Consider the following 115,343-nt stretch of genomic DNA (forward strand, 5'->3'; position numbering starts at 1 on the left):
CCATGCCGCGCACCTCCATGAGATGCGTCTCGCCGTTGACGTTCAGGCTGCGTTCGCCCTGCACGACGAGGTTGCCCGAAAGCGAGTCGACCGCCACGATGATGGCGGTCATGTTGCCCCGGAGGAGATCCGACTGGACGCTTCCGTTGCGCCGCTCGGCGTCGTTCTGGAACGTGGCGTTGAGCCCGAACTGGCCGTTCAGCGCCGTCCCGCCGTCGAGTCCGCTCTGGCTGTCGAGTCGCGAGCGGCTGCTGCGCTCCCACTGGCTCTCGCGCTGGGCGGCGGTGCGCTCGGCGAGCTGGATCGTGATGGCGTCGCCCACGCGGTATGCCTTGACGTCGGCGAACATGGACCGCTGCGCCAGGGCGTGCCGGGGAATGAACAGCAGGAACAGGAAGGCCAGCAGGATGAGCCAGCTCAGGACGGCGATGCGTTTGGGGTTCATGGTCGGATCAGTCTAGGGTTTCAAGCCATTCCGCGGCGCCGGGCCCGGTGAGGCGAACTTTGTACATGGATTTGGTCGTCGGCGCGTAGAACCGGATGATGTCGCCGACAAAACCCGGGGAGCGGGCCTGGCCTTTGACGATCAGCGTGAGCTGGTCGCGCTGGTAGATCATGTCGAGCGGCTCGCCGGTGTCGGCGGCGTAGGCCGGCCGGACGTCGGTGCGCTGCAGCGCGCGGTCCGCCTGGAGATGCCGGTGCGCGAAGAGCGGAGCCGTGGCCAGGTCCCGCAGCAGCGCCGGCGTCAGCGGATCGCCGGCGAACCGGGTCGTTTCCATCCAGGCGAAGACCAGGTCGTCCGGACCGATCTCGGCGTCCTTGTTGAGGGCCCGCGTCGGTACGGCTACCGAGTCGAAGTGCGCGACGTAGAACTGCGCCCAGCCGGCATCCTGCCACGCGCCGTCGGGCGACAGGGCCTGGAGATTGGCCTGGATGCGGCCTTTCGGCACGCCGGCGCCGGCGGGCAGTCGAACCCGGAGCGGCGCGTCGGCCGGCGCGTCGCCGCCCGTGCGCACCAGGCGAATCTCCATCCGCTCTTCGTGACCCGGATACTGCTCCGCCAGGGCCGATTGCGCCGCTTCGACCAACAGGCTCTCGCGGGCCTGCGCCGCGACGGCATCGCACAGGACACATCGTAACAGGCACATGGCGAGCGATGCGAAAAGACAGCGCCGCACATGCCATGTGCGAATTGCGATATGCATGGTGCGATATATCACCGTTTGAGCTGGTTGGCCTGCTGCAACATCTGGTCGGCCGTCGTGACCACCTTGGTGTTGAGCTCGTAGGCGCGCTGGGCGGTGATGAGGTTGACCATCTCCTGGACCACCTGGACGTTGGAATTCTCCAGGTATCCCTGGATGAGGCCGCCGAGACCGTCCTGCCCGGGCGTGCCGAGGATCGGCTCGCCGCTGGCGTTGGTCTGCTCGTACAGGTTGCCGCCGATCGAGAGGAGGCCGTTTTCGTTGTTGAACCGCGCCAGTTCGAGCTGGCCGAGCTCCATCGGCTGAACCTCACCGGGGATGGTCGCCATGACGACGCCGTCCTGCGAGATGTCGATGCGGCTCGCATCCGGCGGGATCGTGATTTCGGGCTCCAGGCGCAGCCCGCTCTGGGTGACGATGGTGCCGTCGGAATTGAGCGTAAACGTCCCGTCGCGGGTGTAGGCGACGGAGCCGTCGGGGCGAGTGATCTGCAGGAAGCCCTGCCCGTTGATCGCGATGTCGAGCGGGTTCTGCGTTTCGGTCAGACCGCCCTGCTGGAAGTTGCGGACCGTGGCGATGGCCGTGGCGCCATGGCCCATCTGCAGCGTCGCCGGCTGCGACGTGCCGGCATCGCCCTCGCCGGGCGCGCGGACGGTCTGATAGAGGAGATCCTGAAACACGATCTTGGCCTGCTTGAAGCCCGTCGTGTTCGCGTTGGCCAGGTTGTTGGCGATGTTGTCGACGCCTTGCTGCTGGGCTTGCATACCCAGCGCGGCGGTCCAGAGTGCTCGTAGCATGAGAGAGATTGGTTTGAAGTTCGAGGTTTGAGGTTCAAGGATTCGGGCGGCCTGGGCTCGGTAAACGAGCCATCCACTCTGAACCTTAAACCCGCCCCCTGAAACGGCTGATCGCGATCAGCCTGGCATGAGAGAGATTGGTTTGAAGTTCGAGGTTTGAGGTTCAAGGATTCGGGCGGCCTGGGCTCGGTAAACGAGCCATCCTCCTTGAACCTTGAACCTGCCCCCTGAAACGGTTGATCGCAAAAGCGATCAACCTAGAATCTGCTCAGTTCGCGCGTCGCGCGCTCGAGGTAGTTATCCACGGTCGTCAGCGTCTTTTGCTGGGCTTCGAAGAGCCGGCTGTACGCGATCAGGTCCGTCATTTCGCGCACGGCATTGACGTTGCTCATTTCGAGCTGCCCCTGGGACACCGAGGGCTCGTCGACGTCCGTCGGCTCGACGCCGTTGGCGACGAAGGACGCCGCGTCGATGCGCGTCAGGTTCTGCGGGGTGTCGAACTGGACGATGCGGAGCTGGCCGACGATGCTGTCGTCCACCACGACCTCGCCGTTGCGGCGGATCTCGATGGCGAGCGCGTCTTCGGGGATCTCGATCGATCCGGACTGGCCTTCGACGACCAGCCCGCTCGGGGTGCGCAGCGTCCCTTCCTCGTCCGTGATGAAGTGGCCGGCGCGCGTGTAGCGCGTGGCGCCCGTCTCGGGATCGGTCAGCACGAAGAAGCCCTGCCCGTTGATCGCGACGTCGAGCGGCGCGTTCGTCTGCTGCAGGCTGCCCTGTTCCTGATCGGCCCACTGGCCGAGCTGGCGCGTGCTGTAGGGCGCGTTTTCGGCGTCCAGGCCCTCGGCGAGGACCTCGGTAAACGCCCGGTCCTTGCGAAAGCCCACCGTGCTGGCGTTCGCCAGGTTGTTGGCGATGCGCTCGACCTGACGCACGTGCGACGTCATGGATTCGTAGCTGTTTTCGAGTCTGAGCAGCATAATGACCTGTTCTGTGGTTTGGGTGTGCGGGGCTGTTCTACAAAGGACTTGCCAAGCCGGCAGGGGCAGGCTATCGCGCCGCGATGGCGTAATCGCCCCGGGAAGCCGGGCATATCTTTCCTGAATTGTCGGCGGAAATTGCCCGGCGAAGCGGCGGCAACGCGGCGGCAAACGCCGGGCATCGATCCGGAGGGGCGAACGGCGCGCCGCGGCCTCCCGGCGGGGGGCATGGCAGGGTTTTTGGTCTCCGGCCCTCCACACATCCAGACGGCATCTCCCGGAGCGCCGCGCTCCATGGGCCGCCATTCCAAAAAGTACCCGCCCGCACGGGCGCCGGCACCTCGTCTACATGAACAGTATCCTCGAGCTACAGAAAGCCCGCTCGACGTCCGATGGCGCCAGCCGGCACGACGACGTGACGTTCGTCATGCCGATCTACGACCGGCTGCGCTTCTTCGCCCATTACCTCGACGAGGGGTTGTGGGATGGACTGCCGCTCCAGATCATCTGCGACGGGGCGAGCCCCGCGGTGCTGGACGATCTCCACTTTCTGACCGCCGGCCGGCCGGACATCCGCGTCCATCACTACGAAACGAACCGCGGCGTCGCCTGCGCCCGCGGCGAGGGGATGCGCCTCGTCGATACCCCGTATCTGGCCTTCTGCGACGACGACGATTTCCTGAACGAGGCGGATGCCTTTCTGGAGGAATCGACGGCGTGGATGGACCGCGACGAGACCATCCTGTTCACCGCCATGCCGGCGGTGTACGCCTTCAACGAGTCCCTGCAGATCGGTCTGCAATACGACCGGCGGGGGTTCGACGGCAAGACGGGCTTCGAAGTGCTCTGCTACCTCGTCGCGACAGGCGAGATGCAGGTGCTCACGCTCGGAAGTCTCTTTCGGCCCCCCGACCTGCGGGGCACCGAACCCGAACCGTTTTTTAAGGTGAGCGAAGACTACGTCTTCCTCGCCCGCCTCTGCGCCCGGTACCCCGAGCGCCGGGTGCGCGTCGCGCGCGCCGGCCGGTACATGCGGCTCGTTCAGCACCAGCAGGGCTCGTTGTCGGGCCGGAGCGGGTATTCGCTGGACAAGATCGTCATGCACCTCGTCTCGATGTGCGTCGGCGCCGCCTACCTCATGGATATGGGGCGGCTGACGCTGCCGTTGTTCACCGACCTGCTTCGCAAGCGCGGCGAGGTCCTGCAAACATCCTACACCCGCGGACGCCAGGCCGCCGGCCTGGTCGCCGACTTGCTCGCCGGCCACGACCCGGTCGCCGCGAGCGACGAGGCCGCCGAGGCGCTGCGCGTTCTCGAGCGCAGCCGCGACGGGTTGCCGCCCGAGTTTTTACGGCTGGCCGGCTGGGCCTGACCGCCGCAACGCATTTCTCCACAAAAACACCTCTCAATCGCCATGGATCAACACCAGTTCGACGCGAAAGAAACCATCAAAGCGCACATCCAGAAGGGACAGCTCGCCGAAGCCGACACCCTGCTCGTGACGTGGCAGAAGACGTACGGCAGCGATGCGCTGTATCATCTCTTCAGCGCCATCGTGGCGATGGAGCGTAAACAGTTTCCCCGGGCGGAAGAACAGCTGTTCGCCGCCCTCGAACAGGCCCCCGAGCGGTTCGAGGTGCTCTACCTGCTCGGCAACCTGTACGAGCAGTTGTCCGATTTCCCCTACGCGCTCGAATGGTACCGGAAGGCGCGCCTCGTGGCCGACGCCAGCCAGCTCTCCCAGATCGACGCGGTGCCGCAGCGCATCCCCGGCGTCGATGCGAGCCTTTCGATGGGCAAGCGGAAGATGACCCTGTTCGTCCGCGCCGGCTTCGACCAGTTCCTCGACGATCTGATCGGCGGATTGAGCCGGCACTACGACGTCAAAAAGGCCGTGATCTCGCGCATCGAGGAGGTCGAGCCCCTGATGGAGCAGGCGGATATCTGCTGGTTCGAGTGGTGCGACGAACTCATCGTCCATGCCTCGAAGCTCGATGCGGCGCGCCGCAAACCGATCGTCTGCCGGCTGCACCGCTACGAGGTGTTTACGCCGATGCCGGCGCAGGTGCAGTGGGAGAACGTGGACTCGCTCATGCTGGTCACCGAACATCTGATCACCATCCTCCGCAGCACGGTGCCCGGCATCGAGGAGCGCGTGCAGGTGAGCGTGGTGCACAACGGCGTGGCGACGGAACGCTACCGCTTCACGCCCCGCAGCCAGGGCTACAACATCGCGAGCGTGGGCTACATCCATTCGCGCAAGAACCCGATGCTGCTGCTCCAGATCATGGCGAAGCTCGTGCGGTTCGACGCCCGATACAAACTCTATGTCGCCGGCCAGTTTCAGGAGCCGCTCGTGCAGATCTACTGGAACCACATGGTCGCCGAGATGGGCCTGAAGGACAATGTCCGGTTCGACGGCTGGCAGAAGGACATCGGGGCCTGGCTGGCGGACAAGCAGTATCTGCTGTCCACCTCCATGCACGAGAGCTTCGGCTATTCGATCGCCGAGGCGATGGCGTGCGGCATCAAGCCGGTCGTGCACAACTTCCCGTTCGCCGGCGGCATCTGGCCGGAGCAGGTCCTCTTCAATACGGTCGACGAGGCCGTGGGCATGGTCACTTCCAACGTCTACAGCTCGAAGGCGTACCGCGACTTTGTCGAACAGCACTATTCGCTGTTCCATCAGGTGACGGAAACGCGCAAGGTGCTGGCTTCGCTTCCCACGGAGAAGAAGAAGGATTTCCGCACGCCCCTGTTCCAGAAGGGCGCCATCCGCCAGAAAGTGGACCAGCTCATCCAGTCCGAAACGGCAGTCCGTACAGAAACCGCCCTTTGATCCCCGCCGGCATGAACGAGGCCAAGACCTTTAATCCGGAGGCAGCGATCCTGGGCATCGAACCGCGTCACCACGCCGCGTACCTGATCGTACGGTGCGCGGCGTGTCGGGCGGTTTATGCCGCGCTGCTGCCCACGGTGGCCGGGCTGCCGGTGGGCGCGTGCGCCTGCACGGCGTGCGGCCACGACTGGGCCGTGCGGCCGGCGGAGATCGCGGCGGCGCTCGACCGGCACTGGCCGGAAGAACCCGTCGAAACCGTCGCCGACCGCGCCGACCGCGCCCGGGGTCTTGCCCGGACGTGGTCGGCCACGCCGGAAGCCCGGGAGGCCCTGACCTACGAAGGGGTGGCGCTCGCCGAATTGCTGGAAGATGGGTCGTATCCCTATTTCATGTGGGCGTTGCACCGGGAGCGCGGCGATGCGTGAGATGAAACGCGGCATCCTGTTTTACGAGACCCGCGGCGCCGGACGCGCCTATGTGGCCGTGATGCGGACGGTCTCCGAGGCCGGCTTCGTGCCCATCCTCAAGGAGGCCGATGCCCTGCGCGAGCGGCCGACGCTGCACGCGGCGCACGCCGCCGGCGTGCCGTGTCTGGACTGGCACGCCTTCCGTACGCCCGCGCTCCGCGCCAGGGCGGCTGCCGAGGCGGCGCGTCGCGTCGATGCGCTGCAGGCGCAAGCAGCTGCCGGCGCGCCGTCGGTGATGCAGGAGGCCGGCGCACCGTTTTTTCGCTCCCTGCGCCGGCGTGTCGAGGAGCAGATCCTGGCGATCGACACCCTCAAGCGCGTGCTCCACGCGTACGACGTCCGGCTGATCGTCGTCGGCGACGACCATTCGGATGCCGCGCGCGCCGTCGTGCGTTTTGCGCGCGACGCCCGGGTGCCCACGCTGGCGCTGGGGGAAGGATGGTATGGCAACGGCCTCGAAGCCGTGCCGTATCCATCGCTTTTCGCCGACTATGCGGCGGTGGGGAGCCGTCTGGACCGCGACCGGCTCGTCGAGGCCGGCGTGCCGGCCGAGCAGGTCTTCGTCACCGGCTGGCCGGGGAAGGCGGAGCCCGGTGGAGGGATCGACGAGGAGCGCGCGCGGATGCGCGATGCCCGGCTGAAGCTGGGGATGGCGCCGGATCGGCCGGCCGTCCTGCTGCGCGTGCCGCCTTTCGCCGGGGATGCGGCCGACTTCGCGTCGCGTTTCCGGTTCGCGGTGGCGCTGCACGAGGCGGCGCTCGCGGCCACGCGCGTCGTGCAGGGCGGATTTCAACTCATCGTGGAGCCGGCCCCCGAGGAGGAGGCCGGGCTGGCGGCCGCCGGTGTCGACCCGACCGCGTTGACGCGGGCGTACGAGGCGTGGCTGGAGGCGCAGGGTTACCGGGATGTGTTCGTGGTGCGCGGCACGGCCGGCGAGGCGGTGCGGGCGGCGGACATGATCGTCTGCCTGGAGCCGTCGCACGCCGTGGTGGAGGGCATGCTGCGTCGGAGGCCCGTTATTGCAGTGTCGATGTATCCGGATCGTCCCCTGGCGCACCAGGGGGTGGAGGGGCCGCTCGTCGTGCGCCGGCTCGAACGCCTCCCGGAGGCGATCGCGGCGATCCTGATGGATCCCGGCCGCGCGAAGGCGGTCGTGCAGCGGCAGAACCAGCATCTGGCGGATGTGAACCACAGCGCCGACGGCCTCGCCGCCGAGCGCCTGTCGCGCCTCGTGCTGGCGATGGGCCGGCAGGGTGGGCTCGACGCGCGCGAGTGGGACGAGCCCATGCCCGACATCATCGCGGCCTGCGCCGCCATGAAAGCCGCCGAAAACGAGCGCCTGCTCGACGGCGTGCGTATCGCGCGCCGGCTGCGGACGACCGATCCGAACGAAGCCGAAATCCAGATCCGCGAGCTGGCGCGGATCTTTCCGCGTCATGCCCAGCCCGTGTGGGAGCTGTACGATCAGCTCCGGATGAGCGGCAGGGGCGACGAGGCTGAAACGATGCTGCAGGCCTACGCCGCGTCGTTCAACGAAAACCATCCACCGGTGACCGTGCTTGTCCGCGTGGGGCTCATCCGCCTCCGGCATGGCGACCGCGACGGTGCCCTCGACGCCTTCGAGCAGGCCCGGCTCCAGGCGCCCTACGAGCCGGCGGTGGTCACCAGCCTGGGCAAGCTGTACATGGATGCCGGCCGGCACGCCGAAGCCGTCGATCTCCTGGCGGACGCGAGCGAGCGCCTGCCCGATGACGCCGATGTCTGGCTCGGTCTGGCCCACGCTGCGCGCCATGTCGACGACCGCGAAACCTTTCGGCGCGCCAGCGAGCATTATCACCAGCTCGCCGACCGACAGGATCCTCCCCCGGAGGTCTGAGCCCGGCAGTCCATGCGCGTTTCATGGCGGCGACCGCCGTGCTGTTTGTCGACCCGGTGAATCGCAACCCGCCCACACGCCATCGACAAGCGTAGAGACCGCCATTCCGCAGCGCGCAGGCCGCGATGAGGCCTAAGAGCATGATATCGCGTATCATATACGACGCGATCCCGTGCTCTGCCGAGAAATGCGGACGTGCGCCATGCGACCGGTTTGTCGCGGACGCTGCCGCCCGAGCCACCCATGAAAGCCGCTGAACAAACCCGGTCTCTCCCGCAACGCCCGATCGCGCAAGGCATCGCCGAGCATCCGGGGCAGACCGGCGTCCGACTGCTTTCCGACGCCGGCGAGGCGTACGCCGCCCGCGCCGCGCTCGCCCTCGCCGCCGAGCGCACGATCGACGCGCTGTATTACATGTGGCACGCCGACGAGACGGGGCATCTGATGCTCGAGGCCCTCTGGGGCGCCGCAGAACGCGGGGTGCGGATCCGGCTGGTGCTGGACGACGCCACCACCGAGGGCATGGATCAGGTCATCGCGGACCTGGCCAGTCACCCGAACATCGAGATCCGGATCTACAATGCGCTCCGGTGGCGGCGCTACCGGCTGTTGAACGCCGTGACGGATTTCCATCGCTCGAACAGGCGGATGCACAACAAGTCGTTCACCATCGATGGGGTGGCGACCATCGTCGGCGGGCGCAACGTCGGCGACGAATATTTTGCATCGGGTGAGGGGACGGCGTTCGCGGATCTGGATGTCCTGGCCATCGGCCCCGCCGCGGCCGACGTCTCGGCCATGTTCGAGGCCTACTGGCACAGCGCCTCGGCATGCCCGAGCGACGCGGTGGTCGGGCCGGCCTCGCCGGGCGCCGGCGAGCGGCTGCGCGCCGCATTCACCGCCAACCACGCGAAAGAGGAGACCGTCGCGTTTCTCGCCCGGCAGCGGCACGTCCTGCTCGAACCGCTTGTGCGGCAACTCATCTGGACCGATGCCCGGCTCGTGTACGACGACCCGGTAAAAACCCTCGGCGGGCCCGCCCGGCCCGAGTCGCTGCTGCTGACCCGGCTGCTCGATGCAATCGGCCCGCCCCGCGCGTCGTTCGATCTGGTGTCGTCTTATTTCGTGCCGGCGTCGGAGGGGTCGGCCACCCTCCAGAACCTCGCGTCCCGCGGCGTGCGGGTCCGCGTGCTCACCAACTCGCTGGAGTCGACCGACGTGGGCGTTGTGCACGCCGGCTACGCGAAGCGCCGCCGCGAGCTGCTCCGGGCCGGCGTCCAGCTGTTCGAGCTCAAGCGGGGATGGGGGCAGCGGCGGGAAACCGAGGGGCTGGGACGCAGCTCCGGGGCGAGTTTGCATGCGAAAACCTTTGCGCTGGACGGTCAGCACCTGTTCGTCGGGTCGTTCAACTTCGACCCCCGTTCGGCCCGGCTGAATACCGAGATGGGGCTGGTGCTCGATTCGCCCCGGCTCGCTCATGACCTGGGATTGCTGTTCGATGCCGGCCTGTCGCTCACGACCTACGCGGTGCGGCTGGCGGAGGACGGCAAGCGGCTGCAGTGGATCGAGTGGACGCCGGACGGCGAACGTCGGCACGATGTCGAGCCCGGCACGACGGTGCTCCAGCGGCTGGGGATCTGGATCCTGTCGCGTCTTCCCGTGGAGTGGTTGCTGTGATCCCTGGAAAGGCACCGTCTCGGCGCGCAAGGCGATCTTGCGCGGCTTCATCCTGCTGCCGGCTCCCATCGGACTGTTCGCGCTGCATCGCCTGTACGAATCGGCCGGCTTCCACCGGGCCCCGAACGCGACCCGGTGTTTCAGGACCGCTCGTTCTGGGTGTACCAGAAGCGATGGGGGCGGCATCCGGTCGGATGAATTCAGCCGGGCGCGCTCGCAATGCTGTTCGGCGCGACGTAGTTTATCCCGCCATTTTCCACGCCAGAATCCGAGGAACGCCTGTGAACACCATGGACATCGCCCGCAAGCTCGTCGACCTGTGCCGGCAGGGCAAAAATGCCGAAGCCATCGCCACCCTTTTCGCCGACGATGCCGTGAGCGTCGAAGCCTGGGTGCCTGAGGGCGTCGAAAAAGAGGCGCACGGCCTGGCCGCGCTCAAGGCGAAGAGCGAATGGTGGGTGGCCAACCACGAGGTGCATTCCGCCGCCGTCACGGGCCCCTGGCCGCATGGCGACCGGTTTGTCGTGGGCTTTCAGTACGATATCACCCACAAGCCGTCCGGCCGCCGGATGCAGATGGACGAGGTCGGCCTCTTCACCGTCAAGGATGGGAAGATCGTGCGCGAGGAGTATTTCTACGACGCCGGCATGTGAGTAGGCATGAACCCGGTTTCACGCATGAGTCCTACCGTTAAACACGCGAGCATCGACGCCTATATCGCCACCTTTCCCGATGAGATCCAGGCGATCCTCAACGAGATTCGGGCCACGCTCCGGGCGGCGATTCCGGACTGCGGAGAAACGATCAGCTACAACATGCCGGCTCTGACCCTGAACGGCACGGTGCTCTATTTCGCGGCCTACAAAAAACACATCGGTCTGTATCCTCCCGTCAAAGGCGACGAGGCCCTGCGGGCCGAGATCGCCCGCTACCGCGGCGAGAAGGGCAACCTGCAGATCCCGCTCAGCGAACCCATCCCGTACGACCTGATCGCCCGGATCGCGCAATGCCGGCTGCGCGAGAACGAGGCCGCGCTCGCGGCGAAACCCCGGAAATAGTCCGCCATCCCCCTGATCCCATGAAATCCTCCCATTCCCTGCGCCTCGCGCTGCTCGCCGCGCTCCTCTGGGGCTGCGACACGACCCCGCCGGCGGCGGACATCGCGGTACCGAGCATCTTCGGGGACCACATGGTGTTGCAGCGCGACATGAACGTCCCGGTCTGGGGCACGGCCCTGCCGGGCGGCACGGTCCGCGTTGAGATCGACGGGCAGTCGCACCGCGCCCGGGTGGCGCCCGACAGCACGTGGCGCGTGGATCTCGCGCCGCTGCAGGCCGGCGGGCCCTATGAGCTGGTGATCGCGGGGGCCGACACGACCGTGTTCTCCGACGTGCTCGTCGGGGAGGTATGGGTGGGATCGGGACAGTCGAACATGGAGATGCCGCTCGCCGGCTGGGGACGGGTCAAGGACTACGAAAAGGAGATCGCGGCGGCGTCGTTTCCGCCTATCCGGCTCTGGCAGGCCGAACATACCGTAGCGTTTTCTCCGCAGACCGAGGTGCCCAACACCGGGTGGCAGCCCACGACGCCCGAGACCGTGGCGGAATTTTCGTCTGTCGCCTACTTCTTCGGGAGGGATCTGCATCGGACCCTCGACGTCCCGATCGGCCTCATCCACAGCTCGTGGGGCGGGACCATCGCCGAGGCGTGGACCAGCGCCGGCGCGCTCCGGGAGATGCCCGATTTCGTCGAGGCGGTGAACACCCTCGCGCCGGCGGGGGGCGGCACCGTCGAGGAGCAGGTTGCGGCCTACGATGCGGCGATGGCGCGTTGGCGCGCCGATGCCCGCGCGAGCGACGCCGGCCGGCAGGATGCAGACTCAACCCGGTGGTGGTATCAGCCCGGTGCCGACGCCGGCGGATGGAAAACGATGGAGGTGCCGCGGCTCTGGGAGGAAGCCGGCCTGCCGGGCTTCGACGGCGTCGTGTGGTTTCGCCGTGAGGTGACGGTGCCGGCCTCGTGGGCGGGGCGCGACCTCACGCTCAACCTGGGGCTGATCGACGACAACGACGACACCTGGTTCAACGGCGTCCGCGTCGGCGGCATCGCGGCGTTTAACGCCATGCGCACGTACACCGTGCCGGGTGCGCTCGTGAAGGCCGGGCGCAACGTCATCGCCGTGCGGATCGAGGACACGGGCGGCGGCGGCGGGTTTTACGGCGACCCGGGCGCCCTGTCGCTCGGCCGGGCCGGCGCGCCGCCGCAGTCGCTGGCGGGCGTGTGGATGTGCCGCGTCGGATACGATGTGCGGGATCTGCCCCCGCAGCCGGCTTCGCCCCGGAATCCGAACCAGGTGACCGTGCTCTACAACGGGATGCTGGCGCCGATCATTCCCTACGGAATCCGCGGGGCGATCTGGTATCAGGGCGAGTCGAACACCGGTCGCGCCTACCAGTATCGCACGCTGTTTCCGACGATGATTTCGGACTGGCGGGCGCAATGGGGGCAGGGCGACTTCCCCTTCCTCTTCGTCCAGCTCGCCAACTTCAAGGAGCGACCGCAGCACCCCGTGGAGGATGACTGGGCCGAATTGCGCGAGGCGCAGACGATGACGCTGTCGCTCCCCAACACCGGCATGGCGGTGACGATCGACATCGGCGAGGCGGCGGACATCCACCCGAAAAACAAGCAGGAAGTCGGTCGCCGGCTCGCGCTGCTCGCACGCCGACAGGTGTATGGCGAGGCGCTCGCCGCCTACGGCCCGGTGTATCGCTCGATGACCGTTGAAGGCCCGACCGTCCGGCTCACGTTCGACCACGCCGACGGGCTCGCGGCTGACGGGGGGCAGGACCTCGAAGGCTTCACGATCGCCGGCGCGGACCGGGTCTTTCACTGGGCCGAGGCCAACATCGATGGCGAGACGGTCAACGTGTACAGCCCGGACGTCGCCGAGCCGGTGGCGGTGCGCTACGGATGGGCTGCCAACCCGGCGGTCAACCTCGTCAACGGCGCCGGCCTGCCGGCTTCGCCCTTCCGGACCGACGACTGGCCCGGCATTACGGCCCGATGACGGATTTTTACCGTTTGTTCAGCACGTCGACCACGTACGCCACGACATCCCGCCGTTCGGCATCGGTGAGGATCGATGCAAAGGAGGGCATGTTGTACCGGCCGCTCGTGACTGTCTGAAACGCCAGGTCGTGGTCGCGCATCGACGTCAGCGGCGCGCCGTTGTGTCCGCCTTCGCCGGTTTCGCCGTGGCAGAACTGGCAGGCTTCGAGGAAGAGCCGGCGTCCGTTTGCGGGGTCGGGCGGACCTGCGTCGGCGTAGCGGGTCGACGCAGGGACCGAAGAATCGACCCGCGCCACCGGTTCGAGCGCGCCGTCGAGCCCGAAGAGCCATACGTGGTCGCCGCGTTCCGAGCCGGCGAACAGGTTGCCGGCGGCGTAGACCGCGATGTATTCCTTGCCATCATGTTCGAAGACGCTGGCCGGCGCGTTCACGCCGGCGCCCGTCTGAAACTCCCAGAGCCGGCGCCCCGTGTCCGTGTCGAGCGCGGTGAACCGGCCGTCGTTGCGGCCGACGAAGACCAGGCCGCCGGCCGTCGCCACCGATCCGCTGTAGCAGGTGTCGCTCCATCGCTGCCGCCACACGAGCCGATTCGTGGTCACGTCGATGGCCGCGAAGATGCCGTGTGACGTCTGCGCGATGCCCCCGAACCGGCCGCCGAGGAACTGTTTGCCGGCCTCGGGCGGATCGTCGAACCCGGGCCCGCCCCGGTACAGACCGATGCCGTCGCGCGAGCAGACGAAGTAGCGATGATGGACCGGGTCGTACGAACTCGGCGGCCAGTTGGCGCCGCCGCCCTGCGAGGGGCGCATCACGACGCCCTCGGTGAGAAAAGGAGTGAAGATGCGACCCCCGTTGACCAGGTCGTATCCCTCCGGGGCGATGTCGATATCCTGCGGCGCATAGGCGTCGCCAACAGGGTAGGGCTGCGTGGCGGCCGTGGCCTGCAGCGGCTCCTGCGGCACCGGGCGCTCGTCGATGCCGATCAGCGGCTCGCCCGTCACGCGGTCCAGCAGGTAGACCCATCCCGTCTTGCCCGTAGCGGCGAGGCCCTTGCGCATCCGGCCGTCGATCTCCGCGTCGAAAAGGACGACCGGCGTGGGCAGGTCATAGTCCCACAGATCGTGATGGATGGCCTGGTAGTGCCACCGGTAGGCGCCGGTGCGGAACTCGAGCGCCAGAACCGAGGAGGCGAACAGGTTGTCGCCGGCGCGATCCACTCCGCTAAAGTCAGGCCCCGGGTTGCCCGTGGAAAAATAGAGCAGGCCGAGGTCCGGGTCGACGGCCGGCGTCTGCCAGACCGACCCGCCGCCATATTTCCACAGCTCGTTGTCCTGCGGCCAGGTCTCGTGCCCGATCTCGCCGGGTCCCGGGATGGTGTAAAACGTCCAGACCAGATCGCCCGTCCGGGCATCGTAGGCTTTCACGCGGCCGCGCATGGCGTATTCGGCGCCGGCGAAGCCCGTGATGACGAGGCCGTCGTAGTACAGGGGCGCGCTGGTGATCACGTAGCCCTCCTGCCAGCGTTCGGCCTGGACCGACCAGCGCACGGCGCCCGTCCGCTCGTCGAGGGCCACCAGCTTGCCGTCCAGCTGTCCGACGAACACCATCCCGTCGCCCAGCCCGACGCCGCGGCTCGTCCAGCCGCAGCAGATGCCCGTCAGGTTGGGATCGAGGTGGGCCTCGTAGGTCCAGCGCCGCGCCCCGGTCGCCACGTCGAGGGCGAAGACATCGTCCGCGCCGGTCACGATGAACAGGGTCCCCTCATGCACGATGGGCTGCGCCTCGCCGGAGAACCGGGTCCCCATGCCGGAGCCGTCGAGGCGAACGTGCCAGACGCCTTTCAGCAACGCGACGTTGGTTCGGTCGATCTGTGAGAGCGGGGCGTAGCGCTGATTCGACAGGGTGCCGCCGTTGGTCGGCCAATCGGCCGGCGGCGGGTCGACCGCGGGTAACGAGAGGAGGCCCAGACCCAGAACGATCCAGACGGGCAGGCGTGCAACGAGGAATTTCATGACGGCCTCGGCGAGGTTGGGGTACGACCCATGATAACGACGGGCGCATCGACCCCCAACCGTTCGCTCGCCGGCCCGGCATCTTTTCCCCAGGAAGACCGCATGAACCTACCGGATATGACGCCGAGCCTGCTCGAAGCGGACGATGCCGAAGACGCGCTGGCGTTGAGCACGGCGCAGGGCTGGAATCAGACCCTGGCGGACTGGCGCCGCCTGCTGGACCTCGAGCCGGCGGGCTGTTTTGCGGCCCGCCGCGGAAGCCGGCTCATCGGCACCGTCACTACCACGACCTACGGCGACGATCTGGCCTGGATCGGGATGATGATCGTGCATGCCGACGCGCGCCGGCAGGGTATCGGGCGGGCGTTGATGCGGCAGGCGCTGACCTACCTCGAGCGGCGCGGCGTGCGGACCGTCATGCTGGACGCCACGCCGGCGGGCCGGCCGCTGTACGCCTCGCTGGGATTCGTCCGGGAGTCGGATGTCGAGCGCTGGGAGGGAAGCCCCCGGGGCACATGGGATGTTCGGGATCGGGCCGAGGAACCGCTCGCCGGCGTCTACCCGCTAGACCGGGCGGCGTACGGCGCGGACCGGTCGCGGCTGCTCGAACGGCTCGCGGCCGAAGCGGCCTGCCGGCCGGTCGTGTGGCGCGCCGACGCGGGATCCCCGGCGGGGTACGCGCTGGCCCGCGAAGGGCGCGTGGCCACGTACATCGGACCGGTCGTTGGCGATACCGATCGGATCGCCTTGCAACTCGTCGACGAGATGCTCGCGCGATTCGCGGGGCAGCCGGTTTTGATCGACATCGACCCCGCGGATCCGGAACGCCCGCGCCGGCTGGCGGAACGCGGGTTGACGCTGCAGCGCCGCTTCATCCGGATGCGGCTCGGCCGGGCTTCGGATGTGGATCCTGGCCGGGCCACGGGGGGTTCGATCGGCGCGAACGCCGGCCCGGAGTATGGCTGAGCGTCGCCCGCATCGGGCCATCCCCCCGGTATGACTCGCTCTCGATTCTCCTAATCCAGACCTGGAGCCCACATCCATGCGCATCGCGCTTGCTTCTCCCCGCATTGCATCGTCCGTCGACGACGGCCTGGCGCGCGTCGAACGCCTGATGGCAGTCGCGGCGGCCGAAGGCGCGCGCATCGTCTGTTTCCCCGAAGCCTATCTGCCCGGACTGCGCGGGCTGGATTTCGAGGTGCCGGCGTTCACCGAGGCCGATGCGGAGCGCGTTCTGGGCGCTGTGGGGGGATGGGCCAAACACTACCGCATCGCCACCATCCTGGGGACGGAGCGCCGGGCGCCCGAGGGCCGGCAGATCGCGTCGGTCGTTTTCGACGCCTCGGGAAGCATGCAGGGCGTCCAGACCAAAAATCAGGTCGATCCCAGCGAAGAGCGCAACTACGTGCCCGGCGACACGCGCCGGCTGTTCGAGGTCGACGGACTGAAGTTCGGCATCGCCATCTGCCACGAAGGTTGGCGCTATCCCGAGACCGTGCGTTGGGCGGCGCGGCGCGGCGCGCACATCGTCTTCCACCCCCAGCTCACGGGGAGCGACCGCGAGGGCGTCGTGCTCAGCCGGTGGGGGGCGGCGGAGAGTCCTTATTACGAGAAGGCGATGATGATGCGCAGCATCGAAAACCGAATCTATTTCGCGAGCGTCAACTACGCGATGCGGTACCAGGAATCGGCCACGACGCTCATCGATCCGGCCGGCACGATGCGGGCGCACCTGCCCTACGGCGAGGAAGGCGTGCTCGTCCAGGATCTGGATCTCGCCGCCGCGGATGGCTACCTCGCGCATCGCTACGCGCCGGAGCGGTACCGGGAGGCCTCATGACGCCCGATCCGCTGCACATCGAACGGCTGACGACGGCGCACGCCGGCGCGTACCGCGCGCTGATGCTCGAAGCATACGCGGCGCACCCGGATGCCTTTACCTCCACGCCGGAGGAACGCGCGGGGCTCGCGCTATCGTGGTGGGAAACGCGTCTGGCAGCGGGCGACGGAGCGGCCGATCGGGTGTTCGGGGCGATGGACGCAGGCCGGATCGCCGGCGTGGCCGGGTTGTCGTTTCATCGCCGGGAGAAACTGCGCCACAAGGCCACGCTGTTCGGGATGTACGTCCGCCCGGCCTACCGGCAGCAGGGCCTAGGTCGCCGGCTGGTCGAGGCCGTCCTCGACGAGGCGCGCCGGCATGCGAACCTGCATCACGTCCTCCTGACGGTATCCGACACGAACGCCGCGGCGCAACAGCTGTATGCCGCGTGCGGTTTTGAACCGTACGGCACCGAGCCGCGCGCGATTCGGGTGGGCGACGCGTTCGTGGGGAAGGTGCTGATGTGGTGCGACCTCCATGCGACCCGGAAGACCATCGAACGATGAAACTGGAACTCCGACACGCCCAGCCGGCCGATCTGCCGGCCGTCGACGCCTTCGTCGGCGCCTATCACCGGTTTGAAGGCATCCCGGCCGGATCGGCTGCCGAGGCGGTGCGACCGCTGCTGGGAGATAACGCGTTTGGCCGGATCTGGCTGATCGATGTGGATGGGGTGCCGGCCGGGTACGTGGCGGTGTGCTTCGGCTACTCCATCGAATTCGGCGGAAGGGATGCGTTCGTCGACGAGTTCTTTCTCGATGAAGCCTTTCGCGGCCGCGGGATCGGGAGCGCCGTGCTGGACCTGCTGCCGGACGCCGTGGCGCCCTTCGGCGTGCGCGCGTTGCATCTGGAAGTAGGTCGCGACAACGACCGGGCACGCCGGCTGTACGGCGCCAGGGGCTTCGAAGCGCGGGACGGGTACCTGCTGATGTCGCGTCGGCTCGACGGCAATGGGTAATGCTGGCGTATATTGCGGCATCACACCACCATCCCCCCATACCGCCATGCCGTATCGCCTCTTCGTTCTGCTTCTGCTCGCCATCGGCGCCGTCGGTTGCGCTGCGCCGCAGCAACCCGTCGCGCTGTTCAACGGTCGCGACCTCACCGGCTGGCATGTGGATGTCCCGGCGATGGACACCAGCTCGGTAGCCAGCCCGTTTTTCGTCCGCAACGGGCTGCTGGTCAGCGCCGGCACGCCCGAGGGGCACCTGATCACGGATGCCGTCTACCAGAACTACCGCCTCGAACTTGAATACCGCTTCGCCGGCGAGCCCGGCAATGCCGGCGCGCTGGTGCACGCCTCGACGCCGCGGGCGCTGTACCAGATGTTTCCCCAATCGATCGAGGTGCAGATGATGCACGAAAATGCCGGCGATTTCTGGTGCATCGTGGCCGACATCGAGGTGCCCGACATGGAAACCCGCCGCGGCCCGAAATCAGAGTGGGGCATCACCGAAGGGAAAGCGCGCCGCATCCTCAACCTGACGGACGGCTCGGAGAAACCCGTCGGCGAGTGGAATACGATGGTCATCGAAACCGTCGGCAACACGATCCGCGTCTGGGTCAACGGCGATCTCGTCAACGACGGGTTTAACGCGACGGTAGATCACGGCCAGATCGCGCTCCAGGCCGAAGGCTCGGAGGTCGAATTCCGGAAAGTCGAGCTGACGCCCATCGACCGGCTCTCGAATACTCCGTAACGGAGCGACTCCCGGCTACCGTCTTTTCCCGATCGGCTCCTACAACGCCATCGACTCCACCATGTGCGCCCACGCCGGGTAGCGCTCCCGGAGGTACTCGCCCGTACGCACGGCCTCGGAGCGGTGCTGCGTGGCGAGCGACGTCTGGATCAGCTCGTAGAGGGCTTCCGGACTTTCTTCGAGCTTCAGCGACGCCTCGATCGCTTCGAGCGCGTGCCCGAATTGTCCCTGCATGCGCGATGTGATGGCGCGCAGAACGAAGGGGTAGGGCGCTTTCGGGAAACTCCGCACGGCCTGGTCGGCGATGCGCGCGGCCTGCGCGATGTCGCGTTGCGCCAGGCACTGCTGAAACAGCGTGATGTATTCCGTGAGCGGACGCGTCGGCTCGAAACCGCCTTCCGGGAAATAGCGCGCGATGTGGGCGCGGGTAAACAGCTGCCCGTCCAGGATCGTCAGGACGCCCCGCTCGAACATGCCGTATTCTTCCCAGATGCGGATCGTTTCCCGCTTGCCCGTGGCGGCGCCGTGTTCGATGCCGGCGGGATTCCGGAAGTACAGCCCGAGCGTCTCGGGGTGCCGGTAGAAGGGCTCGTGTTTGCCGACCCGGAGCCAGAATTCGTAGTCGCCGGCGGAGATAAATTCCTCCCGGAACAGCCCGTACGTAGCGTGGAGCCGTTTCCGCCACATCGGCTGCGAGCCGATGATGCAATGGCGTTCGAGTTCGCGATACGTATACGGGGGCCAGTCGAGCAGCTTCTTCGACGAGGTCGTCGCAAACGTCTCGTTCGGGACGCTCGTGTCGATCTGCCCGGGATACACCAGGGCGATCTCCGGACTCGCGTCGAGACAGTCGGCCATCGTCTCGAGGGCGTCGGCGCGGTGCCGGTCGTCGGTGTTGGCGCTCGTCAGGTACGGGCCGGCCGCCATCCGGATGCCGCGGTTCCAGCTGGCGTACAGCGGTTCGCGTTCGGCGGCGCGTTCGTACCGGATGCCGGGGTAGCTTTGCTGAAAGCGTTCGACGATCGCCCGTTCGTTTTCAGGGCTTGCCGCGTCGATGACGACGATCTCGAGGCCGCCCTGTTTGTACAGCGTCTGGTTGACGAGATTGTCCAGGCAGCCCTCCATGAAGGCCTCGGATTTGTAGGTCGACACCAGCGCCGTCACGCGCGGGGCAGCGGGTTTTACGGCCGCCGCCGGCTGTTCGAGGTACGCGTCGTCGCCCGTCAGGGCGTCGAAGTCGGCCACGGTGCGCCGCAGCGCCTCGTAGATCGGGCGCGCCTTCGCGTGCTCGCCCAGGGCGCGCAGCGTCCGCGCGAAATACCACTGGATGCGCCACGACTGCAGCCCGCCCTGAAACGCCTGCGCATACTCGTTGAGCGCCGGCCCCGGCGATCCGTGGGCTTCGAGGTACAGCCCCGACCAGAGCCGGAGGTGCGTGTCCTGCGGCGCGTGCCGCCCGTAGCGGAAAAACCCGCTGTTGTACATCAGGAAGCTCGACGCCCCGATGCGTCGCTCGGCCTCGAGCACGGCGGGCGTGTCGCCGCCGGCGAGGCTGCACCGCAGGTCGGCGCCGGCGTCGCCGAGCGAGTCGGCCAGCAGCTGCGCGCCGGAGAGCGCCGCGCCCGATCCGCCGGGCCAGGCATGGGGCCGTTTGGGCTGTGCGAGGAGCCGCTCGTAGCAGGCATTCATCGCGACCGCGGCGTTTTCGGCACCGAAGTGCATCCGGGCATGCGCCGCGGCGTTGCGGCCCATCCGCAGCCGCTCGTCGGGGTTATGGTAGAGGTATTCGATCGCCTCGCGGTAGGCCGCGGCCGAATCCACGATCATCCCCGTCTGCTCGTGCTCCACGAGGCGGACGACGCCGCCATACGGGAAGACGACCGGCGGGACGCTGGCGTACATGACTTCCTGGAGGTTCAATTCCGCTGCCGCGTAGGTCTCTTCGCAGAGCGGATAGCCGTACACATCCATCGTTTCGAGCACCGGCGCGATATCCGCCACGTAGCCGCGGAAGTCGAACCGATCCGCCGCGCCCAGCGCGGCCGCCTGCTGCTTCAGCTGCGCCTGGATACCATCCCCGCAAACGACGAAGCGCACCCCGGGAATCTGGATCGAGGCGCTCATCGGGACATAGTCCGGGTGCATCTTGACGAAACTGACCGTGCCGATGTAGCCGACGTTGAAACCCTGATGCGGTCGGGGCGCGACGCCCCGGACCCGGTCCAGATCCGCCGGCGCGAGCACCATGGCCCGGCGTTCTTCCGGCAGCTGCTGGAAGACGGCGTTGGTCTCGTAGGTGAACGGGTTGCAGGCGATGGTCAGGTCCGCCATCTCCGCGAGCGCCGGCGAGATCAGCTGGGGCGCCGAGGTGCCGGCGACATGGTGCCACATCGCCAGCCGGCATGCGGGAAACGCGGTGTGCAGAAAACGCATCATCCCGGGCGCATTCCAGCACTCGATCTGCACGATGTCCGCCGCCTCGATGGCGGCGTGCAGCGCGGCCGTGTCGGGCGCGTCGAGCACGTCGACCCCCGCCTGCCGCGCGAGCGCCTTCGCCTCGTCGGACGCGCCGCCGAGCGCCGCGATCCGGTGCGCGTAGCCCCCGAGCCGCGCCGAAGCTCGCGCCGTCGTGATCGCCGCCCGGGTAGCCCCGCCGGCGTCCATGTTTTCAATGACGTGGAGGATGGATGGCATGGGGATCGGGTTCAAGGTTGCAGGTTCCATGGTCAAGGCGAAAGGGTCGACGTGCAGGCATCATACCTTGAACCTCGAACGTCGACCCTCGAACGCGAAGCTAGGCCTTCACCATCCACATCCCCTGGTTGTCGCCGGGGACGGGCTGGAGGGGGAAGGAGAGGCTGTTGAATTGCTGGAATTCGTCGGTGGCTTTCTGGCAGCCTTCCCAGCATCCGTAGTCGTCGAACTGCATCACGCCGCCGGGGACGACCTGGTCGTAGAATTCGTTCAGGATCGTCATGGTGGACGAGTACCAGTCGGCGTCGAGGTGGAGGAGCGCGATCGGGCCTACCTCCTGTCTGGCGCCGGCGAGGGTGTCCTCGAAGTAGCCCGGGACGAGGGACACGTACGACGAAATCCCCAGCGCATCGCAGATCTCCCGGACGCCGTCGACCGAGCCGGCGCAGGTGCCGGTGCCCCAGCCGGTGTCGTCCGCGGGGATGCCGTTCTGGGTGTCGTGCACCGTCGGCTCGGGCATGCCGGAGAAGGTGTCGAAGGCGAAATGATGCCGCGGCCGGCGGCTGTAGCGCTGGATGACGAGGCCGAGCAGCGCCGTCGACCCGCCCCGGGCCACGCCGCACTCGACGAAGTTACCGGGGAGGTCTTCCTGGCAGATCCGCTTTGCCTGGGTGTACAGCGAATACAGCCGCGCCTCCGGGACCATCGTATGCGGACGGATCAGCGCGAGCAGCTCCTTGAACTCGGCGTCGTCGATGTGCGAGACGTCGGGGACGCTTTTCAGCACCTGGTCGAGCAGCACCTTCGCGTTCGCGTTGTCCGGGAAGTGGTGCAGTTCTTCCCGGAGCGCCTCGCGGGCGTCGAAGGGCTTGCCGAGATGCAGCAGGCAGGCGGCCCGCAGGTAGTCGACGTTCAGGAGCGGCAGCCGCATCGCTTTGACGCGCGTCGCCGTCTGGAAGGCCTGCTGGTACTGGCCCGTCTTGAAGGTGTCGATCGCGGTGCGCAGCAGGCCCTCCACCGATTCGACGGCCTGACGGGCCGGCTCGGGCTGTGCCGCCGGTTTGGGAGCCTGCGCCGGCCGTCTCGCGGGAGGCGCGGGTTCGGGTTGCCGGATGTGCGCCCGCATCAGGCGGTCGAACACGCGCGCCCGTTCGGGCATGGCGTAGTCGCGCAGGCAACGTTCCTGGCCGCGCCGCGCGATGGCCTCGCGTTCGTCGGGGTGCGCGAGGTAGTACCGGATTTTTTCGATCAGCTCGTCGTGGTCGCGGTACGTTTCGATCTCGCGCCCCGGCTCGAAGTACCGGTGCAGATCCGGGAGATGCTGCGTCAGGAGGAACGCGCCGGCGCCCGTGGCCTCGAACAGCCGCATGTTGACCGTATCGGCGCCGCCGAGGTCGCGGCGGCCGGCGTCCGAGCGCAGGCTATGGTCCGCCCGCGCGTCGAGCACGATGCGGGCCTGGCCGAGCGCGCGGTGCATCGCGCGTCCGAAGACGGGGTTCTGGACGAAGGGCTGGAGGGTTGCCGGCACCGGCAGCCGGCCGGGATCGGTGTAGAGGGCGAACGAGAACGGCATCTCGCCTTTCGACGCCTCCGCCACGCGTTCGAGCATGCGGTTGCGCGTCTCGTGCTGCTGCGTCGTCCAGGACCCCGAGAACATCACGTCCAGCGCATGTTTCGCGCCGCGCGCGTCCTCCGCCACCATCTGGGGGATCCCCGGAAAGAAGAAGGCGGAGGCGCGGGCGCCGCCCTCCCGGACGGCGTCGAGGAGCAACGGCAGGCCGGAGAGGATGAGATCGTAGCCGGACCAGTCGTGGCGCGCATCGATGTCCGCCGCGCGCCAGCCGGCGACGAGCCGGGGGCGATATGGCAGCGATGCGATGAAGGCGGTGTCGAAGAGCACCGGGTTCGCCGTGTAGAAGATGTCCGGCCGATAATGGGCCACCTGCTTGCGGACGATTTCCTTGACCCACGAGTTCTGGTCGATCGGCGCGCGTTCAGTCACGTGCTCGCGCAGCCACTGCGCCTGGGCGTACGGGTTGTCCGCCACGACGAACTGGGCCTCGTAGCCCAGGCCGGCGAGATAGGGCGTGAAGATGTGCGACGCCGCCACGCCGTCGTCGAGTACGGCCTTGATCTGGACATCGTACGGCGCGCTCTTCAGTTCGGGATGGGCGCGGTACAGCTGTTCGGTGGCTTCGGGGTAGAACGTGTGGACGTGCAGCAGCCGCAGACGTTCAGGGGTCGGGCGATCCGGTGTCATCGGTCAGATAGCTAGGGTGTGAACGGCGGGCGTGACGGTCTTTTCGGCAAAGCCATAAGCCCGCGCGATGCGCGCGGCGTGGGCGGCCTCTTCCATGAACTGCGGGTTGCGCGTCAGGCGATGCGGGCGCGCCCACTTCGAACCGGGCTGCGTCACGATCGAGATGCAGTCGATGGTCAGCGGGGTATCCAGCCAGTTGATCGTTTCCTGATTGATGCAGGCCAGGCCGGCCTGCCGCGCCGCCTGATGAAACGACGCCGCGCTGACGCTGTGCGCCCGCCAGTGGTCGATCGGCCGGACGATCCCCAGCGCCTCCAGTTCGGGGGCCGGCAGATGCTTGATCGCCTGCATGTAGGGGTCCATCGCACCCACGTTCGAGTGGTGCAGGAACGCCACCCCGTCGCGCCGCAGCTTGCGCCGCAGCTGCTGGAGGTACGCGACGATCACGTCCTGCTCGGCATGGACGAGCGAGTCGAAGCTGAACGCCAGGTCGATGCTGTCGTCGGCGATCATCGCCAGCGAGAGGCCGTCGTTGACGTGGTAGTTGATGTGCCGTTGATCCGCGAAACGGCTCTGGCAGGCATCGATGCATTCCTGGGAGAGCTCCACCAGATGCAGTTCGCGGCACTGTTCCTTGAGGAAATGGGTCCACCGGCCGTAGCCCGGCGCGATCTCGAGGATGGTGTCCGCCGGCAGGAAGGGATAAAGACGCGGCAGCAAGCTGGCATGCCATTGCATCTCGGGACCTCCCCACGATGCCGACCACTCGTTGCCCTGTTCTTGCCAGTTGTAGGAGCCGTCCCACACCTGCTTGTTTTGCTGGATTGTTGCCATGAGATCGACAAATTAAACCGTGAACGAAATGATGAGGGCCCCGAACGCAAAAGCCATTCCGGGCCAATCCCGGCGTGAAATGGGCGAATCTCGTTTCCCGACCGGCAATTCTTTCCACCGCCGGGGGGCAAGAACGAGGCGCGGGCCGCACCGCGTCATCAGCCTGAGGCATCCGGGCGGTGGCATAGTGTTTGACTTTCGGGCGGCAACCGCGCGACATACGGGTGGGTGCATCCCGATTTTTGTCCGGCACGGCCCCAATTCTTCTGCACCCGGATCTATCCATGTCTTCTATGCCACATCAACTCGCTATCGGCGGGGTGCCGGTCGGCCCGGGGCACCCGGTACTGATCATCGCCGAAGCCGGCGTCAACCACAACGGCGACCCGGAACTGGCCCGGCGGCTGCTCCACGCCGCGAAAGACGCCGGCGCGCAGTGCGTCAAATTCCAGACGTTTAAGGCCGAACGCGTCGCATCCAGCGCCGCGCCGAAGGCCGCGTACCAGCTCGAGTCGACGGACCCGGGGGAGACGCAGATCGACATGCTGCGCCGGCTCGAACTGCCGAACGACGTGTATCGCGAGCTGATGGCCGAAGCGGCCCGTCTTGGCGTGCTCATGTTCTCGACGCCCTACAATGTGGAGGATGTCGACTTCCTGGATGACGCCGGCGTGCCGGCGTTCAAGCTGGCGTCGCTCCACGTCGCCGAGCCCTATTTCCTCAAGTACGTCGCCGCGAAAGGCAAACCCGTGCTGCTCTCCACCGGCATGGCCACGCTGGAGGAGGTCCGCGTGGCGGTCGAGGCCGTCCGGTCGACGGGCAACGACCAGCTCGTCCTGCTCCAGTGCACGACCAACTACCCGTCGCGCATCGAGGACACCAACCTGCGCGCCATGGTGACCATGCGCGACGCGTTTGGCGCGCTCGTCGGCTACTCGGATCACACGATGACGGATACGGCCTGCATCGGCGCCGTCGCGCTCGGCGCCTGCGTGATCGAGAAGCACTTCACGCTCGACACCCGGATGGCCGGCCCGGACCACGCCAGCTCCGTCGACCCCGCGACCTTTCGCGTCCTGGCGCGGCGCATCGCGGAGGCCGAACGCATGCTGGGCGATGGGCGCAAAATTCCGTCCGAGGTGGAAAAAAGGAATGCGCCGGGGATGCGGCGCAGCGTCTATGCGGCGACCCGCATCCCGAAAGGAGCGCGCATTACGCCCGACATGCTGACCTTCAAACGGCCGGCGACCGGACTGGCGCCCGTCTTCTTCGAGCGCCTGATCGGGCGCGTCGCGCTCTGCGATATCCCTGAAAATGCCCCCGTTACGGTCGATCAGTTCGCCTTCGACGATGCCGAACTTCGTTGACCTCGGCCCCGCCGACGCCGGCGATCTGGCGCGGCTGCTGACCGGCGATGCGCCGGAGTATGGCAGATATTTTGTCCCCTTCCCCTCGAACGACGCCAACGCGCTGGCGGCGCGCCTGGGAGCGGCCCGGCAGGACCGCTACTGGGGCATGCGCGAGCATGATGCGCTCGTCGGCTTTTTTATGCTGCGGGGATTCGACGAGGGCTATGCCCGCCCCTCGTTCGGCGTCTATGTCGCCCGGGCCGCGGCGGGCCAGGGGCTCGCCCGCAGGGCGCTGGCCCATGCGATCGACTGGTGCGTGCGCCACGACGTCGCCCGGATCATGCTCAAGGTGCATCCCGACAACGCGCCGGCGCTCAAGGCCTATCGTGCCGCCGGCTTCGAACCGTTCGACACCTGTCCCCGAACGGGCCATATCATGATGCAAAAGGAACTTCGATGAGCGCGTGTTACCTGTCCACCGGCGCATTCCGCACCCGATCCCTCGATGAGATCGTGTTTCTGTGCCTCCGGTACGATCTTCGGCGCATCGAGCTGAGCTCGGGCCTCGATCCCTTCGACATGGGACAGGTAGCGCACCGTCTCGAACAGCTGGCGCCGTGCCTCGTGCACAACTACTTTCCGCCGCCGGATCCGCCCATCGTGCTCAACCTCGCGGCCGAAGACCGATCCTCGCTGGAGGCGAGCCTGGCGCTCTGCCGGCGCGCCATCGATCTGAGCGCCGCCTTCGGGGCGCCCTTCTACAGCGTCCACAGCGGCTTCGTCGCCGCGTTGACGCCCGACATGCTGGGCAATCCCGACGCGCAGGCCGCCGCCGCCGCGACCCTCACGGCCGACGCCTACGAGCGCGCCTTCGACCGGTTTTGCGAAAGCGCCTCCACGCTGAGCCGCTACGCGCGCGCCGCCGGCGTCCGCCTCCTCTTCGAGAACAACGTGCAGACGCGCGAGACCGCCGGCCGGAACCATCTGCTCATGGTCCGGGCCGAAGAGTTCGAGCGGTTTTTCGCGCGGCTCAACGACAGCAACATCGGCGTCCTGGTGGACACCGGTCATCTGCGCGTCTCGGCGCGCACCCTGGGCTTCTCGGAGAGCGAATTCTGCCTCCGCCTGGCTCACCGCATCCATGCCTTTCACCTCAGCGAAAACGACGGCCTGGCCGACCAGAACAGGCCGGTCACCGCGGCATCGTGGTTCTGGCCGGTCGTGCGTCTCTTCCCGAAGGCGACAGTCGTCCTGGAGGCCTACGGGCTCTCGATCAGCCAGATGCTGCACCAGCGCGACCTCGTCGACCAGCACCTCTCTCCCGTTACCAATCAGCCCCATGCGATCCATTTCTGACAACATCCTCCCGCGCGACGCCTCGGTCGAGGACCTGCTCCGAGCCCTCAACAAGGGCATTTTTGGCGTCGTTTTCGTTGTCGACGACGACGGCGTGATGGTGGGCCTGTTTACGGACGGCGACGTCCGGCGCACGCTGCTGAGCGGCGCGTCGCTGTCGGATCCCATCCATCGGCACATGAATCGCCAGTTTGCCGCCGGGCGCGACGACCAGTCGCGGGCGGAGCACCTCAAGCTCCTGAACGAACGCGTCCGCCATCTTCCGATTCTCAACGAACGGGGGCAGCCGGTCGATCTGATTTCGTGGGCGGAGATGTGGCGGCTGCCCGTCACCCAGCCGGCGCTGGGCGGCAACGAACTCAAGTACGTCAGCGACTGCATCGCCACCAACTGGATCTCGTCGCAGGGCGAATACGTGAACCGGTTTCAGGACGCGTTCCGCGCCTATGTCGGCGTCGGACACGCGCTGTGCACGTCGAGCGGCACCACGGCGCTTCACCTGGCGCTGGCGGCGCTGGGCGTCGGGCCCGGCGACGAAGTGATCGTGCCGGACCTGACCTTCGGCGCCTCGGCCAACGCGGTCCTCCAGACCGGCGCGATCCCGGTGTTCGCCGACATCGACCCGGAGACGTGGACGCTTCATCCGGACGCGATTCGCGAGCAACTCACGCCGCGGACACGGGCCATCATGCCGGTCCACCTCTACGGGCACCCGTGCGACATGGACCCGATCATGGACATCGCACGCAGGCACAACCTGTTCGTCGTGGAAGATTGCGCCGAGGCGCTCGGCGCGACGTACAAGGGCCGGCAGGTGGGCACGTTCGGCGACGTCGGCTGCTTCAGCTTCTTCGCCAACAAGGTCATCACGACGGGCGAGGGGGGGATGGTGACGACAAACCGCGCGGCGCTCCACGAGAAGATGGCGATCCTGCGGGATCACGGGATGGACAAGAGCCGGCGCTACTGGCACCTCTACGCCGGCTTCAACTACCGCATGACAAACATCCAGGCCGCCATCGGCCTCGCCCAGATGGAGCGCATCGACGATTTCCTCGAGGGACGCCAGCGGGTGGTCCGGCGCTATGCCGAACAGCTGGGCGACCTGCCCGGCATCGTGCTGCCGCCGGAGGCGCCCTGGGCGCGCAACATCCACTGGCTCTATTCGATCCTGGTCGACGAGTCGGTGCTGGGCGTCAGCCGCGACACCCTGCGCAGCAGCCTGGCCGAGCACGGCATCGAAACGCGTTCGTTTTTCTGCCCCCTGCACGACCAGCCGGCCTTCATCCCCTTCGCGCACGGCTGGTTTCCCGTGACGGAAGCCGTCGCCGGCCGCGGCCTCAACCTGCCGACGTCCAACGAGATCTCGCTGGACGATGTCGACCGCGTGTGCAAGGCCATCCGCCAGACGCTGCGCGACGCACGCCTCATCCGTTCCCGTGTCGGCGACCTGCCGGCCGCTCAACCCGCATAAACCCATGCAAAACGCACTCTGCATCATCCCGGCGCGCGGCGGCTCGAAACGCGTGCCCCGCAAAAACGTGCTGCCCCTCGCCGGCAAGCCGATGCTTGCCTATACCCTCGAGGCCGCCCTCGAAGCCGACGTGTTTCTCGACGTCGTCGTGTCGTCCGACGACGACGAAATCCTCGCGGTGGCCCGGCAGTGGGGCGCCGTCGCCGATCGCCGGCCCGAGGCCCTCGCCGGCGACACCGTGCCGATGGTGCGCGTGGCGGAGGAGTACCTGCTGCGGCCCGGCCATGCGGCCCGGTACGACCACGTCGCGGTGATGCTGCCGACCTGCCCGTTCCGTACGGCGATGGACGTCCGCGATGCCGTGTCGCTCTACGACGAGCAGGGCAACGGTGCGGCGCTGATCGCCGTCACCGCGTACACGTTTCCGCCGCAGTTCGCGATGACGTTCGACGCGGCGCCGGCGCTCACGATGCGGGAGCCGGAGACGTACGCGCGCTCGACGCGCAGCCAGGCCATGCAGCCGGCGGTGCACCCGAACGGCGCCCTGTACCTGATGCCCGTTTCCCGCTTCCTCGAGGAAAAAACCTTCTTCTGCCAGCCCCTGATCGGCTACGAAATGCCGGAAGAACGGTCGCTGGACATCGATTATCCCTATCAGTTCGACATGGCCGAGGCGCTCATGCGCACCCGCCGCGCCGCCGAAATCGCGGCGCCCGTGCCGGCCTGAACCGCTACCCCGATCTACGACGAGGACACCCATGACATCCTATACCGACCTCCGCTCCCGCATCCGCGGCCCCGTATTCCCGATTCCCATTCCGTTCGCGGCCGACGAGTCGGTCGACTACGACGCGCTGCGCCGCTATGCCCGGTTTCTCGTCGAACACGAGGCCCCGGTACTGCTCCTGACCGTGGGGACGAGCCGGTTCAACCTGCTGACGCGGGACGAGATGCTCGCCGCCAATGAAACCGTCGCCGACGCCGTCGCCGGCCGCGCGGTTGTAGTGGCCGCCGGGCCGGGGCCGTTTTCGGGCTCGACGCGCGAAAATGCCGCGTTCGCCCGGCAGGCCCGCGACGCCGGCGCCGATGCGATCCTGCTCGTCTATCCCGAACGCTGGTACGGCGACGACCCGGTCGTGGACTTCTTCAGCGACGTGGCCGCCAGCGCCGACCTCGGCATCATGATCCACGCCGTCGCCATGCGCGACGGGTTTGGCGGGATGCATGCCCGCCGGCTCATGGACGCCGATCTGCTCGAACGCATCGCCGGCATCGACAATCTGGTGGGCGTCAAGGAAGAAAACGGCGACCGCGCCGCCTACGAGGCCATTCTGGAGCGCCTGAACGCGCGCATCCCGATCATCGGCGCCGGCGGCGCCATGCGGCGCTTCATCAAGGATGCCCGGATGGGAGCCTACACCTATCTGGTGGGCATCGGCAGCTTCCGGCCCGATCTCGCCGTGCGTTTTTTCCGCCACGTGATGGCCGGGGAGATCGGCGAAGCGGAGGCCATCGCGGGGGCCTACGAAGATCCCTACTTCGCGCAGGCCGTCGCGTACGGCTGGCACCGCGCGCTCAAGGAGACCATGCACATCCTGGATGTCATGCCGGCCTACGAACGCGCACCGCTCGATCGCCTGAAACCGGAGGATCGCGAGGCGCTGCGGCAGCTCGTCCATTCCATTGGCTTCCAACACGAACTGGTACCGTCATGAACTACGCCCCGGAAGGCGCTACCCTGTCGCCGTTTCTCATCGCCGAAATGGCCTGCGCGCACGAGGGCGAGCCGGCCCGCGCGCGCAAGCTGGTGGACGCCGCGGTGGCGGCCGGCTTCGACGCCATCCAGATCCAGATCTTCCGCCGCACGCACCAGGTCGGGCCGCACCATCGGCTCTACCCGCTCCTCGGCAAGCTGGAACTCTCCGACGAGGCGTGGGAGTCCATCGTGGCACGTGCGCGCCAGTACGAAATCGACGTCTACGTCTTCGCGTACGACGTCCCGAGCCTCGAGCTGGCCCTCCGTCTCGGCGTCGACGGCATCAAGCTGAGCTCAGCGGACCTCTCCAATCCCGAGATGCTGCGCATGGCGTCGGCGACCGGGTTGCCGGTGACGCTCGGGACGGGCGCCTCCACGCTCGACGAGGTCGCCGAGGCGCTGGACATCATGCGGACCGCCGGCCCGGCTCGCGTGATCCTCATGCACGGCATGCAGAACTTTCCTACAAGCCTCGCGGATGCGCAGATCAACCGGATCGCGCTGCTCCGGCACGCGTTCGGACTGCCTGTCGGCTACCAGGATCATACGGATGCCGAGCTGCCGATCAGCCGCACGATCGATATGTTGGCGCTCGGGCTGGGCGCGACGCACCTCGAGAAGCACATCACGCTGAGCCGCGCCGAGAAGGGGACCGACTACCAGGCGGCCCTCGAGCCTTTGGAGATGGTCGACTACGTGCGCACCATGCGCGAGGCCGCGCTGGCCGCCGGCGCCTACGGGCTCCACGCGCTCAACGAAAGCGACCATCGCTACCGGGTCTTCCAGAAGAAACGCATCGTCGCCGCGCGCGCCATCCCGGCGGGCACGCTGCTGACGCGCGAGCATCTCGCGTTTCTCCGGCAGGACGCGGATGTCGGCCTGTCGCCGGCCTATGCCGACGACCTGATCGGGCGCATGCTCGCGCGCGACGTGGACGCGTACACGCCCATCAACCTGGATGACGTCGCCGAATCCGCCGAACACGTTTATCTGATGGAGGCCTGATGGATCACAAACACGCGATCGAGCGCATCCTGGCGCTGGAAGATGCCTGCGACGTCACGGCCATTCGCTACAAGGGCCTGGCGATCTGGCCCTACATCCGCCTGCTCCTGTGGAGCCGGATGCTGAACCCCGGCAAGTTCAAGCCGGCGCCCGAGGTCGGCCTCGCCGTCTGGTCGCAGATGCATGCGGCTTCGTTCGCGCAGCGCGAGAACTACGCCGCGTTTATGCGCCACTACGAACAGCACCTGCGCAATCTGGTCGCCCTGCGCGGCCATGACGCGATCGACGCCTTGTTTTTCTCGCGCGTCGAGGACCATGCCGACCGGTTCGGGGGCGCATACTACAACCGGCACCTCGACCCGATGATCGACCTGGCCCGCGGCCGCTCGTCGTTTCTCAAGCTGGAGCTGACCACCGCCGGCGCCGCGCAGACGGTGCCGCGTTTCGAAGCGACCCAGTTTCTCGATTCGACGGATTTCGTGCGGTACGAGGCGCGCCGCGGCATGATCCAGGCGTTCGCATCCGGCGAGCCGGTCCCCGGCATCGAAGGCATCGAGGGCTTCTTCGCCGAGCTGCGCCGGCTCGAACCGGGCTTCCCGCTCACGCGCGAGCAGCTCTACATCGAAGTGGAACAGCTGGTGCAGATGCGCGGCTACTTCCGCACGATGCTGTCGGCGCTCGGGCCCAAAGCCGTATGGACCGTGTGTTATTATTACGACATCGCGATGGCGCTCATGGCGGCCTGCGCGGATCTGGGCATCGTTTCGGTCGACGTCCAGCATGGCAAGCAGGGGCGTTTCCACGGGATGTATACCCACTGGCAGCGGATGCCGGCGGAAGGTTATGCCTTGCTGCCCGAGCTGTTCTGGTGCTGGGGAGACGATTCGAGAGAACACATCGAGCGCTGGCTGCCGGTCGGCAACCATCGGCATGGCGTCGTGGTGGGGGGGAACCGCTGGCTGGCCAAGTGGGCGAATCACGATACCGACAACCTCGTGCTCGAGGAGGAAGATGAGCGCGCCCTGCGCCGGCTCGACACGTCGCCGAAAGTCGTCCTGGTTTCCCTCCAGCCGGTGAACCCGATCCTGCCGACCTGGCTGCTCGAAGCGATCGAGCGGTCGCCGGCCTCGTGGTCGTGGATGCTCCGGTTGCATCCCCTGCAGCGCGAGCAGCTGCCGGCGTGTCAGGAGACGCTGCGGTCGCGCGGGTTGACGCAGGTCGACCTCCAGGATGCAACCCGTCTTCCGTTGTACGCGCTCCTGCAGCGCGCCCATGCCCACGTCACGCAGTGGTCCTCCGTAGCGTATGAGGCGCTCGCGTTCGGCGTGCCGTCGATCGTGGTCGGCGAAACCGCGGCGACGATGTTTCAGCCCGATATCCGCTCGCGCCGGCTCCTGCATGCGTCGGATGCGGACGGCGTGCTCGCCCTGTTGCGCGGCGGCGCGGACGGCCCGACGTACCGCGCGCAGCCGGCGTATATCGAGACCGATAACCGACTGGCCGACGAGGCGTATGGATCGATTATGGAACGGGCTGCTCGCCGGTCGAAGGAACGAATCGCCGGGCAGGAGATCGCATAAGGCGCCCGGCACCATGTGGCAGGGTGCGCGTTTCACGTACCGATCCAACTGACTCCCGTCCTCCGATGCGTTTTGCGATGAAGGTATTGACCCCCGTAGTTCTGGGCCTCGCCCTGGCTGTTTCCGCCTGCGCGCCCACCGAAAACGGCGCTTCCGTGCCTTCGGCGGCGGTGGTGGATTCCACCATGCTCCGTCCCGATCCCCTGCATCCGGTAGGCGGCGACATGATCACGCCCCCCGGATGGACGGTCCGTCTCGACACCCCCGACCCGGCCGTTGCCATCGGCGGGGAGGAGGCGGATGACATCTTTTTTGTCTCCATGACGCCGGGGTGGCACATCCGCACCGGGCCGGCCGGCATCTTTTATCATCCCTCCAGTACGGCGTCCGGCGCCTACACCGCGCGGACGACGATCCACCTGTTCGATCCGGGAGAACGAAACGAGGCGTTCGGGTTATTCTTCGGCGGGAAAAATCTGGCCGGCGACAACCAGACGTACGACTATTTCCTGATCCGAAACTCCGGCGAATTCCTCGTCAAGCGGCGCATCGGGGCGGAGACGCAGGTCGTGCTGGACTGGCAGCCGCAGGCTGCCATAAACCGCTATACGGATCCGGCCGTCTCGTCGGTGTCCAATACCCTCGCGGTGCGGATCCAGGAAGGGCAGGCCGTGTTTCTGATCAACGATCAGGAGGTGGCGCGTCTGCCGGCTGCGGACGTGCAGACCGACGGGATCGTCGGTCTCCGGGTCAACCACGCCTTGAATCTCCACATCTCCGACTTCGCCGTCGTCCCCCGTTGACGCGCGGCGTTCAGGCCGGCATCAACTCCTCGAGCCGCGTCATCCAGGTGCGGGCGTCGTAATTCGTCGGATTGATCGCCAGGGCTTCCTGCAGATGCCATTCGGCGGCCTTGTGGTCTCCGGTGAGCATGTAGCCCATCGCCAGGTTAGCCAGGAGCTGATCCATGCTGAGGTAGATGCCTTCCGTGTCGTCGATGTCGTCCTGGGCATGCTCGATGGCGCGATAGGCCGCGCGGATGCCGGCGGCGTAATGCCCCATCTGGTACAGGATCTGGCTCTGCAGGTGATGCAGAAACGGCAGCGTCGGCGCCAGATCGAGCGCCTGGCGCGCGAAGGCCTTGGCCTCGTCGAACGCGTCGAAGTAGAGCGATACCTGGGAAGCCTTGCAGTACGCTTTCATCCGCAGCTCGGGACGGAGCGCGTCGAACGGGATCTGCCCCACGATCGTTCGGGCCTCCTGGTAGCGGCCCATGCCGTGGCAGATGGACAGCATGTGGAACAGGTAGAACGCGTCGCCGGGATGCGCGTCGACCGCGCGCTTCACCATCCGGTAGATGCGCTCGCGTTTCGCGCACATCGCTTCCGGCCCGAGCGCGTAGCCATAGTGGTGCACCGTCACGTGCGCCTCCTCCACCCGAAGCCCGGAGGCCGCCGCCGCGCGCTCGATGGCGCCCGCCAGCTGGTTGTGCACCGCCCCTTCGTATCCAATGCCGTGACCGTTCCGGAAAAGCCGGTACGCGCGCATCACGTCGAACGCGGTCTGGTCGTTGGGCGCGTGGTAATTCTTCACCTGGAAGGTATAGGCGATCGCGTGGTCGCTATGGATCAGCTCGCGCACCCGCTCCCAGTCGGCGCGGGTTAATCGTTCGTCGGCGTCCAGAATCAGGATCCAGTCGGCCGTGACATGGGCCAGCCCTTGATTCCTCGACTGGGAAAAATTGTCCTCCCAGGGGTACTCGAAGACCCGGGCGTCGAGGTCGTGCAGGAAGGCGACGGTGTCGTCCTTGCTGCCGGTGTCTACGACCACCAGCTCGTCGAGGAAAGGACGGGCTTCAGGGAGCCATTGCTCGAGATTATGGGCTTCGTCGCGCACGATCATGGCGAGCGCCAGGGTCGGCTTTGCGCCGGTCGATGTCGGCATAGCGGGCGTACGGCGGCTGATGAAAAGTCATTCAGATCACCGTGAGGCAAAGAGCCTGCCATGGGCCGCGGGGCGTTCAGGTGACGGGCCCCGGCCGGTCCTCCGCGAGGCCTTCCTTCAGGTAGCGCCGGCCCGCGAGGCCCTCGGACAACGCCGTAAAACAGCGCGCCACCTCGCCGGCGTCGTTCCAGACGAACGGCGCCATACGCAGGTAACGTCCCTTTCGGCTGTCCACGAGCACGCCGCGCTGTTTGAGATACATCGCCGCCCGGTCCGCCCCCTGAAGCTCGAAGACGAGCATGGCGCTGCGTCGTTCGTCTTCCCGCGGCGAACGGAGCCGCAGCCCGAGGTCCTCCGCCCGGGCGATCGCTTCCCGGCCCAGCGCGAGGGTATGGCGCTGGACGGCGTCGAGGCCGGCGTCCAGCAGGATCCGCGCCCCTTCAACAGCATGATAGAGCGATGCGATGGCCGTGGTGCCGCCGAGAAAGCGGAGACGGACATCCGGGTTGGGGAGGGGCAGCGGGTTAAACGCGAACGGCTCCGCATCCCCGAACCAGCCGGTCACGCGGGGCGTGAGGGCCAGGCCCGGGCGCAGAAAGACGAAGCCGTTGCCCGACGACCCGCTGCCTTCCTTGAGCAGGCCGCCGATATAGACGTCCACCCCGAGGTCCGCCATCGGCCCGAACGCGGCGCCTATGCTGTGATAGCCATCCACGACGAGCAGCGCGCCGGCCTGGTGCGCCCGGCTCGCTACGCTCGCCAGGAAGTCGTCGGACAGCTTCTCGCCGCTCAGAAAGCTCACGTGGCTGAGCACCACGAGCTGCGTTCGGGCGTCGATGGCGTCGAGAACGGCGCGGCGATCGACGAAGCCCGCACGCGACGCCGGGATCTCGACGGGCTCCAGGCCGGTGAGGGACCGCCAGCGCTCCAGGCTGTGCGCGACGGAGGGAAACGCGCCGGCCGGGTACACCACCTTCCGCCGGCGTCCGAACAGCTCTTCCGAGGAGAGCACGCATTGCATCGTCCAGTGGGCGTTGGGCTGCATCACGCACGTGCCGGCGGCGGCGCCGAGCAGGGGGGCGACAAACGCGTCGCCGAGGTAGGTGGGCAGCGTCCACCAGCCGACGCGGTCGCCGCTGGCCGGCAGCCAGTGGTTGGGCACCTCGTTCCAGGCATCCACCCCGCGCGTCTGCCAGTCCTCCGCGAACCGCTGCAGCATGGCCGGCACGGTACGTGGCATGGGCCCGTGGGTGAAGGCGCGCAGCTCGACGGCGCCGTCATCGGGCAGCGCATACCGCGCGCGGAGATTCGGAAGGGGCGATGGGGTGGCGGGCATAAACGGAGAGACTATAAACAGAAAAAGGCTTCCGATCGCGCGGAAGCCTTTTTAATGTCGGTATCGGGCGCGCTCAGGAAGCGGCGCTGTCGATATTGACGAACCGGCGGTCGTTCTTGCCTTTCGAGAAGCGAACCGTGCCGTCGCTGGTGGCGAACAGCGAATCGTCGCCTCCGCGCATGACGTTCGCGCCGGGGTGGAATTTGGTGCCGCGCTGACGCACGATGATGCTGCCAGACGTCACGAATTCGCCGCCAAAGGCTTTGATGCCAAGCATTTTGGCGTTCGAGTCGCGTCCGTTTTTGGTTGAGCCTACACCTTTCTTATGAGCCATGGCTAACTGCTGCGTCTATTGGTCGTTACACTACGTTGGTCGTTCCCCGGAGGGGCGGTTCATTCGGCGGCTTCAGCGGCCGGCGCTTCGTCGGCTTTCTTGCGCGACGTCTTCTTCGCGCCGCCGAGCGTCACATCGCTGATCTGGATCTGCGTGTACTGCTGGCGGTGGCCGTTCTTTACCTTGAACCGCTTGCGGCGGATTTTTTTGAACACCAGGATCTTGTCGCCCTTGACGTGGCCCAGCACTTTGGCCGTAACCTGGGCGCCATCTACAACCGGCGTCCCGACCCGGATGTCGCCCTCCGCGGAGACGAGCAGGACCGAGTCGATGGTGATCGTCGAGTCCACCTGCGCATCCATGCGCGGAACGTAGAGTCGATCGTTTTTGCTGACTTTGTACTGTTTGTCAGCGACTTCGATAATCGCGTACATGGTACCTCTTCTTGCCGGCGCCGGGTTGGTTACCGACGCGAGAGTTTGTAATATCGACGGGGTATGTAAGGCTGCCTTATAGCCTTCAATGAGCCGAGTGTTTCCTGCACCGCACCTATGGAAATCATTTTACCGGAAACGGGCGAACGCGTCGCGGCGCCCCGGGTTTTTTGCATCGGGCGCAACTACGCCGCGCATGCCAGAGAGATGAAGAGCGACGTGCCCGAGACGCCGATGGTCTTCCTCAAGCCGTCCACGGCGCTCGTGCCCACCGGAGGCGCCGTCGTGCTGCCGGCGGCGTCGAACGACGTCCACCACGAAGTCGAACTCGTCGTCGTCATCGGCCGGCGCGGGAAAAACGTCCCGGTCTCGGAAGCGATGGCGTATGTCGCCGGCTACGCGGCCGGGCTCGACATGACGGCGCGCGACCTCCAGGCCGAAGCCAAAAAAAAGGGGCAACCGTGGACCGTCGCCAAGGGGTTCGACACCTTCGCCCCGCTCGGACCCATCGCGCGCGCCGAATCCCTGCCGGATCCGCATGCCTGCGCCATCCGGCTCACGATCAACGGCGAGGTGCGTCAGGAAGGATCCACGGCGGATATGATCTTCTCGATTCCCCATCTCATCGCCTACTGCTCCACTGTGTTTACCCTGCTTCCGGGCGACCTCATCTACACCGGCACCCCCGAAGGGGTCGGCCCCGTCCACGCCGGCGATGTGCTCGAAGCCACGGTTTCGGGCCTGCCGCCACTCCGCGTGTCGGTGACGCGGTGATGGAGCTGCCAAGATGTAGCTACTGAGATTTAACTGCCGAGGTAGCCGCCGTACAGGGTATCGATCAGCTGGGTCGGCGTCCACCGGGGCTGGATCAGCTCGATGGCGCCGTTCGCCCGGATCATGGCTTCCCCCGGCAGCGGCCTCAGGTTATAGAGCGACGCCATCGCCATCCCGTAGGCGCCGGCGTCCATGATCGCCAGCACGTCGCCCGGGCGGATTTCGCGGATCTGCCGGTCCCGCGCGAGCACGTCGCCGGACTCGCAGATGTTGCCCACGACGGTGTAGGCGTCCAGCGCCCCGTCGGGATGGGAGAGGTTTACGATTTCGTGGTACGCCCCGTACATCGCCGGCCGGATCAGATGCGCCATGCCGGAGTCCGTCCCGGCGTAGGTGACGCCGTAGGCTTCTTTGATGGTGGTGGCGCTGACGACCAGCGTGCCGGCTTCGGCGGTAAGAAAGCGTCCGGGCTCGAACCAGCAGGTCAGCCCGTCGGGCAAACGCGCCAGCAGCGGGTCGACGATGCCGGCCTGGAAATTTTCCAGATCCAGGGCCTCGTCTTCGGCCCGGTAGGGGATGTTGAACCCGCCGCCAAAATTGATGAAGGCGAGATCCGGAAAACGCGGCGCCGCGTCCAGCAGCATCTGCATCGCCTGCCACAGCACGGCCATCGAGGCGATGCCGCTCCCGATGTGCTGGTGGATGCCGACGATGCGGAGCCGATGCCGGCCCGCAATGGCCAGCAGCTCGTCGATGGCCTCGATCGGTACGCCGAACTTGGTGTGTTTGCCGGCCGTCACCACATGCTGGTGATGCCCCGAGCCGATCGACGGGTTCATCCGTATGCAGACGCGCGCGCCGGGGAACGATTGCCCGAGCGCCTCCAGCCGGCTCAGTTCGCCGATGTTCATCAGGATGCCCTGCTCGGCAATCTCCCGCATCTCCGCGTCGGTGATGTTGTTGGCGGAATACAGGATGTCGTCCGGCGAGAACCCGACGCGCAGCGCCAGTTCGAGTTCGCCGGGCGAGACGGCGTCGATGCCGAATCCTTCGTCGCGGATCACGCGCAGCACCGCCGGATGCTCGTTCGCCTTCATGGCGTAGAGCAGCCGCAGCGGCAATCCCGCCAGATGGGTGCGCAGCGCCTGGCACTGCCGGCGGATGATGCGCTCGTCGTACACGTACAGCGGCGTGCCGAAACGGGCGGCGGCTTCGAGCAGCCGCGGGGCGTCGGCGGGTTCTTTGATGCGGAAAGGGGTTGACATGCGTGTATCAGGACCCGAACAGACGGTTCAAGGTCGTCACGGTTTGCTGGATATCGGCTTCGGAAATGTCGAGATGAACGACCGCGCGGATCAGCCCGGGGCCGAACGGCGACATCCAGATATCGTGCGCGCGCAGGGCGTTCAGTACATCAGCCACGGGCCGCCTGTCGACGCGGAACAGGACGATGTTGGTGTCGACATCCGCCGGATCTATCCGGAAATCGGCGCATTGGGACAGCGCTTCGGCCAGGATGCGCGCCCGGCGGTGGTCGTCCGCCAACCGATCGCGGTGGTGCGCCAGCGCGTAGAGACCGGCGGCAGCGAGGATGCCCGATTGGCGCATGCCGCCGCCGATGCTGTTGCGGAAACGAAGGGCCTTTTTGATCAGATCGGCCGGCCCGGCCAGGAGCGAACCCACCGGCGCGCCCAGACCCTTGGAGAGACAGACGCTGACGGTGTCGAACGGAGCCGCGAGTGCTGCGATCGGGCGACCCGTAGCCGCCGCCGCATTCCACAGTCGCGCACCGTCGAGGTGCACGCTCAGCCCGTTCCGCCGCGCCAGATCGGCCGCTGCGGCCACGGATTCCTGGGGCAGGACGCGTCCGCCGGCGTGGTTATGGGTGTTTTCCAGACAGAGCAGGCGCGACGTCGGCTCGTTGTAGAATCCCTTACGGATCGCCTGCTCGACATGCTCGGGCGTCAGCAAGCCCCGGTCTCCGTCCATCGGACAGGTCTGCACGCCGTTCAGAAACCCTGGCGCCCCGCCTTCATGGTTGAAGATATGGCACTTTCGTTCGACGATGATCTCGTCGCCGGGGCGGGTATGAACCAGCAGAGCCAGCTGGTTGGCCATGATGCCGGAGGGAACGAACAGCGCGTCCTCCTTTCCCAGCAGCGCCGCCACATCGGCCTGGAGCCGGTTGACCGTCGGATCTTCCCCGTAGATATTGTCCCCGACTTCCGCCTCGTACATCGCACGCCGCATCCCCTCGGTCGGGCGCGTCACGGTGTCACTTCGCAGGTCGACCGGCATGGGTTATCGGGTGATTTCGAGCACTTCGAGCTTCAGCCGGCCGGCCGGCACTTCGATTTCGGCCACGTCGCCGACGGAGAGGCCCAGCAGCCCCTTGCCGATCGGACTCACGACGGAGATCTTGCCCTGCATGATGTCGGCCTCCTCTTTCGATACCAGCTTGTACGAGTTCTCCCGGCCGTTCTTCAGATCCTTGACCTTGACCGTCGAGAGGATGAACGCCTTGGAGGTGTCGATCTTGCTGTCGTCCACGAGTCGCGCATCGCTGACGGTCGACTCCATCTTGGCGATCCGGGCTTCGAGGTGGCCCTGTTCTTCTTTCGCGGCGTCATATTCCGCGTTTTCGGAGAGGTCGCCCTGAGCCCTGGCATCCGCGATGGCTTTCGCGATACGCGCCCGCTCCTGGGTCCGCAGGAAATGCAGCTCTTCCTTGAGCTTCTGAAGTCCCTCTTCGGTCAGATAGATTGGTTTGTTTTCCATAACGTGAGCGCGATAGGTCGCTTTGGCGTTGATGGTTATGACGAATGAGATGGATAGTGGACTATAAAAAACATCGCCACGGCCCCGGTGGGCAGCGGCGATCGAATGCTATGCTGATATTATTATGAAGCGCCAGAGAAGGGTCTTCCACGCGGGACCCGTTGATTGGATCCCGCCGGCGCGGCGGATTACCAGCCGTTACGTCTGTTTTTTGGCGTTTCGGGGCTCGAAGGCGGCTCGGCCTCGGCCCGCGTGTCGGGCGTCGCCTCGGGCAACACCCGCCGCGTGGTCCAGTAGCGCTGCTGCCAGTAGGGCTCCGCGATGTTGGATATCGACACGCCCTGGCTCTTCGAGGCGTGCAGAAACTCGCCGTCGCTGAGGTAGATGCCCACGTGCCGGGTTCGGCGATCCGGTTTAAAAAAGACGAGATCGCCCGGCTCCAGCGCGTTCGGCGACACCGGGGTGCCGATGCGGACCTGGTGCTCCGTCGTGCGCGGTACGGCGGTGCGGAAGGAATGGCTGTAGATGGTCTGAACGAGGGCCGAGCAGTCGATCCCGCGGCCGTCCGTACCGCCCAGCCTGTGCGGGGTGCCGGCCCAGCGGACCGCTTCCGCGCGCAGCAGGGCTTCCCGGTCGGACATCCGCGTCGACACCGGGTCGGCCGCAAGATCGGCCGGACGCCCAGCCACGGGCGTAAGCGTCGCCGGCCTCGGCGTCGTCACCGTACAGGCGGAAAACAGCACGCCGCCCACGAGGGTCAGGAGCACCGCCGGGATGCGGGAACGAAGACGGCGAATCGGGCTGGGATGGACGTGCATGGCCGGCTATGACCTGAATTCATTCAAGATCGACGAAACAAGAGGGGCAGCTGGCGTTGAATACGATAGTGATGTTACGCAGGTCAGCCAAGCAGGTAACGGGATTCGGGATGCGCGATGCAGGATTTTCCGGAAACCGTGCTTTTGATCGCTGATTGCTTTTGGTCGCTGATCCAGCATCCCGGCATCGGATACGCGAAGTGCCCGGATGCGTAAAATCATCACCTTCCGCACCTGTAACGGAATACAAAAGGGAAAGTGCCCCAGCGCGGCCCTGCGCCGGAATTCGGCGGCTGCCGGCTCCGGGTATCGGCCCGAACGCGTACATCGTAACCAACGCACAAGCGCATATGAGAACGAACGCACCGCTCTCCCATGTGGTAACCGCCCTCACGGGGTTTGCCCTGGGCGTCGCCGCCGGCCTGCTCTTTGCCCCCGAATCCGGTGAAAAACTGCGCCAGCGCCTCGCCGACGAGGCCCGCGAACAGCTCCGGCAGGCCGAAGCGCGCCTTCGCGACCTCGAATCCCAGCTGAAATCCCTCGACGATCGACTGTCGACCGTCGGGCAGGGGGTCAGCGATCGGGTCCGCGCCACGGCCGGCCAGGCCCGGGACGCCATCCTGCCGGCGCTGGACGAAGCGGCCGAGCAGGTCACGCTCGAAGAGAAAGAGGTCAGCCGCGATCTGCGGCATATGACCCGGCGCTGACACCGGCGAAGCTGGATCAAACCGTCGCTCCGACTCGTTGGAGGCTGCGGTGCCGGCGGGCGACGCATGACGCGTCGAAAGACGCATCCAGCCCCGCCGCTCCTCTGTACATGCACTCACGAAACGTTACACGGACATGCCTTATCCCGAACCTCTGGTACAGCCGATGCGCGCCGAACTCACCCGCCTCGGCGTGGAGGAACTGCGCGACATGACGGAAGTGGACGAAGCCTTCGACGCGATCGAAGAGGGCACCGCGCTGTTGATCGTCAACTCGGTCTGTGGTTGCGCGGCCGCCAATGCGCGCCCCGCCGTGGCTATGGCCATGCAGGGGGCTGTCCAGCCGGAACGCTACTTTACGGTTTTCGCCGGCCAGGATATGGAAGCCACTGCCCGCGCCCGCGAATACATGCGCGGCATCCCGCCGTCCTCGCCGTTCATGGCGCTCTTCAAGGATGGCGACCCGGTATTCGTGCTGGAGCGCCGGCACATTGAAGGCCGCAGCGCCAGCGCCATCGCGACGGATCTGGTGAACGCCTACGCCAAATTCTGCGGCACCGACGCCGTGCCGGAAAACGGCCCGGAAACGCCGCAGGTGCCGGACTGGAACCATCAGGGCCTGCCGCCGACGTTCCGTTCCATCCGCTGACCGGATCGTTCGACGAGGTATAAGACGGCGAGATAGCCGGCTCCGGCCAGGGAAGCGCCCAGGAACGGCGCCCACGCCGGCTCCAGGTTGCGCGTGAGCGCCACGACCGCCAGAAACGGCAGCGATCGCAGCCCCCAGAAGAAGTACGCCCCGACGAATGCGCGCCACGAGACGCCGGCCGTTCGGACGATCAGGGCGGCGTGCGCCCACCGCGATGCCGCGCCGGCGAGGCCGACGGCCCAGAGGGTAAGTTCGAGATCCCGGGTTTGCCCCGCGACGAGCAGGGCCAGGGTTTGCACGGTGAACATCGCCACGCTGCTGGCCAGATCGAGGCGCTGCCGTTCCGTGATGTCGAACACCCGGGTCAGCGGCGACGCCACGGATGCCAGGAAGAGCCACGGGGCCAGGATGCGCAGGTACTCGCCGGCCGGAATCCACGGCGCGCCGAAGACGAAGCCGACGAGCTGCGGGCCGGCAAGGACAAGCGCCAGCGCGGGGAAGAGTCCGATGCCCACCAGGCGTCGATGTACGACATCGGTCAGCGCCGGCAGCGTCCCGCGCCGCGTCGCCTCGGCGCCCTCCACAAAAAACACCTGCGAAACCGCGCCGCCGATCAGGCTCAACGGAACGGCCAGGAGCGCGAAAGCGCGTCCGAAGTACCCCACCACCGCCGCGTCGAAATACACCGCGAGCAGCACGAACGGCAGACGCGTCACCAGCGCATTGAGCAGCGTAGACGGCATGGAAAACGTCGGAAACCGGCGGTAACGATGCGCCGCCTGCGCCATGGCCCGTCTATCGAAGAGGCGCTCGGCAGGCGCCCGCAGCGAGGCCATCGAGGCGCCGATCCACAGCCCGGCGCTGATCAGATTCCCGACCAGATAGCCCCCGATCAGGCCGGCGACGCCCATCCCGCGAAAGCCGCCCGCCAGGCGGCCGGCGGTCATCGCCAGCGCGTTGGCCATCTGCCCGCGAGAGAGGGTGCCGTAGCGCTTTTGCCGCGTCAGCCACAACTCGGAGATCTTCCCGAGCCGGATCAGGATGAGTGCCGGCGCCAGCCAGACGGCCGAGGGCCACAGCGCCTCGCCGACGAGTTGTGCTCCGCCAAGATGGACCGCCACGGCGCACAGCGATGCCGTGATCAGCATCAAAAGCACCGACAGCCCCACCACCGGCCGGGCGTCGCGATCGTCCGCCGGGAGCATGATCGCGTCTTCGTAACGCAGCGATGCCACGGGGATCAGGATGCTCAGCGCGGATAAAAAGAGGTCGAGCACGCCGAAGGCGTCCGGTGTGTAGAGCCGGACGAGAATCGGTTGGGCCAGGTAGGCTACAGCCATCGCGCCGACGCTGCCGGTGAGCAGGGTCGCGATGGAACGCGTCATATCGGCCGGTTTGCTCATGGCGCGGTCGACGCGAACTGGTAGACATGCCAGGGCGGCGAAACGTGCACCAGCCGCGCGCCGGCGGCGTCGGGCAACGGCGTTTCCCGTACGATATAGGCGATGCCGTAGCGATCGATACGCTCGGCGAGTTCCTGCGCGGAAAGCCCCTCGTACGCCTCGTCGAGCCGGCGCATCAACGTGGCGTCCGTCCGCTCCGGCAGGGCGATGGGGGCCATGTCGATCAGCCGCGTGAACCACTCCCCGATGTCGGTGTCCCGATAGGGGAACGCCTTGTGGTCAATGACGATGGCGCGCTGCGCCCCGGAGCGGAACGACGATAACGAGGGCGGGACGGCGAACACCGCGTCTACGGGCGTCTCCCGCCGCGCCCAGGTCTCCATCGCCGCGCTCGGCGAGGTCCGCAGGCTGAACGGGTAGATCTTGTGGGTCAAATCGTCCCGCCCGATCATGTAGATGCAGCCGACGGCGACGAGCACGGCGCCCAGCAGGCCGGACTGCCAGGTGAGGCGCTCCAGGGTCCGCAGGATGTACTGCCGGACCTGCGCCGGCAACAGATGGACGCCGGCCCCCGCGATGCCGACGCAAAACAGGAGCTTGGCCACGACGGTCAGCTTGAACAGTTGCAGTTTGGCGACGGTCAGCGCGTTCAGCTGCTCGGTGGCCACATAAGCCAGCCCGCAAACGATCAGCATGATGACGAGGGCGCGTACGATCAGGTGCCATCGGTCCGGATCCAGGGTCCGCCGCAGGACGATCCAGCCGGCGAGGCCGGCGCTCGCCAGCAGACCGAAGCGCACAAAGGATCGCTCGGAAAAGGAATGAAACAGGTAGTGATGCGGGTTTCGGAAACGGGCCATGATGTAAAACAGATCGACGCCCGTCGCAGCATCGCCCGTGAATTGCTGGTAGAACAGCGGTCCCAGCGCCGGCGCCGCCGCCAGCAGGTAGGCCATGCCGAACACCCCGGTGCGGCGGACGCCGCCGGGCCGGCGTGCCAGAGACAGGAGAATCAGCCCGCCGAGCAGGGCCAGCTGCAGCCCGACCAGCGCCTGCATCCACGTCGCTACGCCCATCCATCCCGCGGCCCGCGCGTGGCGTCCTTCCACGAACCATCCCAGTCCGATCAACCCGATGGCCCAGGAGGTCATGCTGGGGACCAGCATGCTGTGCGCGAGATCGTTGCCTCCCAGCGTCCAGAACGGCGTGGCGAGCAGCACGAGCGCGATGGACAGGGCGGCGGCGAGCGGGACGCCCGTCAGCGCGAGCGCCAGACGGTAAATGCCGCAGGCGATCCCGATCCAGGATGCCGCGTACACGGCGAAGACGGCGAGGGGGACCGGCATGACGAGCGACAGCGCGTGCAGCAGCCACGAAAAATAGGTGCGTACGCTGAAGGCGTCGAGCTGGGTTTGCACGAACCAGTCCTGCCTGAATAGCGTGGGATCGAGTTTATGCAGGAGCAGCGGGATAAACTCATCCTGGTCGCTCGCTCCGTAGCCATAGCCGAAGCGCAGCATGTACAGCACAAAGCAAAGGCCGATGAACAGGAACGGTGGCGTGCGCGATGCCTGGAGGGCGATTGCGGATGGGGGTAAGGTGTGCGGAGGTGAGGTCGACACCGGATTCTAGCGGCGCTTGAGCAGGGCGAGGGCCTTCAGCACGGGATGCGCGATGCGCTCGGCCGTGTAGTAGGGCGTAAGGATGCCGCCAAACCGCCGCTTGAACTCGGCGATGGACGGCGTGTTGGCGCCGACAAAATCGAAAACGGATACGCCTTCGTCGCGCAACGCCGGCAGCAGGTGCCCCAGCAATACGGTCATGGCGTCGCCAGGCGTGCTTCCCGCGATCCAGTAGTAGGAACGGTCTGGCGCATGGAGCAGCGCGACCGCGGCCGCCGGCTCGGCGCCCGGCTGTTCTACGCCGAAGAGGCGCGCCAGCCCCTTTTGCTGCAACGTCTCGATGATGCCGATCAGCGCGTCGGCATCGACCGGGAAGGGGCGTCCCTGGCGGGCGTAACTGGCGCGCGAAAGGGTCAGCACCTGCGACGCCGTCACCGTATCGTGAAATCGGTAGCCAGCGCGCGCCGAGGCGAACCTGCGGCGCGCCGACTCAGACCAGCCGCCGATGGGGTCCACGCCGGCGGCGAGCGGTATCTGATACGTATAGAAGGTCGATATCCGCCACCCACGCCACTGGAACGGCCGAACGTCTCCGACCGAAGGGGGGAGGTGGATGCGCGCCTGATCGAAATCGCGCTCCAGGGCGGACAACAGGCATTCGTCGAGCGCCTCGCGCCGATGCACTGCGGCTTCGTCGTGCGGGCCTCCGAGCCAGGGGGTGTAGGAGACGAACGACGGAACGACGGCGGCTCTGAAAGGGCCCTTTCTGCGTTCCAGCAGCAGGGCGCCGGCGGCCGGCGCGCCGTCCTGCCGTGCCAGGTACAGGTGAGGCGTCAGCCCGAAGCCCTCGCCCAGCGCCCGGATAAAATCGATGGAAAACGCAGGGTCACGGGGATGGCCGGCGAGCAGCCCCGCCCAGCCGGACACGCCGGTCGGCTCATCGAGAGCATGGCGTTCGACGGTGGCGGTGGGTGATCGGTGGGGACTCCCCATGAAACGGCTGACCTGTCTTTCGGAAACTGGAACCCGCAACCGCTGGCCGAACAGCCGGTTCGCGCAGGCCCCGTGCGGTCACAGAATGTAGTGACTTAGATCCCTATTTTCCGAAACCGCGCCCAAACGGGCGAGAACCCGGTCGGCATCGATGGTGATCGTGGTGGCCTCGACCGAGTCCGGCACGTCGAAGAGGATGTCTTCGAGCAGGGTCGTGAGGATCGTGTGCAGCCGGCGGGCGCCGATGTTCTCGACCTCCATGTTCACCTTGGCCGCTATCCGGGCGATCTCGCGGACGGCCTCGTTGGTGAACGCGATTTCCACGCCTTCCGCCTGCATGAGCGCGGCGTATTGCTTGAGGAGGGCGTTTTTGGGGAGGGTGAGGATGTCGTAGAAATCATCCTCCGTCAGGCTGTCGAGCTCCACTCGGATCGGGAAACGCCCCTGGAGTTCGGGGATGAGGTCGCTCGGTTTGGCGACATGGAACGCCCCGCTGGCGATGAACAGGATGTGGTCGGTGCGCACCATGCCGTGTTTGGTCATGACCGTCGAGCCCTCGACGATCGGCAGCAGGTCGCGCTGTACGCCTTCGCGCGACACGTCCGGGCCTCCGCGCCCCTCGCCCCCGCGCGCGGCGACCTTGTCGATTTCGTCGATGAAGACGATGCCGCTCTGCTCGACACGCTCCAGCGCCTCGCGGGTCACCTTGTCCATATCGACCAGCTTCTGCGCCTCCTCCTGGGCGAGCACGTCCCGCGCCTCGGAGATCGGCAGCCGGCGCTTCTTGCGTTTACCGCCCCCGAGGTTGCCGAAGAGGTCCTGCATGTTCATGCCCATCTCCTCGATGCCCATCGGTCCGAAGACCTGCATCATCGGCGTATGGTCGGAGCTGACCTCGATTTCGATTTCGCGCTCGTCCAGATCGCCTCGCCGCAGCTTTTCCCGAAACTTCTGCCGGGTGCGCTCGCGCAGTTCGGCATCGGATGGGCTCTCAGACACGGGCTCGTTGGGGCGGACGACGAAGCCTGGGCCGTGCGCCACGTCGCTGCCGGGCCGGCTCGAGGGGGGGATGAGGATGTCGAGGATACGGTCCTCGGCAAGCTCCGCGGCCCGCTCCTTGACGCCCTCCTTGTATTCGTCGCGCACGATCGAGATGGACATGTCGGTCAGATCCCGAATCATGCTGTCTACGTCGCGCCCCACGTAGCCGACCTCGGTGAACTTGGTCGCCTCCACCTTGATGAACGGCGCGCCGGTCAGCTTCGCCAGCCGGCGCGCGATCTCCGTTTTGCCCACGCCCGTAGGGCCGATCATGATGATATTGTTCGGCATGATCTCGTCGCGGATCTCGATCGGGGCGTTCTTGCGGCGCCACCGGTTGCGGAGGGCGATCGCGACGCTTTTTTTGGCCTCGGTCTGGCCAATGATGTACTTGTCCAGTTCCGCGACGATCTGGCGGGGGGTATGTTCTACGTGCATATTGTACAGGGCATGGATGCGCGGCGGCGTCAGTGGCCGCCCGTGCGAAAGTCGTCGGGCTCGTTCGGCTCGCCGGCGTCGTCGGCGAATTCGTCGTCCGCCGGGTCGTAGTCGGCATCGCCGTAATCGAATTCGTCCTCGTACCCTTCCTCGCCGCCGGCAAACCCTTCGGCGCCTTCATAGTCGTCGGCATAGGTATCGCGATCCGACAGGGCGGCCTGAATCTGCTGCACGTCGGGGTGTTCGCGGTCGACGATGAGGACGGTGTAATCGTATGGGAAGCCCCGGCGCTTTTCGAGCCATACGGCGCCGGCTTCCTCCAGCTTGTTGATGACCGACTTGGGGTCCGGCTCGTCCGTGTCGAGGGCTTCGGAGAGCTTGCGGAGCAGCGGGGTGAGATACACCTCGTCGTACTGCCCGAAGAACTCTTCGATCACCTGGAGCGTGCGGTAGGCGACCGCATCGGTCACGGCATGGTGCTGGGCGTCGCGGACCGGCGCGCTGACAGGGCGCCGGCTGGCGCCGTTGCGCGCGGCCTCGCCGCCGCTGGGCGCGCCGAGCTGCCGGCGCGCGGCATCGCTGATCAGGTCCACCGCCGCCAGGATGACGTCCGACTCGAGCCGGGCGTACCGGTTGAGGTCGGGATCGGGTTCGAACACCACCACCAGCGGGGAGCGGCCATAACGCGTCAGGTGCTGGATGAGCGGTAATTGCACCCGGTTTCCGGTGATCAGTACGAACGACTGGATGTCCGGCCGCGTGTGCAACAGGTCCATCGCGTCGACGCAGAGCTGGATTTCGGCGGCGCCGCCGTGGAGGTCGGTGGATACGTAGCGCGCCTCGATGCCCTTCCGGTAGAGCGACTGCTGGATCGCCAGACCGTTGCCCTTGAGCGCCGCGAAATCTGCGTAGGCGCTGAAAACGGCCGTCTGGGTGTAATCCTTGCCGGTCAGGTACCGTAACAATTCATCGAGAATCTCGGAAATGAAATCGTGAGGGTCGGTGCCGGAGTCGAGTCGTTCGGAAAGCGTGAAAAAAAGGTTCTCGTAATCCACCAGAATCGCCGCCAGGTTGCCCCGGCCGACGCGCGACTTTTCGTGTCGGTTGTGCATCATTTCAAGAAGTAACGTCTAAATCATTATTGAATCACTGTTTCGACCGGCCGCCTGCGTGAGCGTGAGAGGAGCGGGGGGAGGCTTCGGATGATAACACCGGTCGAACCGCAGCATGTAAAAAATCCCTGGGGTGATCTGCACTACATATACTGGTCAAGCCGGCATAGGATTCGGCTTACGCGGCCTCGTCGAGTTCGAGGATCGTCAATTCGTGATTGGTGTAGATGCAGATATCGGCCGCGATCGACAGGCTTTGTTCGACGATCTGTCGCGCGCTCAGGGGGAGCTGATTCTGGATCAACGCGCGGGCAGCGGCAAGGGCGTAGGGGCCGCCCGATCCGATCGCGAGGATGTCATCGTCGGGTTCGATGACGTCACCGGTTCCGCTGATCAGCAAAAGACGTTCCGTCGAAGCGACCGCAAGTAGGGCTTCAAGCCGTCGCAGGTAGCGGTCGGTGCGCCAGTCCTTGGCTAGTTCGACGGCGGCGCGGGTGAGGATGCCGCCGTATTTCTGTAATTTTTCCTCGAAACGCTCGAACAGCGTGAACGCGTCGGCCGTGGATCCGGCGAAGCCGGCGATGATCTTGCCGCCATGCAACGCGCGTACCTTCTGCGCCTTGCTCTTCATGATCGTCTGCCCCATCGTCGCCTGCCCGTCCGAGCCCAACGCGACGCGTCCGTTGTAACGAACGCCCACTACGGTGGTCGCATGAATACCGCTCATTCCCGTCCCAGGTTGATTCTCAATTCTATGTCGAACACAGGCCTTCTTACACGAACATGGCCTCGTTCGGTTCACCGTTTATGAATCGAGAAATCAGGCGCGAACAGGGCCCCCGGGGCAGCGAAAAACGGGGGATTCAGCGGGTATACCGCGCCAGAAGCTGCACGATCGCGTCCTGCGTTCGATGGATTTCGCGGGCTCGCAGGGTGTGGTTATTGCAGAAGAGGACAAACGACAGCGGGGTCCCGCCGGCCGACGTGACATACCCGCTCAGATTGCTGGTGCCGGTGAGTGTCCCGGTCTTCGCCCGCGCGTTCCCCATAGCCGGCCCGGTGCGCATGCGCCGCTCCAGCGACCCGTCGACGCCGCCGATGGGCAGCGAGTTGAGGAAGGCCAGGCGGATCGCATTGTCCGGATGGTGCCACATGTAACGCAGCACGCGATCGAGCATCTGCGCCGTCACCAGGTTCATCCGGGATAACCCGGACCCGTCGACCAGCTGGATCCGGCTCGTGTCGACGCCGGCGCGGGCGTACGTGTACAGGGCGCTCATCACACCCATCTCGGTCGAACCGGGTTCGACGTCCGGATCGGCCACGGGGTGCACCACGCCGAGGGTCCGCAGCACGAGTTCGGCGTACAGGTTCTGGCTCTCCTTGTTGATCACCTTGACGATGTCGCGCAGCGGGGGGGAGGTGTGGGAGAGGAGCGGCGTCATCTCCGCCCGGGTGTAGTCGGGCTTGACGGGCAGATCGTCGACGTCGACGGCCTGGCCGCGGACCTCGATCCGATTGCTCTGGAGCACGTCGCGCAGCACGTGGACGAAGTAGAGGGTCGGATTCGCCACCGCCAGCCCGGTCGTATCGAGGCGGCCGGCGGGGAGTTCGGTGGAGATGACAAAGGAATTCGACGCCCGCGGGCGCTCGATCTCTTCGTCCTTGCGCTGGTCGGATGGGATGATGACGGCCGCGTTGAGCAGCTGGACGTACGAGGTGTTGCCGGGCTCCCAGTGCATCTGCGCCGGCCGGCCGGCGACGCTGCCGGTCATGATGACGTTCACGCTGTTGTCGTTGAACGAAAGACCGCTCATCTCGGCGCCATAATCGTACGGCTCGTCGTCCCAGCTCCAACCCGGCCCGAACGGGGTATCCTCGAAGATGTCGTCGTCCCCGATGAGGTCCCCCTCGATCGCGTAAATCCCCATGCTGCGCAGCGTGTCGGCCCATTCGCGGAACGTCCGGGTGATGTCGCCCTGGTTGAAACGCCCGCCGATGACCGGGTCCCCGGAGCCCCGAATATACAGGTTGCCCTTGAGTATCCCATTTTCGATGGGGCCGTCCGCATAGCCGATGGTGGTATAGGTGAAGCCGGGCCCGAGCTGGTCGAGGGATGCCGCCGTCGTGAAGAGCTTGGCGTTGGACGCCGGCATGAGGCTCAGCTTGTGGTTCCTTTCGTACAGCACCTCGCCGGTGTTCAGGTCGGTGATGTACGCCGCCCAGATCGCGTTCTCGTAGTCCGGCTGCTTGAGATACGTGTCGATGTACCGGGCCAGCTGTTCCGGGGACGTGGCCTGGGGCTGGGCAGTGGCGGCGCTCACGAGGAACGCGGCCACGGCGCAAAATAGAATCGATGGCTTCATAGGATGACAGGCCGTCCGCCGCCGGGCGGACGTTATTCGAGCTGTTCGATCGCCGTTCGTTCGGGGTCGGGCGTCTCCAGAACGACGAAGGCATGATCGCCGGTATCGATCGACGACGCCGGGCGAAGGTAGATAAGCAACTGGTTCTTACCGGGCTGGCGCTCGTAGGATTCCACCACGCCGATCGGGTAGCCGGGAGGGAAAACGCCGCTGAACCCGCTGGACACCACCAGGTCGCCCACCTCGACCTGTTCCGTCTTGATCACGTGCTCCATCAGCAGCTGGTCCCGAAGCTGCCCTTCCCACCGCACGATGCCCATCGCGTTGGACGACTGGAGCTTGGCCGGCACGCGGAAATCCATGTTCAGATACGACATCACGCGGGCGTAATGCTCGCTCACGAGTTCGACCTTGCCGAGGATGCCCCGGTCGTCGACCACGCCCATCCCCACTTCCACGCCCTGCTCGCGGCCCACGTTGAGCGTCAGGAAATTGCGCTGCCGGGTGATCTCTTTCTCGACGATGCGCGCCGGCGCGAGGCGATGGGCGGATTCCTGCCTGAATTCGAGCAGCCGGCGGAGCCGCTCGTTTTCCTGCTGGGCTTCCCGCGAACGCGCGAGCTGGCTGGAAAGCTGGATGTTTTCGCGCCGCAACGCGTCGTTCTCCTCCAGGGCGCGCACGTACCGGCCCACCCAGCTCATGTTGGTCTCGACACGGGCCGTCAGTTCGAGCGATGCCGCCCGGAGCGCGCGCAGAATGGATGTGTTCTGGGTGAGCATGACCAGCGTCGAGACGCCGAGCAGGCCCACCAGCAACACCCAGTCGCGAATCTGCGCCCATTGGCGGACATTCATAATCCGTCCCGTGCTCAGGTGAGCACTTTTTCGTACACGTGGAGATTCTCGAGCACCTTGCCCGTTCCGCGCACCACGGCGGTGAGCGGATCTTCAGCAATGTATACAGGGATCTCCGCCCGGTTCCGGATGAGGGTGTCCAGGCCCTTGAGGAGGGCGCCGCCGCCCGTCAGCATGATGCCGCGTTCCAGAATGTCCGACCCCAGCTCCGGCGGCGTCCGCTCCAGGCAGTGCAGCACGGCGGCCGCGATCTGGCCGATGGGTTCGTTGAGCGCCTCGCGGACGTCTTCCGATGAGATGGAGCGGATCTTGGGGATGCCGCTGACCAGGTCCCGTCCCTTGACCGAAATCTCCAGCTCGGGGTCGAGCTCGACCGCGCTGCCGATCTCGCATTTGATGCGCTCGGCGGTGCGGAGCCCGATGAGCAGGTTGTGATTCCGCTTGAAGTACTGCAGGATCGTGTTGTCGAGCTCGTCGCCGGCGACGCGGATCGACTCGTCGATCACGATACCCGACAGCGCGATGACGGCGATCTCCGTCGTGCCGCCGCCGATATCGACGACCATGTTGCCGACCGGCTCATCGACGTTCATCCCGATGCCGATCGCCGCGGCCATCGGCTCCTTGATGAGGTAGACCTGTTTGGCGCCGGCGCGCTCGGCGGACTCCCGCACGGCCCGCTCCTCGACGCCGGTGATCCCGCTCGGGACGCAGACCACCATCCGGCGGATCGAGCTGTACCAGCTCGTCTGCACCTTGCGGATCAGCCCGCGTATCATCTGTTCGGCCACCTCGAAATCGGCGATGACCCCGTCTTTCAGGGGGCGGATGGTTTCGATCTGCGGATGCGTCCGCTCGTGCATCTGCTGGGCTTCGTACCCGATGGCGATAGCCTGCCGGGTGCTGCGGTCGACGGCGACGATGCTGGGCTCGTTAAGGACGATGCCCTGGCCGGCGATGTGGATCAGCGTGTTCGCCGTACCCAGATCGATGGCTACATCGTGCGAAAACTTGAAAAAGGGCATGTAGGTGCGGGTTGCGGGTGTCGGGTTGCAGGCGTCGGGTTGCCCGTTCCAGGTGGGGGTGCAGGAAAGAACCTGGGCTGGATGCGGGAAACCGTCACCGCTCGAAGGACGCGTATGGCGTCTCGAGAACGTTCTCAGTGCCGGAAATGTCGTTGACCGGTAAAGACCATGGCGATGCCGCGCTCATCGGCTGCGGCGATCACCTCTTCGTCCCGCACCGAGCCGCCGGGCTGGATGGCGGCGCGGGCTCCGCTGGCGGCTGCTTCGAGCAGTCCGTCGGCGAACGGGAAGAATGCGTCGGAGGCTACCACCGATTGCGCGAAATTCAGTTCCGATTTGCGCCCTTTCATGACGGCGATCTCGGAGGAATCGATGCGGCTCATCTGGCCGGCGCCGACGCCGAGCGTCGCGCCGTCGCGGGCATACACGATGGCGTTGCTCTTCACGTGCTTGACCACGCGCCACGCGAACAACAGATCGCGCCACTCGGCGTCGTCCGGCTGGCGCTTCGTCACCACGGTGCACTGGGCTTTGAGCGCCTCGAACGCCGGCAGCACCGGGTCGCGGTCCTGCACCAGCAGCCCGCCGAGCACGGAGCGGACGTCGGGGCGGGCATCCGTCCGGGCCGCCTTGAGGGAGCGGAGCAGGCGGCGGTTTTTTTTCTGCATCAGCAGGTCGAGCACGCCGTCCTCGTACGCCGGGGCGATGATGATCTCGGTAAAGATCTGGTCGATGGCCTCGGCCGTCGCCCGGTCCAGCGGCCGGTTCACGACCACGATGCCGCCGAACGGCGACTGCCGGTCGGTGGCGAAGGCGTTGCGGTAGGCGTCGGCGAGCGTGCCGGCCGTGGCTACGCCGCAGGGGTTGGTGTGCTTGAGGATGGCGCACGTGGGCGGCTCGTCCCGAAACTCGTCGATCAGTGTGAGCGCGGCACTGGCATCCAGCATGTTGTTGAACGACAGCTCCTTGCCGTGCAGCGTCTCGACATACTCGCCGATGGTGCCGTAGATGCCGGCCTTCTGGTGCGGGTTTTCGCCGTACCGCAAGGTCTGATAGCGCGGTTCGCTCACCTCGAAAACGGCCGGCAGCTCATCTTCCGCGCCACGCGCGAAATAGGCGGCGATGGCCTGGTCGTACACGCCCGTATGCGCGAACGCCGCGCCGGCGAGCCGACGCCGGGTCGCCATGCCGAGCGCACCGTGCTGGCGCTCCAACTCGTCGGCCACGCCGGCGTAGTCGGCCGGCGACGTGACGACGCTGACAAAGAAGTAGTTCTTGGCGGCCGCCCGGATCATGGAGGGCCCCCCGATATCGATGTTCTCGATGGCGAGCGCGTCCGTGATGTCGGGCGAGGCGACGGCCTGTTTGAATGGATAGAGGTTGACGACCACCAGGTCGATCGGCGCGATGCCGTGCGCCTCCAGCTGGGCGAGGTCATCCGGGTCGTTCCGCCGGGCGAGCAGGCCGCCGTGCACGGCGGGGTGCAGGGTCTTGACGCGACCGTCGAGGATTTCGGGGAAACCGGTGATATCGGAGACATCCTTCACGGGCAGGCCGGCGTTGCGCAGCGCGGAGGCGGTGCCGCCGGTCGAAAGCAACTCGACGCCCAGCCGGTGAAGCCGGGTGGCGAACGCGGCGAGGTCGGTTTTATCGGAGACGGAGAGCAGCGCGCTTTGGATGGGGCGCATATCGTCGGGCGCCGGCAAGTCTTTTACTGAAATCATGATCTGGGATCGAACATCGTGAACAGGTCAGGTCCGGGAAGGCTCGTCGTCCACCAGCACGTGCCGGCCCTCGATGCGCACGCGCCCCTGGGCGAAGAGCGCGAGCGCCTCCGGGAAGAGGCGGTGCTCGACGGCCAGCACCCGCGCCGCGAGTTGCTCCGGCGTATCGCCGGGCTCCACACGCACGGGTTCTTGCAGCACTACCGGCCCGGTATCGTAGGCCTCATCCACCAGATGCACGGTGACGCCCGTCCACCGCACGCCGTAGTCGAGCACGGCCCGGTGGATTCGCTGGCCGTACATGCCCGGTCCTCCGAACGCCGGCAGCAGCGACGGATGGATGTTGAGCATGCGTCCGCGAAACGACGCCACGAAGGGCGCGGGGATCTTCTTCAGGTATCCGGCGAGGGCGATGAAATCGGCGTGGTGGGCGCGCAGGGTATCCTGCAAGATGGCGAGGTATTCGCTTTCCGTAAAGGATGCGGGGTCGAGCACGGCGGTGGGAATGCCGTGCGACCGGGCGCGTTCGAGCGCGAAGGCGTCCGCCTTGTTGCTCAGGACGAGCGCCAGGGTCGCCGGCAGCCGGCCGGTCTCTATCGCATGAACGATTGCTTCCAGATTAGAGCCGCCCCCGGAAGCGAATACGGCTAACTGCATCAAGGTGTGCGTCGGAAGGACGTGACAAAAGCCGGGGGAATATAATCAGACAAGATCGTAATCAGAAGAGCCGACTACAGGTTCGAGCAGCGCGAGGGCGGCATGGCTGCCGGAAACGGTGAGGCGCGCGTGAATTCCGATCGGCAGGGCGATTTTTTCGGGGAAATGCCCGTACGGAAGCCCGCGTGCCACGGGATACGACGCCCCTCCGAAATAGGCCTCGATCACGCCCTCGAACAGTCCGGGGTCGTTATCGGGGTCGGGAAACCCGGTGAATCCGCCGAGCACCACGCCGGCCAGGGTGTCCAGCAGCCCGGCCAGCCGAAGCTGGCACAGCAACGCATCGATGCGGTAGGGCGCCTCGCCCACGTCTTCCAGAAACAGGATCGCGCCGTCGAGCGAAGGGAGGTAGGGAGTGCCGATGAGGCGCGCGATCAGCGACAGGTTGCCGCCGATCAGCGTGCCCTCCGCCGCGCCGGCGCGCACCGGGACGAGCGCGTCGCCGCCCGGGTCGAGCGTCGGTATCCCGCCGCATGCGAGCGACCAGAACTGCGCCTCGCGCTGCGGATCGATGGTCGGCCAGTCGACGCCGACCATCGGACCGGATATCGACGGGACGCCGGCCTGGCTCAGCCAGGCCAGTTGCAGCGCCGTGATGTCGCTGTAACCCACGAGCAGACGGGGGCGCGCCCGCAGCGCGTCGTAGTCGATGCGATCGAGAATCCGCATGGCGCCATAGCCGCCGCGCGCGCAGAAGAGGGCGTCGATGGAGGGGTCGCGCAGCGCATCGTTGAGTTCGGCGGCGCGTTCGTCGTCCGTGCCGGCGAGGAAGCCGTACGGGGGGCGATCGGGTGGGCCGGCGATGCGGTAACCACGGGATGCGAGTATCTCGCAGCCCCGGTGCAGATCACGCAGGGATCGGGGTGGTCCGGCGGGCGCGATGACGGCGATGGCGGACCGGCCCGGGACGAGGGGAGACGGCTTCAACCTCAGGAGTTGCGCATGAGCCGGCGGCGGCGGATGCTGCTCGGCAGCGTCGCGAGGATGCCGGTCAGGATACCGATGATAAAGGTGCTGATCAGGATCACCGCCACGGTGCCCTCTATCGCATAGGGACCGAGCTGGATGTTGATCTTGGTCTGATTCTCAAAGCCGAAAAGAACCGTTATCAGGGCCAGCGCAAAGGCTAGTATGGTTCGCATGGTTATGGGTAAGGATGGTGGCTGAAGAAGCGGATCAACCCGCTTTTTCGCTGGTGCGGCGCATGCGGTACGCACGCCATCCGCTCGGTATGCTGGTGCTCATACCGACGAGCATGCCCAGGGCGAAACATGCAATGAGGATGATGCCGGCGGATGCCGTGATCTCGAAGGGGCCCAGCAGTAATTTGACGACACCCGGATTCTGGATAGCCACATAGACGGCCAGTCCCGCCAGCACGAGGGAAATCAAGACGTTCATGGAATTCCTTGCTTCAACGCGAGGTCTTTGGGGTTAACGCATGAGCGTCATCGTTCGGCTCATGACGTAAGGCGGCGCGCCTGAATCGGAGAGGGGCGTCGCCGTGAGCGTGTAAATATACGAACCACTCGCGAGAGAAGATGCATCGAACGCGACGCGGTGCGATCCGGCGCCGCGGACGTCGCCGCCAATCAGCGTGGCCACTTCTCGTCCCGCCACATCGTATACCGACAGGCGGACCCTGCCCGGGCCCGGCAGCGTGAACGCGATCTCCGTGCCGGACTGGAAGGGGTTGGGGTAGTTCTGCCCAAGAACGTACGCCGCTGAAAGCTCGGTGTCAATCGGCTCGATCGGAACGGGCATCTGTGGCAGGCCGACGAAGACGCCCCGGCCGTGCGTGCCCAGCGCGACGCGTCCGTCCGACCGCCGGCTCGCCACCGACGACACGATCGCATGGCCCAGCACCGACGCGCCCTCGCGCACCCATTCCGTGCTGTTGCCGGCGAGGGTTTCGGTGGCGAAGACGCCCGCGCTCGTGCCGGCGAGGTACACCGTCCCGTTATTCACCGGCAGAATCGAGGCCGACCGAACGGACGGTCCGGGCTGATTCGCGTCGCCATCCATGTTGCCCTCCACCTGCGTAAAGGTGACGCCCCCGTCGGCGCTGTGGTAGAGGCTCTTGATGTTATAGTTGGAGAGGACAACCAGCAGCTCGTCGCCGTCGACCGGGTTCACGGCGATATCGTGCACGTAGCTGCCGGAGGGCGCCTCGTTGAACGCGAGGGCCGTCGCGGCGGTCGTCGCCCCGGATGCATTGTCGAACCGGTACAGCAGCGGCACGTTGCTGCCGCTGGACGCCCCGTAGTACAACGCGGTGACGCCGCTGCGCGCGCCGGCGGCCATCGCGCTGACGACGTAGCCTGCCGGCACCGTCAGGTTGGGCAGCTGCTCCCAGTCCGTCAGGCTCACCGCGCCCTCGCCGTAGCGCCAGATCGTCCGGCCGGCGGGGTAATACAGGATCGTCTCGTCGATGGGGTCGACCGCGAAGGGGTTGATGAACAGCTGGTCGGCGGCGTCCGGCGGCGTCAGCTCGGCCGTGAAAAACAGCGACCCTCCGCTGCCGTACCCGTATTTGAGCAGCCGGCCGCTCTGGGAGGATGCAAGGGCGTACGTGGCCCCGAGATAGGCGTACGCCCCGTCGCCCGAACTGAGGTCGTTCGGCGCGCCCGAGACGTTCAACGCGGGGTCGTACCGGAAAAACGGGCTGCCGTTGTCCTGCGTGCCGCCCAGGATGCGGTCGTCGCCGGCTTCGGGCGACAGGCTCACGTGGTAATACTGGGTGACATGATACCCGTCGTTGCGCCGCGCCCACTGCACCCGTGCTCCGGAAACCGTGATGTCTTCGGTCACGCTGATGCCGCCGTCATGCCCGACCCACACGCGGTTCGGCTGGCCGGGGTCGAACGCGATCACATGCTGGTCCGGGTGATGATTGGGATAGGAGGATACATTGTTGTTGATGTCGTACCCGCCCACCCAGTTCTCGATGGGCGCCGTCGCCGGCGCGGCGAAGCCGTCCCGCGAACGGAACAGGTTGATGCCGCCGATGAGCACGAAATCCTCGTCGTCCGGCTTGACGGCGATCGTCATGTTGTAGTTGAACTGCGAGTTCATCACCCCGACCGGCGGCCCGAAGTCCGGCAGGTTGGCGGAACGGTCTTCCGCGGTGCCGGCGGTGAGATCGAGCTTGAAGAAGTTGATTTCCTCGTCTTCGAACGGGTTGTCCGACGGCGTGGACGTGCCCGTGAAGGTGAGGAGATACGCGATGCCGGGATTGGAGGGGGGGATGGCGACGACCGAGCGCTCGTGCTCGGTCGGGAAACCGGCCGGCGTGATGTTGCTCCAGGTCGTGCCGTTGTCGGTGGACCGGTAGACGCCCGGATCCTCCGTCGGATTGCTGCTGAACCCGGTGGACATCACCGCGACCAGCGTGCCGTCGGCTCCTACGGCGATGTCGCTCCAGATCGGCAACAGGCCGAACGGCCCGATCAGCGGCGCGAACGAGGCACCCTGGTTCGTCGAGCGCCAGATGCCGTATCCATTGACAGCCAGGAAGACGGCTCCCGTGGTCGGACTCACCACGATCCGATGCACGTAATCGTACTCAGAATCGAACTGCGTCGGGTTGTTGTCGAGGTCGATCGCCCCTGCCGTCCATGTGTCGCCGTTGTCGGTCGAGACATAGATGCCCGATCCGTACATGAAGGCCCGGCCGCCGTTATCGCCGGCCGATCCGCGCAGCTCGCCGCCGCCGGCGTACCAGGTCGATCGGTTGCCCGGGCGCGGGTCCTGCGCGATCGCGGTGATGCCGAGCATCTCTTCCGTGTTGCCCCGCAGCGTCCACGAGACGCCGGCATCGGTCGATTTCCAGATGCCGCCCGTCACGCCGGCGGCGATCAGGGTGCTCGAGTTGCCCGCATCGACGCTCAGGGCGCGCGTGCGCCCGCCCACACCGGAGGGGCCCGCCTCGCGCCAGTCGAACAGCGGCATCAGCCCGTTTTTGGACGGCACGTCCTCGCGCACCGGCAGGGTGCGGGCATATTCCAGCTCCCGTCTGCGGATCTGCGCCGGGATGGCGTCCGTCGCCGGGTCGCGCAGCAGCATGTGGAAATAGGTGTCGCGGGCGCGTTTCGTGAGGGCCTTTTCTGCCTCGCGATCGGGCGTCGCTTCCGTCTGCGCGGCGATGACGGCCGGCGACTGTGTGCTGCGGGAGAGCGCGAGTCCTCCGGCGATGACGAGCAGGGCGAGGGCCAGCGAAGCGCCGGCGACGAGCATTTTTTTCATGTTAAACCGCCGGCAAGGCAGGTATAGGCTGAGCGGAACGGAAGTACGGGTGCGCCGCCGAACGATCGGTTCGTATGCAGGTAGGCGGCTGGATTTGCACTGTGTTTGAGCGCCGACCAAATCCATGCCAGCGATGCAGGGCGCATCCGTCAGACGGTTCGCCCCTTCCACTGGACGCGTCCGCTGCGATGCGCCAGCGCGGAGTCTATCTGTACTATCGATGCAAGTACATACGAAAGCGGAGCGAAAAGCGAAACCCAGACCGGTAACCGGCTCCGCCGGTCGGTCAGCGTCTTGTTCAGGTAGACGAGTCCCAGGAGTGGCCACGCAACGAGGGGGGCCACCGTGTAGGTGATGGCGAAGAACACGAACAGCGGGATAAATCGCCCGGGCGTGCCGCCGAACAGCAGATAGGCGTTTTTCCGGAAGCCGGCACGCGCCTCGGCGAGCGAACCGTACATGTACACCGCCAGCTCACCGGTGGCGTCCACGATCGAGGGGGTGACGCCCCGGCGCTTCAGGTAGCGCCCGATCATCACATCCTCCAGGATCTCGTCCGCCACGGCGGCATGCGGCTCGTGCTCGCGATAGAGATCCCGCGAGATGATCCAGCATTGTCCGTTTACCGCCCCGAGCGCGGGCGAAGCGAGACGGCGTACGAGCGGCCACGGCAGCCCCATCAGCATGGCGTTCGGCACGATGCTCACGAGCAGCAGGCCTCCTCCCCGGAAATGGGGGAGCACCGTCAGCACGCCGGGCTCGGGGATGGCCAGATACCGCTGGATCAGCCGGGCAAGGGCCTTCGCATCGAGCCACTCGGTGTCGGCGTCGAGGAAGAGGAAGACCTCGCCGGCCGCGCTGCGCGCCGCCTGATGGAGCGCGTGCACCTTGCCCATCCATCCCGGGGGCGGACCCTCCCCGCGCAGCGTCCGCAGCCGGTCGGATGCGTGGGCGCGCAGCACGTCCGGCGTGGCGTCGGTGGAGCCGTCGTCATACACGATGACTTCGAGCCGGGGGTAATCCTGCGCCAGGAGCCCGGGCAGGAGCCGGGTGAGGTTGGCCGCTTCGTTGCGGGCCGGAATGAGCACGGATACGAAGGGGAGCGATGCCGCCGGCACGCCGGCCTCTTTTTGCCGGCGGAGATAGACCATGTTGGCCGCGAAGACGACCAGCATGGCGGCATGGAGGGCGACGATGAGAAGGGTCATCGGATGTACCGGCTGAAAAACGTGCGCGTCATCCGGAAGTCGCGCCCTTCGTTCGGTCCGCGCCGGCCCTCGAACAGCAGCGTCGTGTGCGCGGGTCTGGCCGCGCGGAGCGGAGCCCACAAGGCCTCCAACCGGTCCCGTTCGTCGCCTGAGGACGTCGCGTGCGGCGTGCCGGCGTGGAGGAGGGCGGTCGGCAGCGAATCGCCCCACCAGGTCACATGGAGGGCGACCGGCGCCCACAGCTTGGCCGGAAACAACCGATCCAGGCGCGCGAACACGCCGTCGGGAAACGCCAGCAGGCCTTCCTCGGGTGCGTGGAGCCGTCCTTCCGGGAAATAGGTGAGGGTGGTTCGCGGATCCTGCGCCATCCGGGCCGCCGTGCGTCGTATCGTGGCGACGCGCCGGGCGGGATCGTCGGATGGGAAGGGGACGGCGCCGCAGGGCGCGAACAGCGGAAACCGGTCCCATTCCTCCATCCAGAGGATCAAGGACCGGTCGAGTCCCCGTTCGACGGCATACCACAGCAGATGACCGTCGTAAAACCCGTGGTGGTTGGCGTAGATGGCCACGGGCAGGTCGGCCGGCCAGTCGGGCGGGTCGCCCACCCAGCACACGCGGCGAAAGGCGGAGGCCAGCCCGCTCACGATCAGCCGGGAAACCAGGTATTCGATCATGCGGGGAGACGCGCCGGCGCGGCGGCGCGCCGCGTCAGCAGGCGTCGCTTGCGCCGCTCGTAGGTGTCGAAGAAAACCAGTTGCAGCTTTTTGGCCCCGGAAGTATACGCCCGCGCCGAAAGATTGTCATAGCCGCGCGCCCGGATTTCGTTCAGGATTTCGCGATACATGCGTGCCGCCGCGCCGATGCCGGAGCGGACCGAGCGGTTGAGCGACCCGATGCCGGCGATGCCTTCGACAAAGTACTGCTCCGCCAGCATCATCAGCGCCTCCATCAGTTCGCTGTAGCCTTCGGGGATACCGCCGGCGCCATCGGGCGCGATATCCGGGCAACCGTGCGCCAGCCGCAGCGACTCGGGCAGATAGATGCGCTGGAGCTCGCGCGCATCCTCACCTACGTCGCGCAGGATGTTGGTGATCTGCATGGCGATGCCGAGGGCGCGAGCCGGCGTCTCGAGCCGGGTGAGATCGGCGCGATCGTCGATGAGGAAGGGCAGCATCATGGCCCCGATGCTGCCGGCGACGAGGTCGGCGTAGCGGATGAGGTCGGCTTCATCCCGTATATGGATCCCCCGGAGATCCCATTCCGCGCCATCGATCAACTCGTGGAGCGGAGGCGTGTGCAGGGTGTACCGGGTGTGGATCTCGGCGAGACGGCGCCACATCAGGCTGTCCGGCGGCGGATGCCCCGACAGCGACCGGTCGAGTGCCCGCCGCGCCGAGGCGAGCTTCTTGAGCGCGGCGTCCCGTTCGGCCGGCGTGCGGGCATGATCGGCCAGGTTGTCGATCGTCCGGCAGAAATAGTAGAGCGTGGCGATGGGCAGCCGCATGGGGGCCGGAAGCAGCCGCGTGGCGAAGGAAAAGGTGCGCGAGTAATGCCGGAAGATTTTCCAGATGTGCGCATCTTCCCAGGCTCTGCGCGCTTCGGGCAACAGGCCGTCCGGTGCGATGTGGGCGTCTCGATGCGTGAGCGACTCCGGGTGCGCGTTGTACTTCATGCAGGTCGTCGTCTGCGTGCCGATGGGCGTTTCGATCGAGGAGGCTTTCATGAGAGCACGGGCGTCGGGCGTGCCGTGCGCGATTGGGCGACCAGGTAGAGCGGAAGGGCTGTCGCGATCACGCCGAAGGCGACCGCTCCGTACAGGCCGTAGAGCAGCGAGAGGGCCAGCGGGAATGCGCCGTTGAGCAGGTAATACACGGGCGTCCATTCGTGGAAAAGCTCGCGATTTCGGAAGAGGCCGGCGTAGGCCGTCATGATCACGAGCGACACGCCGAACCAGCCGGCCCAGTTGCTCAGTGGCATCCCGAAGAACACGCCGCCGTTCGGATACGTCCAGAACGGAAAGGCCCGGCTCATCGCCGGGTCGAGCGACACATCCCACAGGACCATGAACGCGGCGGCCAGCGGGATGCGCGAAATCGGGCTGCGGGTCAGCCGGCCGGCGAGTTCGTAACTCGCGATCGACATGGCGAACCACGACGGGGGGATGAAGTAGGGGACGTGGTCCAGGATTTTGGGGCCGAGCCAGAACGTGTAGGCGTATTCGCCGAACGGGATGCCGGTCGTGGTGCCGATCAGCTCGCTGGCGCCGCCGATGGCGCTGCCGGCAAGCAGGGCCAGTCCCATCGTCTTCCAGCCCGCGCTCGGACCGTACATGAGCACCGGCAGGATGGGGAGAATGGCCATGTAGGTCCAGGTCGGACCCTTCACGAGCGTCGGATAATACGCCCCGAACAGCGCGAGACTGGCGGGGAAAAGCTTCAGGAGGAGACTCCCCCCGATGCTGAAACCCATCGCCGCGACGAAGACGAGCGCGAAACGTTTGAGCCACCGGTCGGTCGAAGCGCCGTGGTCGGGAGGGAGCAAGGTGTAGGGAACTGTCATGTGGTGGATGAAGGTTCTTCCTGGTCGTTACGAAGCCGGGCTCGCTGGTGTTCTCGGCACGGCAAGCGCGACTAACGCACGTGTAAACCCATACGTCGATGATCGTTGTACTGGCGCCGGAGTATTTACCGGGAGGTCTTTTCCCCGCGCTCGCGCGTAGGGCGGACCTCGTGATACTGGCCGACACGTACCAGTACAGCCGGCAATCGTACCAGAACCGCACCCGGGTGCGCACGCCTCAGGGCTGGCAGTGGTTGTCCGTACCGCTGCTCGGCCGGCAGCACGGGCGCCCGATCCGGGAGACGATCGTGGATCCGCGCGCGGCCTGGTCCGGCAGCCACCGGCGCTCGATTCAGTACAACTACAGCTCCGCCCCGTTTTATGACTACTACATCGATCCGCTCATGGAAATATGGGATCAGGAGTGGCGTGTTCTCGGGGATCTGACCTGCCGGAGCATGGAATGGATGGCCGACATGCTGGCGCCGGCCACGGCCCTGCGCCGCGCCTCCTCGCTCCCGGGCGCCCCGGACACGCTGGAGGCGATCTGCCGGGCGCTCGGACGTGAAGACGTGCTAATGCCCGAGGCGCAAAGCCGGCGCGACGCGGCCCGGGTCAGCGACCCGCACGTCGCGACGTTCGACTTGCCGGCCTATCGCCAGAACTTCGAAGGCTTCGTGCCCGGCATGTCGGGGCTGGATGTGCTGTTCAACTACGGTCCGGAAAGCGGCCGGCTGCTGGATGCCGGTCTGCACATCGCGCCGATGCCGGCGCGTTCAGACGGTCGGCAGGACGCGATCCATCCGGGCGGCGATATCGCGTAACCGATCGGCATTGCCGCCGGAGACCTCGGCGGCGGCCCAGCCGACATACCCGATGTCGGCCAGCGCGGCGTTCACCGCCGGCCAGTCGCAATCCCCTTCGCCGATCTCGACCTTGAAGCCTTCCCACAGCCCTTGGTCGTTGCGCTTTTCGCGGCTGAATTCCTTGACGTCCAGCTTGAGGATGCGCGGACCCAGCGTGCGAATCCACTGCTCGGGCCACCCGTAATTCACGATGTTGCCGATATCGAAATGCGCGCCGATCCACGGGCTGTCGAATTCGTCGATGTACCGTGCGAACTCGAGGGGGCTGAGCAGAAACTGATTCCAGACGTTTTCCAGCGCGATCTTTACGCCCACCTCGCGGGCGAGCGGGAGCACCTTGCGGATTTCGGCCTGCGACCGCTCGTAGGCTTCCGCATAACTCACCTCCTTGTTCACCACCGCCGGCACGAGGAGCACCGTCGTGCAGCCGTAGCGGCGGCCCTCCCGCAGGGCATGCTCCAGGGCAGCGCGCCCCTCTTCACGCACGGCGGGGTCGGGGTCGGAAAGCGTCTTGCGCCAGTGGACGGAATCGACCAGGCCCGGTATCAGGAGGCCGGTGGCGTCGCGGGCGTCGACGACCTCCTGCGGGTCGAGATCGCTCGGGCTGTCGAGCTCGACCCCGTCGAATCCGATCTCCTTGAGCAGCTTGAACTTGTCCAGGATCGAGAGGGGCTCGTCGACCATGCCGAACTTGAGCGCCTTGAACAGGCGCTTGCGGGGCGCGAAGCCGGACAGCGGCAGCGCCGGCGCGGCGGCGAGCGCGAGGCTCAGGCCACCGGCCTGCGACAGAAACGTGCGACGATTCATGAGATAGGGTGCTACGATCAGGAGAAAAAGCGTTCGACCTGGGTGACGCCCGGGACGGCGACCGGCGCTTCGGCGAGGGATCCGAACGCGAAGTCGTCCGGCACGAGCTTCTGCTCGGACCGCATCATCTGCTCCCAGGTCAATTCCTGCCCGGTATAGCAGGCCTCGCGTCCGAGCAGCGCCGTCATCGTGCTGTAGGCGACCTCTTCGGCTTCGTTGAGCGGCTTGCCCTCGCGGATGCTCGCGATCAGGTCGGCATGCTCCTGCACATACGGGTTGTTGCCTTTTTCCGGGTACTCGAAGATCACTTTGCCTTTGTGCGAGGTGAGAAGCGAGGAATCCGGGTTGACGTCCGCCACGCCTTCGGTGCCGATGATGCGGTTGGACACGTTCGTGTAGCAGTTTTCCATCTGCCGGCACATGGCCGTCACGCGCGCCCCGTTGGCGTAGGTGTACTGGATGTTGAAGTTGTCCCAGATGTGGCCGAACGATGGGTCGACGCGTTTCTGCCGGCCGCCGGAGCCGATGGCGCTGACGGGCGGTCCCTGCATCACCCAGTTGATCGCGTCCAGGTTATGGACGAACTGCTCGACGATGTGGTCGCCGGAGAGCCACGTGAAATAGTACCAGTTGCGGCACTGCCACTCCATGTCGGACATGCCCGGCTTGCGCGGACGCAGCCAGATGGGGCCCGTCAGGTAATACTCCGAGGCGCCGACGACCTGCCCGATGCGGCCTTCGTGGATGCGCTTGACGGCTTCGACGTAGCTGGGCTGCCGGCGGTACTGGGTGCCGGCCACGATCGACAGCCCCTTCGCTTTCGCCATCTCGCCCGATTCGATGACCGAGCGGACGCCCGAGGGGTCCACGCCGCAGGGCTTCTCGATGAAACAGTGTTTGCCGGCCTCGACGGCGTACCGGAGGTGGATCGGCCGGAAGCCCGGGGGCGTGGCCATGATCACGAGGTCGACGTCGCTTTCGATGACGTGTTTGTAGGCGTCGAACCCGCTGAAGCAGTGGTCGTCCTTCACCTGGTAGCTGTCGCCGAGCGCTTCCTTCAGCGGCATCCGACGCTCTTCGAGCCGGTCGCGGAAGAGGTCTCCCATGGCGACGAGCTGGACGCCTTCCGAGGATTCCGCGCAATCGCGCGCCGCCCCGGATCCGCGGCCGCCGATGCCGATCAGGCCCACGCGGATCGCGTCGGAGCCGCCGGCGTAGGCGAAGTTGCCCGAGGGCATGAGGCTGGCTGCGAGGCCTGTCGTGGCGGCAGCCGTTTTGAGAAATGCGCGCCGGGTGACCGGATTGATGATGCGTTCGTCCGCGTTCACGGGATACCTCCAGGGTGTTTACAGATAACGGGCCTGTGCCCGGGCAGCGCGGCTGTCGCCCGCCCGCCGAGAGGCCACAGGCTGCAGGCGGATGCCTGCGGTGATTCCGGGCACAATAAACAAACGAAACCGCGAGCAAGGCAATAAAAAACCCGGCCCACGAAGCGTGGACCGGGTGAAAATCTTTCGTCTGTGCGCGGACCGTCAGTTCTGGGTGGTGTACTGATGGTATTTGTGCCAGATGCGCGTGGCCTCGATGCTGTCCCCAAACGGCGAGCCGTGCTTCTCGTAGACCTTGTTCATCGTGGTGTGCAGGCGTTGAAGCGCGGTGTCGAGAGCCTTCACCTGCAGCTTGAGCCGGCCGTTCGCCTCACGCAGCGAACGCAGCGCCGATTCGAGCTTCTCGATGTTGACGTTGCTGTTGGTTTTCATACGTTCAAGGAGATCCCGTGTTGATTGAGTGCGTCCCCAGAATACGATGAGGGGCCAGCCGCCGCCATGAGCCACCGGCGCATAGGCGCTCAACTATCGGCGCAAAACCAAAACATGGCGCGACGATGCGACTCCGGACGCCCTGTGAACCCGCATACGGGATTCCGGTTCGGCTCAGGGCTGCGCGGTATCGCCGACGGTCCAGGCCCGCTGCCAGGTGCCGAGGTGGGTCAGGCCGAGCGTGATGCCGCCAAAGGCGCCGATGCCGGCGATGGCGCCCGGGTTGGTGGAAATGGTCGCGTTCGGGCCGATGGTGAGATCGAGGCCGTAGTCGGTGGACGTGATATTATTGATCAGATCCTGCATTTCCTCCTCGAAGTCGTCGAGCTCGTCCTTGCGGCGGTGCCAGTAGAACGGCGCCTCGTAGATGAGCGCCCCGTTGGCCTTGCGAATGCGCAGGGTGAGGTCCCCCATGCGGCTCTGCGTGCCCCAGGTGCAGTTGGTTGCCCACGTGCGCGATTTCGTGACGGTGTTGTACGCGCACACGTCGTAGGGGGTGTCGCTGTCCCACAGGCGGTTCAGCGCGCTGAGGCGCGTGACGACCAGGTCAAGGTAGACGAGGTCCTGAATCTTGAACGGGCGGGTAGCGAACGGGCTGCCCGTCGACCTCAGGTTGGGATCGAAGCCCGCTGCGACGGGAAAGGTGTAGCGCTCCTCGTCGGCGAGTTCCATCGTCAGCAGCGAACGGCCGTGGTTCTGCGCATTGAATAGCTCCAGGTAGATCTCCTCCTGCGGGTCGAAAACGGACAGGAACGCATCGAATTTGGTGATCGACAGCGGAACGACCGGGACGGCATCCGTGCGAAACAGCACCTGCCAGCCGTAGGTGCCGCTGTAGTCATGCTGATGGCTGTAATACAGGGCGTCCTGTCCGCTCGGCAGCGACCAGGCGGCGCCGTAGTCGCGGAGTACGGATACGTCCATGTGCCCGAAGTTGGGTACGCCTTCTTCAATCGCGATCAGGCTGCCCGAGATCGACACGTCGCCGGAGAGATCGACGTACGGGTTGAGCATGTCCGACGGCGTTTTGACCAGCACGATCCCCGTCCAGTTGAACGCAACATCCGGCAGGACGCGCAGGTTGCCTTCCACCACCAGAACGCCCTCGCCGGAGAAGCCATTGCTCACGATGAGATCGCCCTGGAAGGTCATGACTTCGTGGATGCCGTCGTTGAAGGAGCCGCCAAGGTCGGCGAGATCGGTGACGACGAGGTGCGAGCCGGGGTTCTTCGCGACATACGTCGCCACGGTCTGGCTCACCTGATCCGGGAAGTAGATGCCCGTGGAGTGGTCGTACGCGTCCCGCTGCACCTGCGTCACCGGCAGCACCGAGATTTCCGGATGGTTGCTCGAGACGAGCGCCGTGTTCAGGTCGTTTTGCAGGTCGTACCACCCAATGCCCAGTTCGCCGAGGCTGTCGATGGCGCTGAGTTCATCGACCAGCATGTCTTCCAGGTCGAGCAGGCTCTGGTCGTCGAGCACGACATGCTGCAGGTTCAGCTGCGCGAGGGGGGAGATCTGCGCGTCCAGGTTGGCTGCCTTGATCTGGAGGCCGCCGCGGGCCGCGAAGTTATTCCACTCGTACCGGCTACGGATCTCGTGTATGGCGCTTCCGTATTCCGCCTGGACCGTGTAGTCCAGGACGTTGCCATCCCGGGTGTAGTTCACGACCCGATACATCCCGCCGCTCTGGTGGACGCTGTCGAAGGGCGCTGTCGTGCCGACGCCGTTGGAGGAGACCCAGTGCGTGAGCACGACTTTTCGCGCCTCCAGCGCCAGTTCGCGTGCGATCAGGCTGTTCTGATGGTCGGAGGTTTCCGCTTCAGCCTGGAGGCTGGTCAGTCGTGAACTGTTCTGGAGCGTGACGATGATAACGGTCAACGCGAGCGCGGCAATGACGGCCCCTTTACCCATGTTCGTGGCTGATTATGGCTGTAAAAGACAGGGGAGGCGGATGTATGATACCGCGCTGGTCTTTTAAGCGTCTACGCCGGAAAGGAGTACGTGACGTGCGCCTTTAGCGCATAGCCATGTGATCGGAATGTACGGGGTAGGAGGGGGGTTATCGGATGCCGGCCTGCGCACTGGCTGCAGGGATTCGTTCGGAATTCTTCCGTAGCACGTCCGAACCGTGAAGAATTTTCAGCAACGTCGATTCACGGAAATCCAGCCCAGAGCGGTTCAGGACGCTATGTGCGGGGTTTCCGTCGACAAATCCGTCGATCGTCTCCGGACGACCTGGAAATGGACGGGTTTGCACTTCGTGGCATGTTATTTGAAGATTCCAGACGACCGGAACCGGTCCAAGTTCAGGCCATACCAGGAAGGGTGCAAACATCTCCTGGCGCCGTAGACCCTGCCGCATGCGATCGATCGTCCCGGATCGCGCACCTCCTCTTGCGGCTTGTCCTTTCTGGCAGACGTTCTCGGGCCGTTGCGAATCTCTAATATTCTCTCATTTCAGCGGTAGACATCGTGAGAAAGCCCTCCACGCAAGACCTGCCGGTCCTGCTCGATGCGATACGCGTATTGCATGAGCAGATCCGTAATCGTGTAGTTGCCGCCTGTGAACTGGCGGACACCGACCACCTGGCCGACGTGGCCGAGGAATCCGACGAAGACACGATCTACCACATCGACCGCGTCGGTGAATCCGAACTGGTACCGTTTCTGGAACGCCACGTCGCCCCGGACATCCCGATCGTGCTGATCGCCGAAGGCCTCGCCGGCGGCGAAATGGTGCTCCCGCGGGGCGCCTCGGCCGAAGAGGCCCGCTGGCGCATCATCATGGATCCGATCGACGGCACGCGGGGCCTGATGTATCAGAAGCGGAGCGCCTGGATTCTCACCGGCGTCGCCCCGAATCTGGGACCCGAGACGGCGCTCAGCGATATCGTGCTGGCGGTGCAGACGGAAATCCCGCTGGTCAAGCAGCATCTCTCCGACGTGCTCTGGGCCACGCGCGGCGAGGGCGCCCGCGCCGAGCGCTACAACCGCATCACGGGCGCGCGCCGGCCGCTGCTCCTTCGCCCCTCCCGCGCCACGACCGTCGAGCACGGTTTCGCCACGATCTCCCGCATTTTCCCCGGCGGCCGCGACGTGCTCGCCGCCATCGACGACACGCTCATCCAGACCCTCATCGGTCCGGTCCAGGAAGGCCGCGCGCATTGCTTTGAGGACCAGTACATCTCGACGGGCGGCCAGTTGTACGAGCTGATGACGGGGCACGACCGTTTTGTGGCCGATCTGCGCCCTTTTCTCTCGACCCTGCTCGCCGATCGCGGCGAATCCACGGGGATCTGCTGCCATCCGTACGACCTCTGCACGAAACTGATCGCGGAGGAGCTGGGCGTGCATATCGTCGACCCGGCCGGCGGGCCGGCCGATGCGCCGCTGCGGCTGCTTTACGACGTGGCGTGGGCCGGTTATGCCAACAGTGTGCTGCGCGACCGGATCGAGCCGGTGCTGCAGGACCTGCTGCATCGCTGGCAGATGATCGAGACCGTCAGCGCGTCCGCGGCCTGAACGGTCGTTCGCCTCAGGGCTCGAGCGGGTAGTGGTAGGCGCCCGGGAACGACGGGGACTCCTCTTTCTTTTTTCCGCTCCATTGCCGGATATCGATGCGGAAGACGGCCGTACGTTTGAGTTCCTCCTCCACGATTGGCCGATAGTCGCGGCCCGGGCGCAGGTGCGGGGCGTATTTGTCGAGCAGCATCTGCAGCGCGTGCCGCATCCCCTCCTCATCCTCAACCAGCCGGCCCTCGCCGAAGACGGTCACGCCTTCGTATTCCACGCTGAATTCGAGCGCTTCGTCGGCCGGCAGCATGCGGCCCATCGAAAAGGTCGAAAAACAGACCGACAGCGGGGCGCCATCGGTTGACGCAAAAATGGCCTGCGTACGCCCGACGTGCGCCGTGTGGATGTAGATGGCCCGGTTGGCCTCGTCGTACGCGAAGAGGTTGCTGTTGATGAAGGGCTGTCCATCGTGCACGACCGCCAGGGCGCCATAGGCCGCCCGATGCAGGTAAAGACGGATCTGGTCGTCGTCCGCCATGGCCCGATCGGCGCGACGCAGCGCGTGGTAGGGTTGATCGAGGTAGTCTTTTGCCATCGGTGGGATGTTTCAGTCGGTTGCCGATAGATGCAGGGCCTGTTCGGCCCCGAGCGCCGCGTAGAGGTCCCGTATCCAGTCCGCCAGCGCGCCGTCGGGCAGGTGGGTGATGGTCAGCGGGGCGGGGGCGATGAGCGCGACCGCCGTGCGGAGGTCGCCGGCGCGCCGAAGCAGCGGCACGGGCAGGTGCGCCAGGAAGTCGTCATCCGTGTCGTAGGCCACGCCGTTCAGGTGCACCGTCGTCGCGGCGACATCCGGGGCCATGGCGCGGGCCAGCAGCGTCCACACGCCGGCCTCATCCAGACCGATCACCTCCACGTTTTCGATGCCGGGGCGGGCCGAAAGGGTCTCGATCGCCCGGCGGATTTCCTGGACCCGCTTTACCGGTACCGTGGCGTTGTACGTCGTCCAGTACGCGATCGAATCGGGCGGCACGAACGTATCTCCTTCGGGATAGGGGACGAGCAGGGCCGCGAGCCGGCCATCGATCTGCTGTTGCCGCGCCAGCGACCGCGCCGTCCGCTCCGAGGCCGGGGTGCCGGGATGCACGATAAGGACAGCCCGACGCGCCGGGGCCGCCGGCGACGGGGCGAGGTAGTCCAGCTGGACCTGTCCGGGCTCGGGCGGCGCAAAAAGGACGTGTTCGAGCGCCCGGCCGTACGTGGCCCGATAGGCGTCGAGGGAGGCCGCGTCGGTCGGTTTCGCGTGCGACAGCTGACGCTCGGCGCCTGTTTTCACCTGCGCGAACAGCGCCTCGGGCGTCGGGGTGCGCCGGGGCAGCTTGATTTCACGGGTATCGGCCGGCAGGAGGTTGAGCTCGTCGGCTTCCGGGACGTCGCCGAACTCGGGCGTGAGCCAGCGGGCGAACCAGTCGTACACCGCCGAGCGGCTCTCCTTGTTGTAGTTGTGGGGATAGTTCAGGTGGACGTTGGCGACGCGGTCCTCGGCATCGAAAAGCCGATAAATCGCCTGCATCGCGGGATACTCGACCTTCGGCGTGTTCACCGTCCAGTCGCCGGCGGTCGATACCATCATCAGCGGGCGCGGCGCGGCCAGCGCGCCGATCTCGATGTTGTTGTCGTCCAGCCGGGTGAGCGGCCCGTTTTCGCAGATGCACCCGCCCTGGAAGTGCGCCGAGATCATGTTCACCGGCGCCGCCGCGGCAATGCGGTCGTCGATGGCGGTGAGCATGAACGTCTGCGTGCCTCCGCCGGACGCCCCGGTCATCCCGATGCGGTTCGCATCGACCTCCGGGAGGCTGCTCAGGTAGTCGAGGGCGCGCAGGCTGTTCCAGAGCTGAAGGCCCATCGCCGAAAAGCCCCATAGCTGGTACTTCATCTCGTCGAAGCGGTGGGGGAAGTCCTTGCTGTTTTCGTTGTACCCGATCATCGAGTACGAGAGGACGACGTAGCCCTGCCTGGCGAACGTGATGGCGCGGCCCGGGATGGAGGCCAGGTCCGTATGTTCAAACCGGCCCTCGTCCCAGTGTCCGTGTGGCGACAAAATGGCCGGAAAAGGACCGGTGCCGGCCCGCGGGCGGTAGAGCGTTCCCGTCAGGTAAAACCCCGGATACGTCTCCAGGCCGATCGATTGCACCGTATAGCCGTCCCCGAGGGTGAATTCCGAGGTGACCGGGCGCAGCGGCGTTTTGTCGGGCATCGGATAGAGGCCGCTGCCGACGAGCAGCTGGTCGCGGAGCCAGCCGGCGTGGGCGTCCCACGCGGCGCGGGTCGCGTATGCGACCGGGGTGTTGACCCGATCGAGGTGGTTATGCGACTGGGCCCGGGAAGCGGCGGGGGCGCCGGCGACGAGGAGGCCTGCCAGGAGAAGGAAACGGATGTTCATGCGGTCTGGGCGAAAAGGGGGGGTTATCCGATCCGGAGCACCTGGCCGGCTTCGAGCAACACATCGCGCTGTACGACGTCGGCCCCGATGCGCAGTTCCTCGAGGATGAGTCGGCCGTCGGACACGTGCAGGGTATACCGGCCGCCGCCGCGCACCTCGAGGGAGCCCCGGGCGGCCGGCGTGACAAAGGGTGCTCGCGATATGGAATCCCGGGGATGGAACGTGAGGCTTCGGGTGGTCGCGTCATAGCGTTGCCCGGTGAGGGCGAGCGGGAGCGTCCAGAGGGTCAGATGGGCGGGATGATGCGAATAGGCCCACGGGCTGCCGTCCCAGCCGGCCTGCATCTCGAACACATTCCACGGGTCGCGCAGCGTGCGGTACTGGTGTGTCGCGGCCTTCTCGGCGCGTGCCAGGGCGTCGCGGGCGTCGACATCGAGGTGGATCGCGAGCGCCGCGCTGTTGTACGTTGCGGCCTGCCACACCACGGAGTCCGTCGGCCCGCCGCGGCCGGCCGCGAGGAACTGATAGGGCCGTTCCGGCGAAAGCCCGTCCTCGTCGCCGCCGGCGCCGCGCATCGCCATCGCGCCGTAGGGCGTGCCGTTGGCGCGGGTTTCGGCCCGGAGATGCCGGCGGGCGCGCTCGGGATCGATGACGGGGTCGAGATCCAGCATGTAGCACCAGAGCAATCCGTACAGGGTATCCGCCTGGAGGGCGTCGGTAGCCGGTTCGCCGGCGGTGTGCCAGGCGCGATAGTGCTCGCCCGTCCAGAAGGCAGTGTCGAATGCGGCCGCACCTTGCTTGACCAGATCGCGGAGGGTGGCCGCGAATGCGGTGTCGCCGGCGAGGGTGGCGAGCTGGACAGCAGCCTGGGCGGCCGCCAGATGCAGCAGGGCGCCATACGCCGCCAGATCCTTCTCCCCGTACTGCCACCACCGGTAGATGGAGTCGAGCCGGTCCGGCAAACCCAGCCGTTCGGCGCGGGCGGCCTGCCAGGTCATCGCCTTGCGCGCGTGGGGCCAGAGTTCGGCCAGGATGTCCCGGTTGCCGGTTGCCCGGACGAGCGCGCAGGTTTCGAGGACGAAGGCGGGGCCGTTGTCGGCCTGCACCGGTCCTTCGGCGGCGTCGAACGGGGTGCGACCGCCCAGCCCGAGCGAGGCCGGCAGGCTCCCGTCGTCGGCCTGGACGGCCGCGTAGGCGCGCAGATGGTCGTGCAGGACGTCCGGGAAAAACAACGCCAGCGGCATGGCCCGGTACAGGCTGGCCGGCAATGACGAGAGCGACGGCGCTGAAAAGGTGTCCCAGAACCGCCAGTGGCGCGCCCGGGTGTGAACGGCGGATTTGGTGAGGATGGCCGGGCTGTTTGCGAGGCCGTCCTGCAGCGCCGCCGGCAGCGCATTGTCGAAACACATCGCCTGCCAGGTGTTGAGGCTTTTCCAGACATCCGGCAGGCGGTCGATGAAGGCCGCGGCGGCGGCCGGCGCCCCGTCGAAGCGGGCCGCATAGCCCTGTCCGACGTCGGCTCCGTAGAAGCGCCGGTTGGGAAAGTGCCAGCTCAGGACAAATGTGACGACCTGCGTCGTGCCCGGCTCGACGACGGCCGTGGCGGCGGCGGCGCCGTAGCCGAAGAGCCCCATCGCAATCTGCCCGTCGAACGATCCTTCCTGCTCGAATACGCTCCAGATCTCGTCGAGGTCGCTCGATACCATGCTGCTCAGGTTGAAGCCGGTCAGGGTTTCCAGCGTCATGGTGCCCGCCTCCGGCGTGTCGCCGTTGCGCGTGAGGGTGATGCCGCGCTGAAGGCGGAACGTGCCCTGCAGGTAGTTGGGCAGGTTGCACATCACCGAAGCGTTCACCGGGGCGCTGCCGGTGTTATGGAGCAGCAGCGTGAAGGCGAGCGCCGGCGTGGCGCTGAAGGCGGTGTCGTTCAGCACAAACGGCGTGTAGGCGTACCAGGCCACGTCGAGCGGCAGGCCCTCCGCCTCCGGCAGCAGTCGGGCTACGGGAAAGGCGCCCGAGAACGTGATCTGGTCGACCCCCGGCAATCCGCCCGGCGGATGCGTCCGCAGCGCCCAGGCCCGGGGCGTTCCGCCGCCCGTCTGTGTCCGGATGCCGAGGAGGAAATCCTCGATATCGACCTTCATGCCTTCGGATGCCGGCGAGGTATTAAAAATTTGCCAATCCCTCAGGCTGCCGTCGGCGCGGATCTCGACCGTGCCGCCCCCCATGCCGCCCAGCGGGACGCCGGATCGCATCCCGATCGGAGGCGCGAGCAGGCGCTTGTCCTCCTCCGGTCCCGTCACTTCGGAGAGATAGGGCAGCTCCCCCTTGACGTGCCAGTGGATGGCGTCCTCGGCGATGTGCACGGGCTGGGGGGCAAAGGCAAAGCGCATGTCCTTCCGAACGACGCCCTGGTGCAGGAAGCGCAGCGCGGCGAGGGGATGGTCGCTTTTGAATGCCGTGGAGATCGAGTCGGGCGGCGTCGTGCGCGCGCCTCCGAAAGCACCGCAGCCGGCCAGAACGCCGGAGGCCAGGGGCAGACAAGCCGTTTTTATAAAGTGCCGACGCGTGAACGACGTGGATTCGGGGGCTTCTTTCATGAAGCGGCCAGGCAGAACGGTGAGAGGCTGGGTAAGGGGCGGGCTGAAGTTCGGAAAACGATCGCAAAAAAGCTGCAGCGCCGTCAGCTATTTCAGGTTTTTGCTCCTCGATGACGCTGTGGATTCAAGCAGCGGGCGCATCGGTCGATCCCCTGAAAAAGTCCGGCAGGGGCCGGTGCGCCGTTCAGAAACGGTTGGGATTTTCAAAAATCCTTCTCGGTCCCTCATCCTGAACCGCCCTCCGCTTGCGGTGGGCGTGATGAATGCCCGTCCCCGCGAACGCGGGGAGACTTCTCGAACCACCGTGAGATGCTCATGGGAGCCATGCGCGAGTGATTCGGGAGGTCCTTCGACAACCCCGTCGCAAGCGCCGGGGGCTCAGGAAGACAACCTGTTTTTACTTCTCAACAGTTTCTCAGTTGATCATTTCGCAGTTCCCTGGTCTTCTACCACCGTTCAGATGCCGCTTCTGATACTTCTGGCTTTTCTTTTTGGTGGGATCGCACAGCAACCACCGCGCGCGCCGGCGCTCAAGATGGTGGCCGGCGTGGAGGAGGTTTCGCTGACGCCTTACATCGAATTCATCGAGGATCTCGACGGGACGTGGACGGCGGAGGAGGTGGCCCGGCGCCAGGATGGGTTCTTTAGCGTCTCGGAGGCCGTGCCGAACTTCGGGATGAAGCGGCTGGTGATGTGGGGACGCTTCCAGGTGCAGAATCTGACCGAGGAGCGGGCTTTTTATCTGGCGATGACCTTTTCGGAAATCGACTGGATGACGCTGTATTCCTGGAGTCCCGACGGCTGGGTCGCCCAGGAAACCGGGCAGCGTGTGCCAATGAGCCGGCGCGCCGTGATGAGCGTCCTGCCGGCCGGTGCGCTGCACGTGAGTCCGGGGGAGACGCGCACCTTTCTGGTGCGATTCGAAACCACGCGTCAGATGCAGCTGCCGCTCGCGGTGCTCACCGAGAACGAGTTCGCCGCCATGCAAGCCCAGCACCTCCTGTCGTGGGGACTGCTCATGGGCATCATCGCGGCGCTGGGGATCCTCAATGTGCTGCTCTATGCGTTCGCGCGCGAGCGGCACATGCTCTACTTCGGGCTCTATACGGCGATGTTCGGGCTGTTTCTTTTCGTCTGGAAAGACCTCGACAGCTACGTGGTTGCCGACCTCGCGAGCGTCTGGCGGGAGCAGCTGGTGCTGACGCTAGCCCTGATGCCGGTCGTCGTGCGCATGCTGTTCGTTCGCCATTTTTTTGAATCCAACAGGTACCTGCCTCGTCTCGACCGCGCTGTCCTGGTGTCGTTTTTCATCGGGGTCGTCGCGCTGGGGCTCTCCACGCGGTACAACATGATCTGGTTCGTCGTGGCGAGCTGCGTGCTCTGGCCCCCGATCGAGCATACGATCGCATGGATCCGGTATCGGCAGGGTTTCAGGCCGGCGGTGCTGTATTTCATCTCAACCGCCTGCGCGCTCCTGCCCTCCATGGTCTTTACGTTGGCCACGGCCGGGATCCTGCCGGCCGCCCGGTGGCAGGAAGTGGCGATGGTGATCGGGTTGCTGTTCGAGCTGTTGTTGAAACAGGGGAGCCTCGGGATCCGCATCCGCGAGATGCTCAAGCAGCGACGCCTGATCCAGGAGCAGCTGGATCGCGAGCATCGCGAAGCCGCGGCCCGGCTCGAACGCGAAGTCGATCGCAGGACGGAATTGCTGCGGCAGACGAACATGCGGCTCGTGGAGGAGAACGAGCGCCGGCACGCCTCCGAACGCGTGCTGCAGGAAAGCGAGGAGCGGTACCGCACGGTGGTCGCGGTGCTCACCGAAGGCATCGTCTTGCAGCAGGCGGATGGACAGATCATAGCCGCCAACGAGAGCGCGGAGCGCATCCTGGGCTTGACGACAGACCAGCTCAGCGAGCGTACGTCCATGGATCCCCGATGGGGAGCGATCAAGGAGGATGGGTCGCCGTTTCCCGGGCATGAGCATCCGGCGATGGTGACGCTCCAGACGGGCGCTTCGCTCCACGGCGTGACGATGGGCATCATCGTGCCCGACGGCGACCTGCGCTGGATCTCGATCAATTCCGAACCGCTCTGGCGGACGGGGGAGGAGCGGCCCTACGCGGTCGTCACTTCCTTCGCGGATGTCAGCGGCGAAAAAGCCTATCGGGAAGAGCTCATCGAGGCGCGCCGCGTGGCGGAAGAGGCGACGGTCACGAAGAGCATGTTCCTCGCCAACATGAGCCACGAGATCCGCACCCCGATGAACGGGGTGATCGGCATGACGAGCCTCCTCATGGAGACGGAACTCACGGCCGAGCAGGAGGAGTATGTCGACGTGATTCGCGCGAGCGGCGAGAGCCTGCTGATGGTGATCAACGACATCCTCGACTTCTCGAAGATCGAAGCCGGCCGGATCGAGCTGGAACACCGTGAATTCGACCTTGGCGCCACGCTGCGGTCGGTTTCGATGTTGCTGCAGGCCCGGGCGGCGGACAAGGGGTTGGATCTGAAGCTCGATATCGACGATCAGCAGCCGGAGCGGTTTACGGGCGATGAATTCCGCATCCGCCAGATCGTCCTGAACCTGCTTTCCAATGCGGTCAAATTTACGGAGCGCGGCAGCGTGACGCTGCGCTGCGCGACGATCGAGCTGCCCGACGGGCGCCCCGGGGTAGCCATTGCGGTTCAGGATACCGGGATCGGCATCCCGAAGGAGCGGATCGACCGCCTGTTCCAGTCGTTCTCGCAGGTGGACAGCTCCACGACGCGCAAGTATGGAGGCACCGGTCTGGGGCTTGCCATCAGCCAGCGTCTGGCGCGGCTCATGGAAGGGGAGATCCGTGTCGAGAGCGAGCCCCAGGTAGGCACCACGTTTACCCTGGTGCTGCCCTGCAGCGCAAACTGCCGGGCTGTAGACGGGCTGCGGGTGCTCATCGCGGAACCCAACCCGTTCCACGCGCGCATCCTGACGCGCATGTTGACCGACGCCGGCATGGAGGTAGAGCCGTGGACCGGCGACGAGGCTCCGGACGCCTCCTGCAACGCCGTCCTGGTCAACGCGATGGACGCCGGGCTGGCCGACGCCCGCAGGAGCCTGGCGACATCGCCGCGCCGGGCCGACCTGGTCTGTATCGGTCTGATCGACAAGGACTGGAGCGGCCCCGCGTCGGAGATCGCGTGGGATGGTCTGATTGCGATGCCCTTCAACCGGGAAGACCTGCTCGCCCTGCTCGGCAAGATGCCTGCGCGGCCCACGCCGGCCTGAAGAGCCTCAGAGCCAGCCGTGCTCGCGGTACCATCGATACGTCGCCGCCAGGCCTTCGTTGAGCGGTACGGACGGCGTGAAGCGAACGAGCCGCCGCGCTTTTTCGGCCGAGCAGGTCCAGTACGGCGAAAGGCCCAGGCTGACCTTGTGGCTGTTGACGAGCGATAGGCGCCCCGACACGCGAGAGGCCAGGTCGCCGAAGGCGCCGGCGGCGCGGACAAACAGGCGAGGTATTTCGAGTTCGAAGCGCAGCGGCCGATCCATGGCGCGGGCCATGCCGGCGTAAACCTCCCGCCATCCCACGTCCTCCTCGTGGGTAAGGAAAAACACCTCGTCGCGCCCCGCATCCTCGAACGTAGCCCTGAGCATGCCCTGGATGAGGTCGTCGACGTGGATCGTCGCGATCCGGCTGCTTTTGTTGGCCGGGTATAATCCCGCTCCCCGCCGCAGCTGTTTGAAGAGCACCAGGAAATCCTGATCGCGCGGCCCATACACGGCCGAGGGGCGGATGATGGTGTACGGAAGCCGGCCCGTCTGGTCCTGGAGGAGGCGTTCCGCTTCGTATTTGCTCTGGCCGTAGATCTCGAACGGGGAGGGGGGCATCGTCTCGTCGACCGGGAGCCCGGGCCCCCGAGCCGGTCCGGCGGCGGCCTGCGAGGACACGAGCGTGAGCCGGCGCAGCGGAGCCTCCGCCGTCTCCAGCGCCGACATGAGGGACCGCAGCGGCGTCACGTTGCCTTCCCGGAAGGCGTCGATCGTCAGCGCCCGGGTCACGCCGGCGACATGGAATACATAGTCGGCCCCCTCCAGCGCGCCCGATGCCAGGATCCGGTCCGGCCGCGCGAAGTCGACCGGAAACGGCGTCGTGCCGGCGGGCGCCGGGGCGTTGGGGGAGCGCGTCAGCGCCCGGACCTCGTGCCCCTGGCTCAGGAGGGCCTCGACCAGCCGGCTGCCGATGAACCCGTTCGTACCGCTAACAACACTGATCATGGCCTGGGGGGAGAGAAAAAAACATTGATTTTGGGCCGATAGAGGCGATTTTATCGAAAGTGTAAAAAAAGTTCGTTCGATCTGTAACGCAAGGCCCGGAGGCTGCGCTAATAAACGCTTGCAGTACTGATCATGGAATAGGCTCTGCCGGGTGGAGGTGGGGCCTATTCCTGTTTTTGTCCTTTCGGTAAACGCAGACGGCGGCTGTCAATCGGCCAGCAGGTACCTCGCTATCTCGAGCCGCTGCACGTACGCATTCAATAGATCGGCGGTGAAGTCCGTTCCAGAGAGGACGACCGACTGCACGCCATCCGGGTGGCCTACCGTCAGCGAACCGTCGGCGCCCCGCTCCCAGATCCACGCCCGCTCGTCCATAGCCAGGATCACGGCTTTCTGGATGGCGCCTTCCGCGCGCCAGGGGATCTGTTTGCGATAGGTCTCTACCCATTCCTGACGTCCGGAGGGCCCGAAATAGATGCGGCGCCCATCGATATGGCACCATGCCGGCTCCAGAGCGGCCCAGCGTTTCAATAAATCGATCATGCGGTGTTGTGGCTTGCTTGGTTTCCGCCTACGCGGGATGTACAGTGCGTTCGAGCCGTGGGCCGAATCTCGAACGGAAGGGTGTTGCAGCCTCGCATCTGGGTGGGCCACGATGGTACATTCCTGGACGGGATCTGCGGAAGGAGATTTCGCTCGCGACGGCGGGATCGATGGCGCATTCGATGTGCTGCCCCCGGCCGCATAGGCCAGCTCGCTGCGTGTTTCCATCCGGGCACTGGAGTGATTTGGTGCGGGATGGGGGATGCGTGATGCGGGGTGCGGGATTTGGGATGCAAGATGCAGGATGCAAGATGCTGAGTACAAACATCCTGCATCCAACATCCTGCATCCAAAATCCCATTTACAACATCCCGCATCCAACATCCTGCATCCAACATCCTGCATCCAACATCCCGCATCCAACATCCTGCATCCAACATCCTGCATCCAACATCCTGCATCCAACATCCCGCATCCAACATCCTGCATCCAACATCCCGCATCCAACATCCTGCATCCAACATCCCCCCCTCACACCCTGCAATCTCACACCTGAAGAAACGCGCATGGAACACCCCGGGCTGACCGTAGAATGGATCGTACGTGGCCGCGTGCAGGGCGTGGGATTTCGCGCCTATACGGCGCAATGCGCGCGTGAAATGCGGGTGATGGGGTGGGTCGCGAATCGCCGCGACGGCTCCGTCGTCGTGGTTGCAGAGGGGCCGGTGGACGCCCTGCGCGGCTTCGAGGCGCTCGTGAAGCGGGGGCCGGCCCTGGCGCGGGTGGACTCCCTGACCGAAACGGCGATGGCGCCGGCCGGTTACACCCGTTTCGAGATCCGGCAAACTACCTGAGGGGTGCCCGGACCTATTCGGCCCGCGGGAAAAGGATGATGTCCTTGCCGGTGTAGCCGAATCCGGAAAAATCCACCTCGAGCACCATGTCGTAGATGCGGCTGTAGTCGCGCACGACCTGCCCCACGATCGACCCCGAATTGAATTCGCTGTCGAGTTGCAGATCCACCCGGTCGTTGTTCAGGGTGCCGGAAAACGAGATGCTGTAGATATCCGAGGTCCCGACACGCCGGCCGGGCGTCTCCACGGTGCCGGACCCGGTCAACCGGCCGTCGGCATTCTTGATCTGGATTTCGAGCTGGCAGCAGGTCCCTGAAACCGCCGCGACGGTGCTGGACCAGTTGCCGTTGACGATGCTCGATTCGTCGTTGAGCTGAAAAACGTCGCACCCGCTCGCTACGATGAGCGCCATGCTGAGAAAGACGAGGCGTTTCATGGTGGTCCGGGATACGCTCCCCGGGGTCTGTTTCGAGGGGGACTCAAGGGGGTGTTTGACATAAAGATCGTCGCGGATCGGGCGACTTGCAAGCCGATCCACCCGGTCTCCATGGAATAGATGGGTCAGGAGACGCTTTCGATGCCGAAAAAGTTCTCTCTTCGTGGGTAACGATTTGGGAATGGTCACTTAAAGTGTTACGTCACGATAAAATTCTCCTTATCCCAACAGGTCGGACGGGCAAGGCTCGCCCGGGTACGGGGGATAAACGGGACGCCGGCGGGTCCCCGATCCTTCGCCCTTGTGTTAATGGCGGCGAGTCGCTAAGCTTAGCCTTCGCGCCGGATCCGCCCTGGTGGATGGACCGGCTTAGGATGTAGCGATGATTCCAGCAGGGCGACCCATGATTTTTGCCATCGTATTTCTGGTGGCGTTGGGGATGCTCGCACCCGTTCGTGCACAGGAAGCTTCCCCCCCGCTGACCGTAAACGATTCGACCAAGGTATACGACATTGTCATTTATGGCTGCACGTCGGCCGGCCTGACGGCGGCCGTCCAGGGCCGGCGGATGGAGCGCCAGGTGGTTCTCGTTTGCCCCGAAACGCATCTGGGCGGCATGACGTCGGGCGGTCTCGGGTGGACGGACTCCGGGATCAAGGAGGCCATCGGTGGCCTCGCCCGCACGTTCTACCAGCGCGTCAAAGCGCATTACGACGACGAATCCGCCTGGCCGTTCGAGGATCGGTCGACGTTTTCGCGCTACGATCCGGAGGCCGACGCCATCTGGGTGTTCGAGCCGCACGTCGCCGAAGCGGCGTTCGAGGCCTGGGTGCGCGAGTACGAGATCGAGGTGTACCGGGACGAGTGGCTGGACCGCGAGTGGGGCGTGACCAAGGTGGGGTCGAGGGTGCTGGCCATCACGACGCTGAGCGGGGCCACCTATCGGGGGCGCATGTTCATCGACGCCTCGTACGAAGGCGACCTCATGGCCACCGCGGGGATCAGTTACGCCGTCGGCCGCGAGCCGAACAGCGCGTATGGCGAGATGCTCAACGGCGTGCAGACGCGCAACGCGGTCAAACACCAGTTCGACCGCGCCGTCGACGCCTATGTGAAACCGGGCGACCCGTCGAGCGGGCTGCTGCCGGGTATCCAGGGTAGCGATCCGGGCAAGGAGGGCGAGGGCGACCACCGGGTCCAGGCCTACAACTACCGGATGTGCCTGACGAACGTCCCTGAAAACCGGATGCCGTTCGTGCGGCCGGCGAACTACGACCCGATGCGCTACGAATTGCTGGGGCGTTACCTCGAGCTCGGGTGGCGGGAAGTGTTTGCCAAGTTCGACCCCATCCCCAACCACAAGACGGACACGAACAACCACGGCGCCTTCAGCACCGATCATATCGGGGCGAATTACGACTACCCCGAGGCATCCTATGAGCGCCGGCAGGAGATTTTGCAGGACCACGTCGCGTATCAGCAGGGGCTGATGTGGTTTCTGGCCAACGACCAGCGCGTGCCGGCGGACGTGCGCGAGGCCATGAGCCAGTGGGGGCTCGCCAGAGACGAGTTCGTCGACAACAACCACTGGCCGCATCAGATCTACATCCGGGAAGCGCGGCGCATGGTCAGCGATTTCGTGACCACCGAAATGCACCTTCGCAACATCCGCCCGACGCCACTGCCGATCGGGATGGGGTCCTACAACATGGACTCCCACAACGTCCAGCGCTATGTCGATGCCAACGGCTTCGTGCACAACGAGGGTGACATCCAGGTCAACCCGGGCGGACCCTATTCGATCAGCTACGGCGCCATCATCCCGAAAGCATCCGAGGCGACGAACGTGCTTGTGCCGGTCGCCGTCTCCGCCTCCCATATCGCGTACGGCTCGATCCGCATGGAGCCCGTGTTCATGATCCTCGGTCAATCCGCCGCTACCGCGGCCTCCCTCGCGCTCGACGCCGGCGTGCCGGTCCAGGAAATCCGCTACAGTGCCCTCGAGGCGCGTTTGCTGGCGGACGGGCAGGTGCTGAGCTTGCCCCGGGAAAACTGAGACCGGGCCGGACATCGCTCGTGGCCGCATCGTGAGATGTACTATATAACTCGTTGGTTATTTAAGAACTGCGCCGGCAGGAGGGGGAGCTGGATGCAGGGGGCAAGAGGCAGGATTTCGCACGAGGAGCCGGGTCAGATCAAGCATCCGAACAAACATGCGCAGACGAGATTTTTTTGAGCGGATGGGGGCCGGGGCCTGTCTGATAGGCTGGAAGCCCGACGCCCTCGAACGCCTCGCGCCGGCCTTCAGCGCCGCGCGACCCCGGACGGCGGAAGCCCTGGCGGCGGATGAGGATTTCTGGCTTCAGATCCGGCACGCTTTCACGATCGATCCGAACCAGATCAACCTCAACAGCGGCAGCGTGAGTCCGGCGCCGCGTGTGGTTCAGGAAGCCGAGCAGCAGTACAACACCATCGTAAACATGAGTCCGTCCTTCTGGGCGGATGAGATGCTGTACCCGGAGCTGGAGATGGTCCGGGGCCGGCTTGCCGGACTCTTCGGCTGCGACGCGGAGGAGTTGGCCATCACGCGCAATACTTCGGAATCCCTGCAGATCGTCCAGTTCGGTCTGCGCCTCGAGCCCGGCGACGAGGTGTTGACGACGACGCAGGACTATCCCCGGATGCTGACGACGTGGGAACAGCGCGCCCGCCGCGACGGGATCGTGCTTCGGGCCATACCGATCCCCACGCCGGCCGAACACCCCGATCAGCTGACCCAGCTCTTCGAGCAGGCGATCACGCCACGGACGCGGGTCATCCATTTTAGCCACATCACCTATACCGCCGGCCAGATTTTTCCGGTGCGCGCCCTGTGCCGTATGGCGCGGGCCCGGGGAATCCGGACGATTGTCGATGGGGCGCATGCCTTCGCCCATTTCCCGTTTACCCGCGACGAGCTGGAGTGCGACTTTTTCGGGACGAGCCTGCACAAATGGCTCACCGCGCCCTTTGGCACCGGCTTTTTGTACGTACGGCGCGAGCTGATCCCGGAGGTGTGGCCTCTCATGGCGGCGCCGGCGAGCATGGACGCGGATATCCGCAAGTTCGAGCAGATCGGCACCCACCCCGTGGCCAACCGCAACGCCATCGGCGAGGCGATCGCGTTTAACGAATACATCGGCATTGACCGCAAGGCCGCGCGGCTGCGCTATTTACGTCAGCGCTGGACCGATCAGGTGCGGGATCTCCCCGGGGTGCAACTCCTGACTTCGGACGACCCGGCGCAGTCCTGCGCGATCGGCACGGTGCGGCTTGCCGGCGTCGGCGCGCAGGAGCTTACGGACGCTCTGTGGCGCCGGCATCGCATCCACGTGCGTCCCCGGTTCGTTCCAGGAGAATGGGAGGGCGTTCGGGTGACGCCGAATGTGTTCACGACGGTCCAGGAAGTGGACGCGTTCGCAGCGGCGATCGAGGGCGTCGCTCGGCGCGGATTGAACGGTTAGCGGGCGGTCTCCCCGGCTCCATGCGCTTCCGTATCGCCTGGGCGAAACCCGCGTGTTCGCCGGTTTTGGATCAGGAGGCGGCCTAATAATATTAGGAAATAATGAAGAAACCGCTTACAGTGTTAAGCTAAAATTATGTAAGCCCTTCCTGTTAGAAACTTTCGGAGGCAATCGGGTCTTTTGAGGGTGTGACACCGGGGGCGAGTCACCGCCCCCGGTATCCGAACCACGCCGGCTGTGATGAGCAGACCGGCGGCCTTTCAACAAGACCAAACAGATACTCCAATGAGACACGTCAAGCTCCCGCTTTACCTGCTCGCTTTTTCCATATTCGCGCTTCCCGCGGCGGCCCAGTCCCTCGTTCCCGATGTCGAGCCGTACGTCAACCAGTACATCACCGAGGCGACTGGCGACTACAGCCCGCAATGGTGGAATGCGCTATCCTCGGAACTGGTGCTGGCGCTGACCTCGTCGACGGTGCAGGACGAGCAGGTGGCCCTCCAGAACATCATCTTCTTTGCGGAGATGCATGGGAAGCGGCTCAACCTGAAGCCGGCGGTGCCCCATCTGCTTTCCCTGTACCGGGATGGGGCAACCGAAGGCACGCGCATCATGGCGCTGGCGGCGCTCAGTGCGATCGGCAGCCACACGGCAATGAGCGAATTGCGCGAGGAGGTGGCATACGAAGCCTCACCCCGCGTCAAGAAGCTGACGGTTGCCGCCCTGGCCGAGTATTATCGATAGGGAATCGCTTAACGACAAGACACCGCGCACCACGCGAAACGAGGGATGGGTGCGGGATGCAAGATGCGGGATGCAAGATGCGGGATGCAAGATGCGGGATGCAGGATGCTAGATGCAGGATCTCGCTTGAGAGACAGGGTTCTGGACCGGTAATCCTGCCCGCCCGCATTCTGGATCGGACGCTCGGCGCGTCAGGGTGCGCACGTTCTACCGCATAACAATACCCCCTGTGCACGTCGCGACTCGCTTGCCCTTCGGCCCCCCAAACGATGGGCTGGCGTTTCACTTCGTGCACAGGGGGTTGATTGTTGTGCACTAAAGTAAGGGATCGCCCGGGTGGCCGTATAGGTCAAACGACTGAAAGATTTAGCGATTCGTTATCCAATCCACTCATCCACTCATTCGTTCTCGTTCGTTTCGATCACGAGGTTCATGTCTTCGAGTGCGGAGAGGATGTTCGGGAAGGCCTCGTCGTACAGCTTGACGGCCATTTCCTGGAGCGACGTTCTGCCCGAGCCGTTGCCGCTCTGGACCGTGCCTTTCGCGATGGCCACGCAGGCCTTCCAGAGCGAGGCGCGAAGGCCCCACTTGTTGACCGAGTACCGCGTACCCGTTCGTTTTCCGCCACGCTGGATCGACACCTGGAGGTGCGCCAGCGGGCCGTCGCTGCCTTCGACAAAGGTAAGGCTCAGGCCCGGTACACCGGTCTTGACGGTTTTGGAGCCTGATTCCACCGTTCGCGATGCGAGTTTCGGGGCATCTTTCAGCTTCTCATCCCGCCAGGCGATGGCTTTTTCGAGCGCTTCTTCCTTGCCTCCGTAGACACCGTCGGAAAACAGCTTGGAGCATGGATTGGACTTCCGGCGGATACGGACCCACCAGCCATGCGTCTTCTGGTAGTCAAGACGCGTAATGTGTTGTAGAGACATGTTCTATCGGAACGTAGGGGTAGTGGATGACACGCCGGTGCGCGCTAGGGTCACGCAGCAGGGTGTCCGTGGGGTATATTGTTTTTTCCAGATGTTTCGCCGACATACAAGAGAGACCGCGGACGGACAGAGCCAGGGTTCGATGCAAAAGGATCCACATGCGATCGAACGAAATGCGTCCATTGCGGCAGGGGCTTGTTCCCTGTACCGGACATCCATCAAAACATACACATGAATGACGTACATGCCCAAATGGTTGCAAAAAAATCTTCTTATTTGATGCGCTTATTCAGGCTTTTTGATTGTATTTTCTAAAAATAGCCCATAAAAGCGAAAGATCGGCCATGAACGACCCAGCGCTGCCGGAAGGATCCGGCGAGGCGTCTCCGGAGGACGAACTCAGCCAGCGCGCGGATGTGATGCGAAAACGGTATCAGTACCGCCGGCTCATCATGAAACACAAAATGGGGCTGTCGCCCGCCTCTGCGGCGAAGCTGATCGGGCCCGATTGCGCCTACCATCTGTATCGCCACCTTACGGGTACCGGGAAGCGCGACGATACGGAGGGTTGAGGTCGTGTACCACTGGGCATACCGGCGGGGCCGCGGGTATGAGGGTTGCACGCTCGCTACGTTCCACCAGCCGAGGCTACACGATGTTTTCCTTTCTGTCCCGAAACCCGATTCGCGCCCTGGAAAAACAGTATAACAGCCTGCTCATAAAGGCCCGCGACGCACAGCGTGCCGGCGACATCAAGGCGTACGCGACCTGGACAGCCGAGGCCGAAGCGGTGTGGGGCCAGATCGAGGCGTTGCGCAAGTCGACCTCTTGAGGCCACGCCGGCGTGGCCTATAGTCCGTAATAGCGGCCCATCCAGTAGGGGAGCAGCCAGAAGGTTGGCGCTTCCTCCGTCGTGCCGCCATTTCCTCCGTCCGCCGCATACGGGTTGCCGTTGTGTTTCATGACGTGGCGCTCGTCCGGTGCGAGCACGTAGATGAGTTCCTGCTGGCTGTGCCGATCCGGGGAGCGGTTCGGCCGAACGTCGATCCGGTGGCTGTTCGTCATGCGCCACTCGATGAGGTCGAGCGGGGTGCGCGCGAGACGCATGCGGCTTTCCTCGGCGATGCGGGGGGTAAGCGGGCCGGCGCCGAGTGCGGCCGCCATGTAATTCCATAGCGCGTTGCGTTCGGGCATCACCTGCGCCCAGGTGAACCGAAGCGACTCGAGGTACCGGGCGCGAAGGACCGGATCCGTTTCGTAGCTCAGGAGCGGGAAGATGCTCAGGAAATACAGCTCGTCATCGGAATAATTGATTTCCCACTCCTGGCTGCCCCAGCGCCGGTATTCAAGCGCGAAGTGCGCGTATCCGCGGCGCACGTACTCCTCGTACGCTTCCTGATACCGCGGATCGCCCGTGATGTGGTACGTCGTCTTGAGAAACGAAAGAAGCTCCAGCGAACGCAGGGCGCGTTCGTAGTCGCCCTCCGGGGTCGCGAAATAGTCCTCACCCCATTGCCCCCAGCGCGTCGGCAGCCCGTCGACATCGATCAGGTTGAGGTCGTTGTCGAGCAGGTAGTCGGTCAGCCGGCGCACATAGGCGCGAATTTCTTCTTTTTCGGATTCGCCGGCCACGAGGTCGAAATAGATCGCGTAGCCGTAATAGTGCCCGACCGACTCGTCGGAACTGGTGTCGCTTTTCCACTCGATGCGCTCGCCCGGCACGCGGTGCCACTGGCCATTGTCCTGGTGCGGCGCCGGCTCGTCGAGGGTGCGGTAGGTGCGCGCATAGTAGCCCGGTATAGGGTCGATCGTCTCCAGGCGCATCAGGGACCGGAGGGCGCGTTCGGCGCGGTCGCGGGCCACGGAGGAGCCGGTGACGCGGTACCGGTAGGTCTGGGCTGCGAGGTACATGGCCGTCCACAGCCCGTCGTTGTCGTCGTCGCTGGTGACGCTGGAGGCGAGGTCGCCGGCGCGAAGGAGCTTCGAGCGGGTGACGAAGCCGTGCCGGACGTGGCGGGCTTCGATGACGGCGTCGAACGAGTCGGCCATGGCTTCCAACGCCATCGGCCGGAAGGCGATACGCGACACGCCGGCGTCGGTGCGGATCCAGACGGTCTCCGGCGCGTGGGGCTGGACGACGATCTGCCGGACGCGGTCGTCCGCGAGCCAGCGGCGGCCGGCGAAATACTGCCAGCGGTCCCATCGCTCGGTGGCGGACGCATCGAACCGGGCGGCGCCATGAGGACCGCCGAGCCACACGACCCCGTCCGGCGTGCGCGCGAACACCCTCAGGCTGTCTACCGGTCCGCGTTCGGCATGCCCCCAGGGTTCGCCGGCGGCGTCGACCCATGCGGCAAACGGGACATCGGGATCGCCGGGCGCGTAGTGCTGAGCCGTTTTTTGCAGGACGTAGCCGTCGAGCGATTGCGCGAGGGCGGCGGACGGCGCGATCAGCAGCGACGCAAGCCCGAGGACGACCGGAGCGAGGCGGGAGGGATGGAGGGTCATGCGGGCGAGTTCAGAGCCGGTAGAAGGCGCGGGCGTTGTCGCAAAACAGCTTTTTCGTGTCGGCTTTGGAGGCGGTCTTGATCGACTTCGCGAGGGTCTCGACCCATCGGGCGTAGGTGGCGGCCTGGAGGACCACGGGCCAGTCGCCCCCGTACATCACCCGATCCCAGCCGAAACAGTCGATCACATGTTCGACATACGGGATGAGATCGGCCAGCGCCCAGTTTTCAAGGTCGGCCTCGGTAACCAGTCCGGAGATCTTGCACCAGGTGTTGGGCAGGCCGGCAAACTGCTCCATCAGCTCGTCCCACGGCGACATGATGCGGCTTTTGATAAACGGTTTTCCGATATGATCGAGGATGAACCGCACGTCCGGGCATTCGCGGGCGAGGGTGATGGCGTTCCGAAACTGGTCGTCGCCCTTGAGGCACAGTTCGAAGTGCAGGTTGAACTCCGCCAGCAGGTTCACGCCCTCGACAAACGCCGGCTGGAGACAAAACCAGGGGTCGGGCTCGAACTGGATGATCCGGCGGATGCCCTTGACGAGCGGGTTCGCCGCCAGCTTCGCCACGGCGTCGCGGGCGGCGGCGCCCCGTTCGAGCGGCGCCCAGGGGACGATGCCGGCGATGCGCGGGTCAGCCGCGGCGAGCCCGGTCACCCAGTCGGCTTCGGCCTGGTACTGGGAGTAGTCCGCCTCGCACTGGAGGAAGACCATCTGTTCGATCTCGAGCGGAGCGGTGGCCGCATTAAAGTCGTCGAGCAGATAGGGTTTGTTCAGGAGCGGGATGTCGTCCAGCCAGGCGTAGCGGAGCCGGCCGGGATCCCACAGGTGGAGGTGGGTATCGATGATGGGAAAATCAATCATGGGTCTGGTATCGCTTATTTCGCGAGATAGCCGCCGTCGACCAGCATGTCGCTGCCGGTCATGAACGAGGCGTCGTCGCTGGCGAGGAAGGCGACGGCGGCCGCGACTTCCTCCGGCCGGCCCTGCCGGTTCAGCAGGTGCATGGCCGAAGCACGCTCGTTCTCGTTCTCGACATCGAGACCGAGCGCGTGGCAGGAGTTTACGAACGCGGAGGTATAGATGTAACCCGGGCAGAGGGTGTTGACGCGTATTCCATGGGGCGCGAGGTCCTGGGCCCAGCATTTCGTGAGGCCACGGATCGCGAATTTGGTGGCGTTGTAGGTAGCGAAGTTTGGCTGGCCCACAAAACCGCTTACCGACGAAAAATTGACGATGCTTCCGCCCCCGAGGCTTTTCATCTGGGGGACGACGTGTTTCGCCATGAGCGACGTGCCGGCGATGTTGACACGGCAAATCTGCTCCCATTGCTCCGGCGTGGCCTCTACTCCGGCAAAAATGAACGCTGCGGCGCTATTAACCAGGATCGAGGCCGGACCCAGGGTGGAGGCGACGCGGGTGCAGGCGCGTTCGACGGAGGCTTCGTCGCCGATGTCGGTCTGCACGAAGAGTGCGTCGAGGGCCTCGGCCATGCCGGCGTCGTCCGGCTTGAGGTCGAACAGGGCCACTTTGCACCCTTCCTCGCGGAGCCGTTTCGCCGAGGCATACCCGAGGTCGCCGAGGCCGCCGGTTACGATGGCTGTTTTGCCTGTTAATCCACGCATCGAAGGATGAGTTCAAGGTTTAAGGTTCGAGATTCAATGGGGCAAGGCCGACTCATTAACTCGTGTTACGCAAGGCATCGTGTCCATCTGTGGATGCAAGATGAAGGATGCAGGATTTCGCCCGAAAAGCCTGTTGCCCGGTACAAAATCCCGCATCTTGCATCCTGCATCAGATTACCAGGCACACGGCTGCGTGAGATCAGTCATGAAGCAAAATACCTTGAACCATCCTCCGCAACTTACCCTGTTTGAAAAGTCCATGCAACAAGCCCAAACGCTATAGTTTTCGCCGATCTGGCCGAAACCCGGGCCAAATGTCCTGCTATCACCATCGGTCCAGAACGCGATGAAAACGCTCGTTGTTACCCTCTTCTGCGCCCTGTTCGCGGCGCCCGCATTGGCCCAACCCTTCGCCAACGGCGCCGACGCCGACGGTGTCCTGGGGCAGATCGATCTGGCGTCGAACACGCCCGACACCCAGGCGGAGATCCTCCGCTACCCGCGCGACATGGCGATCGGGCCGACGGGCAAGCTCTTCGTGGCCGACTGCAACAACAGCCGCGTCCTCCGCTGGGCATCGGCCGATGCGATGCTCGATGCCAGCGACGCGGAGGCGGTACTTGGGCAGGTCAATTTCACCGATGGACTCTCGAACGGGGGCGGCGCCCTCGGCGACTGGACCGTGCAGTGCCCCTATAGCGTGGCTGTCGATGCCGCCGGCTCGCTCTGGGTCTCGGATCAGGCGAATAACCGCATCCTGCGCTTCGACAACGCCGAGAGCCTCACCGACGGCGCCAGCGCCGACGGGGTGCTGGGGCAGGCCGACTTTGTGTCGAACAGCGCGAATCGGGGGGGCAGCGCCGCAGCCAACACCCTGTATTCCCCGCGGGGCATCGCAGTAGATGCCGCGGGCCGCCTCTGGGTGGCCGATCAGGGCAACCACCGCGTCCTCCGGTACGACAACGCTTCCGCCAAGGCGGACGGGGCCGACGCCGACGGGGTGCTTGGGCAGCCTTTATTTACGTCCGCTACGCGTGACCAGGATGATATGGGGACGATTGCAGCAGGTATGAACTCCCCCTACGATACGGCTGTCGATGAAAACGGCGTCCTCTGGGTGGCGGACAAAAACAACAGCCGCATCATGCGGTGGGATAATGCGGCAGCCGCTTCCAATGGGGCCAATGCAGACGGTGTACTCGGGCAGCCAACGCTCGCCGCCGGCCAGGCCAATCAGGGCGGCGCCGCCTCGGCCAGCACCCTGAATCAGCCGCTCGCCGTGGCCGTCGATGCGCTGGGGCACCTGTGGGTCGCCGACCGAAATAACAACCGGCTCCTCTGGTACGACGACGCCGCGAACCAAGCGGATGGCGCCGCCGCCGATGGCGTGCTCGGGCAGGCTGATTTTACCTCGACCAGCGCCAACCGGGGGGGCAGCGTGGCAGCGAATACGCTCAACCAGCCGGAAGGCATGGCCATCGATCCGGTGAATGAAATACTCTGGCTTGCGGACGTCTCGAACCACCGTCTGCTGCGCTTCGACGCCGTGCTCGGCACGTTGCCTGTCGAACTCACGGCCTTCACCGTCCGTCGCGATGGCCGGCAGGTGCAGCTCGCCTGGACCACCGCCTCCGAGACCAACAACGCCGGCTTCCACGTCGAGCGCTCCGCCGACGGCGGCGCTACGTTCCAGGCGGTCGGTTATGTCGAGGGCCGCGGCACGGCCGGCGGCGAGACGCGCTATCGCTACACCGACGCCGCGCCGGCACGCGACGTCGTCTACCGCCTCAAGCAGGTCGACTTCGACGGCCGCTTCAGCTACAGCCGCACGGCCCTGGCTCCGGCGCTCGTCGAGGCCTACGCGCTGGAAGCCAGCTATCCGAACCCCTTCAACCCGGTGACGACCATCGCCTACGAGACGCCTGTGGATGGCGCGGTTCGGCTGGCGGTGTATGACGTGCTCGGCAAGGAAGTGGCCGTGCTGGTCGACGGCGAGCAGGCCGCCGGCCGGCACGCGGTCTCCTTCGACGCGGCGGGCCTGCCGAGCGGGATCTACTTCTACCGGATGACGGCCGGCAGCGCCTCGTTCACGCGGACGATGCAGCTGATGAAATGATAATCGTTGATGGTCGAGAGTTCATGGTCGATGCAGGGTGCATTGCTCACTCATACAGCAGAACCCTTCATTGATGCGAATAAGCCGTTGAAACGTTCAGCAAAAAGAAATGTCATCTCGACCGAACCCCCCGCGTACGCGGGGGAAGCGGAGAGACCTCCTTATGCCGAGCACTGCGCCTTTGAGGATGCGGCCGCGTCGTGATCTCCAAATGGCATTCAAAAGCCCATGTTAAGGAGGTCTCTCCGATCCAATGCCGGCAAGCCGGCGTCTTCGGTCGAGATGACATTATTTTGGGACATTTTGCCCTAATTCAACTGCTTATTGGCATCATTGACCATCAACTATCGACCATCAACTATCGACTATCGAACCGTCCAGATCGTCCCCCAGATATCGACTTTATGCGACGTCGTGTCGGGGCGCTGGTAGTAGACGGTGAGGAGGGTGTCCGGGGCGATTTCGAGGGAGGCGGGGTAGCCGAGATCGTGGTTGGGGGCATCGTCGCGGAGGATGATCTCGTCATCGGCAGACCAGGTGATCCCGTCGGGGCTGATGGCGGCGCGTTCGCCATAGGGCGGCCGGCGGTAGCCGTACGTCAGCAGCACGCGGCCGTCCGAGAGCTGGAACAGATGCGGCGGGAAACCCCATAGCGGCGCCTGGAACGGGTCGGCCCAGGTGCGGCCGCCGTCATCCGAATACGTGAGCCAGACGTTGAGCAGGTCGCTCTGGTCGTTGTACGGGATCGCGGTGCCCCGGATGGCCATCAGGATGCGGCCGGAATCGAGCTGGACGATGTGGGGTTCGCCGAATCGGAGGATGTCGGGTGTAGGGCAGGTGACGGTGGCGATCTGCTCCCATTCGGACGCCGGATCCGGCGCAGCGTAGACGCCGATGTGGCCTTCGTTCGTCCGGTAGGCAGCCACGAGGAGTGAGCCATCTTGCAGGGCGACGCCGCCATGGATGGTGTCGGGTCCGCGGCGCGGTGCGGACCAGGTTCGGCCTTCGTCCTCCGACACGAGCAGCCAACTGCCGTGGAGCGGGGCGGCGTCGCGGTACGCCGGCCGATCCACCTGGTTGATCCATCGCTGGCGTCGTTCGGCGTCGTAGGCGTTGCCGTAGGTCGTCTCGTAGTCCGTGCGCGTCCAGTGCGTCGACCAGATGTGCGCCAGGATGCGACCGTCGGGGAGGGCGGTCAGGCCGGATTCGCGGTCGTCGATGATCGAATCGTACAGCGTGTCGGGGCCCGTCCAGGTACGGCCGCGGTCCGCCGATCGCATCGCGACGATGGCGCCGTCCGGCGAGACGTGCTGCTCGGTGGAGGTGAAGGCGAGGAGCAGGTCGCCACCGCGGGTTTCGACCAGCGCTGGCCAGGCTGCGTAGGCGTCGGCATCCTCATAGATGCGAATGTGGCCGAGGATCTCGGCGCGGGGCGTCGGTTCGGCGTCGGGCTGGCAGCCGGCGAGCGCAAGCAGCAGGATGAGTCGTTTCACGAGCGTCGTTTTCGGGTGGGATTGGTGGTTGCAGGGATCTTCGTTATTCTCCCGATGCACGATAACCACGCACCGGGACCCCATGATACCCATCGTTCGACCTGCCGCGCTACTCCTATTGGCACTCGCGAGCTGCTCGCCCGCCGGCGAGACGTCGTCATCCGACTGGCTCGTTCATCCGCCTGCCACGCCGGCGGCCATCCGGTACGACGCCGCCGCGCACGAACTGACGCTCGACAACGGGCTCGTCCGCCGCACACTCCGGCTGGCGCCGAATGCCGCGACGGTGGGGTTTGACAACCTCGTCACGGGCGCCGCGATGCTCCGCGCCGTCCGCCCCGAGGCGCGGGTGCAGCTGGACGGCATCTGGTACGATGTCGGTGGCCTGACCGGCCAGCCGAACCACGCCTACCTGACGGAGGCGTGGATCGACGCGCTCGAGGCGGACCCGGCCGCGTTCCGGTTCGCCGGCTACCGGGAGGGGCCCCTCCGGCCGCATCTGGACTGGAAAAACCGCCGCTACGCCGGCAACAGCGTGTGGCCGCCCCCCGGTGTGGAGGTGGCGCTCCGCTTCGACGCACCGGGCGACCTGGGCGTGGAGGTCGATGTCCACTACGCGCTCCACCGTTCGATGCCCGTTATGGCAAAGTGGCTTACCGTCCGCAACCGGAGCGCGCGGACCGTCCGGCTCGACCGGTTCGTCAGCGAGGTGCTGGCGGTGGTGGAGGCGGAGTCGTCCGTCGAAACGCGTGAGCGGTGGATGCTGCCGGCGATGCACGTCCAGAGCGATTACAGCTTCCACGGCATGGACGCGGCGTCCTCCAACGCGACGATCCACTGGATGCCGGACTCGCTCTACGAGACGCAGGTCAGCTACCTGAAGACCACGCCGGCGCTGCTCGAGAGCCGGCCGCCGATCGGCCCGGGGATCGACCTCGGCCCGGGCGACTCACTCGTCACCTACCGGACCTACGAGCTGCTCTACGACAGCGACGACCGCGAGCGGCGCGGCCTCGCGGTGCGGCGGATGTACCGGACGATCGCACCCTGGATTACCGAGAACCCGATCTTCATGCACGTCCGTGAGTCGGACTCCGCGTCGATCCGGCGCGCCGTCGACCAGGCGGCGGAGGTCGGTTTCGAGATGGTGATCATCACGTTCGGGAGCGGATTCGACATGGAGAACGAGGATCCGGCCTACATCGAACGGATCCGGGACGATGTGGCGTATGCCCACGGCAAGGGCATCGAGCTGGGCGGCTATTCGCTGCTGTCGAGCCGGCGGATCGACGACGAGACCGATGTGATCGACCCGGCGACGGGCCGGCCGGGCGGCGCCCAGTTCGGCAACGCGCCGTGCCTCACGAGCCGGTGGGGCGAGGCGTATTTCGCGAAGCTCGAACGGTTTCTGGATGCGACGGGCATGGACGTGCTCGAGCACGACGGCTCGTACCCCGGCGACGTCTGCGCCTCGACGACGCATCCCGGGCACCGCGGCCTGGCGGATTCGCAGTGGCGTCAGTGGGAGCGGATCACCCGGTTTTATGCCCGCGCGCTGGCGAACGGCGTCTACCTGAACGTCCCCGACCTCTATGTCCTGAACGGCTCAACCAAGATCGCGATGGGGTACCGGGAGACGAACTGGAGCCTGCCGCGCGCCCAGCAGATCATCCATGGCCGGCAGAACATCTACGACGGCACCTGGGAGAAGACCCCCTCGATGGGGTGGATGTTTGTGCCGCTCGTCGAGTACCACGGCGGCGGCGAGGCCGCCACGCTCGAACCGCTCTCCGACCATCTGGACGCGTACGAGGCCCATCTCGCCAACCTGTTCGGAAATGGCGTGATGGCGGCGTATCGAGGGCCACGGCTGTACGACACGGACGAGACGAAAGCGGTTGTGAAGCGGTGGGTGGATTTCTACAAACGTTACCGCGCGACGCTCGACGGCGACATCATCCACCTCCGCCGCGCCGACGGCCGGCGCTGGGACGGGCTGCTCCACGTCAATCCCGAGGCGGATGTGAAAGGCCTCGCCATGATCTACAACCCGACGGATTCGGAGCTGCGCGAGACGATCCGTCTGCCGCTGTATTACACGGGGCTGACCGATCGCGCGCAGGTCCGAGTTGGGGATGGACCGGCTGCGCGGATGGGATTGGATCGGGGGTATTACATCGAGGTAGAGGTCGCTGTGCCGGCGAATGGATGGCAATGGGTAGAGATTAGCGATTAGCGCGAATCAGCCGTTGAATTAGGGCAAGATGCCCAAAAAAAGATGTCATCTCGACCGGATACGCCGGCTCGCCGGCGAAGTAGCGGAGAGACCTCCTTACAACTGGCTTTTGTATGTCATTTGGAGGTCGCGACGCCGCCGCATCGTCCATGGCGCTTTACTCGGCTCAAGGAGGTCTCTCCACTTCCCCCCGCGTACGCGGGGGTTTCGGTCGAGATGACATGTTTATTATCGTTTGAGTTGGGTGCGAATTGCCCTCAAGTGGGGGCCTCACTGGGCGATTTTCGATGTCCGATTGGCGATCCAAATTCCCGTGTGGTAGTCGGTGTAGTGCACATAGGCGCCGTTCATCCACAGGACGAGGTCGTCGGTGCCGGGGTAGCCGTAGGGGACGACGGGGCGGACGTTGAGAGCCTCAGAGTGCTGGGTGATCGGGTGGGAGGTCCAGGTGGCGCCGGCGTCCGGCGTGTCCCACCGCTCGATTTCGAACACCCCGTCGACGGGCCTGGAGAGGTAGACGATGTCGGGGTGGGAAGGGTGGATGACGATGCCGCCCGAGTAATGGACTTCGCGTTCGGCCTCGCCGGCGGGCGTCTGGGGAAACCAGGGGCCGGCGGCGACGATCTGTTGGTCATCCCAGCCGGAGCCGTTCCACCGGGCGTAGTGGTAGCGGTGATCCGTCTCTTCGGGGAGGCGGGTGTAGGCGATGACGGGCGTGCCGTCGGCATCGGCGGCGATGTCCCAGATCCAGGAGCGGATGCCGGAGGACCGGACGTCGTACACGAGGTCGCTCTCGAGGTGGCGGAAGGGCGTCTCGTCCATGCCGGCGATCCTGGAGCCATCCGCGCGGTGGAAGGCGCCGGCTTCGTACCGGGCATAATAGATCGAGTTGGTCGGCTCGTTGCGCGGGTGGCCGTCGGTGAAGGCAAGGTGGATGGCCGATTTGCCATCCGAAAACACCTTCAGATAGGGCCGGATGTCGTCGGATTCCCGGCCGGTCTCCTGGAGCAGGATCCGCGGCTCCGACCAGGCGACGCCGTCTTCCGACGTCGAAAACGTCGGTTTCCAGCTGGGGCCTCGCCAGAAGACGTAGAACCGGCCTTCATCCCGCAGATAGACCGGATGGCTGTAGGTGATCCGGTCGGTGTCCGACACCGTGACCGGATCGCTCCACGACGTGATATCCTCCGGATTCAGCGTGGTGCGGGTGAAGAGGCCCTTGCCGTTGTGGCGGGCATAAAAGGCCATGAGCCGGCCGTCGTCGAGCGGCAGGAGCGAGGCCGTGTTGTGGTCGTCGACGTCCCAGTCCAGCTCCAGGGTGTGCATGGCCACGCCCTTCGTGTCGTGGTCGTAGGAGCCGACGGTCAGCTGCCCGCCGGCCGTCATCCAGGCGGCGTAGGTACGTCGATGGGCGCCGTCGATGTACGCGGCGCGCGGGTCCTGGTACCAGCACCAGGCGCCGTCGTCGGTGAGGACGAACGGGGTGTCGGCCGGCGGGGTGTCGGTGGCGCAGCCGGCGAGGAGGAGAAAAAAGAGGAGGTAGCGAAACATGCCTTGCGGGTGTATGGATGCGGAGCGACAGAATGTCGGTCTTGGGGAGTCTCTGCGTGCGGCTGGGAAGTATGACGCGGTGCAGTCAGGGTGCAGGCGGCGGAGCGTCCAGCAGGCGGACGATCGCATCGAGCACGCGGCGATCCGCTAACATAAGCGGGTGGGCGGCAATGGGCAACCGGATGTCCGGGTGGTTCTGCAGCACCGCGCTGCGGGCGGGGACGACGAGCAGATCGTACGGCGTCCACAGCGAAACGAATCCCACCTGGCGGAGCGTGTCCGCATCGCGGTTCAGGTCTTCGATGAACGGGCTTCCGGGCCGCATCTGCCGCAGGCCGGGAAGGGGGGCGAAGTGGGACCAGAACGTGCCCCGGTGCGGGGCGGCGAGCGTGAGCAGCCGGCCGACCTGCGCGAGCCCGCCGAGCCGCTGCACATAGTAGCGTGCGATCAGGCCGCCCATGCTGAACCCGATCAGGTCGAACGCCGCGCCGGCGAGTTCGCCGCGGGCATACTCGGCCAGCTGGCCGGCGAGGGTTTCGAGCCCCACCCGGCCATCGCTCGGTTTGAAGTCGAGCGCATGCGTTGTTCTGCCGTGGTCAGCCAGCCGTTTCTCGATCCGGCGAAAAACAGCGCCGGTGTCGAGGAAGCCGTGGACGAGTACGACGGGGCGAGCGGGCATGGGGGATGGGGGATTTGGGATGCAAGATGCGGGATGCAGGATGCGGGATTTGGGATGCAAGATGCGGGATGCAGGATTTGGGATGCAGGATGCGGGATGCAGGATGCGGCGTGCAAGATGTTGAGTGACAGACATCCTGCATCCAACATCCTGCATCAAAATCCCATGTACAACATCCTGCATCCAACATCCTGCATCAAAATCCCATCTACAACATCCTGCATCCCAAATCCTATTTACAACATCCTGCATCCAACATCCTGCATCCCAAATCCTATTTACAACATCCTGCATCTCCCATCCCCCAAACCCCGCTGTCGGCTGGCGGGTTCTGTTTGCGCATCTCTCTACACACTCCGAATCCGCGGCGCGTTCCCCCTCTTTTCTGCCGCGCCTATCGCCTCTATACCTGCATTATCTCATGGTGACCACATACGATCATGGCCAAACAATCGAAACAGAAGGCTGCCGCTGAGGCGGTGCCTGACCAGCAAGTGCTCACGGAGCGCCAGGCGCTCCGGCTGAGCGAACTTTCCGGCGTGCCGGCGCAAGAACTCGTCAAAACGACGTTCGCCGAAGCCCACGAACGGGTGAAGTGGCTGATCGATCCCCAGCTGCTCTTTTTCCGCCGCATCTGCGGCCGCGTCGTCAAAAACGACCCCGTGACCGGGGTGCAGTACGGCGTACCCAACGCGACGGTGCACGTGCAGGATACGGACTGCTCGTTTTTCGGCTTCTTCCCCGGGGGATCGCCGTTCTACTGGCTCTTCCCCTTCAACTGCCGGACCGAGGAGATCGCGACGGTGAAAACCGACGCCTGCGGCAACTTCTGCGTCTTCGTCCCGCGCTGGGAGATCGACTGGATTCTCCGCTGGCGGCTGAAATACGTGTGCTATCCGGACATCCGGATCCCGAATCTGGAGGATCTCGTCCGCGAACTCTTCCCCATCCCGCAGCCCGATCCGCCCCCGTTCCGTCTGGATCGGCCGGAAGTGTTCGAGCGGCTGAAGGAAGTGCTCGGCGCCGGCGCCGCCGTCCGGCTCGAGGCACTCCGCGAATCGCCGGCGTTCGGCGCGTCCGCGCTCGAGGCGCAGGCCGTGCTCGAAGGGCCGGCGTTCACGACGCCGGTGCCGCCTCCGTTGCCCGTGGCGCTGACGGAGCGCGAGGGACGCGAAAAAGCCTTCGCATCGTTTGCGTCGCAGCACAACGTGGCGGCGCGGGATCTCTCGCCGGCGCGGTACCTCGGACCATTCCTGAAGTGCAAGGCCGTGCTGGTGCCCGAATGGCAGCCGATTTTCGATGTACCGGACATCACGTTCCGCGTGACGCAGGATTACGACTTCGACGGGGTCGAGGAAGTGATCTACAACGAGGGCTTTTTTGATGTCCGCTGGAATGCCGGCCCCATCCCGAACGTGACGCTCGTGGCGTCCGGCAGCGCCCTGGCGTCGCCGATCTGCGCGGGGCCCGTCGTCCCGCCGTGTTCGGTGCCGACCATCGTCACCGCCGGCCTGATGCCGCTTGAGCCCGGTTACCACAGTGCGGCAGGATACGCGCTGAGGCCGAACCGGCCGCGACGCCTGCCCCCGCCGGATGCGGCGTTCGGGTTTGCGGACAGTCCGAAACTGGCGGTCGGCGAGGCGCCGTATGCCGGGACGATCCAGCTGCACGGGTGCCATCGGTTTGCCGGCGCGCAATTCTATCGGCTGGTGTACGCCTTTGAGGGCGGGTCGGAGGTGCCTTTTACCCAGTTCTCCTGGAACGCGCCCCGGCTCGGTGGCGGCGCGCCGGTGCCCTTTGTGCCGGACGCGAACGGCTGGTACCCCATCGTCCCGGCGGCGGACCTCGTCTTTCCCCACTGGCTGTTGAACTGGGAGACCTGGCGCCTGACCCACGGGCATTATGCGGTGAAGCTCCAGACGGGCAACGCCGCGAAGTCGGTCATCGGGGAGAGCGCGCCGGTCGCGTTCGAGGTGGACAATACGAACCCGATCGCTTCGTTTGGCACCATCGCCTGGCGCGAGGCCGGCTCGGTGGGATGGCAAAATCTTCCGGATTCGTGCCCGGTGCTGAGCCGGCCGGCGGGTCAGGATATCGAGATCCGCGTGAGTTACACGGCGTCGGCACCGCACTTCCGCAATGTCCAGGCGGGGGTCAGCGGATGCGACGGCAGCCCGCTGGCGCGGATCGGCGACATGACGATCCCGTCGCAGCGCAGCCGGTTCGAGCGGTGGCACATCGCCGTGTCGGAGACCGGCTGGAGCAACGTGGGCACGTTTTTGTTGCCCGCCGGCACGCAGGATGGCGCCTACACCGTGGCGCTGGATGCCTACGGCCGCGCCTTCAACCCCGCCGGCAGCGACGCCGGCCCGGGTGCGGACTGGCACTACGATCCGAGCTGGTCGCGGAGCCATCCGCGGCGCACGATCTGCGTAATCACGGCGTAACGCCCTGCGGGCTTCGCCCCTAAAACCGTGATGCCCGGATCCAGGTGTCCGAACGGGCCCAGGCCGCTTCGAATGCGGTCTGGGCCTCTTCGGCTTCCGCCGTTCGGCCTTGCGCCCGGAGCGCCTCTGCGAGCCCGAACAGACACCAACCGTTGTTCGGGTGGTCGGCCAGGGCTTCCCGGTAAACGCGCTCGGCATCCGTCGGTCGGCCGGCTTCGAGGAGGGCGGCGCCGAGCCAGTGGCGCACCGCGAAGTTGAGCGGCTCGGGTTCGTCGTAGATCAGGCTGTCTTCGAGCGCGATGCCGCGTTCGAACGTGGCGATGGCCTCGTCGAGCCGGCCTTCGCTGCGCAGGATCTCGCCGGCAAGAATGCTTCGCACGGCGCCGACGAGTTTATCGGCGGTGTGGCCTCTGAAGGTGGAGGTGTTGGGTGTCGAGGCGATGGCGCGGTCGAGGCGGGAAAGCCTGTCCCGCGCGCCGGCAAGGTCGCCGGTGCGCAGCTGCGCATAGCCCTGGGCGAACTCCCACAGCGCCCGGGGGATCGGCTGGGGCGGCGCCGATTTGAGGGTGAGGATTTCATCGAACCGCCCGAAACGGAGCAGCGCGAGCGGCTCGAAAAAGCGGAAGGTGTCTCCGAGCTTCGCGATGTCCTTGCCGGCCTGGATGGCCACCGCGCCCTGCCCATCCATCGAGGCCGCGAAAAGGAGCATGTGCAGGTTGTGGGAGGGGTAAATGGCGAATCCCTCACCGATCGCGGCCTTCTGATCTGAATGCCACGCCTGGATATTCGCGCGCACGGCTTCACCCCAGCGGCCCACCCGGTTGTAGGTGTGCGACGGCATGTGGTTGATATGGCTCGCGCCGGGAATGGCATTGCCGAGGTAGTCCGTACAAATCTCGGCCTTTTGCGGCACCGAGGTCGACTCCGTGGCGTGGATGTACAGGTGGCAGGCCCCGGGATGGCGGATGTCGCGCGCAAGGACGTCCTCCAGCACCGCGTGGATGCGCCGGATGTCCGGGTCTTCGGCATTCCAGCGTCCGCGTCGCGGTTCGAGCAGCATGAGGGCTTCCGCGTAGAGGGTGCCGGTCTCGAGGTCTTCCGGATACTGCTCGTACACGCCCCTCAGGGTCTCGGCATAGAGGGTGTCGAGGCGCTTGCGTTCGTCGGTATCGTGGGAGGGGGCGTAGCGCACGGCCATGGCATCGATGAGGGCGCGGTCGGCTCCGGTGACCGAATCGCGGCGTTTGACCGCCTCCCGGGCGGCCGTGTAAGCGTGCGGCGCGTCGTCGTTCTCCATTGGACCGTTGAGGTAGGGGCCCCAGGACCATGCCTCGCCCCAGTAGCACATCGCGCAGTCGGGGTCTCGCTTCCAGGCTTCCTGGAATGATGTCGGGGCTTCGTCGCTCGCGAAGGCATACATCATCTGTACGCCCTGATCGAAATAGGCCTGGGCCTCCGGGACGGTGGACGCCGGCCGGGTGAAGGGGCCGAGCGCCTTCGTAAGCACCGGCATCGGGCCCTCGGGCGTCGGGTGCACGGTCAAAGGACCCGGCGCGATGCAGCCGGCGATGAGAATCAGAGGAATGTATCGATGCATGGTGGATTGGGGTGAAATCGTTGCGGGATCGAACGGCGCGACGCATGTAGCGCTACGAGCGCAGCCGCCGCTCCTCCGGCACGGCCTTGCGGCTGATGCCCTGATTGACCTGCACCTCGGTGCCTTTCCGCATCCCGTCGTAATACCCCTCCGACTTGCGGTGCACCACGGACGAGAGGCGCGGCCGCTGCCCGGTGGTTTTTTTGTACCAGACTTCGATCTGCGACCGCTTATCCGCCGGCACCAGCGCGCCTTCGATCACCTTGTTCGGGAAAACGCGCTGGGCGATGTGGCGCAGCCGCGTGTGCACCGCCTCGGTCCACCCGTTCCGGAAGTCGTTCACGGCCCAGCGGGCCGGCGGGCGGTTGTAGGATGCGATGAAGGCTTTCGTGTGGCGTTCGAGCTGGGCCACGAGGGCGTCGAACAGATACAGCGCGTTTTCGATGTCCGCCGGCAGCCCGCTCAGCACCCAGCGGGCGCGGACGTCGGCCTCGGACCGCCCGGTGATGTACAGGTCGTAGACCCCGACGAACGAGCAGATGGTATGCATCAGCAGCGACGCCCAGCCCGGGATGCGGTGCCAGCGGGTGTCGTGCTGCTGGATGACGTACCGGTTCGCCTGCAGGTCCGTCGCCGAGATCATGTATTTGCGCATCAGCTCCATGGCCTGGCGCTCGGCGCTTTCGGCTTCATGGACGCTGGACGTGCCGGCGGCCAGCGCGAGCAGCTTGCTGATGCGTTCGATGATTTTCTGGTCGATAGCCATGACGGAAAGTTACGTCAGGCTCCATCCAAATACACGATCCTCCGCGTCTACCGCACCCGCACCATGCGTCGGGTCTCGGCATACCCTTCGGTTTCGACGCGATAAAAATAGACGCCGGCGGCCAACGCCGATGCCGACACCGTCACCTCGTGATACCCGGCGCTGTACATCGCATCGGCTACCTTCAGCCGCTCCCTGCCCAGCACATCGTAGACGACGATGCGGACGGGGGCGTTGGCCGGCAGGTCGAACGCGATGCGGGTGGCGTCGCCGAAGGGATTGGGGAAGTTCTGATACAGCCGGAAAGTCGAGGGGAGGCGTTCGCCTTCGGTCGATACCGTAAAAATCTGGCTGACCGAATTGTTGTCGACGTCGCCGTCGAGCGCATCGCCGGCCACGGCGGCGGCGTAGCGGACCTGCGCGCCTTCGGTCATCGTCGACTCGAAGCGCACGGTGGCGCTGTCTCCGGGGGCGAGTTCGTCGAGGGTACAGGCGAGCGCGTTGCCGGACGCGGTGCATGAGGCCCCCTCGGTCGACACCGCTTCGAGCGTGATGTCGGCGAAGAGGGTATCGGACAGGGTGGCGGTGCGGACCGTGTCCGGGCCGGCGTTGTGGACGATCAGCCGGAAGACCTCGCGCCGCGCCGGCGCGACGGCGCCCTCCGCATCGTTCCAGAACTGACTTACGATCGACAGGTCCGCCGCGCCTTCCTCGCAGACGTCGCCGACGCCGTCGAGGTCGGCATCTTCCTGCAGCGGATTGGCGATGAGCGCGCAGTTGTCGAGCCCGTTGACGATTCCATCCTCGTCGAAGTCGGTGATCATGGCCTTGTCGATGGCCTTCTCGGCCGTGTTTTCCGGCTCGGTCGATCCCGGAACGGGCCGCATGGCGCCGTCGGCATACGCGGTCATAGCGCGGAAGTCGTAGGCGAGGTTCGCCCAGTCGTCATGGCTCTGGAGCGTGGTGAACGCCGCCGCGGGCGTGCAGCCGGCGGCCGGGATGTAGTTGAGGTCGACAGCGACGCGGCGGTCTTTCATGACGACGCTGTCGCCGTTCCAGTCGACGAACGGGATGTGGGCAGCCCAGACGCCGACGGATGCGCTGGCGGCGCCGGCCGTGGTCGATTTGTTGTAGACGAAATGCTGGCTGGCATCGCCACCCAGACCGCTGTTTTCGTCGAGCTCGTTTTCGTTGAGATCCGCGAGTCTGGCCGTCGAATAGTTGAGCGGCCGGCGGGGCACCATGTCCGGGAACTGGAGCGTGTAATTCATGACGCTCACGTAGTTCGGCTTGCAGTTGCCGTGGTCGCTGCCGCCGTGTTTGAGGTTGAGGGTATGGCCGAACTCGTGCATGAGCGTGCCGGCCTCGACGAGGGCGCGGGCACGCGGGAGCTGGGCCGTCGCTCCGGCCGTGAAGCCCCCGGCGGCGAGCAGGCCGGCCGTTCCCCACGAGCCGAGGGTGACCATGAAGTCGTTGCCCGGCAACTCGGCGATGCCGCTCGATCCGGGCTGATGGGCGTGATCGTGCGCGAAGAGGGCGTAGCGCATCGCGAGCCGGCGGGCGCCGAGCGCGGCGCGGCACCCGTCGCCGGCGCGTTCCGCCGCGGTGCCGAGTTTTCCATCGGCGGCTCCGGAGCCGCAGGGGTTTACCGGTTTGCCGTACTTGATGTCGTCGAACGCGCCGGCGGGTGGTGCCTCGAACCCCTCGCCGAACATCGCCAGCGGGGTGATCTCGGCGATTGCTTCGTCCTTGATGAGATGGAGCCGGATGCCGGTTTTACCGTTCGGGTTCGTTACGGGCGCCCGGGCAAAAGCGGCGGCGACGAGGTCCAGGCCGGCCTGCTGCGGCTCGTGGCTGTGCGGGGCGCCGTCCGTCGCGTTCATCCAGTCTATTTCGATGAAGATATCTTTCTGCATCGGGTCGGCGGCATGGGGGGCCGCGAACGCCAGGTCGGGCGTGCCGTCGCCGTCATAATCGATGCCGTCGATCTCCCACGTGTCGCAGAGGCCGTCGCCGTCGCTGTCGACAAGGCCGTCGCCATCCGGGTCGCCGCAGACGGGCGCAAACTCGGAGGTCGATCCGAGCTTGCTGGTGGCGGTGGCGGTCAGAAACGGCTGCGCCGGCATGGCATCGAGTTCGAGCACGAACAGGCCGGTGCTGTCGGGTGTCGTCTGGCCGAGCCATGTCTGCGCCCCGCCCGCGCCCGAGGCCGGCATGCGGGCGCCGCTGTAGAGGTCGATTCGGGCTTCCCACGGTTTGCTCGTTTCCAGGATGCCGCTGACGAGAATCGCACCCTCCGGCGTGCGGCCGGCCGTGATGCCGACGGGGAAGTTGAATCCCTCGTTGGGGCCGGCGTCCGCATCGGCGGTGGCCTGGCTCGTACCGAGGTCGTTGGGCGTCGTTTTTTCATCGCCGGCGAGGTCGATATCGACGGTCCGGCTGCCGAAGAGGGCGTTGCGGCGGATGGTGACCCGTTGCGCCTCGTTGATGATGGTGACGCCGGCCTCGTTGTCCCGAATGACATTGCCGAGTTCCTGCGCGTCGCCCCCGATCAGGATCGAAAACGCGCCGTCGATCAGGATGCCGCTCCCGATGTTGAAGGGCCCTTCCTCGCCGGCAGGATCGGCCCCGATGAAATTGCTCTGGATCTGCACGTCGCTGGCTTCCTTGTACACGGCGAGGCCGGCGTTCAGGTTGCCCGAAAGCACGTTGCCCTTACCGGGTGCGCCGACGATCGTCCCTGTCGCGGCGCCGATCAACAGGCCGTGCTCCAGGTTGCCGAGCCGGTTTTTCCCGGTGATGTCGGTGCCGACGAGGTTGCTGTATACCGCGTGGTTGGCCCCGTTACTAATAAAGATGCCATGCTGGCCGTTGCGGGAGACGACGTTGCCTTCGATGAGGGCCTCGTCACCTCCGTTCACGACGATGCCCTCGTGGGCGTTGCCCATGTCCAGCATGCCGGTCCGATCCAGGCCGATGACGTTGCCCTTCACCACGTTGGCGTTCCCCGACAGGTCGATGCCGATGCCCCGGTTGCCCGATATCAGGTTGTCTTCCACCCGGTTGCCGTTCCCCATCAGGGCGATGCCACCGAGGTTGCCGGCATCGGTATCCAGCAGCTTGCCGAGGACGCAGCCGCGGACGGTGACGTCGTTGGCCGCGACAAACAGCGCGCCGCCGGAAAAGCCCCTGATCCACAGGTTGGATATCGTCGAACCGTGCACGCCCGAGGCGTCCACGACCACCTGTTCGGCATTGGCCGTCAATCCCCAGACGTTCGGTCCTGCCTGGGCGCCGTCGATCACGATGAGGGGAACACCCGTATGGGCCGGGCCGGCGAGGTGCACCTGGTCCCTGAGATCCGGCAGCGCACGCGTCGGTTCGATGACGAACGGCCCCGTACCCGGGATGGCGAAGGTGATCGTCTCGTTTTCTTCGGTGGCGTTGGCCTCCTCGATGGCCGCGCGCAGCGTACACGCCGGCTGGCCGTCGACCATACTGCCCGTGTCACACGAGCCGTCGCCGGGGTTCTGATCGCCGTCGTCTTCGGTGGCGTTCACGATCAGGCCGCCCGCGAGGCCAGTCAGCCGGAACAGACCGCGCGAGTCATCCTGGAACGAAATGAGCATGGTCAGCGCCCCGTCGGATGTGAGCGGGGAAGGCCGCCCGCCGTACCCGGGGCTGGTGAAGAAGGTCGTGCCGATAGCCATGGAGTTCACGATCCGCTCGTCGCCGGCCGCCAGGGTGAGCGCCTGATACTCTTCGAGGATTTTTACCGGCCCGGATTCAGGACGCCGGTACCAGACCGCCTGCTGATCGGCCAGGATGAGGTCGCCCGCTGCGTTCAGCGCGATGCCTTGCGGGTTCAACAGCTCGGAGCCGGCCACAAAATCTCCCGATACTTCCAGGGTGAGGACCCCCTCGGCGCCGTAGCGCCAGATGCCGCGCCGTCCCGAACCATCCTCCAGTTGACCGCCTACGTGGAGCACCCCGTCGCCGTCGAAGCCCAGGCCGCCGACGCCGAATGCGTACCAGGCGGGGAGCGTCGCTTGCCCGTCGCTATCGGTCGCCGGAGCGCCCGCTTCGGCCAGCAGGGTAAAGGCGCCGGATCCGGCCGTCGACTCGATCAGGAGCCGGCGCGTGCCTTCGCCATCGGCCGATACGGCCACGCGATCCGCAGCATCGATCGCATACGCAAGCGGCGTGGTGCCTGCGCCCAGATCCAGCCAGGTTCTGCCTCCGTTCCACTTGAACAGATAGGTGGTGCGGGGTTCGCTCGCCTCGGCCTGGAAAAAGACGGTGCCGGATTCGGAGATTCGCACGTTGACCAGGTCGAACACGATGCCCGGGACGTCGGTCCACTCGTCGATGTCGTCGAACAGGTCACCGTCCGCGACGGCGACGAGCGTGGGGGTGCCTCCCGAAGTGATCCACAGGCCGTTGCGCGCTTCCATCCCCAGGCTATCCTGCGCGAGTGCGGTGAAGGCGAGCGTACCGTTGTTGAAGGCGAACGACGTGTTGTCGAAAAAAGAGCTGCTGTTGATCGAAAAATAGAGGAGGGCGGTGCCTGGAGCCGGCATGCCGCCGTACGCCACCGTCGAGGCGCCCGAACGGTCACCCATCATCAGGGCGCCCCCTCTTTCGGTATCCGCATACAGCGCGTAGGCGTCGTTCTCGAGTCCGACGATGACCGGGGCGGACGTGATCGTTTCGCCGGCTACTCCGGGCGGCGGCTGGCCCTGCCGCGCGATCTCGACCAGCGCGCCGTCGACGATCATCCAGGCCCCGCGCGTGTTGTCGGAGAGCGTGCCGGTAAAGAGCACGAGCCCCGTATCGCTGAGCCAGGGCCGACCGAACGCGGTGAACGTTTCGGCGCTGCCGGGGGCGGGGTCGCCCGTGAAGACGAGGGGCTCGACGACCTGGCCGGCCGCGGGGAAGGCGGACAGTACGGCGAGGGCTGAAACTACGAGGGCGAGGCGAGCGCCCCCCCGGTGCAAGAGATGCGACATGAGAAACGAAGAACAGGTGACGAGTACACAGGATGCTCGTCACATTTCGCACCGCTTCCTAATTGGTTGACATTCTGCCCATCCGTGGCGTTTTTGGGCCTGCACAGGGGCCGCGACCTGCATCTGTTTCCGGAAAAAAGGTCCGCCGGCCAGGAGCCCACCGCCTGTTCCGCCTCGTTTTGCATTCTTCTCAACCGCACGTTCCGACCATGCGCGTCCTGATACTGGTTCTGCTCCACCTGTTCGTCCTGTCGCCGGCTCGCGCGCAGGCGTTCGGCGATTACCACCGCGATTACCTGACCGGGTCGTATACGATCGACGACCTCCGCCGCGACCTCGCGCCGCGGGATGCCTGGAGGCCGTACCCCGCCGCCGGCGATGCAGGATGGGACGCCGTACCGGAGCCCATCCGCCGCGCGCACCGTGCCGAGGCCGAAGCGCTGCTGGGGACCGACTGGCCGGCGCTGCCGGCGACCGTCATCCTCGAATACGTCCGCACCGGCAACCGGTCCCACTATCAGGCCCTCTCGTACCAGCGGCGGACCCAGCTCGCGAAGCTCGTCGTCGCCGAGGCGATGGAGAACCGGGGGCGGTTCATCGACGACATCGTTAACGGGATCTGGGCGATCTGCGAGGAATCCTACTGGGGCGTGCCGGCGCATCTGAGCATGCAGGAGGCCGGCTCCGGGCTGCCGGACGTGAACGAGCCGACCGTCGACCTCTTCGCCGCCGAAACGGCCCATCTCCTGGCATGGACGCTGTATTTCCTGGAGGACCGGCTGGCGGAGGTGTCGCCCGTGCTCGTGGAGCGCATCTACACCGAACTGGACCGCCGCATCCTCACGCCGAATCTGGAGCGCGACGATTTCTGGTGGATGGGCTTCAGCGGCGGACTCATCAACAACTGGAATCCCTGGGTCAACTCCAACTGGCTCGCTACCGTGCTGCTCGCCGAGCGGGATCCGGAGCGGCGGCTCCAGGCGGTCTACAAGATCATGCGCAGCCTGGACCGGTTCATCAACATCTACCCCGAAGACGGCGGGTGCGACGAGGGGCCGAGCTACTGGGGCCGCGCCGCCGCCTCGATGTTCGACACGCTCGACCTGCTCGACAGCGCGACCTCGGGCGCCGTCGCGGTATACGACAAGCCGGTGATCGGCGAGATGGGGCGGTACATCTATCGGAGCTACATCGCCGGCGAGTACTTCATCAACTTCGCCGACGCCGGCGCAAAAATCACCGTCGACCCCGCCGTGGTCTATCGGTACGGGGCGCGGATCGGCGACGAGGTGATGATGCGGTTCGCGGCGTTCATGGCCCAGCGTAACGGGTGGGGGCAGGGGTACATCCCGGGCGCCTTCGGCCACATGAATCGCCAGCTGCCGGCGCTTTTTGTGGCGGAGGAGGTCCTGGCGCATACCCCCCAGGAGCCGCAGCTGCGTCAGTTCTGGCTCAGCGACATTCAGGTGATGGGCGCGCGGGGCGGTGCGAACGGGCGCGCCGGCTTTTACGTGGCCGCGAAAGGCGGCCACAACGACGAGAGCCACAACCACAACGACGTCGGCAACTTCATCGTGTATCACAACGGCTCGCCCGTGCTGATCGACATCGGCGCCGGCGAATACACGGCCGCGACGTTCAGCAAGGATCGGTACACGATCTGGAACATGCAGTCGGCCTACCACAACGTCCCGACGATCAACGGGTTGATGCAGCGGGAAGGGCGGTCGTTCGAGGCGAAGGAGGTGTCCTTCAAGGGTTCGGGCTCGCGGGCGACGCTGACGATGGACCTCGCCGGCGCGTATCCGGATGAGGCGCACGTCCGATCCTGGAAACGGACCGTGGAATGGCGCTCGGCCCAGGTGACCGTGCGCGACAGCTATGCGATGAGCCGCGCGCTCGTGCCGAACGAACTCAACCTGATGACGCCGCGCGAGCCACGCGTGGTCGCGCCGGGCCGGATCGAGCTTCCGTCGCCCGAGGCGGGGCAGCCGTCGGTGTTCGCCACCTACAACGCCCGCGCGCTCGACGCCGACATTCAGCCTATCCCCCTCGACGACCCGCGCCTGCAGGCCGGCTGGGGGCCCCGCGTCTACCGGATCGTCCTGCGCGACAAAATGACCCGCCTCGAGTGGACACACACCCTCCAGCTCACGGCCGGCTCACGATGACGCCACCCGGCCCCGGACTCCCCCCCTTGAACCCCGAACCCACCACCTCGAACGGCCGGCTCGCGATGACGCCACCCGGCCCCGGCCCCCCTCCTTGAACCTCGAACCCACCACCTCGAACGGCCCTTCATCCCTCGCGCATGGCTCCACTGGGCGTCTCACGGCCGGCTCGCGATGACGCCACCCGGCCCCGAAATCCCCTCCTTGAACCTCGAACCCACAACCTAGAACGGCCCTTCACCCCGTGAAGGGCCCCCCGTCACATCGTCAGCAATTCCTGCGTGATGGCCTCGTTGATGACGATCGGCAGCACGACGCGGGCGCAGGTGCCCTGTTTGAGCGCGCTGTCGAGCACCAGGGTGCCGTCGTAGAGTTCGACGATGCGTTTTGCGATGTAGAGGCCGATGCCCAGACCCTGCTGTTCGTAGCTTTCGCGTTCGAACTGCATGAAGGCATTGATCTGTTCGATGTGGGCCTTCCGCATGCCGCGGCCGTTGTCCCGGAACTCCAGAATGTAGTCGCCGGCGCTGTTTTCGCGCGCCGTGAGCAGTACGGGGGTGTCTTCGCTCGAGAATTTGAACGCGTTTTCGAGCAGTTCGTGGATCAGGATGCGGAAGTGATCCGGGTTGATGCGGACGGCGGTCGGCGTCAGGTCCAGCACCAGATCGGCCAGCCGGTTGTGTTTCTGCGCCTCCTTCTCGGCGATCGTACGCAGCAGATCGATGGCGTTTTCGATGTAGGTGTTCTTGAGCGAGGCGAACTTTTCCGGATCGGTCTGCAACACCTCGATTTCGGCGAGCACCGTGTACTTTTCGGCCAGTTCTTCGAGGCGTTCGCCGGCGACGTACACGTCCCGCATCATGTCCCGGATTTCCGTCATCTGAAACAGGTCGGCCTCTTCGGAGATCATCTGGGCGTAGCCGATGATGACGCCGAGAGGCGTACGGAATTCGTGGGGGATGACCCGTGAGATGTTGCGCCCCAGCTCGCGGAGGCGTTCCTCGAACGTGCGATGGTGCCGCGCCTGCTTGTCCAGCCGGGCATGGACGGCCTTCATCACGTCGTCCGCCTTGAACGGCTTGGTCAGGTAATCGTCGGCGCCGTGGTTCATGCCGCGGCGCTGCTCGGTCTGGTCCGCCAGCGCGGTCAGGAAGATGAACGGGATCGTCGCGGTCGTCGGGTCCTGTTTGAGGGCCGCCAGCACATCGTATCCGTCCATCTCCGGCATCATCACATCGGAGATGATGAGGTTGGGGATCTCGTTCTGGGCGATCCGGATGCCCTCGAACCCGTTCTGCGCGGCGAACACGTGGTGCCCCTCGCCTTCGAGCAGATCGATCAGGTTGTCGAGGATCGACGGATCGTCTTCTATCACGAGAATCGACGTCATGGCTGGCTGGCTGGTATCTGGCAGTGACGGGGCAGAGCGACCGTGAAGGTGGTTCCTTTGTTGACCTCGGATTCCACCGTGATGCGCCCGCGATGCATCGCGACGGCGCGTTGAAGGACGGTGAGTCCGAGCCCCGTGCCGGGGCGGGTATCTACGTTGCTGGCCCGATGAAACGGCTCGAACAGATGCGGGATGTCTTCGCTCGGGATGCCGATGCCCTGATCGGCGACGGTGATGTACAGCGTATCGGCATCCGTCCGCAGCGAGATAGCGATCCGGCTGCCGGTGCTCGAATATTTGACGGCGTTCGAGACCAGGTTGGTGACCGCCATCCGAAGCAGGCGGGGGTCGGACGAGAGCAGCACGTCTTCCGCCGGCAGATCGAGGTCGATAAACCGCTCCTGGGTCAGTCCGCCGATCCGGAGCTCTTCCAGCAAGTCGGTGATGCATCCGATCGCTTCGAGATCCTGCGGGTGGCACTCCATATGCCCCGAATCGATCTTGCCGAGGATGAGCACCTCTTCGAGCAGGCCCGTCATGTGTTCGACGTTGCTCTCGATCCGGTTGAGGTGTTTCTGGATCTTGTCTTTCGGCCAGGTCCCGTAAAAGCGATTGAGGAGTTCGGCCGACGAGTTGATGGTGGCCAGCGGCGTCCGGAATTCATGGGAGGCCATCGACACGAAGCGCGTCTTGAGTTCGCTGAGCTCTTTTTCCTGTTCGAGCGCTTTCCGCATCTCCTCGCTCGCCTGCTCGGCGGCGTTTTTGGCGATCTGCAGCTCCCGGTTCGACGCCGCGAGGTCTTCCAGCGCCTTGTTGAGCGCGGCGGTCCGTTCGTTCACCTTGGTTTCCATGGCGATGGCCGCCTGGAAGAGCACAAACGAATCCCCCTGCCAGTCGAGGCTGCGCTCGACCCGGTTGCTCAGCGCCCGGTTGATCTTTTCGAGCTTCTGGATGCGCGCGAGCAATGCCTCGCGCGACAGCGCGTCGACGGACTCGGTGGAGTCAACCTGTGTCGGTTCAGCGTGCATGGCCGATGGCGACTCCCGTCAGCGTCTGGTTCACATGCATGGCATTGTACTGCTCGCCGTAGGTGCTGAAACCGATCATGTTGTGCTCGGCGAAGATCTGGCCGACGGCTTCCTTGATGCCGTTTTGCTCCATCTCAATCGCCCGGAAGAGGCAGTCGCAGCCGAGAATCAGCTCCGGCTCGCCGATCCGCGTCTGAATGTCCGAAAAAAGGTGGTTCAGGTTGTCGATCAGGTCGACCGGCTCGGCCAGCGACAGGACGATGCCCTCGTCGATGGCGCACGCGAAGTTGATGCTTTCGTCCTCGTTGACCTTCATCACCGAGCGGACGTAGTTGGAGCCGCCGACGCGGACGACGACGGGATGCGTGGCGAATACGGTCGGCGCGAGGCGGGCAAGGTCAACGCCCATGATGCGCGCATATTCGCGGGCAGCGCTTTCCCCGTTGATCTCGGTCACCAGCCGGCGGGCCGGGTCCGCCTCGGTCACGATGAGTTTTTTCTCCGTCGCGACGAAGTGCTCCGTTTTGAAGAGGGTGAACGGGCGCGTCGTGTGGATCAGGGAAAAGACGGCGGAGCGCTGGTGAAAACGCCCGTCGTGGAAGATCTCGGTCTTCTGGAAATCGACATTATCGCCGGCCGATCCACCAAAAAGCTGGATGTCGCCAAGCTGTCCGAACAGCGAACTGACGAGGACTTCCTCCTGGTTGGACAGGCCATCCACGAGCAGGAAGCCGAACGTGTTGCGTCCGTTGGGCTCGAGGCCGCGTTCGCGCAACGCGCCAACGATATCCCGGGCGAGTTGCTCGGCCTTGTACATGGGCAGGTCCTCGATGTCGTCGATCCGCATCGAGGCCACGTGAAAATCGGGCTCGGCGAACGTGACGCCCGAGATGGCGCCCTTCACATACCCGAAGGGTCCGATCTCGCCGGCCGTGGTGCAGCCGATGAGCGGGGTGCCGGGGAAGGCGTCGCGCATGGCCGCGCCCAGTTCCGGCAGGGGATACGACGGCGAACAGAAAAAGAGCGTGAGCGCGGCGTCGGGGTGATACAGCGCTTCCCGCAGCTCGGCGGCCGCCAGCTGAGGATCGCGTTGACGCGTCGCGCCGTGGCGCACGCAGGTTATGTCCTGTGTAAGCATACGTACCGGGTGGTGTGGGCGTCGGCAGGGGGCTGGGGCTGCGTGCGACGCAAAGGCAATGGCTGTCTACCGTATCGGTTATAGCGCCACCCGATTTAAATGAGAGGATGGCCCTGCCGCCCCCTGGCGCCCGGGGCATCCGATGCGGCGTGGGGGATGCCGCCCAATGCGGCAAAAACGCCCTGTGTTGAAGGGAAACCCTGCATCCCGCATCCACGCATGGCTTCGCTGTCGTGTGTAAAAGCACCGAGCACGGTGCCGCGTCTGTAGCCGGCGTCGTTTGTGACGATCCTTGGGTAGCAGGACCAGGCCCCCGGATCCCAGCCCATCACTCCCGGGGGCGCTCGCGTTGTCATGATTCGTCCAATTCCCAGTGCCATGTACC

96 protein-coding genes are annotated in these 115,343 nt (G+C 65.7%); 38 read left to right on the top strand and 58 right to left on the bottom strand.

The features are described 5' to 3' along the window. From R2834_14630 to R2834_14645, 4 genes are all read right to left on the bottom strand, one after another. Positions 1–445 (bottom strand): flagellar basal body L-ring protein FlgH (locus tag R2834_14630; protein MEZ4701570.1); only part of this gene is annotated, 445 nt, incomplete at its 3' end. A 7-nt stretch (positions 446–452) separates the two neighbouring features. Beyond that, complete coding sequence (locus R2834_14635) at positions 453–1,148, bottom strand: flagella basal body P-ring formation protein FlgA (protein MEZ4701571.1); 696 nt, start codon at positions 1,146–1,148, stop codon at positions 453–455. 68 nt (positions 1,149–1,216) lie between these two features. Next, complete coding sequence (gene flgG / locus R2834_14640; GenBank protein MEZ4701572.1) at positions 1,217–2,002, bottom strand: flagellar basal-body rod protein FlgG; 786 nt, start codon at positions 2,000–2,002, stop codon at positions 1,217–1,219. A 257-nt stretch (positions 2,003–2,259) separates the two neighbouring features. Further along, positions 2,260–2,982, bottom strand: a complete 723-nt coding sequence (locus R2834_14645) for a flagellar hook-basal body protein (GenBank protein ID MEZ4701573.1) — start codon at positions 2,980–2,982, stop codon at positions 2,260–2,262. A gap of 349 nt (positions 2,983–3,331) precedes the next feature. On the opposite strand from R2834_14645, the gene R2834_14650 reads away from it, so the two are divergent. From R2834_14650 to R2834_14685, 8 genes are all read left to right on the top strand, one after another. After that, the gene (locus tag R2834_14650) at positions 3,332–4,354 is read left to right on the top strand and encodes a glycosyltransferase family A protein (protein ID MEZ4701574.1); all 1,023 of its coding nucleotides are present in this window, start codon (positions 3,332–3,334) and stop codon (positions 4,352–4,354) included. Between the two features lie 42 nt (positions 4,355–4,396). After that, positions 4,397–5,821 carry a glycosyltransferase gene (locus R2834_14655; GenBank protein ID MEZ4701575.1) on the top strand — a complete coding sequence of 475 codons (1,425 nt, stop codon included), beginning with the start codon at positions 4,397–4,399 and terminating at the stop codon, positions 5,819–5,821. A gap of 11 nt (positions 5,822–5,832) precedes the next feature. Then, positions 5,833–6,246, top strand: coding sequence for a hypothetical protein (locus R2834_14660; protein ID MEZ4701576.1), 414 nt, complete (start codon positions 5,833–5,835; stop codon positions 6,244–6,246). Position 6,247: 1 nt separating this feature from the next. After that, the gene (locus R2834_14665; protein ID MEZ4701577.1) at positions 6,248–8,164 is read left to right on the top strand and encodes a tetratricopeptide repeat protein; all 1,917 of its coding nucleotides are present in this window, start codon (positions 6,248–6,250) and stop codon (positions 8,162–8,164) included. A 243-nt stretch (positions 8,165–8,407) separates the two neighbouring features. Next, positions 8,408–9,841, top strand: coding sequence for a phospholipase D family protein (locus R2834_14670; protein ID MEZ4701578.1), 1,434 nt, complete (start codon positions 8,408–8,410; stop codon positions 9,839–9,841). Positions 9,842–10,131: 290 nt separating this feature from the next. Next, positions 10,132–10,494, top strand: coding sequence for a nuclear transport factor 2 family protein (locus tag R2834_14675; protein MEZ4701579.1), 363 nt, complete (start codon positions 10,132–10,134; stop codon positions 10,492–10,494). Between the two features lie 24 nt (positions 10,495–10,518). Beyond that, positions 10,519–10,899: a DUF1801 domain-containing protein gene (locus R2834_14680; protein MEZ4701580.1), complete on the top strand. Its 381-nt coding sequence runs from the start codon at positions 10,519–10,521 to the stop codon at positions 10,897–10,899. Between the two features lie 20 nt (positions 10,900–10,919). Continuing rightward, the gene (locus tag R2834_14685) at positions 10,920–12,911 is read left to right on the top strand and encodes a sialate O-acetylesterase (GenBank protein MEZ4701581.1); all 1,992 of its coding nucleotides are present in this window, start codon (positions 10,920–10,922) and stop codon (positions 12,909–12,911) included. A 7-nt stretch (positions 12,912–12,918) separates the two neighbouring features. Here R2834_14685 and R2834_14690 read toward each other — a convergent pair whose 3' ends face one another. Continuing rightward, entirely contained in the window at positions 12,919–14,925 is a 2,007-nt protein-coding gene (locus R2834_14690) for a PQQ-binding-like beta-propeller repeat protein (protein ID MEZ4701582.1), read from the bottom strand. Positions 14,926–15,027: 102 nt separating this feature from the next. Here R2834_14690 and R2834_14695 point away from each other — a divergent pair, with 102 nt between their 5' ends. From R2834_14695 to R2834_14715, 5 genes are all read left to right on the top strand, one after another. Then, positions 15,028–15,891, top strand: coding sequence for a GNAT family N-acetyltransferase (locus R2834_14695; GenBank protein MEZ4701583.1), 864 nt, complete (start codon positions 15,028–15,030; stop codon positions 15,889–15,891). Positions 15,892–15,967: 76 nt separating this feature from the next. Further along, positions 15,968–16,765, top strand: a complete 798-nt coding sequence (locus R2834_14700) for a carbon-nitrogen hydrolase family protein (GenBank protein ID MEZ4701584.1) — start codon at positions 15,968–15,970, stop codon at positions 16,763–16,765. Further along, positions 16,762–17,310: a GNAT family N-acetyltransferase gene (locus R2834_14705; protein ID MEZ4701585.1), complete on the top strand. Its 549-nt coding sequence runs from the start codon at positions 16,762–16,764 to the stop codon at positions 17,308–17,310. Before R2834_14700 ends, R2834_14705 begins: the two co-directional genes overlap by 4 nt. Further along, positions 17,307–17,762, top strand: coding sequence for a GNAT family N-acetyltransferase (locus R2834_14710; protein MEZ4701586.1), 456 nt, complete (start codon positions 17,307–17,309; stop codon positions 17,760–17,762). Before R2834_14705 ends, R2834_14710 begins: the two co-directional genes overlap by 4 nt. A 46-nt stretch (positions 17,763–17,808) precedes the next feature. Further along, positions 17,809–18,504, top strand: coding sequence for a DUF1080 domain-containing protein (locus R2834_14715; GenBank protein MEZ4701587.1), 696 nt, complete (start codon positions 17,809–17,811; stop codon positions 18,502–18,504). 39 nt (positions 18,505–18,543) lie between these two features. On the opposite strand, the gene R2834_14720 is transcribed toward R2834_14715, so the two are convergent. The 3 genes from R2834_14720 to R2834_14730 all read right to left on the bottom strand — a co-directional run bounded on the left by R2834_14720 (position 18,544) and on the right by R2834_14730 (position 24,292). Beyond that, positions 18,544–21,198, bottom strand: coding sequence for a glycosyltransferase (locus R2834_14720; protein ID MEZ4701588.1), 2,655 nt, complete (start codon positions 21,196–21,198; stop codon positions 18,544–18,546). A gap of 100 nt (positions 21,199–21,298) precedes the next feature. After that, a complete protein-coding gene (locus tag R2834_14725) occupies positions 21,299–23,458 on the bottom strand; it encodes a TylF/MycF/NovP-related O-methyltransferase (protein MEZ4701589.1) in 2,160 nt (719 codons plus the stop codon). A 3-nt stretch (positions 23,459–23,461) separates the two neighbouring features. After that, the gene (locus tag R2834_14730) at positions 23,462–24,292 is read right to left on the bottom strand and encodes a class I SAM-dependent methyltransferase (protein MEZ4701590.1); all 831 of its coding nucleotides are present in this window, start codon (positions 24,290–24,292) and stop codon (positions 23,462–23,464) included. Positions 24,293–24,585: 293 nt separating this feature from the next. Here R2834_14730 and R2834_14735 point away from each other — a divergent pair, with 293 nt between their 5' ends. From R2834_14735 to R2834_14775, 9 genes are all read left to right on the top strand, one after another. Next, positions 24,586–25,659 (top strand): N-acetylneuraminate synthase family protein, encoded by a 1,074-nt coding sequence (locus tag R2834_14735; GenBank protein MEZ4701591.1) that lies wholly within the window; start codon positions 24,586–24,588, stop codon positions 25,657–25,659. After that, positions 25,643–26,101, top strand: a complete 459-nt coding sequence (locus R2834_14740) for a GNAT family N-acetyltransferase (GenBank protein MEZ4701592.1) — start codon at positions 25,643–25,645, stop codon at positions 26,099–26,101. The genes R2834_14735 and R2834_14740 overlap by 17 nt, the downstream gene beginning before the upstream one ends. Next, a complete protein-coding gene (locus R2834_14745) occupies positions 26,098–26,997 on the top strand; it encodes a TIM barrel protein (protein ID MEZ4701593.1) in 900 nt (299 codons plus the stop codon). The genes R2834_14740 and R2834_14745 overlap by 4 nt, the downstream gene beginning before the upstream one ends. Next, the gene (locus tag R2834_14750; GenBank protein MEZ4701594.1) at positions 26,981–28,471 is read left to right on the top strand and encodes an aminotransferase class I/II-fold pyridoxal phosphate-dependent enzyme; all 1,491 of its coding nucleotides are present in this window, start codon (positions 26,981–26,983) and stop codon (positions 28,469–28,471) included. Before R2834_14745 ends, R2834_14750 begins: the two co-directional genes overlap by 17 nt. A 4-nt stretch (positions 28,472–28,475) precedes the next feature. Continuing rightward, positions 28,476–29,198, top strand: coding sequence for an acylneuraminate cytidylyltransferase family protein (locus tag R2834_14755; GenBank protein MEZ4701595.1), 723 nt, complete (start codon positions 28,476–28,478; stop codon positions 29,196–29,198). A gap of 31 nt (positions 29,199–29,229) precedes the next feature. Further along, entirely contained in the window at positions 29,230–30,186 is a 957-nt protein-coding gene (locus tag R2834_14760) for a dihydrodipicolinate synthase family protein (protein MEZ4701596.1), read from the top strand. Then, on the top strand, positions 30,183–31,232 hold the full coding sequence (locus R2834_14765; protein ID MEZ4701597.1) for an N-acetylneuraminate synthase family protein: 1,050 nt from the start codon (positions 30,183–30,185) through the stop codon (positions 31,230–31,232). Before R2834_14760 ends, R2834_14765 begins: the two co-directional genes overlap by 4 nt. Beyond that, entirely contained in the window at positions 31,232–32,812 is a 1,581-nt protein-coding gene (locus R2834_14770) for a hypothetical protein (protein MEZ4701598.1), read from the top strand. Before R2834_14765 ends, R2834_14770 begins: the two co-directional genes overlap by 1 nt. A 77-nt stretch (positions 32,813–32,889) precedes the next feature. After that, complete coding sequence (locus R2834_14775) at positions 32,890–33,615, top strand: hypothetical protein (protein ID MEZ4701599.1); 726 nt, start codon at positions 32,890–32,892, stop codon at positions 33,613–33,615. Positions 33,616–33,625: 10 nt separating this feature from the next. Here R2834_14775 and R2834_14780 read toward each other — a convergent pair whose 3' ends face one another. The 4 genes from R2834_14780 to rplU all read right to left on the bottom strand — a co-directional run bounded on the left by R2834_14780 (position 33,626) and on the right by rplU (position 36,860). After that, a complete protein-coding gene (locus R2834_14780) occupies positions 33,626–34,756 on the bottom strand; it encodes a glycosyltransferase (GenBank protein MEZ4701600.1) in 1,131 nt (376 codons plus the stop codon). Positions 34,757–34,832: 76 nt separating this feature from the next. After that, positions 34,833–36,092 carry an aminotransferase class V-fold PLP-dependent enzyme gene (locus R2834_14785; protein ID MEZ4701601.1) on the bottom strand — a complete coding sequence of 420 codons (1,260 nt, stop codon included), beginning with the start codon at positions 36,090–36,092 and terminating at the stop codon, positions 34,833–34,835. Between the two features lie 73 nt (positions 36,093–36,165). Then, positions 36,166–36,426 (bottom strand): 50S ribosomal protein L27, encoded by a 261-nt coding sequence (rpmA, locus tag R2834_14790; GenBank protein MEZ4701602.1) that lies wholly within the window; start codon positions 36,424–36,426, stop codon positions 36,166–36,168. 59 nt (positions 36,427–36,485) lie between these two features. Continuing rightward, positions 36,486–36,860, bottom strand: coding sequence for a 50S ribosomal protein L21 (gene rplU / locus R2834_14795; GenBank protein MEZ4701603.1), 375 nt, complete (start codon positions 36,858–36,860; stop codon positions 36,486–36,488). 117 nt (positions 36,861–36,977) lie between these two features. Between rplU and R2834_14800 the strand changes: the two genes are divergently transcribed. Next, positions 36,978–37,634 carry a fumarylacetoacetate hydrolase family protein gene (locus R2834_14800; protein ID MEZ4701604.1) on the top strand — a complete coding sequence of 219 codons (657 nt, stop codon included), beginning with the start codon at positions 36,978–36,980 and terminating at the stop codon, positions 37,632–37,634. A gap of 29 nt (positions 37,635–37,663) precedes the next feature. On the opposite strand, the gene lysA is transcribed toward R2834_14800, so the two are convergent. From lysA to R2834_14820, 4 genes are all read right to left on the bottom strand, one after another. After that, a complete protein-coding gene (lysA, locus tag R2834_14805; GenBank protein MEZ4701605.1) occupies positions 37,664–38,899 on the bottom strand; it encodes a diaminopimelate decarboxylase in 1,236 nt (411 codons plus the stop codon). 7 nt (positions 38,900–38,906) lie between these two features. Next, positions 38,907–39,932 carry a GntG family PLP-dependent aldolase gene (locus R2834_14810; protein MEZ4701606.1) on the bottom strand — a complete coding sequence of 342 codons (1,026 nt, stop codon included), beginning with the start codon at positions 39,930–39,932 and terminating at the stop codon, positions 38,907–38,909. A gap of 3 nt (positions 39,933–39,935) precedes the next feature. Next, positions 39,936–40,412 (bottom strand): transcription elongation factor GreA, encoded by a 477-nt coding sequence (greA, locus tag R2834_14815; protein MEZ4701607.1) that lies wholly within the window; start codon positions 40,410–40,412, stop codon positions 39,936–39,938. Between the two features lie 188 nt (positions 40,413–40,600). Next, positions 40,601–41,230 (bottom strand): NlpC/P60 family protein, encoded by a 630-nt coding sequence (locus R2834_14820; GenBank protein ID MEZ4701608.1) that lies wholly within the window; start codon positions 41,228–41,230, stop codon positions 40,601–40,603. A 350-nt stretch (positions 41,231–41,580) separates the two neighbouring features. On the opposite strand from R2834_14820, the gene R2834_14825 reads away from it, so the two are divergent. Together R2834_14825 and R2834_14830 are read left to right on the top strand one after the other, a co-directional pair. After that, entirely contained in the window at positions 41,581–41,937 is a 357-nt protein-coding gene (locus tag R2834_14825) for a YtxH domain-containing protein (protein MEZ4701609.1), read from the top strand. 136 nt (positions 41,938–42,073) lie between these two features. After that, positions 42,074–42,586 carry a BrxA/BrxB family bacilliredoxin gene (locus tag R2834_14830; GenBank protein ID MEZ4701610.1) on the top strand — a complete coding sequence of 171 codons (513 nt, stop codon included), beginning with the start codon at positions 42,074–42,076 and terminating at the stop codon, positions 42,584–42,586. Here R2834_14830 and R2834_14835 read toward each other — a convergent pair. The 19 genes from R2834_14835 to R2834_14925 all read right to left on the bottom strand — a co-directional run bounded on the left by R2834_14835 (position 42,550) and on the right by R2834_14925 (position 63,893). Next, positions 42,550–43,989, bottom strand: coding sequence for an oligosaccharide flippase family protein (locus R2834_14835; GenBank protein MEZ4701611.1), 1,440 nt, complete (start codon positions 43,987–43,989; stop codon positions 42,550–42,552). The genes R2834_14830 and R2834_14835 overlap by 37 nt on opposite strands. Further along, on the bottom strand, positions 43,986–45,509 hold the full coding sequence (locus R2834_14840; protein MEZ4701612.1) for a DUF6798 domain-containing protein: 1,524 nt from the start codon (positions 45,507–45,509) through the stop codon (positions 43,986–43,988). Before R2834_14840 ends, R2834_14835 begins: the two co-directional genes overlap by 4 nt. A 108-nt stretch (positions 45,510–45,617) precedes the next feature. After that, positions 45,618–46,604, bottom strand: coding sequence for a GNAT family N-acetyltransferase (locus R2834_14845; protein MEZ4701613.1), 987 nt, complete (start codon positions 46,602–46,604; stop codon positions 45,618–45,620). A 78-nt stretch (positions 46,605–46,682) separates the two neighbouring features. Beyond that, complete coding sequence (hslU, locus tag R2834_14850; protein MEZ4701614.1) at positions 46,683–48,083, bottom strand: ATP-dependent protease ATPase subunit HslU; 1,401 nt, start codon at positions 48,081–48,083, stop codon at positions 46,683–46,685. A gap of 29 nt (positions 48,084–48,112) precedes the next feature. Next, positions 48,113–49,195, bottom strand: a complete 1,083-nt coding sequence (locus tag R2834_14855; protein ID MEZ4701615.1) for an NYN domain-containing protein — start codon at positions 49,193–49,195, stop codon at positions 48,113–48,115. A gap of 178 nt (positions 49,196–49,373) precedes the next feature. Next, positions 49,374–49,922, bottom strand: a complete 549-nt coding sequence (hslV, locus tag R2834_14860) for an ATP-dependent protease subunit HslV (GenBank protein ID MEZ4701616.1) — start codon at positions 49,920–49,922, stop codon at positions 49,374–49,376. A gap of 136 nt (positions 49,923–50,058) precedes the next feature. After that, positions 50,059–51,561, bottom strand: coding sequence for a D-alanyl-D-alanine carboxypeptidase/D-alanyl-D-alanine-endopeptidase (gene dacB / locus R2834_14865; protein ID MEZ4701617.1), 1,503 nt, complete (start codon positions 51,559–51,561; stop codon positions 50,059–50,061). Between the two features lie 32 nt (positions 51,562–51,593). Continuing rightward, positions 51,594–52,415 (bottom strand): rod shape-determining protein MreC, encoded by an 822-nt coding sequence (gene mreC / locus R2834_14870; GenBank protein MEZ4701618.1) that lies wholly within the window; start codon positions 52,413–52,415, stop codon positions 51,594–51,596. Between the two features lie 14 nt (positions 52,416–52,429). Next, complete coding sequence (locus R2834_14875) at positions 52,430–53,440, bottom strand: rod shape-determining protein (protein ID MEZ4701619.1); 1,011 nt, start codon at positions 53,438–53,440, stop codon at positions 52,430–52,432. A gap of 134 nt (positions 53,441–53,574) precedes the next feature. Then, entirely contained in the window at positions 53,575–55,128 is a 1,554-nt protein-coding gene (purH, locus tag R2834_14880; protein MEZ4701620.1) for a bifunctional phosphoribosylaminoimidazolecarboxamide formyltransferase/IMP cyclohydrolase, read from the bottom strand. Positions 55,129–55,191: 63 nt separating this feature from the next. Beyond that, a complete protein-coding gene (gene purN, locus R2834_14885) occupies positions 55,192–55,821 on the bottom strand; it encodes a phosphoribosylglycinamide formyltransferase (protein ID MEZ4701621.1) in 630 nt (209 codons plus the stop codon). 45 nt (positions 55,822–55,866) lie between these two features. Then, positions 55,867–56,808, bottom strand: a complete 942-nt coding sequence (locus R2834_14890; GenBank protein ID MEZ4701622.1) for an LD-carboxypeptidase — start codon at positions 56,806–56,808, stop codon at positions 55,867–55,869. Positions 56,809–56,810: 2 nt separating this feature from the next. Further along, positions 56,811–57,023 carry a LapA family protein gene (locus R2834_14895; protein ID MEZ4701623.1) on the bottom strand — a complete coding sequence of 71 codons (213 nt, stop codon included), beginning with the start codon at positions 57,021–57,023 and terminating at the stop codon, positions 56,811–56,813. Positions 57,024–57,057: 34 nt separating this feature from the next. Then, positions 57,058–57,282 carry a LapA family protein gene (locus R2834_14900; GenBank protein MEZ4701624.1) on the bottom strand — a complete coding sequence of 75 codons (225 nt, stop codon included), beginning with the start codon at positions 57,280–57,282 and terminating at the stop codon, positions 57,058–57,060. A 33-nt stretch (positions 57,283–57,315) separates the two neighbouring features. Then, complete coding sequence (locus tag R2834_14905) at positions 57,316–60,126, bottom strand: T9SS type A sorting domain-containing protein (protein MEZ4701625.1); 2,811 nt, start codon at positions 60,124–60,126, stop codon at positions 57,316–57,318. 149 nt (positions 60,127–60,275) lie between these two features. Beyond that, positions 60,276–61,334, bottom strand: coding sequence for a glycosyltransferase (locus tag R2834_14910; protein ID MEZ4701626.1), 1,059 nt, complete (start codon positions 61,332–61,334; stop codon positions 60,276–60,278). Next, entirely contained in the window at positions 61,331–62,008 is a 678-nt protein-coding gene (locus tag R2834_14915) for an acyltransferase (protein MEZ4701627.1), read from the bottom strand. The genes R2834_14910 and R2834_14915 overlap by 4 nt, the downstream gene beginning before the upstream one ends. Further along, positions 62,005–63,057 carry a phytoene/squalene synthase family protein gene (locus tag R2834_14920; protein ID MEZ4701628.1) on the bottom strand — a complete coding sequence of 351 codons (1,053 nt, stop codon included), beginning with the start codon at positions 63,055–63,057 and terminating at the stop codon, positions 62,005–62,007. The genes R2834_14915 and R2834_14920 overlap by 4 nt, the downstream gene beginning before the upstream one ends. After that, positions 63,054–63,893: a carotenoid biosynthesis protein gene (locus R2834_14925; protein ID MEZ4701629.1), complete on the bottom strand. Its 840-nt coding sequence runs from the start codon at positions 63,891–63,893 to the stop codon at positions 63,054–63,056. Before R2834_14925 ends, R2834_14920 begins: the two co-directional genes overlap by 4 nt. A gap of 98 nt (positions 63,894–63,991) precedes the next feature. On the opposite strand from R2834_14925, the gene R2834_14930 reads away from it, so the two are divergent. After that, on the top strand, positions 63,992–64,717 hold the full coding sequence (locus R2834_14930; GenBank protein ID MEZ4701630.1) for a WbqC family protein: 726 nt from the start codon (positions 63,992–63,994) through the stop codon (positions 64,715–64,717). Here R2834_14930 and R2834_14935 read toward each other — a convergent pair. The 4 genes from R2834_14935 to R2834_14950 form a co-directional block, all read right to left on the bottom strand. Continuing rightward, entirely contained in the window at positions 64,670–65,566 is an 897-nt protein-coding gene (locus tag R2834_14935; protein ID MEZ4701631.1) for a sugar phosphate isomerase/epimerase family protein, read from the bottom strand. The two genes, R2834_14930 and R2834_14935, sit on opposite strands and share 48 nt — an antisense overlap. Before the next feature lie 17 nt (positions 65,567–65,583). Further along, on the bottom strand, positions 65,584–66,894 hold the full coding sequence (locus tag R2834_14940; protein ID MEZ4701632.1) for a Gfo/Idh/MocA family oxidoreductase: 1,311 nt from the start codon (positions 66,892–66,894) through the stop codon (positions 65,584–65,586). A 204-nt stretch (positions 66,895–67,098) separates the two neighbouring features. After that, the gene (locus tag R2834_14945; GenBank protein ID MEZ4701633.1) at positions 67,099–67,326 is read right to left on the bottom strand and encodes a hypothetical protein; all 228 of its coding nucleotides are present in this window, start codon (positions 67,324–67,326) and stop codon (positions 67,099–67,101) included. Between the two features lie 174 nt (positions 67,327–67,500). Continuing rightward, entirely contained in the window at positions 67,501–69,300 is a 1,800-nt protein-coding gene (locus R2834_14950; protein MEZ4701634.1) for a hypothetical protein, read from the bottom strand. 561 nt (positions 69,301–69,861) lie between these two features. Here R2834_14950 and R2834_14955 point away from each other — a divergent pair. Further along, on the top strand, positions 69,862–70,911 hold the full coding sequence (locus R2834_14955) for a hypothetical protein (protein ID MEZ4701635.1): 1,050 nt from the start codon (positions 69,862–69,864) through the stop codon (positions 70,909–70,911). 13 nt (positions 70,912–70,924) lie between these two features. Here R2834_14955 and R2834_14960 read toward each other — a convergent pair whose 3' ends face one another. The 3 genes from R2834_14960 to R2834_14970 are packed head-to-tail and all read right to left on the bottom strand — an operon-like array spanning position 70,925 to position 75,939. Next, positions 70,925–71,497, bottom strand: coding sequence for a pyridoxamine 5'-phosphate oxidase family protein (locus R2834_14960; protein ID MEZ4701636.1), 573 nt, complete (start codon positions 71,495–71,497; stop codon positions 70,925–70,927). A 12-nt stretch (positions 71,498–71,509) separates the two neighbouring features. Further along, entirely contained in the window at positions 71,510–73,342 is a 1,833-nt protein-coding gene (locus tag R2834_14965) for an acetylxylan esterase (GenBank protein ID MEZ4701637.1), read from the bottom strand. 23 nt (positions 73,343–73,365) lie between these two features. Beyond that, the gene (locus R2834_14970) at positions 73,366–75,939 is read right to left on the bottom strand and encodes a GH116 family glycosyl-hydrolase (GenBank protein MEZ4701638.1); all 2,574 of its coding nucleotides are present in this window, start codon (positions 75,937–75,939) and stop codon (positions 73,366–73,368) included. Positions 75,940–76,399: 460 nt separating this feature from the next. Here R2834_14970 and R2834_14975 point away from each other — a divergent pair, with 460 nt between their 5' ends. After that, positions 76,400–79,204 carry an ATP-binding protein gene (locus tag R2834_14975; protein ID MEZ4701639.1) on the top strand — a complete coding sequence of 935 codons (2,805 nt, stop codon included), beginning with the start codon at positions 76,400–76,402 and terminating at the stop codon, positions 79,202–79,204. Positions 79,205–79,210: 6 nt separating this feature from the next. On the opposite strand, the gene R2834_14980 is transcribed toward R2834_14975, so the two are convergent. Together R2834_14980 and R2834_14985 are read right to left on the bottom strand one after the other, a co-directional pair. Next, entirely contained in the window at positions 79,211–80,194 is a 984-nt protein-coding gene (locus R2834_14980) for an NAD-dependent epimerase/dehydratase family protein (protein ID MEZ4701640.1), read from the bottom strand. Positions 80,195–80,401: 207 nt separating this feature from the next. Beyond that, positions 80,402–80,737, bottom strand: a complete 336-nt coding sequence (locus tag R2834_14985) for a hypothetical protein (protein MEZ4701641.1) — start codon at positions 80,735–80,737, stop codon at positions 80,402–80,404. A gap of 566 nt (positions 80,738–81,303) precedes the next feature. Here R2834_14985 and R2834_14990 point away from each other — a divergent pair. Next, positions 81,304–81,591, top strand: coding sequence for an acylphosphatase (locus R2834_14990; GenBank protein ID MEZ4701642.1), 288 nt, complete (start codon positions 81,304–81,306; stop codon positions 81,589–81,591). A 13-nt stretch (positions 81,592–81,604) separates the two neighbouring features. Here R2834_14990 and R2834_14995 read toward each other — a convergent pair whose 3' ends face one another. Beyond that, complete coding sequence (locus R2834_14995) at positions 81,605–82,027, bottom strand: hypothetical protein (GenBank protein ID MEZ4701643.1); 423 nt, start codon at positions 82,025–82,027, stop codon at positions 81,605–81,607. A gap of 403 nt (positions 82,028–82,430) precedes the next feature. Between R2834_14995 and R2834_15000 the strand changes: the two genes are divergently transcribed. From R2834_15000 to R2834_15010, 3 genes are all read left to right on the top strand, one after another. Then, a complete protein-coding gene (locus R2834_15000; protein ID MEZ4701644.1) occupies positions 82,431–84,083 on the top strand; it encodes an FAD-dependent oxidoreductase in 1,653 nt (550 codons plus the stop codon). Between the two features lie 157 nt (positions 84,084–84,240). After that, positions 84,241–85,530, top strand: a complete 1,290-nt coding sequence (locus R2834_15005) for an aminotransferase class V-fold PLP-dependent enzyme (protein ID MEZ4701645.1) — start codon at positions 84,241–84,243, stop codon at positions 85,528–85,530. A 285-nt stretch (positions 85,531–85,815) separates the two neighbouring features. Beyond that, positions 85,816–86,274, top strand: coding sequence for a hypothetical protein (locus R2834_15010; GenBank protein ID MEZ4701646.1), 459 nt, complete (start codon positions 85,816–85,818; stop codon positions 86,272–86,274). Between the two features lie 398 nt (positions 86,275–86,672). On the opposite strand, the gene R2834_15015 is transcribed toward R2834_15010, so the two are convergent. Next, complete coding sequence (locus tag R2834_15015; protein MEZ4701647.1) at positions 86,673–87,203, bottom strand: hypothetical protein; 531 nt, start codon at positions 87,201–87,203, stop codon at positions 86,673–86,675. A 344-nt stretch (positions 87,204–87,547) separates the two neighbouring features. Between R2834_15015 and R2834_15020 the strand changes: the two genes are divergently transcribed. Both R2834_15020 and R2834_15025 read left to right on the top strand, forming a co-directional pair. Then, positions 87,548–87,775 (top strand): hypothetical protein, encoded by a 228-nt coding sequence (locus R2834_15020; GenBank protein ID MEZ4701648.1) that lies wholly within the window; start codon positions 87,548–87,550, stop codon positions 87,773–87,775. 83 nt (positions 87,776–87,858) lie between these two features. Further along, a complete protein-coding gene (locus tag R2834_15025; protein ID MEZ4701649.1) occupies positions 87,859–88,035 on the top strand; it encodes a DUF6435 family protein in 177 nt (58 codons plus the stop codon). A 17-nt stretch (positions 88,036–88,052) separates the two neighbouring features. Here R2834_15025 and R2834_15030 read toward each other — a convergent pair whose 3' ends face one another. From R2834_15030 to R2834_15040, 3 genes are read right to left on the bottom strand one after another with little or no spacing between them, the layout of a single operon-like run. Then, positions 88,053–89,711, bottom strand: a complete 1,659-nt coding sequence (locus tag R2834_15030; GenBank protein ID MEZ4701650.1) for a hypothetical protein — start codon at positions 89,709–89,711, stop codon at positions 88,053–88,055. A gap of 10 nt (positions 89,712–89,721) precedes the next feature. Continuing rightward, positions 89,722–90,576 carry an amidohydrolase family protein gene (locus R2834_15035; protein ID MEZ4701651.1) on the bottom strand — a complete coding sequence of 285 codons (855 nt, stop codon included), beginning with the start codon at positions 90,574–90,576 and terminating at the stop codon, positions 89,722–89,724. Positions 90,577–90,590: 14 nt separating this feature from the next. Further along, complete coding sequence (locus R2834_15040; GenBank protein MEZ4701652.1) at positions 90,591–91,337, bottom strand: SDR family oxidoreductase; 747 nt, start codon at positions 91,335–91,337, stop codon at positions 90,591–90,593. A gap of 346 nt (positions 91,338–91,683) precedes the next feature. Between R2834_15040 and R2834_15045 the strand changes: the two genes are divergently transcribed. After that, positions 91,684–93,453, top strand: coding sequence for a T9SS type A sorting domain-containing protein (locus R2834_15045; GenBank protein ID MEZ4701653.1), 1,770 nt, complete (start codon positions 91,684–91,686; stop codon positions 93,451–93,453). 365 nt (positions 93,454–93,818) lie between these two features. Here the strand turns inward: R2834_15045 and R2834_15050 are convergent, their stop codons facing one another. Then, positions 93,819–94,946, bottom strand: a complete 1,128-nt coding sequence (locus R2834_15050) for a sialidase family protein (GenBank protein ID MEZ4701654.1) — start codon at positions 94,944–94,946, stop codon at positions 93,819–93,821. A gap of 82 nt (positions 94,947–95,028) precedes the next feature. Between R2834_15050 and R2834_15055 the strand changes: the two genes are divergently transcribed. Continuing rightward, entirely contained in the window at positions 95,029–97,182 is a 2,154-nt protein-coding gene (locus tag R2834_15055) for a hypothetical protein (GenBank protein ID MEZ4701655.1), read from the top strand. Between the two features lie 270 nt (positions 97,183–97,452). Here the strand turns inward: R2834_15055 and R2834_15060 are convergent, their stop codons facing one another. Beyond that, complete coding sequence (locus R2834_15060) at positions 97,453–98,733, bottom strand: BNR-4 repeat-containing protein (protein MEZ4701656.1); 1,281 nt, start codon at positions 98,731–98,733, stop codon at positions 97,453–97,455. A gap of 85 nt (positions 98,734–98,818) precedes the next feature. After that, on the bottom strand, positions 98,819–99,412 hold the full coding sequence (locus R2834_15065; protein MEZ4701657.1) for a hypothetical protein: 594 nt from the start codon (positions 99,410–99,412) through the stop codon (positions 98,819–98,821). Between the two features lie 440 nt (positions 99,413–99,852). Here R2834_15065 and R2834_15070 point away from each other — a divergent pair, with 440 nt between their 5' ends. Next, a complete protein-coding gene (locus R2834_15070; protein ID MEZ4701658.1) occupies positions 99,853–101,859 on the top strand; it encodes a hypothetical protein in 2,007 nt (668 codons plus the stop codon). 19 nt (positions 101,860–101,878) lie between these two features. On the opposite strand, the gene R2834_15075 is transcribed toward R2834_15070, so the two are convergent. Genes R2834_15075 through R2834_15085 form a run of 3 tightly spaced genes read right to left on the bottom strand, consistent with a single transcriptional unit; the run spans position 101,879 to position 109,231 of the window. Further along, positions 101,879–103,456 (bottom strand): tetratricopeptide repeat protein, encoded by a 1,578-nt coding sequence (locus R2834_15075; GenBank protein ID MEZ4701659.1) that lies wholly within the window; start codon positions 103,454–103,456, stop codon positions 101,879–101,881. A gap of 52 nt (positions 103,457–103,508) precedes the next feature. Next, positions 103,509–104,222: a DUF2786 domain-containing protein gene (locus R2834_15080; GenBank protein MEZ4701660.1), complete on the bottom strand. Its 714-nt coding sequence runs from the start codon at positions 104,220–104,222 to the stop codon at positions 103,509–103,511. Positions 104,223–104,269: 47 nt separating this feature from the next. Next, positions 104,270–109,231 (bottom strand): NosD domain-containing protein, encoded by a 4,962-nt coding sequence (locus tag R2834_15085; GenBank protein ID MEZ4701661.1) that lies wholly within the window; start codon positions 109,229–109,231, stop codon positions 104,270–104,272. Positions 109,232–109,440: 209 nt separating this feature from the next. On the opposite strand from R2834_15085, the gene R2834_15090 reads away from it, so the two are divergent. Next, positions 109,441–111,402, top strand: a complete 1,962-nt coding sequence (locus R2834_15090; GenBank protein MEZ4701662.1) for a heparinase II/III family protein — start codon at positions 109,441–109,443, stop codon at positions 111,400–111,402. A gap of 259 nt (positions 111,403–111,661) precedes the next feature. Here R2834_15090 and R2834_15095 read toward each other — a convergent pair whose 3' ends face one another. The 3 genes from R2834_15095 to nosP are packed head-to-tail and all read right to left on the bottom strand — an operon-like array spanning position 111,662 to position 114,958. Then, complete coding sequence (locus R2834_15095) at positions 111,662–112,792, bottom strand: response regulator (GenBank protein ID MEZ4701663.1); 1,131 nt, start codon at positions 112,790–112,792, stop codon at positions 111,662–111,664. After that, complete coding sequence (locus tag R2834_15100; protein MEZ4701664.1) at positions 112,789–113,820, bottom strand: HAMP domain-containing sensor histidine kinase; 1,032 nt, start codon at positions 113,818–113,820, stop codon at positions 112,789–112,791. Before R2834_15100 ends, R2834_15095 begins: the two co-directional genes overlap by 4 nt. Further along, on the bottom strand, positions 113,810–114,958 hold the full coding sequence (nosP, locus tag R2834_15105) for a nitric oxide-sensing protein NosP (GenBank protein MEZ4701665.1): 1,149 nt from the start codon (positions 114,956–114,958) through the stop codon (positions 113,810–113,812). Before nosP ends, R2834_15100 begins: the two co-directional genes overlap by 11 nt. Positions 114,959–115,343: the final 385 nt, after the last annotated feature.

It is taken from the genome of Rhodothermales bacterium (genome assembly GCA_041391505.1).
Lineage (GTDB): Bacteria > Bacteroidota > Rhodothermia > Rhodothermales > JAHQVL01 > JAWKNW01.

What these genes read in the sequence shown, in the direction of transcription:
- R2834_14635 (MEZ4701571.1), bottom strand. Translation starts at nt 1,148, where the DNA reads ATGTGCCTGTTACGATGTGTCCTGTGCGATGCCGTCGCGGCGCAGGCC.
- flgG (MEZ4701572.1), bottom strand. Translation starts at nt 2,002, where the DNA reads ATGCTACGAGCACTCTGGACCGCCGCGCTGGGTATGCAAGCCCAGCAG.
- R2834_14645 (MEZ4701573.1), bottom strand. Translation starts at nt 2,982, where the DNA reads ATGCTGCTCAGACTCGAAAACAGCTACGAATCCATGACGTCGCACGTG.
- R2834_14650 (MEZ4701574.1), top strand. Translation starts at nt 3,332, where the DNA reads ATGAACAGTATCCTCGAGCTACAGAAAGCCCGCTCGACGTCCGATGGC.
- R2834_14655 (MEZ4701575.1), top strand. Translation starts at nt 4,397, where the DNA reads ATGGATCAACACCAGTTCGACGCGAAAGAAACCATCAAAGCGCACATC.
- R2834_14660 (MEZ4701576.1), top strand. Translation starts at nt 5,833, where the DNA reads ATGAACGAGGCCAAGACCTTTAATCCGGAGGCAGCGATCCTGGGCATC.
- R2834_14665 (MEZ4701577.1), top strand. Translation starts at nt 6,248, where the DNA reads ATGAAACGCGGCATCCTGTTTTACGAGACCCGCGGCGCCGGACGCGCC.
- R2834_14670 (MEZ4701578.1), top strand. Translation starts at nt 8,408, where the DNA reads ATGAAAGCCGCTGAACAAACCCGGTCTCTCCCGCAACGCCCGATCGCG.
- R2834_14675 (MEZ4701579.1), top strand. Translation starts at nt 10,132, where the DNA reads ATGGACATCGCCCGCAAGCTCGTCGACCTGTGCCGGCAGGGCAAAAAT.
- R2834_14680 (MEZ4701580.1), top strand. Translation starts at nt 10,519, where the DNA reads ATGAGTCCTACCGTTAAACACGCGAGCATCGACGCCTATATCGCCACC.
- R2834_14685 (MEZ4701581.1), top strand. Translation starts at nt 10,920, where the DNA reads ATGAAATCCTCCCATTCCCTGCGCCTCGCGCTGCTCGCCGCGCTCCTC.
- R2834_14690 (MEZ4701582.1), bottom strand. Translation starts at nt 14,925, where the DNA reads ATGAAATTCCTCGTTGCACGCCTGCCCGTCTGGATCGTTCTGGGTCTG.
- R2834_14695 (MEZ4701583.1), top strand. Translation starts at nt 15,028, where the DNA reads ATGAACCTACCGGATATGACGCCGAGCCTGCTCGAAGCGGACGATGCC.
- R2834_14700 (MEZ4701584.1), top strand. Translation starts at nt 15,968, where the DNA reads ATGCGCATCGCGCTTGCTTCTCCCCGCATTGCATCGTCCGTCGACGAC.
- R2834_14705 (MEZ4701585.1), top strand. Translation starts at nt 16,762, where the DNA reads ATGACGCCCGATCCGCTGCACATCGAACGGCTGACGACGGCGCACGCC.
- R2834_14710 (MEZ4701586.1), top strand. Translation starts at nt 17,307, where the DNA reads ATGAAACTGGAACTCCGACACGCCCAGCCGGCCGATCTGCCGGCCGTC.
- R2834_14715 (MEZ4701587.1), top strand. Translation starts at nt 17,809, where the DNA reads ATGCCGTATCGCCTCTTCGTTCTGCTTCTGCTCGCCATCGGCGCCGTC.
- R2834_14720 (MEZ4701588.1), bottom strand. Translation starts at nt 21,198, where the DNA reads ATGCCATCCATCCTCCACGTCATTGAAAACATGGACGCCGGCGGGGCT.
- R2834_14725 (MEZ4701589.1), bottom strand. Translation starts at nt 23,458, where the DNA reads ATGACACCGGATCGCCCGACCCCTGAACGTCTGCGGCTGCTGCACGTC.
- R2834_14730 (MEZ4701590.1), bottom strand. Translation starts at nt 24,292, where the DNA reads ATGGCAACAATCCAGCAAAACAAGCAGGTGTGGGACGGCTCCTACAAC.
- R2834_14735 (MEZ4701591.1), top strand. Translation starts at nt 24,586, where the DNA reads ATGCCACATCAACTCGCTATCGGCGGGGTGCCGGTCGGCCCGGGGCAC.
- R2834_14740 (MEZ4701592.1), top strand. Translation starts at nt 25,643, where the DNA reads ATGCCGAACTTCGTTGACCTCGGCCCCGCCGACGCCGGCGATCTGGCG.
- R2834_14745 (MEZ4701593.1), top strand. Translation starts at nt 26,098, where the DNA reads ATGAGCGCGTGTTACCTGTCCACCGGCGCATTCCGCACCCGATCCCTC.
- R2834_14750 (MEZ4701594.1), top strand. Translation starts at nt 26,981, where the DNA reads ATGCGATCCATTTCTGACAACATCCTCCCGCGCGACGCCTCGGTCGAG.
- R2834_14755 (MEZ4701595.1), top strand. Translation starts at nt 28,476, where the DNA reads ATGCAAAACGCACTCTGCATCATCCCGGCGCGCGGCGGCTCGAAACGC.
- R2834_14760 (MEZ4701596.1), top strand. Translation starts at nt 29,230, where the DNA reads ATGACATCCTATACCGACCTCCGCTCCCGCATCCGCGGCCCCGTATTC.
- R2834_14765 (MEZ4701597.1), top strand. Translation starts at nt 30,183, where the DNA reads ATGAACTACGCCCCGGAAGGCGCTACCCTGTCGCCGTTTCTCATCGCC.
- R2834_14770 (MEZ4701598.1), top strand. Translation starts at nt 31,232, where the DNA reads ATGGATCACAAACACGCGATCGAGCGCATCCTGGCGCTGGAAGATGCC.
- R2834_14775 (MEZ4701599.1), top strand. Translation starts at nt 32,890, where the DNA reads ATGAAGGTATTGACCCCCGTAGTTCTGGGCCTCGCCCTGGCTGTTTCC.
- R2834_14780 (MEZ4701600.1), bottom strand. Translation starts at nt 34,756, where the DNA reads ATGCCGACATCGACCGGCGCAAAGCCGACCCTGGCGCTCGCCATGATC.
- R2834_14785 (MEZ4701601.1), bottom strand. Translation starts at nt 36,092, where the DNA reads ATGCCCGCCACCCCATCGCCCCTTCCGAATCTCCGCGCGCGGTATGCG.
- rpmA (MEZ4701602.1), bottom strand. Translation starts at nt 36,426, where the DNA reads ATGGCTCATAAGAAAGGTGTAGGCTCAACCAAAAACGGACGCGACTCG.
- rplU (MEZ4701603.1), bottom strand. Translation starts at nt 36,860, where the DNA reads ATGTACGCGATTATCGAAGTCGCTGACAAACAGTACAAAGTCAGCAAA.
- R2834_14800 (MEZ4701604.1), top strand. Translation starts at nt 36,978, where the DNA reads ATGGAAATCATTTTACCGGAAACGGGCGAACGCGTCGCGGCGCCCCGG.
- lysA (MEZ4701605.1), bottom strand. Translation starts at nt 38,899, where the DNA reads ATGTCAACCCCTTTCCGCATCAAAGAACCCGCCGACGCCCCGCGGCTG.
- R2834_14810 (MEZ4701606.1), bottom strand. Translation starts at nt 39,932, where the DNA reads ATGCCGGTCGACCTGCGAAGTGACACCGTGACGCGCCCGACCGAGGGG.
- greA (MEZ4701607.1), bottom strand. Translation starts at nt 40,412, where the DNA reads ATGGAAAACAAACCAATCTATCTGACCGAAGAGGGACTTCAGAAGCTC.
- R2834_14820 (MEZ4701608.1), bottom strand. Translation starts at nt 41,230, where the DNA reads ATGCACGTCCATCCCAGCCCGATTCGCCGTCTTCGTTCCCGCATCCCG.
- R2834_14825 (MEZ4701609.1), top strand. Translation starts at nt 41,581, where the DNA reads ATGAGAACGAACGCACCGCTCTCCCATGTGGTAACCGCCCTCACGGGG.
- R2834_14830 (MEZ4701610.1), top strand. Translation starts at nt 42,074, where the DNA reads ATGCCTTATCCCGAACCTCTGGTACAGCCGATGCGCGCCGAACTCACC.
- R2834_14835 (MEZ4701611.1), bottom strand. Translation starts at nt 43,989, where the DNA reads ATGAGCAAACCGGCCGATATGACGCGTTCCATCGCGACCCTGCTCACC.
- R2834_14840 (MEZ4701612.1), bottom strand. Translation starts at nt 45,509, where the DNA reads ATGCTGCGCTTCGGCTATGGCTACGGAGCGAGCGACCAGGATGAGTTT.
- R2834_14845 (MEZ4701613.1), bottom strand. Translation starts at nt 46,604, where the DNA reads ATGGGGAGTCCCCACCGATCACCCACCGCCACCGTCGAACGCCATGCT.
- hslU (MEZ4701614.1), bottom strand. Translation starts at nt 48,083, where the DNA reads ATGCACGTAGAACATACCCCCCGCCAGATCGTCGCGGAACTGGACAAG.
- R2834_14855 (MEZ4701615.1), bottom strand. Translation starts at nt 49,195, where the DNA reads ATGCACAACCGACACGAAAAGTCGCGCGTCGGCCGGGGCAACCTGGCG.
- hslV (MEZ4701616.1), bottom strand. Translation starts at nt 49,922, where the DNA reads ATGAGCGGTATTCATGCGACCACCGTAGTGGGCGTTCGTTACAACGGA.
- dacB (MEZ4701617.1), bottom strand. Translation starts at nt 51,561, where the DNA reads ATGAAGCCATCGATTCTATTTTGCGCCGTGGCCGCGTTCCTCGTGAGC.
- mreC (MEZ4701618.1), bottom strand. Translation starts at nt 52,415, where the DNA reads ATGAATGTCCGCCAATGGGCGCAGATTCGCGACTGGGTGTTGCTGGTG.
- R2834_14875 (MEZ4701619.1), bottom strand. Translation starts at nt 53,440, where the DNA reads ATGCCCTTTTTCAAGTTTTCGCACGATGTAGCCATCGATCTGGGTACG.
- purH (MEZ4701620.1), bottom strand. Translation starts at nt 55,128, where the DNA reads ATGCGCCCCATCCAAAGCGCGCTGCTCTCCGTCTCCGATAAAACCGAC.
- purN (MEZ4701621.1), bottom strand. Translation starts at nt 55,821, where the DNA reads ATGCAGTTAGCCGTATTCGCTTCCGGGGGCGGCTCTAATCTGGAAGCA.
- R2834_14895 (MEZ4701623.1), bottom strand. Translation starts at nt 57,023, where the DNA reads ATGCGAACCATACTAGCCTTTGCGCTGGCCCTGATAACGGTTCTTTTC.
- R2834_14900 (MEZ4701624.1), bottom strand. Translation starts at nt 57,282, where the DNA reads ATGAACGTCTTGATTTCCCTCGTGCTGGCGGGACTGGCCGTCTATGTG.
- R2834_14905 (MEZ4701625.1), bottom strand. Translation starts at nt 60,126, where the DNA reads ATGAAAAAAATGCTCGTCGCCGGCGCTTCGCTGGCCCTCGCCCTGCTC.
- R2834_14910 (MEZ4701626.1), bottom strand. Translation starts at nt 61,334, where the DNA reads ATGACCCTTCTCATCGTCGCCCTCCATGCCGCCATGCTGGTCGTCTTC.
- R2834_14915 (MEZ4701627.1), bottom strand. Translation starts at nt 62,008, where the DNA reads ATGATCGAATACCTGGTTTCCCGGCTGATCGTGAGCGGGCTGGCCTCC.
- R2834_14920 (MEZ4701628.1), bottom strand. Translation starts at nt 63,057, where the DNA reads ATGAAAGCCTCCTCGATCGAAACGCCCATCGGCACGCAGACGACGACC.
- R2834_14925 (MEZ4701629.1), bottom strand. Translation starts at nt 63,893, where the DNA reads ATGACAGTTCCCTACACCTTGCTCCCTCCCGACCACGGCGCTTCGACC.
- R2834_14930 (MEZ4701630.1), top strand. Translation starts at nt 63,992, where the DNA reads ATGATCGTTGTACTGGCGCCGGAGTATTTACCGGGAGGTCTTTTCCCC.
- R2834_14935 (MEZ4701631.1), bottom strand. Translation starts at nt 65,566, where the DNA reads ATGAATCGTCGCACGTTTCTGTCGCAGGCCGGTGGCCTGAGCCTCGCG.
- R2834_14945 (MEZ4701633.1), bottom strand. Translation starts at nt 67,326, where the DNA reads ATGAAAACCAACAGCAACGTCAACATCGAGAAGCTCGAATCGGCGCTG.
- R2834_14950 (MEZ4701634.1), bottom strand. Translation starts at nt 69,300, where the DNA reads ATGGGTAAAGGGGCCGTCATTGCCGCGCTCGCGTTGACCGTTATCATC.
- R2834_14960 (MEZ4701636.1), bottom strand. Translation starts at nt 71,497, where the DNA reads ATGGCAAAAGACTACCTCGATCAACCCTACCACGCGCTGCGTCGCGCC.
- R2834_14965 (MEZ4701637.1), bottom strand. Translation starts at nt 73,342, where the DNA reads ATGAACATCCGTTTCCTTCTCCTGGCAGGCCTCCTCGTCGCCGGCGCC.
- R2834_14970 (MEZ4701638.1), bottom strand. Translation starts at nt 75,939, where the DNA reads ATGAAAGAAGCCCCCGAATCCACGTCGTTCACGCGTCGGCACTTTATA.
- R2834_14975 (MEZ4701639.1), top strand. Translation starts at nt 76,400, where the DNA reads ATGCCGCTTCTGATACTTCTGGCTTTTCTTTTTGGTGGGATCGCACAG.
- R2834_14980 (MEZ4701640.1), bottom strand. Translation starts at nt 80,194, where the DNA reads ATGATCAGTGTTGTTAGCGGTACGAACGGGTTCATCGGCAGCCGGCTG.
- R2834_14985 (MEZ4701641.1), bottom strand. Translation starts at nt 80,737, where the DNA reads ATGATCGATTTATTGAAACGCTGGGCCGCTCTGGAGCCGGCATGGTGC.
- R2834_14990 (MEZ4701642.1), top strand. Translation starts at nt 81,304, where the DNA reads ATGGAACACCCCGGGCTGACCGTAGAATGGATCGTACGTGGCCGCGTG.
- R2834_14995 (MEZ4701643.1), bottom strand. Translation starts at nt 82,027, where the DNA reads ATGAAACGCCTCGTCTTTCTCAGCATGGCGCTCATCGTAGCGAGCGGG.
- R2834_15000 (MEZ4701644.1), top strand. Translation starts at nt 82,431, where the DNA reads ATGATTTTTGCCATCGTATTTCTGGTGGCGTTGGGGATGCTCGCACCC.
- R2834_15005 (MEZ4701645.1), top strand. Translation starts at nt 84,241, where the DNA reads ATGCGCAGACGAGATTTTTTTGAGCGGATGGGGGCCGGGGCCTGTCTG.
- R2834_15010 (MEZ4701646.1), top strand. Translation starts at nt 85,816, where the DNA reads ATGAGACACGTCAAGCTCCCGCTTTACCTGCTCGCTTTTTCCATATTC.
- R2834_15015 (MEZ4701647.1), bottom strand. Translation starts at nt 87,203, where the DNA reads ATGTCTCTACAACACATTACGCGTCTTGACTACCAGAAGACGCATGGC.
- R2834_15020 (MEZ4701648.1), top strand. Translation starts at nt 87,548, where the DNA reads ATGAACGACCCAGCGCTGCCGGAAGGATCCGGCGAGGCGTCTCCGGAG.
- R2834_15025 (MEZ4701649.1), top strand. Translation starts at nt 87,859, where the DNA reads ATGTTTTCCTTTCTGTCCCGAAACCCGATTCGCGCCCTGGAAAAACAG.
- R2834_15030 (MEZ4701650.1), bottom strand. Translation starts at nt 89,711, where the DNA reads ATGACCCTCCATCCCTCCCGCCTCGCTCCGGTCGTCCTCGGGCTTGCG.
- R2834_15035 (MEZ4701651.1), bottom strand. Translation starts at nt 90,576, where the DNA reads ATGATTGATTTTCCCATCATCGATACCCACCTCCACCTGTGGGATCCC.
- R2834_15040 (MEZ4701652.1), bottom strand. Translation starts at nt 91,337, where the DNA reads ATGCGTGGATTAACAGGCAAAACAGCCATCGTAACCGGCGGCCTCGGC.
- R2834_15045 (MEZ4701653.1), top strand. Translation starts at nt 91,684, where the DNA reads ATGAAAACGCTCGTTGTTACCCTCTTCTGCGCCCTGTTCGCGGCGCCC.
- R2834_15055 (MEZ4701655.1), top strand. Translation starts at nt 95,029, where the DNA reads ATGATACCCATCGTTCGACCTGCCGCGCTACTCCTATTGGCACTCGCG.
- R2834_15060 (MEZ4701656.1), bottom strand. Translation starts at nt 98,733, where the DNA reads ATGTTTCGCTACCTCCTCTTTTTTCTCCTCCTCGCCGGCTGCGCCACC.
- R2834_15065 (MEZ4701657.1), bottom strand. Translation starts at nt 99,412, where the DNA reads ATGCCCGCTCGCCCCGTCGTACTCGTCCACGGCTTCCTCGACACCGGC.
- R2834_15070 (MEZ4701658.1), top strand. Translation starts at nt 99,853, where the DNA reads ATGGCCAAACAATCGAAACAGAAGGCTGCCGCTGAGGCGGTGCCTGAC.
- R2834_15075 (MEZ4701659.1), bottom strand. Translation starts at nt 103,456, where the DNA reads ATGCATCGATACATTCCTCTGATTCTCATCGCCGGCTGCATCGCGCCG.
- R2834_15080 (MEZ4701660.1), bottom strand. Translation starts at nt 104,222, where the DNA reads ATGGCTATCGACCAGAAAATCATCGAACGCATCAGCAAGCTGCTCGCG.
- R2834_15085 (MEZ4701661.1), bottom strand. Translation starts at nt 109,231, where the DNA reads ATGTCGCATCTCTTGCACCGGGGGGGCGCTCGCCTCGCCCTCGTAGTT.
- R2834_15090 (MEZ4701662.1), top strand. Translation starts at nt 109,441, where the DNA reads ATGCGCGTCCTGATACTGGTTCTGCTCCACCTGTTCGTCCTGTCGCCG.
- R2834_15095 (MEZ4701663.1), bottom strand. Translation starts at nt 112,792, where the DNA reads ATGACGTCGATTCTCGTGATAGAAGACGATCCGTCGATCCTCGACAAC.
- R2834_15100 (MEZ4701664.1), bottom strand. Translation starts at nt 113,820, where the DNA reads ATGCACGCTGAACCGACACAGGTTGACTCCACCGAGTCCGTCGACGCG.
- nosP (MEZ4701665.1), bottom strand. Translation starts at nt 114,958, where the DNA reads ATGCTTACACAGGACATAACCTGCGTGCGCCACGGCGCGACGCGTCAA.